This is a genomic window from Chitinolyticbacter albus (assembly GCF_024437655.1).
Lineage (GTDB): Bacteria > Pseudomonadota > Gammaproteobacteria > Burkholderiales > Chitinibacteraceae > Chitinolyticbacter > Chitinolyticbacter albus.
In genome coordinates, this window is sequence record NZ_JANBVF010000008.1 from 1 (window position 1) to 112,444 (window position 112,444).

The following is a 112,444-nucleotide window of genomic DNA, read 5'->3' on the forward strand; positions in this document are numbered from 1 at the left end:
AGTCGCCAACTACGAGGGCTAAGATTATCGTCCGGGATGCAACAAATAGGCCTCTAATGGACCACCCGCCCCGGAAATACTGAAAAGCGGAATCGCAAGCTTGAGGCCACCTTTGTAGATATCGACGTTGTCAATCCCTTGCTCGGTGGAGCGGCTGCGCTGCTTTGCACCGTCTTCGCTGAAATAGTCAGCCGCTACGACAGGAACAGGCGCGGGTTCAGCCGGAGTGGCTTCAGCGCAAACGACGGCAGAATACGACGCGGCAGCGGGCGCTGCGGCGAAGAGGCAGGCAGAGAACAGTTTCATCTTGAGAGGGCTAAGTTTTTATTTGGCAAGCGGGCGCTTGACTTGTCGACGCGCACGGTACACGAGCGTCATACCTTACGCAAGATATAAACATCTCCACAATGCATGCATGTAAATGCATGAATTTTAACGAAAGCCAGTCAGATAAATGCGTTATCCATCGATCAATAGCGCAGCGGTTCAAACCAGCTTTCAACCCATCCTTGTTTTCCATCAATAAGAAAGCCCCGCCGGTAGGCGGGGCTTGGGCTGGATGGTACCAATCAGCTGCGATCGAGCGGCTGCTGGGCATCGCCGCCGAGCGCCTTATAGGCCTCGGCCGTAACGGCAAGCCGCGCACGCGCGGCATCGATCAGGTTCTGCTCGGAAAGGTAGAGCGCGCGCTGGGCGTCGAGCACGTCGAGGTAGCCGACAAGGCCGGCGTCGTAGCGCGATTGCGCCACTTTCAGCCGGTCGCGCTGCTTGCCCACCGCTTCTTCCAGCGCTTCGAAAAAGGCCTGTTCCCCGCGCTGATCGGACAGCACATCCGCCACTTCCTGGAAGGCAATCTGCACCGTCCGCTCGTACTGCGCGACTGCAATCACCTTGCGCGCTTCGGTCAAATCCAGGTTGGCCTGGTTGCGGCCAAAGTCGAAGATCGGCAACGTAATTTGCGGCGCGAAGCTCCAAGCGCGAGTGCCGCCGCCGAACAGATCGGATAGCTCTGCGCTGGCGCTACCGGCTGAACCCGTCAGTGTGATGGTCGGGAAGAATGCGGCACGCGCCGCGCCAATATTGGCATTGGCGGCCTTGAGCGCATATTCGGCCCGGCGCACGTCCGGCCGGGCCAACAACACGTCCGAACTCAACCCATCGGGCACGCGGGTGTTGGGCAGTGTCGCGGTCAGCAAGACCGTTGCCGCAGGCAACTGCACTTCCTGGCCAGCCAAAACCTGCAGTGCGTGGCGGGCGTTGCGCGCCTGGCGCTCCAGGTTGGCCTGGCTTGCGCGCGATTCGGCGACCAGCGCATCGGCCTGCAGCGCGTCGAGCTTGTTGGCGAGGCCAGTTTCCAGCCGGCGGTTCACCACGCGGGCGCTCTCGGTGAGGCTCTCTACCGTCTTTCTGGCGTAGTCCGCGCGCTCTTCGAACGCACGCAGGCTCCAGTAGGCATTGGCCACGTCGCCGATCAGCGCGACGCGTACCGCGCGTTGCGCCTCTTCGGTGGCGAAGTACTCGGCGCGGGCCGCGTCGGACAGGCTCTTCACCCGGCCCCAGAAATCGAGCTCGAACGAAGTGATGCCGATGCTGGCATCGTAACGCCGCTCGGTCGTCGCATTGCCTCCGGTCACGGCCTCAGGTGTGCGGGCTGCCTGCATGCCGCCGCCCAGGCCCACCGTAGGCAGGCGGTCGGCGCGGGTGATGCCGTAGAGCGCGCGCGCTTCCTCGATACGGGCGGTGGCCACGACGAGGTCGCGGTTGTTTTCCAGCGCCTGTGCGATCAGATCCTTGAGCGCGGGATCGGCAAACCACTCCTGCCAGGGCGGCAGCGTGGCCGAGCCCACGGCTTCGGTGCTGCCGATACCGGCAGGCACCGGCGATGCCGGGCGCTCGTAAACAGGGGCCATCGAGCATGCAGCGAGCAGCGCCACGATGGGCAGTACAACGAATGTCTTGTGTCTCATGCTACTCATCCTTAGCGATGGTCATCGGCGGGAACCGAATCGACATTGCGTTCCACCACCGCGGTCTTGTCCGGGAAGAAGCGACGCACCACCACGTAGAACACCGGGACCAGGAACACGGCGAGCACAGTGGCGGCGATCATGCCGCCGACCACGCCGGTACCCAGTGCATGACGGCTCTGCGAGCCCGCGCCGGAACTGATGGCCAGTGGCATCACGCCGGCGATGAAGGCGATCGACGTCATCAGGATCGGGCGGAACCGCAGGCGGCACGCTTCCAACGTCGCCTCGACCACGCCCACGCCCTGGCGCTGCAACTCGCGCGCGAACTCGACGATCAGGATGGCGTTCTTCGACGACAAGCCGATGATCGCGATCAAGCCCACCTTGAAGTACACGTCGTTCGGCAGTCCGCGCAGCGTCATCGCCAGCACCGCACCAAAGATCCCCAGCGGCACCACCCACAACACGGCAAACGGGATCGACCAGCTCTCGTACAGCGCGGCCAGGCACAGGAACACCACCAGGATGGACAGCGCGAACAGCGCCGGCGCCTGATCACCCGACAGCCGCTCCTCGTACGAAGTACCGGACCATTCGAAGCCCACGCCGGCCGGCAGCTTGGTGGCGATCTCTTCCATCGCGTTCATCGCGTCGCCCGAGCTCTTGCCCGGCGCGGCATTGCCGGCGATCTTGTACGACGGCAGACCGTTGTAGCGATCGAGCTTGGCTTCACCGACCACCCACTGCGTGGTGGCGATTTCGGACAGCGGCACCAGCTGGCCGCTGCGGGTCTTCACCTGCAGCTTCAAGAGGTCTTCCGGATCGGTGCGGGCATCCGGCGTGGCCTGCATCAGCACGCGCAGGATACGGCCTTCGCGCACGAAGTCATTGGCGTAGGCTGAACCCAACGCCACCGACAGCGTCTGGTTGAGCTCGTTCTGGTCGATGCCCAGCTGGCTCGCCTTGACCTTGTTCACTTCCAGGTACACCTGCGGCCCGGGCTCCTGTCCCTCGGGGCGTACGCCGACGAGGTTGGGGTTCTGCCCCGCCATGCCCAGCAACATATTGCGCGCGGTCAGGAGCTGCTCGCGGCCGATGCCGCCCCTATCCTGCAGCCGGAAATCGAAGCCGCCCACCGACGCCAGTTCCGGAATCGGCGGCACGTTGGTCGAGAAGATGAACGCTTCCTTGATGCGGAACAGCATCATGTTGGCCGCACCGACCAGCGAGTTGATATCGGTTCCCGGCTCCTTGCGCTCGCTCCAGTCCTTCAGCGTGACAAACGCAAGTGCCGCGTTCTGGCCACGGCCGAAGAACGAGAAGCCCACCACCGACACGATGCGATCGACGCCGGGCTGCGAGGTGAAGTGCTTCTCCACCTGCTCCATCACTTCCAGCGTGCGCTCGCGCGTCGCGCCGGCCGGCAGCTGCACCACGTTGATGAAGTAGCCCTGGTCTTCTTCCGGCAGGAAGGAGCCCGGCAGGCGCATGAATAGCCAGGTGGTGATACCCAGGATCACGGCAAACGACACCAGTGCGATGCCGCTGCGACGCAATATCTTGCCGACCCAACCCTGGTAGCCGTTGGTCATCGCGGTGAACTTGCGATTGAACCAGCCGAAGAAGCCCTTGGAGCCATGGCCTTCTTCGCCCTTCTTGATCGGCTTGAGCAAGGTGGCGCACAAGGCCGGCGTGAGCGTCAGCGCCATCAGCGCCGAGAAGAACATGGTCAGCACCAGCGTGACCGAGAACTGGCGGTAGATCGCGCCGACGGAGCCGGAGAAGAACGCCATCGGGATGAACACCGCGGTCAGCACCAGCGTGATCGCGATGATGGCCGATACGATCTGGCCCATGGCCTTCTGCGTGGCCTCGCGCGGTGCGAGGCCCTCCTCGCTCATGATGCGCTCGACGTTCTCGATCACCACGATCGCATCGTCGACCAGGATACCGATCGCCAGCACCATGGCGAACATGGTGAGCACGTTGATCGAGTAGCCGAACAGGTAGAGACCGAGCAAGGCGCCGGTGAGCGCGATCGGCACCACGATGGTCGGGATCAAGGTGGCCCGCAGGTTGCCAAGGAACAGATACATCACGATGAACACCAGCACGATGGCTTCGGCCAGGGTCTTGAGCACTTCCTCGATCGAGATCTTCACGAACTTGGAGGTGTCGTACGGCAGCTCCCAGCTCACGCCGGCGGGGAAGTACCTGGCGAGCTCGGCCATGCGGGCGCGGATGGCGTTGGCGGTCTCGACCGCGTTGCCATCCGGCGACAGCTTCACGCCGATGGCAGCGATGGGCTTACCGTTCAGACGCGCGCTCACGTCGTAGCTGGCAGCGCCCAGCTCGACCCGGGCGACATCCTTCAGCCGCACCAGCGCGCCGTTGCCACCTTCGCGCAGCACGATGTTGCCGAATTCCTCAGGCGTTACGTAACGGCCCTGCGTCACCACGGTCGCGGTGAACTGCTGGCCCTTGGACGCTGGCAACGCGCCGATCTCACCGGTGGCGAGCTGCACGTTTTGCGCACGCACGGCGGCCAGAGCCTCTGCCGGGCTCATCTTGTAGCCGGCGAGCTTGGACGGATCAAGCCAGACACGCATCGCGTATTCGGACCCGAACAGCTGGGCCTCGCCCACGCCCGGCACACGGCGCAGCGCGTCGATGACGTTGGCGTTCACGTAGCTGCCGAGCGCCACTTCGTCGTAGCTGTCATCCGGCGAGAACAGCGTGAGGAACAGCAAATAGTTGTCGCGCGCCTTGAGCACCTGCACGCCTTGCTGGCGCACTTCCTCGGGCAGACGGGCCTCGACGCGCTTGACGCGGTTCTGCGCATCGACCGAGGCGATATCGAGATCGGTACCGGTTCTGAACGTCAGCGAGATCGTCATGTTGCCCGAGCTATCGCTCTCGGACGACATGTAAAGCAGGTTCTCGATGCCGTTCATTTCCTGCTCGATCAGCGCGGTGACGGTCTCCTCGACCACCTTGGCGCTGGCGCCCGGGTAGGACGTGGTGATCGACAGCGCCGGCGGCGCCACATCGGGATACTGCGCGATCGGCAGCGAGCGCATCGCCAACAGGCCGGCGAGCACGATGATGATGGCGATCACCCACGCAAAGATGGGGCGATCGATAAAGAAACGAGCCATGGATGAATGCTCCCCTTAATGCTTCTGGGCCGGCGCTTGAGCCTTCTGGGCTTGCGCGGCTGCGGCTTCGTCGACCGGGTTCACCGGCGCGCCAGGACCGACCTTCTGCAGGCCGTCGACGATGACCTTCTCGCCGTTCTTGAGGCCGCTGGTGATGATCCAGTCGCGACCGGAGAAGCCACCCGTCTTCACCGGACGGATCGCCACCTTGTTGTCGGCGCCGACCACGTAGACAAACTGGCCTTGCGGGTTCGACAGGATGGCGCGCTGCGGCACCTTGACCGCGCCACCGACGGCGCCCTGCGCGAAGCGCACCGTCGCGAACATGCCGGGCATCAAGAGGCGATCGGGATTGGCAAACTGGGCCCGCAGCGTGACCGTGCCGGTGGCCGGATCGACCGTCTGCTCGGCAAACAGCAGCTTGCCCTTCTGGCCGTAGACCGAGCCGTCTTCCAGCACGATCTCCACCGGCAGGTCCGCCGCCTTCATCTGGCCGGCCTGGATCGCGCGCTTCAGGCGCAGCAGATCGGCACCGGACTGGGTGAAGTCGACGTAGATGGGATCGAGCTGCTCGATGGTCGCGAGGTGCGTGGCTTCGTTCTTGCCGACCAGCGCCCCCTCGGTGACAAAGGCGCGACCGATGCGTCCGGAAATCGGCGCATAGACGCTGGCGTGCGCCACATCGATCTCGGCCTGCTTCACCGCGGCATCGCCGCTGGCCACATCGGCCTGCGCCTGCTTCAGTTGCGATTCGGCCTGGTCCAGCTCCTGCTTGGAAACGCCCTGGTCGTTGATCAGCTTGCGGTAGCGCTCCACGGTCTGGCGCGCGATGTCGGCATTGGCGCGTGCCTTGGCGGCGTTGGCGCGTGCGGCGGACAAGGCCGCGGCCAGCGTGCCCTGGTCGATCTGGAACAGCGACTGGCCCGCACGCACTTCGCCACCTTCGGTGAACAGGCGCTTTTCCAGGATGCCTTCGACCCGCGCGCGCACTTCGGCCGTGCGGTAGGCGGTGATGCGGCCGGTCAGATCGCGCGTGACGGCGGCGTCACCGGTATGCGCGGTCGCGACCACCACCTCGGCCGGTGGCATCTGGCCACCCGGGCCACCCTGGGCCTGCTCGCCCCCCTTGCCACACGCCGCCAGTGCCAGGGTCACCGCCACGGACAGCGTCAGTGTTTTGCCAAACGGATGCATCATGAGCTCCTTGTTTTTGGATATGCAGTCAAATCTCGCCGGCGATCGGCCGGCTAAAGTCAGGATGGGTGAACGGATGTGGCGGGGTTCGCCGCATACACGCGTGAGAACAGTTCCATCGCCCGCCGCACCTTGGCGGGCTCTTCGTTCAGATCGAGCTCGGGGCCGCCCAGCACCAGCCGCATATGATCGGCGCTGACCAGCATGTCGAGCAGGATGTGGGCGGCCTCCATGGGGTCTTCGCGGCGCAGCGCACCTTGCTTCATCGCCTGTTCCAGCACATCGGCGATCTGCCGACGGCTGTAGATGAAGCAGTTTTCATACATGCCGCTGGCCAGTTCCGGAAAACGCTGGGCCTCGCTGGTCAGCAGGCGGTGCAGGTTGATTGCGTCGGGCGCCAGCACCCGTTCGCGAAACCGCAGCCCGAAGTTGTACAGCCTGGATCGCCAGTCGCCTTCTTCGGCGGCCAGCATGGCGAACAGCTCTTTCACTGCCTTGCCCATCGCGGCGCTGAACAGCGCTTCCTTGCTGCCGAAATGGTTGTAGATGGTCTGGCGCGCCACCTGCGCACGCTGCGCCACCGTATCGATGCTGGTGCGGTAGCCGGTTTCGCAGAACACCTCGAAGGCGGCGTCGAGCACGCGCGACGCGCAATCGGCGCCGGGACAGGAAGGAAGCGGGGACATCGCGAAACCGATTTAGACTAGACAGTACAGTCTACTTTGAAACCAAACTCGGAGTAAATCCTCACATTCGCCGCTCTGGCCACTGCTGCCGCGTCTCTGGCTCCAGCTAGCGCCCACACGCTGCGACACACCGCGCGAACCCGATTATGTCAGGACTGGAACAGCAAGATTCCATACTGATTGCGATTTAGCAAGCAAAGCAAACAAGGCCACGTCAGCAACGTGGCCTTTAGGGAAAGCGGGTAATCAGGCGAGTTTGAGGCCGACGATGCCGGCGAGGATCAGCGTGACCGAGGCCAGCCGCCATAGCGTGGCGGGCTCACCGAACCAGACGATGCCGAACAGCACCGTGCCGATCGCGCCGATGCCGGTCCACACCGCGTAGGCAGTGCCGACCGGCAATGACTTCATCGCATAGGCGAGAAAATACATGCTGGCCGCCGCACTGATGGCAAACAACGCCGTAGCGGGCAGACGGGTAAAACCGTGTGAGGCCTTGAGCGCCAGCGCCCAGACCACTTCGAGCACACCGGCGATCAGGAGCGAAATCCAGGGGATGAGTTGCGGGTTCATACGACCTCCTCAGTGATGAATGGAAGGGGCCGTCCCCGCTGGATGACGGCACGGGGTCGTCCCCGTGCCCGATGGCAGATCCGCGACAGATTAACCGAGATGCGCTGTCGGGGCTGTGACCGAATCACGCCCCGGCCTGCCGCTTCACTCCTGCTGCACCGCCGCGATGCTGGCGAGCGCCGCCTCGGCCCGCTGCAGCGTGGCATTGCGCGCCGCCGGATCGGCCTGCTCGTGGCTGTGGCCCAGCACTTCGCCATCGAACTGTAACGCGAAGCGCTGCTCGCCATCTGCAACCAGGCTGATTCCGCCCGCTACCGCCGCGGCCTGCAGCCGGGCGATCACCGCACCGGCTGCCTTGGGATCGGCATACGGGTTCGATACCAGCAATTCCTCGCCGTCCGCTCCCTGCAGGTTGAAGCGGAACTGCCCGTCCTTGCCACGGAAACTCAGGAAGCGTGCGGCCTTGGCTTTCTTCTTCACGGCACCCTGCTCTGCGATAGCCAGTGCCGTCAGCGAACGCAGGCCGACAGCTTCGCGCAGTTGCGCCAGGAACGGCGTGGCATAGGTACGCGCCTTGGCAGCGCCAGCCAGCAGAATGTCCTCGATCTCGGCCGGGCGCGCGATCAGCGCCTGGTAGCGCTCGCGTGCCTCGCCCAGCTCATTGTCGAGCAAGGTGAACAGTTGCTGCTTGGCATCGCCCCAGCCGAGTCCATCCAGCAACGCAGCGCGGAACGCCGCGCCCTGCTCCGGGGTGGCAAAAGCCTGGTAGATGGTGTTCAGATGCGCGTTGTCGGCATCCTTGGGCTCGCCCGGCAGGCGCGAATCGGTGACGATGCGTGCAATCGCCGCCTTGAGTTCCTTGGCACTGCCGAACAGCGGGATGGTGTTGTCGTAGCTTTTCGACATCTTGCGTCCATCGAGCCCTGGCAATGTCGCCACCGCTTCCTCGATCTTGGCCTGCGGCAGCGTGAAGAAATCCTTGCCCTGGCCAAACAGGTGATTGAAGCGCTGGCCGATATCGCGCGCCATCTCGACGTGCTGGATCTGATCACGCCCCACCGGCACCTCTTCGGCGTTGAACATCAGGATGTCCGCCGCCATCAGCACCGGGTAGCTGTAGAGCCCCATGGTCACGCCGGCGTCCTCGTCCTCGCCCGCCTCCACATTCTTGTCGACCGATGCCTTGTAGGCATGCGCGCGATTGAGCAGGCCCTTGGCGGCGACACAGGTCAACAGCCAGGTGAGCTCGGGGATTTCCGGAATGTCCGACTGACGATAGAAGGTGACGCGCGCCGGATCGAGCCCGCAGGCGAGCCAGGTCGCGGCGATCTCCAGCCGCGAGCGCTGGATGCGCAGCGGATCGTCGCACTTGATCAGCGCATGGTAGTCGGCGAGGAAATAGAAAGAATCAGCCGATTCGGCACGGCTGGCGACAATGGCCGGGCGGATCGCACCGGCGTAATTGCCCAGGTGCGGCGTGCCGGTGGTGGTGATACCGGTGAGGATGCGGGTCTTTTTCATGTTCTTGTACTGGGTTCGATGGTCTTAGCCGAGGCCACGCTTCAAGTCGTTGATCAGGTCGTCCAGATGTTCCAGGCCCACCGAGATGCGGATCAGCCCTTCGCGGATGCCGGCGGCGGCACGTGCCTCCGGTGTGACGCGGCCGTGCGTGGTGCTGGCCGGATGGGTGATGGTGCTGCGCACGTCACCCAGGTTGGCAGTGCGGCTGATCAGGCGCACCGCATCGACGATCTGCCAGGCCGCCTCGCGCCCGCCCCTGACCTCGAACGAGACGATGCCGCCGCCACCGTGTTGCTGGCGCTGTGCCAGCGCGTGCTGCGGGTGCGACGGCAGGCCGGGATAGAACACGCGCTCGACCTGCGGCTGGGTTTCCAGCCATTGCGCCAGCTTGAGCGCGTTGTCGCAGTGCGCACGCATGCGTAGCGGCAATGTTTCCATGCCCTTGAGCAGCACCCAGGCGTTGAACGGCGACAGACTCGGGCCGGCGGTGCGCAGGAACAGGTAAACCGGCTCGATCAGCGCCTTGCTACCGACGACGGCACCGCCGAGCACCCGGCCCTGGCCATCGAGGTACTTGGTCGCCGAGTGCACGACGAGGTCGGCGCCAAGCTTGAGCGGCTGCTGCAGGATGGGCGTGCAGAAACAGTTGTCGACCGCCAGGATGGCGCCGCTCGCGTGCGCGATCTCGGCGATCGCCGTGATATCGGCCACCTCGGTCAGCGGATTGGACGGCGTTTCCAGGAAGAACAGCTTGGTATTGGGCCTGACCGCCGCCTGCCAGGCAGCGGGATCGGTCGCGCTGACATAGCTAATCTCGACGCCGAACTTGACGAAATAGGTATTGAACAGCTGGATGGTGGCGCCAAAGAGGCCGTTGGATGCGACCACATGGTCGCCCGCCTTCAAATGGCCCATGCCCAGCGCCAGGATGGCGCTCATGCCGCTGGCGGTGGCGATGGCGCGCTCGCCACCTTCCAGCGCGGCCAGGCGCTCTTCGAACGCCGTCACCGTCGGGTTGGTGAAGCGCGAGTAGATATAGCCCGGAATCTGGTTGGTGAACTTGAGCGACGCTTCTTCGGCGCTACCGACGCAGAAGCTGGAAGTCAGATACATCGCATCCGAGTGCTCGCCGTATTCGGTACGGCTGGTGGCGGCGCGGATCGCCAGCGTATCCGGGTGCAGGCCTTCGGGCAGGTCATGGTCGTTCATAAGGCGGTCTCTAAGAGAACGGGGGCATTGCCCCCGTTTATATCGCATTTGCTAGCTGCGCGGCCCATACAGCGCACCGCGCTGGCGGTCAGATCAGATTCTGCTCGGCCACACCGATGTTCATGTCGAGCACGCGACTGTCCGCCGCGTCGCCTTCCTTGAACTTGGTCGACAAGGGCGAGAGCCGTTTGGCTTCGAGCGCATCGAGATAGACGTCGGAGACGTCACCGGTGATGTAGTTGCCGTCAAAGCACGAGGTTTCGAACGCGGTGATCTTGCCGCCGCTGGCATCGCTGCAGGCTTCGATCAGGTCCGTCAGTTCCTGGTAAATGATGGCGTCGGCGCCTATCTCGCGCGCGATCTCGACATCGCTGCGGCCGGTGGCGATCAGTTCGGCGCGCGTCGGCATATCGATGCCGTACACATGCGGGAAACGCACCGGCGGCGCGGCCGAAGCCAGATAGACCTTGTTGGCGCCGACATCGCGCACCATCTGCACGATTTCCTTGGACGTGGTGCCGCGCACGATGGAATCGTCGACCAGCAGCACGTTCTTGCCGCGGAACTCGACCGCGATCGGATTGAGCTTCTGGCGCACGGATTTCTTGCGGCTGGCCTGGCCCGGCATAATGAAGGTGCGGCCGATATAGCGATTCTTGATGAAGCCTTCGCGATACGGCAAGCCCAGCGAATTGGCCAGTTCCAGCGCCGAATCGCGGCTGGTATCGGGAATGGGAATGACCACGTCGATATCGAGCGCCGGCGATATGGCGCGCACCTTGTCGGCCAGTTGCACCCCCATATTGAGGCGCGCTTCGTGCACCGAGATGCCGTCGATCACGCTGTCGGGCCGCGCGAAGTAGACATGCTCGAAGATACAGGGCACGAGTTGTGGATTCGGGTGGCACTGGCGGTTGTGGAACACACCATCGAAGGTGATATAGAGCGCCTCGCCCGGCGCCACGTCGCGCTGCAGCTTGAAGCCCATGGTATCGAGCACCACCGATTCGCTCGCGACCAGGTACTCGGTCCCTTCCGGCGTTTCGTGGGTACCGAGCGACAGCGGGCGGATGCCGTGCGGATCGCGGAAGGCGACCAGGCCAAAGCCCGCGATCAACGCCACCACGGCATAGGCGCCGCGCACACGCTGGTGCACGGCCTCAATGGCGTCGAACACGGTATCGGCGGACAGCGCAAGACCCGTGGTGCGCTTGCCCAGCTCGTGCGCGAATACGTTCAGCAGCGCTTCGGAATCGGAATTGGTGTTGATGTGCCGCAGATCGGTGCGGTACATCTCGTCCTTGAGCTGCTTGTCGTTGGTCAGGTTGCCGTTGTGCGCCAGCACGATGCCGAACGGGCTGTTCACGTAGAACGGCTGTGACTCGGCAAGGCTGGAAGCCGAACCCGCGGTCGGATAGCGCACATGACCGATGCCGGTGTTGCCGAGCAAGGAGCGCATGTTGCGGGTGCGGAACACATCGCGCACCAGGCCCTGGCCCTTGTGCATGTGGAACACATTACCCTCGGAGGTAACGATGCCTGCCGCGTCCTGGCCGCGATGCTGCAGCACCAGAAGGCCGTCATACAACAGCTGGTTGACGGGGGTTTTGGCCACTACGCCGACGATGCCACACATGCTAATGCCTCTCGAGCTCAGAACTTACAAATTCATTCGTACTTGATGCGCTCAGCGAGCGCATGCGGTAACCAGGGCAACGCCAGCCGGGCGGATGCTTCCAACATGGGGCTGAACATCGCGTCCTTCCAGCCCTGGCTTTTCGGTAAAGAGGTCAGGCCGGCGATCAGGACGATCAGCAGCACAGCGAGCAGCCCGCGCAACAAACCGAACATGGCGCCAAAGAAGCGATCCGCCGGTTTGAGGCCGGACGCCTTGAGAAACTGATTGATCGTGATGCGCAGTATCGTGGTCAATAGCCACACGGCGAAAAAGAGGCCGACAAAACCGGCGACGAAGCGCAGCCCTTCGCCGGGCAGATCATCCGGCACCCATGCAGCGGCCTCGTCGGCGTAGTTGAAACCGACCCAGGTGGCCAGCCCCCATGCGATCAGGGCCATCACTTCCTGCGTCAGCCCGCGCATCACCGAGAGCAGCACCGAGAGGCCGAGCACGGCGAGTACGACGTAGTCGAATGCGGTCACTTGCTCACCAGCTGCGGCGCATAACCAAGCGCAACAGCCTGGTCACGCGTTTTTTGCGCCTGGGCTTCGGCGAGCGGGCCGATACGCACCCGGGTCAGCGACACGCCCTTGACCGTGATCGACTCGCTATACGCCGCAAGGCCCGCAGCCTTCAGCTTGCCGACGATGCCGACTGCCTTGGTGGCATCGCCATAGGCACCGATCTGCACATAGACCTTCTGACCTGCCGCCGGCGCGGGCTTGGCATCGGCCTGATCCAGGCCCTCGAGGATGCGCTTGGGATCCGGCGTCGGCTTCAGAGTCGGCTTCGCCACCGGCTTGAGCGTGGGTTGGTGTGTAGGCGCCGCAGTGGGTTGCGGCGTAGCGACGACGGCCGTCGGTGGGGTGGCGCTTGCCGGATCGGAGGCATGCCCCAGCTGTGCGTTCACCAGCCGCCCAGGCAAGGCCGCCAGTGCCTCGCTGGCGGTCTGCGCTCGCGGCGCAATCGGCACCGGAGCAGCAACAGCCACGCTGGGGGCGCTGGCCTCGATCACCACGGGCTCGCTCGCCGCAAGCAGGTTCTGCGGCGGAGCGGCATCCATCACCGTCCACAACACCACCAGGGCAAACAACACCAGCGCGATCGCGCCGACCAGACGTCGCCGCGCACGCTTGCGCAGCTGCAACAACTCTTCGCTGACGTTATCTCGCATAGGGCCTGTCGACTTCCAGTTTTACGGCTGCGTTCGGGGTGGTACGAAACGGCATCTAGGCTCGCGCGGCCATGACCTCGGCCACCGTATAGAAGGAACCAAAGGCCAGGATTCTATCAGCTTCGCCGGCCGCCTCACAGGCGCCCGACCAGGCGAGCGATACGGAATCGTAACGCTCAACGCGCGCCTGCGGCGCCACCCGGTGCACGATGGCGGCAAGCGCATCAACCTGCGCGGCCCGGGCAATCTGCGGCGCCGCCAGGTGCCAGCAGTCGATGCGGTCCGCGAGGATGGTCACCACGCTGGCGATATCCTTATCCATCATGGCACCGAACACCGCGTGCGTATTGGCCGCAAAGCCCATGCCATCGAGCGCCTGGCGCAACGCGCGGGCGGCATGCGGATTATGCGCAACATCGAGTATGGTTTGCGGGCGCCCCGGCAAAACCTGGCAACGCGCCGGCCACTCCACTTCCAGCAAGCCCTGCTTAATCTGTCCCAGGCTCACCGGTAACGCATCGCGCAGGCCGTCGAGCATGGCCACGGCGAGTGCCGCGTTGCCCAGCTGGTAGGCGCCGCGCAGCGCGGGCAAGGGCAAGGCATGCCGCGTGCCGGCGGGCGTGGCGCACGCCCACTGGTTGCCTTCGGCCTCCATCTGCCAGCTGTAGTCGCGACCGATCAGTCGGAGTTCTGCGCCCTGTTGCGCAGCCACATCCAGTAGCGCCTGCGGCGGGTTTGGATCTGCACAGAACGCAAGCTTGCCTGGCCGGTAGATCCCAGCTTTCTCAAACGCGATCTTCTCACGGGTGTCTCCGAGGTAGGCCTGATGATCCAGATCGACGTTGACCACAGCGGCCACGTCGGCATCGAACGCGTTCACGGCATCGAGTCGACCACCCAGCCCCACTTCGAGCACCGCCACGTCGACGTCGGCGGCAATGAACAGCTGCATGGCCGCGAGCGTGCCGAATTCGAAATAGGTCAGCGTCGTCTCGCCACGCGCCGCCTCGACCGCGGCAAAAGCCGCGACCAGATCATCATCGTTGGCCGGTTCGAGGTTGATCCGCACCCGCTCGTTGTACGCCAAGAGGTGCGGCGAGGTATAGGTGCCCACCTGGTAGCCGGCGGCACGCAGCATGGCGGTGAGCATCGCGCACACCGAACCCTTGCCGTTGGTACCGCCCACCGTGAGGATGGGAAACGTTGGCGCGAGGCCCAGTGCATCGCGCACACGGGCAACACGCTCCAGCCCCATGTCGATGGCGCTGGGGTGTAGCTGCTCGAGGTGGGCAAGCCAGTCCTCGAGCGTATCAGCGGCGAACATCAGGCGGCGACGGCGGGCTGCTTGGACAACAGCGAGAGCAACTGGGCGATCTGCAGACGCATCTCGCGGCGGTCGACGATCATATCGATCGCGCCCTTCTCCAGCAGGAACTCGGAGCGCTGAAAGCCTTCGGGCAGCGTTTCGCGCACGGTCTGCTCGATCACGCGCGGGCCGGCAAAGCCGATCAGGGCGCCCGGCTCGGCGATCACCACGTCGCCGAGGAAAGCGAACGAAGCGGAGACGCCGCCCATGGTCGGATCGGTCAGCACCGAGATGAAAGGCAGGCGCTTATCGGCCAGCTTGGTGAGGATGGCGCTGGTCTTGGCCATCTGCATCAGCGAATTGAGGCCTTCCTGCATCCGTGCGCCACCCGAGGCGGCCACGCAGATGAAGGGCAGATTGTTTTCCAACGCGACGCGCGCGCCGCGCACGAAGCGCTCGCCGACCACCGAGCCCATCGAGCCCCCGATGAACTTGTATTCGAAGGCCGCTGCCACCACCGGCAGGTTGTGGATGGCGCCTTGCAATACCACCAGAGCGTCATCCTCACCAGTACTGGCGCGGTACTGACCGAGCTGGTCGGCATAGCGCTTGGTGGCCTTGAACTTCAGTGGATCAACCGGCTGCACCTCGGCGCCAATCTCGAAGCGGCCTTCCGGATCGAGCAGCAGATCGAGACGGCGGCGCGACGACACCGGGTTGTGGTAGCTGCACTTGGGGCAGACTTCGAGGTTGTTCTCCAGATCGGTGCGATACAGCACCGAGCCGCAGGCCGAGCATTTATGCCACAGGCCTTCCGGTACGCCCTTGCTCTCGGCGCCCGGCTCACGACTCTTGATCTTGGGGGGCAGCAGTTTTTGCAACCAGCTCATCTGTTACTCCTCAGGCGCGCGCCGTGTCCATCGCGGCACGGACGCCTACCAGAAATTCGGTCAATCGTTGGGCGAGGCCGTCTTCGCCGGCCTCCACTTCCTGCACCAGGCGCGAGCCGATCACCACGGCGTCGGCCACCTGGGCAATGGCGCGGGCGGTATCGGCATCGCGGATGCCGAAACCCACGCCGATGGGCAGATCAATATGCCGCTTCATCACGGCGAGCTTGTCGGCCACGTCGGCCACGTTCAGCGTCGCCGCGCCCGTCACGCCCTTGAGCGACACATAGTACACATAGCCGCTGGCGAGCCGTGCCGCAGCCTTGAGCCGCGCCTCCGGCGTGGTCGGCGCCAACAGGAAGATCTGGTCGAGCTGGTGGGCACGCAGTACGGCGGTGCAATCCTCGGCCTCTTCCGGCGGCAGATCGACGGTGAGCACGCCGTCGACACCCGCCTCGCTCGCCTGGGCAGCAAAAGTCTCATAGCCCATGGCCTCGACCGGGTTGGCGTAACCCATCAGCACCACCGGGGTCTTGTCATTCGTATTGCGGAACTCGCGCACCATGGCCAGCACATCGCGCAGCGACACGCCATGCGCCAGCGCGCGCTCACTGGCGCGCTGGATCACCGGGCCATCGGCCATAGGATCGGAAAACGGCACCCCAAGTTCGATCACGTCGGCGCCGCCGGCGACCAATGCATGCATCAGCTCGACAGTGAGCCCGGGCCGCGGGTCGCCCGCGGTGATGAAGGGAATCAAGGCCTGGCGCCGCTGTTCGGCCAGGCTGGCAAGCACGGAGGAGATACGGGACATGTTCTGGATTCGGTAATGGGCGGCGAAACAACTCGCCGCCCTGGGTGATTAGAGCTGAATGCCTTCGCGGCGCGCGATGGTCGGGATGTCCTTGTCGCCACGGCCGGACAGGTTGACCAGGATGACCTGGTCCTTGTCCAGCGTGGGCGCCAGGCGCTTGGCATAGGCCAGCGCGTGGCTCGACTCCAGCGCCGGGATGATGCCTTCGAAGCGGCACAGATCGTGGAACGCAGCGAGTGCCTCGTCATCGGTGGCGGCGACATATTCGGCGCGACCGATGTCCTTGAGATAGCTGTGTTCCGGGCCGACGCCCGGATAATCGAGGCCGGCGGAGATCGAATGCGTTTCGATGATCTGGCCGTTCTCGTCCTGCATCAGATAGGTGCGGTTGCCGTGCAGCACGCCCGGCTTGGCATTGGCGGTCAGCGGCGCGGCATGGCGGCCGGTATCGAGTCCATCGCCACCGGCTTCGACGCCGATCAGACGCACGCCTGGCACCTCGATATAGGGATGGAAGATGCCGATCGCGTTGGAGCCACCACCGACGCACGCCACCACGGCATCGGGCTGGCGACCGATCAGATCGACCATCTGCGTCTTGCATTCATCACCGATCACACACTGGAAGTCGCGCACCAGCATCGGGTACGGGTGCGGGCCGGCACAGGTGCCGATGATGTAATAGGTGGAATCGACGTTGGTCACCCAGTCACGCATCGCCTCGTTCATCGCGTCCTTCAGCGTCTTGGACCCTGACGACACCGGCACCACCTGGGCACCCAAGAGCTTCATGCGATAGACGTTGGGCGACTGGCGGGCGACGTCCTCGGCGCCCATATAGACCACGCATTCGAGACCGTAGCGGGCGGCGACCGTGGCGGAGGCCACGCCGTGCTGGCCGGCGCCGGTCTCGGCGATCACGCGCTTCTTGCCCATGCGTCGGGCCAGCAGCGCCTGGCCGATGGTGTTGTTCACCTTGTGCGCGCCGGTGTGGTTCAGGTCTTCGCGCTTGAGGTAGATCTGCGCGCCGCCGAGCAGCTCGGACCAGCGCTTGGCGTGATAGATCGGGCTGGGGCGGCCGACGTAGTGCTTGAGCTCGTAGCGGAACTCAGCCATGAAGTCCGGATCCTGGGTCGCCTTTTCGTACTCGATGCGCAACTCGTCGAGTGCCGTCATCAGCGTTTCGGCGACGTAGATGCCGCCAAACTGGCCGAAGTGGCCGCGCTCATCCGGCTGGGCGTAGCGGAGGAAGTCGTTCATGTCGTTCTCACTCGATCAAGCTGCGTGCACCGCTTGGATGAACGCCGCAATTTTATTGAGGTCCTTGATACCACGGCCACTCTCGACGCCACTGGAGACATCGACAGCCCATGGCTTGACTGCTTGCACCGCGTCCCTGGCATTGTGCGGCGCAAGCCCGCCAGAGAGGATCAGCGGCAGCGGCAGAGCGACCGGCAACAGCGACCAATCGAAGGCTTCGCCGGTACCACCGGGCACGCCCGGCACGTAGGCATCGACCAGAAGGCCGCGCGCGTCGCGGTAGCGGGCGGCGTATTCTAGCAAATTTACATCGTGTTTAACCCGTACCGCTTTCAGGTAGGGACGGCCGAAGCTGCGGCAGTACTCGGGGCTCTCGTCGCCATGGAACTGCAGCAGATCGAGCGGCACCTGCGCCAGCACCTCGCGCACCACTTCAGGCTCGGCGTCGACAAACAGGCCCACGCTCGCAACGAAAGCCGGCAAGGCCGCGCAGATCGCGGCGGCGGTGGCGATGTCGACATGACGCGGGCTCGCCCCATAGAAGACCAGGCCTATCGCGTCCGCGCCCAGGCGCGCGGTCTGCGCGGCAGTCTCGGGATCGCGCAGGCCGCAAATTTTGATACGTGGAATCAAGACAGGTCTCGCTTCAGATCAGTCCGTGCCTGGGCTCGGGTTCACTGGCCAGGCCGAATTCGGACGGATAGCTTACACCGGCGAGGTAAAGCCCGTCCGGCATGAAGGTGGGCGCCGCTGCCGAACGGTCACGCGCATGCAACAACTCGCCCATCCACTCTGGCGGCCGGTTGCCTTTGGCGACAAAGAGCAGCGAGCCCATCAGATTGCGCACCATGTGATGCAAAAAGGCGTCGGCGGAAAAATCGAAGGTCAGCAGCGTGCCATGGGCGTGGACGTCCAGCCGATGCAGTGTCTTGACCGGGCTGGGTGCCTGGCACTCCGCCGCGCGAAAACTGGTGAAGTCGTGCGTGCCTTGCAGCAGCGCCGCCGCCCCGCGCAAGCGCTCGAGATCGAGCTCCTGATGCACCCACCCTACCCGCCCGGCCAGCAAGGCCGGCCGCACCGGATGCTGCAGCAACAGATAACGATAGTGGCGTGCCGTGGCGCAGAAACGGGCATGAAAGGCATCCGGCACCACCTGGGCCCACAATACGGCAACACCCGCTGGCAGAAAGCTGTTCACGCCGCGCACCCAGGCAGTCAGCGGGCGCTGCACGGCGGTCTCAAAATGGACGATCTGCCGCGCGGCATGCACGCCCGCATCGGTGCGCCCAGCCGCATGCGCGCGCACCGGATGCCCCGCCATGCGCGCCAGCGCTTCCTCCAGCGCAGCCTGCACCGTCGGCTCAGAGGGCTGGATCTGCCAGCCGGAAAAGGCACGGCCGTCGTATTCGACGGCAAGCGCGTACTTCATCGCGGTCCAATCAGTTGGTCATCCAAGCCGCTGCCAGCGTTGCCAGCAGCCCCATCGTCAGTGCGCCCAACACGGCGCGCTGCGCGGCGGTCATCGCCAAGGGGCGCCATTCTACGTCAGGCATCACACCGGCGTCGCTCTCCAATTGTGCCAACGCGCGCCATAGCGAGCGCGGTTGCATGGGCGTTGCCAGCAACGCATCGACCTGGGCCAGCGTCAGCGACAATCGGAGCGCCGCGCGGCTGCGATCGAACCCTAAGAGCGTCAACGGGGCAAGCAGCGTATACAAGCCGGCCAGCAACCGCTCGCGCACCATGCCCGACAGCAATAAGCGCAAGGTGAGGATCACGCCCGCCAAGCGGAGCATTTGCAGCCCACCTGCGCACAGGCCTTCAAAGGTGGGCGAGCACCAGCTCGGCCAGACATAACGGCCAGGCACGCTCCAGCCGTAGATCAGCACGATGCTCAGCATCAGGCGGCTACTGCGGCGCAACCCCGTCAGCGCCGGGCGACCGCCCTGCCACGCCACCAGGACCAGCATGGACGCCACCACAAAGACAAGTGGCGCGGGCTGCATCAGCTGCAGGCCACACGCCACCCAACACCACAACAAGAGGCGCTGGGCCGGATGGGCCCAGCTTATCTCACTCACAGATTATCGAGCAGGCCACGTGCCTCCTGCTGCTGCGCCGCATTCCCCTCGCTCATGGCCTCTTGCAGGATTTCACGCGCGCCTTCCACGTCTCCCATATCGATATAGGCGCGAGCCAGGTCAATCTTGGTCTGCACCGGATCCTCAGCCGAGAAATCCAGCTCGCTGACGGTGTCCTGCTCCAGATCGATCAGGGGCTCAACATCCGCTGTCGACGCCGCGGTCGGCGCATCGAGGTTGAAGTCGAAATCGAGATCGATCGCCTGGGGCGCAGCCGCAACCGGTTCGGCCACGGTAGGCGCATCCAGCTCGGCCATACCGAGCGAGAGATCCGCCACCGGAGCACGGGCTGCAATCTCCGGCTCGCTCGGCTGATCCAGATCGAGACCGAAGTCCAGATCACTGAAATCCGCCGTCGCGGCAGGCGGCGTAGGAGCTGCAGCCTCACCCGGCACGACAAACGCATCGAGATCGAAATCGAGGTTGTCGGCAACAACCGGTTCAGGCGCGGCAACCGGTGCCGGCTCACGCTGCGGGACCGGGGCCGGCTCGCCACTGAAACCAAGATCGAGATCGATCGGCGCAGCGGCAGCCGCGGCGGCTACGGCCGTGGTTTCACCGAAGGAAGCCGGGGCCGGCGACTCGATCATCGGTGCAGCACGAGCGCCATCCTTGTGCGCATACAACGGGTTTTCCGGATCCAGGTTGCGGCCCATATACGAAGCCTGCTCCCACACCGGACCCGCGCCATTGGTCTTGGCAAAGAGATCGGCCGCGACTTCCTCGAACGAGGTCTTGTCCTTGCGCGCCGAATAGATTTCCAGCAGCTTCATGCGGATCTCGTTGCGCGATGCATCCTTGGACAGCGCATCCTTGAGGATTTCCTCGGCCTGGCTGTCACGGCCGTAGGCCATGTAGACCTCTGCCTCGGCAATCGGATCGACTTCATCGGTGTCGATGGTACCGAGACCCTGACGACTGAAATCGGTCAGAAAAGAGTTTTCGGTCGGCTGGGTGCTGATCACGGCCCCACCGGTGCTACCCAGCACGGTATTGGGTTTGAGATCGCCGCCCGTGATGATGCTGTCCTCGAAAACGGCCGGACGACGACGACGCGCCCAGAGCAAGCCGCCAACACCGAGCAAGAGCACGCCGAGGCCACCGCCGAGCAGCAAGGGGTTGTCCAGGAGGCCAGACAGGAACGACGGCTCTTCTTCAACCGGCGCCTCGATCTCGACCGGGGCGCGACGCTTCTTGGGTTGCGGCGCGGAGGCGGGTTCGCTCGCCGCCGGAACGACGGCAGCCACGGAGGCCTCGGATGCGACGACCGATGCGATTGCCGGCGTCGGTACCGCGGTCGGCTCCGGCGTCGGGGTCGGTGCGGGCGTCGGTGCCGCAGTCGGGGTCGGAACATTCTTACCGCCGGTCTTGGGCAGCGTCTTGTTCAGATCCTTGACCAGCTTTTCCAGCTCGCCCACACGCTGATTGGCTTCGTCGAGCGCCTTCTGACGCGCCGCGGCCTCTTCTTCCAGCGTGCGGATACGTGCCTGGGCGTCGCCCGCCGCCTTGCCGCCCTTGGCGTCGCCGCCCTTGGACAGCTTCAAGCGATCCTGATTCTCGGCCTGGCTGCCGCCCTGATCTTCGACCTTGGCGGAAATCTTGCCCGAGGTGGATTGGCCCTGATCGGCAGCCGGCGCCTTCATCGCGCCTTCGGCCACCTGCTGGCGATAGGCACGCCAGTTGTCCGACTGCAGGCGAATTTCCTTGGCGGCCTCGCTGCGGCTGACGCCTTCCATTTCCTCGCGCGCCGGCACCCGCAGAATCTTGCCGCGCTTGAGGCGGTTCATATTGCCGGCGAACGCATCCGCGTTGGCGCGATACAAGGAAACCAGCACCTGGTCGAGGCTGACGCCTTCGGGCTTGACCTGCCCCGCAATCGACGACAACGTGTCGCCAGACTTGACCTCAATCTGATCGGCCCCGACCTGGCTGCCCGCAGTGTCGCTCGGCGCGGCGCTCTTGCCACGCGCCGGCTTGGACGACGCCTCGCCCTTGGCTGACGTGGTCGGCTTGCTCGCGACGGGTGCCGGTGTCTTGCCGGACAAACGACCCGGCAAGGTGGTGCTCGGACGCTGCGCCGTATAGTCCACCGGATCGATCAGCGCCGTATATTCACGCTGGATGCGGCCACCGGCCCAGTTGAGTTCCAGCAGCAGATCGAGGAACGGCTCGCCGATCGGCTGCGATGAATTGACTGCCACATAGTACTGGCCACCGCCGCGCTTTTCGATATTGAAGCGCAGGCCCAGCGAGCCGGGCGGGTACTGGATGTTGGCATTGGCGAATGCATCCGGGGAGGCCAGGCTCACCACCAGGGAATCGGCTTCCTCCGGGGTGACCGCGACGAGATCGATCTCGGCACGGAACGGCTGCCCCAGACCCGATTGCACATTTAGCCGGCCCAGCCCGGCCGCGTTCGCATATAACGGCGCGGCTAGCATCATGGCCAATACGCAGGCCTTGATTCTTGGTTTGCTCAGCACGATTTCCCCCAGGTAGCTCATTATTTGGCCCGACTTGTGTAGCTTACATCGGGCAGTGAACATATCATCAGCTTCGGCGCATATGCAAGGCAGAACAAGGGCTGGCGGCGCTTTGTTGCAGATATGGCGAATTCACCAATTCATCCGGAACATAGCCCAAAAAACATATTTTTTAACTGTCAATCCCGATCAGGGGCAAAATCCCGCCGAGTATCCAGCCCAAAGACCTCGTCGCAATGCACGTTACGCTGCCGCGGCACCCTTGCCAGACACCAATGGGCACAGGCCCAGCGCCAGCACTCCTTCACATCCGCGCGCAGCAAATCATCCGGCGGACGCTGCCCCAAGAGACGCAACGCCAGATATAGACTGGAAACCGCCTCTTTTGCCCGCAGCGATGGCGCAAGCGTCTGCTTGCTGAGCTTTTCGCCGCGCGCATTCACCAGCACCGGCACATGAACATACGCCGTTTCGCGATAACCCAGACAATGCTGCAAATAGCGCTGGCGCGGCGCGGAATCAAGCAGGTCCGCACCACGCACGATGTCGGTCACACCTTGCTCCGCATCATCGACCACCACGGCGAGCTGGTAGGCAAAGAGGCCGTCGGCGCGCTTGACGACGAAATCCCCCACCTCGCTCGCCAGCCGCTGCTCACACCAGCCCTGCACGCCGTCCTCAAAACCCTGCACGACATCCGCCACCCGCAGGCGCCACGCTCGCGGATCCCGCCCCGCAGCAATACCGCCGCGGCATGTCCCCGGATAGACCGGCCCGTCGATGCCCGCCCGGGCGATCGCCGCCACTTCCTTGCGCGTGCAGGCGCAAGGATAGACCTGCCCGCTCGCGATCAGGTGCTGCAGCGCGGCCTCATAGCGATCGAGTCGCTCGCTCTGGCGCAACACCGCGCCATCCCACTCGAAACCGTAGGCCTCGAGCTGCGCGAGAATACGGCCCTCGGCACCTTGCACCATCCGCGGCGGATCGAGATCCTCGATCCGCACCAGCCACTGCCCGCCACGCACCCTCGCCTCGAGATAACTGGCCACCGCGGCGAGCAAGGAGCCCAGATGCAGATCACCCGTGGGACTGGGAGCAAAGCGCCCGCGGTAGGCGCCAGAGGCCGGGCTCACGCCGGATTCTTTATAAATAGCCACGATGTCGTTCGTATTGGCAGGAGCTTTGTTAAAATAGCAGACTATTTTCCGGCAAAGACCGCCCCTAGAGAAGGATTTCGTCCATGACTTACGTTGTCACCGATGCCTGTGTGAAGTGCAAGTACACCGACTGCGTCGATGTCTGTCCCGTCGACTGCTTCCACGAAGGCCCGAACTTCCTGGTGATCGATCCGGACGAGTGCATCGACTGCACGCTGTGCGTGGCCGAATGCCCGGTCGAAGCCATCTACGCGGAAGATGACGTACCAGCCGAGATGCAGGACTACATCGCGCTCAATGCCGAGCTCGCCAAGAACTGGCCCACCATCGTCGAGAAGAAGGACCCGCTACCCGATCACGAAGAATGGGCGGGCAAGGTCGGCAAGATCGAGCTGGTCGAGCGCTGAGCTTGAGCAGGCCGGTGATTACGTAGTACAATCGCCGGCTTGGTTTTCCCCTTGCCTGACCGGCGTCGCTGACGGCAGGCTTCAACCCGCAAGGAGCATACATGCGACACTATGAAATCGTGTTTATTGTGCACCCGGATCAAAGCGAGCAAGTGCCCGCCATGATCGAACGTTACAAGGCTGTGATCTCGGCCGGCAACGGTCAGGTGCATCGCCTGGAAGACTGGGGCCGCCGCCAGCTGGCATTCCCGATCCAGAAGATCCATAAGGCACATTACGTGCTGATGAACGTCGAAATCGGCCAAGAAACCCTGGACGAACTCGAGCACGCCTTCAAGTTCAACGATGCCGTGCTGCGTCACCTCACCATCAAGACCGATGCTGCCGTTACCGAAGCATCGCCGATGATGAAGGAAGAAAAGTCCAAGTCGCTGACGCCGCAAGCTGGCCAAGAAGGCCTGGCTGCAGCCTAAGTGCTGACCCGCAACCGGGTCTTGCTGGGTGGCACGCTCATCGAACTCGCCCCGCTACGCTATACCCCCGCAGGCATTGCGGTTCAACAGCTGGTCATCAGCCATGAATCGCAGCAGGTGGAATGCGGTACGGAACGTCGTGTTCTGGCGCAGGTAAAGGCAATAGCGATCGGCGACAAGGCAGCGCCACTAAGTCATTTGGTAATCGGGCAGCAACTGGTGGTCAAAGGCTTTTTGGCCGCAACCAGCCAGCGTTATCCGGACCGACTCGCGTTGCACATCGACGAATACGAATTGTTGAATTGAGGTAATACCATGTCTCGCAATCTGTTCAAGCGGAAAAAATTCTGCCGCTTCACCGCCGAAGGCATCAAGGATATCGATTACAAGGATATCGGCCTGCTGAAGGATTTCATTGCTGAAAACGGCAAGATCATTCCGGCTCGCATCACCGGCACCAAGGCGCGCTATCAGCGTCAACTGTCGGCTGCGATCAAGCGCGCGCGCTTCCTGGCGCTGCTGCCGTACACCGACCTGCACTAAGCCGAGGAGAATCAGCCATGCAAATCATTCTGCTCGAAAAAGTCGCGAACCTCGGCACCCTGGGTGACGTGGTCAAGGTCAAGGACGGTTACGCCCGTAACTTCCTGATTCCGCAAGGCAAGGCTCGCCGCGCCACCGAATCGAACCTGCAGGACTTCGAAGCGCGTCGCGCCGAACTCGAAGCCCGTCAGGCCGATATCCTGACCGCCGCACAAGGCCGCGCCGAGAAGTTGAACGGCGCCACCATCAGCATCGCCCAGAAGGCGGGTGTCGATGGCCGCCTGTTCGGTTCGGTCGGCACGGTCGACATCGCTGATGCGGTTACCGCCACCGGCGTCGAAGTGAAGAAGTTCGAAGTGCGCCTGCCGGAAGGCCCGCTGAAGCAAATCGGCGAATACGACATCACGTTGTCGCTGCACCACGATGTCAACGTCGACGTCAAGGTCGTTGTGACCTCCGCTGCCTGATTTCGGCTGCCACGTCGTACCCAGAACGGGGGTGTCGCGAGACACCCCCGTTTTGCATGGGCGCGACACCTGCACACGGCACTCACTATAATCCGCTTGTACCCCCTTCCTGCAGCAAGGCATGGCCCAGAATCCCACCGACATTGCCCGCGAAACGCTGAAGCAACTGGCCATGCGCCGCATCCTGCCGACACCCGACCATTATGGCGAGATCTATCACGCCATCGCCGGGACGCCGGAATCCGAGCGCATCCATCCGCTGCTGCCCATACTCGTCGCCATGCTGGCGGGCTTGCCGCGCCAGACACCCGAGATCAGGCGCCATATCGCAGCCATCCAGGAAGCTGGCCGCAAGGAGGACTGGGAGAGCATCCCGCCCATGCTGTTGCATAGCGTCCAGCAACAAGGCACCCAGGCCCAGCTCACCCGTGGCTGGGCCGACCTGATCCGCGAGCTCATCAAGCATTGGGAAGCGCGCAGCCGCTACACCATTGCGCAAAAGCGCGAGTCGCTGGAACGGGTGCTGATCAACTTCGGCGGCGATGCCGAGGCGCTGAACGAAAAACTCGATGGACTGGCAAGGGCCTGGAGCGAATCCGCACCCGACAGCAATCTGATCGACGTGGCCAGCAGCGAGAGCGCACGTGCCACCGGCGATGCAGGCAGCTGGGGGGATTGGCGCACGGCCCTCGTCAGCGTCTTGGAAATCGGCCTCGCCGGCCGCCTTTCTGCCTACCCCGAGCTCGCCGCCGAGACGCGCTCGCTCGCCAGAGAGGCCGAGGCGGTCGGTAGCGAAGCCGATCTGCAGCAGCTGGTGCCACGGCTGAAGAAGTTCTGGCTGAGGTTGGAGCTTGCCAGTGACCAGGAACAGCGGCTATGCGACGGGCTGCTGAACCTGCTGCGGCTGCTGACCAGCAATATGAGCGAACTGGTGGTCGAGGATGAATGGCTGCATGGCCAGATCGCCACCGTCCAGGACATCGTCGCCCAGCCACTCGACATGAATCTGATCTACGACGCCGAGATCGGCATCAAGGAAGTGATCTACAAGCAAAGCCTGCTCAAGCAAAACCTGCTCGAGGCGCAGGCTGCGGTCAAAAACATGATCGCCACTTTTGTCGATCGCCTGGGCTTTATCTCCAACAGCACCGATCAATATCACACCCGCATCAGCCAATACGCCGAGCAGATCCAGCAAGCCAACAACGTCGGCACGCTGCGCACCGTGATGGAAGGCCTGGTACAGGACACGCGCTCGATGCAGCTCGATGTACAGCGCAGCCGTGACGAGCTGCTGCTGGCCAGGCAACAGGCCGATGCGGCCGAAACCCGGGTGCACGAACTGGAGCGCGAAATGCGCGCCATCAGCGAACAGGTTCGCTCTGACCAGCTGACGGGCGCATTGAACCGACGCGGGCTGGAGGAAACGTATGTCATCGAGGCGGCCCGGATCGAACGCGCCGGCGGCAAGCTGGCGGTGGCACTGCTCGACATCGACAACTTCAAGCAGCTGAATGACCAGAGCGGCCATGCCGCCGGCGACAGCGCATTGATACACCTGGTGCAGGTCATCAAGGATCTGCTGCGCCCCACCGACGTGGTCGCCCGCTATGGCGGCGAGGAATTCGTGCTATTGCTGCCCGATACCGACCTCGACCAGGCCGAACAGGTATTGCAACGGCTACAGCGCGAGCTGACGCGTCGCTTCTTCCTGCACGAGAATCGCAAGCTGCTGATCACCTTCAGCGCCGGCGTGACGCTGGCGCGCAGCGGCGAAGACCGGCTGGCCGTGCTGACCCGCGCCGATGAAGCAATGTATCGCGCCAAGCAATCCGGGAAGAATCGCGTCGAAATCGCGCCCTGATTCAAGCAAACAGCTCTTCAGGCAGCACCACCGCGGTACCGAGCTTGCCCACGACGATGCCGGCGGCCCGGTTGGACCAATCCATCGCTTGCGGCAGATCGAGGCCGGCGGCCAGCATCAGCCCCAGCGTGCCGATCACGGTGTCGCCCGCACCCGAGACATCAAACACTTCGCGCGCCACGGTCGGGGTATGGACTACCCCGCCCCTGCGGAACAGCGTCATGCCCTCCTCGCTGCGCGTGACCAGCAGCGCCTCCAGATCGAGCGAGGCACGCAGCGATTGCGCCTTGGCGACAAGGTCGGGCTCGTCCCGCCACGCGCCCGCCACCTGGCGGAACTCACTGCGATTGGGCGTCAGCAGCGTGGCGCCACGGTAATGGCTGTAGTCTTCCCCCTTGGGGTCGACCAGCACCGGCTTGCCGGCGATTTTGGCAGCAGCAATCATCGCATCGACATGGCGCAGACCGCCTTTGCCGTAGTCCGAGACGATGACCACATCGACCTCGGCCAGCAGCCGGCGGTAGTCGTCGAGCTTGTCCGCCAGAGTCTCCTGGCTCGGCTGCTCCTCGAAATCGATGCGTAGCAGCTGCTGCTGACGCGCCAGCACCCGCAGTTTCACCGTGGTGGCGATATGCGGATCGCGCCGCAGATGCGTAGTCACGCCCCCCTCGTGCAGCAGGCGCTGCAGCGTATCGGCAGGCTCGTCGTCGCCGACGACGGCCAGCAGCGTGGCCTGCCCACCCAGCGCGGCGATATTGCGCGCGACGTTGGCCGCCCCCCCGGCGCGTTCGTCCCGCTTGCGGATGCGCGCCACCGGTACCGGCGCCTCGGGCGAAATACGCTCGACATCACCGAACCAGTAGCGATCGAGCATCACGTCACCCACCACCAGCACCCGCGCGCCGGCAATGGCGGCCCGAAGCGCTGCGAGATCAGTGGCGGCCAATGGCTTCATATGCGATCCCTGCCCGTTTCACCATGTCCGGATCGAACAGGTTGCGTCCGTCAAACACCACCGGCTGCTTCAGCAAGGCGCTGACGCGCTCGAAATCGGGGTTTTGGAATTCCTTCCACTCAGTCACCAGCAGCAACGCATCCGCGCCCGCCAATGCGGCCATGGGGCTCTCGGCATAGCCGATGCGATCGCCGACGATGCGTTGCGTTTCCTTCATCGCCACCGGATCAAACGCGACGATGCGCGCGCCGCGCTTGAGCAGCTCTTCGATGATGACGAGGCTCGGCGCCTCGCGCATGTCGTCGGTCTTGGGCTTGAACGCGAGCCCCCACAGCGCGAAGGTATGGCCGGCCAGGTTTTCGCCAAAGCGCGCCACCACCTTCTCGACCAGGCGTAGCTTCTGTGCGTCGTTGGCCGCTTCGACCGCGGTGAGCACCTTCAGATCCATGCCGTTTTCCGTGGCCGTGCGGCACAGCGCCTTCACATCCTTGGGAAAGCACGACCCGCCATAGCCGACCCCGGGGTAAAGGAAGCTGTAGCCGATGCGCGGATCGGACCCGATGCCGCGGCGCACGAGCTCAATGTCGGCGCCCAGCACCTCGGCGAGATTGGCCAGCTCGTTCATGAACGAGATGCGGGTGGCCAGCATGGCGTTTGCCGCGTACTTGGTCAGCTCGGCAGAGCGCACGTCCATCACCTGGGTGCGGTCGTGATTGCGCTGGAACGGCTGATACAGGCTGCGCATCAGCTGGATGGCACGCTCGTCGTCGGCACCGACCACGATGCGGTCAGGCTTCATGAAATCCTCGACCGCGGCGCCTTCCTTCAGGAACTCGGGATTGGAGACCACGCTGAAGGGCAACTCGATGCCGCGTGCAGCGAGCGCCTCGGCAATGGTGGCCTTGACCTTGTCCGCGGTGCCAACCGGCACGGTCGACTTGTCGACCACCACCTTGTAGTCCTTCATGTGCTGCGCAATATTGCGCGCCGCAGCCAGCACGTACTGCAGATCCGCTGAGCCGTCTTCGTCCGGCGGCGTACCCACGGCGATGAATTGCACCGTGCCATGCGCCACCGATTCAGCGATGTTGGTGGTGAAGCGCAAGCGGCCTGCGGCGGCATTGCGCTTGACGATGTCTTCCAGTCCCGGCTCGTAGATCGGGATCTCGCCGCGCTGCAGCATCTCGATTTTGCACGGATCGACATCGAGACACAGCACATCGTTGCCATGTTCGGACAGGCAGGCGCCGGTCACCAGACCGACGTAACCACTACCAATGACGGTGATTTTCATCATGCACCTGCAATTTGCTGGTTGATCTGAATAAGCGCCGCGACCGGGTCCGCGCTCTGGGTAATCGGCCGGCCGATCACGAGGTAATCGCTCCCTGCCGCCACGGCCGCTTGCGGCGTCATCACGCGTTGCTGGTCGTCGAGGCTGGCATCCAACGGGCGAATGCCCGGGGTGACCAATTTGAAATCACGCCCGCACACGGCCTTGAGCATGGCCGACTCCTGCGCCGAGCACACCACGCCATCGAGCCCGCAATCGCGGGTCAGCCGCGCCAGGCGCTCGACCTGGACTGCGGGTTCCGGCAAGCCCAGCTCGGCCAATTGCTGGGCATCCATGCTGGTCAGCACCGTGACGGCGATCAGGAGTGGTCGCTGCGGCAAGGTCTCCAACGCTTCGCGCGTGGTTTCCAGCATCTTGCGCCCACCCGAGGCATGGACATTGACCATCCAGACGCCGAGGCCGGCCGCGACCTTGCAGGCCTGCGCCACCGTGTTCGGGATGTCATGGAATTTCAGATCGAGGAACACATCGAAGCCACGCCCCACCAGCTGCTCGACGAGGCGCGGCCCTTCGGCAGTGAAGAGTTCCTTGCCGACCTTGAGCCGGCACAGGTCGGGGCTGATGCGATCGGCAAAGGTCAGCGCACCGGCTGCGTTGGGGTAATCGAGCGCGACGAGGACGCGCGGATCAGGTTTGGTCATTTGAGGCCCAGGTTCAGGCAGCGCTGCGGCTCTTGCGGCCACGCACCGGAGGATAGGTTTCCCACTCGGAACAAGCCGGGCAATGCCAGAAATACTGGCGTGCCTTGAAACCGCAATGGCTGCAATAGTACATCGTGTGTTCGCGGGTCGCTTCGGTCAGCAGCTTGCCGATGATCTCCAGCTCGAATTTCTGGTCGTCCGGTGCCACCAACAAGTGCGCTTCGAGCACCTTGCGCAGGCTGGGCATGGTGGGATGTGCCTTCAGGCGCTCGCGGACGAACTCATACGCGGCCTCGAGCCCCTGCTGCGCCATCAGGCGCTCGTAGGCGATGTCGAGGACATCGAGCTCGGGGTATTGCTGCAGCATGCGCAGCAGGAAGGTGGTGCCCTCCGTGGCACGCGCCGTGGCGTCGTAGGCCGCCAGAAGCTTGCGCGCGACGAGCGCCAGCACCAGCGGATCCTGCACTTCGATCGCCAGCCATTCCTCTATCGCGGCATCGATATCGCCGCGCGCCTGCGCCAGCTCGCCAAGCAGCAAGCGCGCGCGCGCGCACTGGCGGTTCTCGGCGAGGGCGGCATGCAGGTGTTCTGCGGCCAGGACCGGGTTGGAGCGGGCAAACGCCTGCTCGGCCAGCTCGCAATGGAACTGCGCGATTTCGTGCTGGTAACTATGGCTTTCGTCGCGCATGCGCTGCGCGATCTCGATGGCCTTCTGCCAATCCTTTTCCTGCTGATAGACCGCCAGCAATTCGCTGCGTGCCTGGCGGGCGTAATCGGTGTGTTGCAACTCGATCAGGATGTCTTCGGCGCGGTCGAACAAACCGGCCTTGAGGAAATCGCGCGCCAGCTCGAATTGTGCCTGCTGGCGCTGGGTATCATTGAGCTCGCGCCGATCCAAGAGCTTCTGGTGCATGCGAATCGCGCGCTCCAGCTCGCCGCGGCGACGGAACAGATGGCCCAGCGTGAACTGCAGATCCACCGTTTCGACGTGATGGCGCGCGATGTCGACATAGACGTCGACCGCCTCGTTGGTCCGGCCATTGAGCAGGTAGTTGAGGCCCTTGAAATACTGGGCCGGCAAGGAGCGGGTTTCCGCCAGCACGTGCTTGATATCGACGCGCGCAGCCAACCAGCCGGCGCCGAAAAAAACGGGTAGCGCGATCAACCACCAATACGGAAAATCGGACATGGGAGGCTCGGTAAAACGGGATTACACCGCGTCACGCGGCTGTTCCAGCAAGGGATCCGGGGCGGAGGGATGCGCGGGCGCGCTGCGTGCGCGCAATTCCTTGCGCAGGCTGACCAGCTCTCGCCGCTGCTTGACCACCTGCCCCAACGCGGCCAGCAGTCCGAGCGCCGCACCGGCGACGAAGAACACCAACAACACCAGCGCAAGTGGCGCCTGCCAGGCATAACCCAGGAAGAACTTCAGCGTGACGGGCTCAGCGTTATGCATGGCAAAGCCGAACAGCAGCACGAACAGCAGGAGCTTGATCAGCCAGAGCAGATAGCGCATGGGCATCTCGCGGGTCGAAAGTGCCGTCATTGTAGCCGATTCGTCAGAAAGCGGCCCAGCGGGGAATATCACCACCCCGCGGCGGCGGAAACTGCAGGCAAGAAAGAACGGCACGCTTGCGCGTGCCGTTTTCGTGTTCCCCGGCGAGCCGGTTTACTCGAGCTCGTCAACGCGCTCGCGTAGTTCCTTGCCAGCCTTGAAATGAGGCACAAACTTTTCCGGAACCTCGACCTTGCTGCCGGATTTCGGATTGCGCCCCGTTCTCGGGGGACGGTAGTTCAGGTCGAAGCTGCCGAAGCCGCGAATCTCGATGCGACGACCTTGAGCCAGGCTCTTGCCCATCGCATCGAGTATGGTCTTGACGGCCAACTCTGCATCTTTCGCCACCAACTGCGGGTAACGGGTGGTGAGCCTTGCAATGAGTTCGGACTTGGTCACGACCCTGGGCCCTTATTCGTTCGAACCGGACAGCTTGGCCTTCAGCAGGGCACCGAGGTTGGTGGTGCCGGCGCTGGCGTCAGACGAGAGCTGGCTGATGGCAGCCTTTTCGTCGCCCATGTCCTTGGCCTTGATCGACAGGTTGATCGAACGGGTCTTGCGATCGACGTTGATGATCATCGCTTCAACTTCGTCGCCTTCCTTCAGCACGCTACGGATGTCTTCGACGCGGTCACGCGAGACTTCGGTCGAACGCAGGTAGCCTTCAACGTCTTCGCTCAGCGCGATCACGGCACCCTTGGCATCCAGGGACTTGACGGTACCCTTGACGATGGCGCCCTTGTCGCTACTCGACACGTAGTTGTTGAACGGATCACCTTCGAGCTGCTTGATGCCGAGGCTGATGCGTTCCTTCTCGGTGTCGATCGACAGCACCACGGCCTCGACTTCGTCACCCTTCTTGAAGTTGCGCACGGCTTCTTCGCCGGTCACGTGCCACGACAGGTCGGACAGGTGAACCAGGCCGTCGATGCCACCCGGCAGGCCGACGAATACGCCGAAGTCGGTGATCGACTTGATCGCGCCCTTGAGCTTGTCGCCCTTCTTGTAGTTGGCTTCGAACTCGTCCCACGGATTGGCGACGCACTGCTTCATGCCCAGGCTGATACGACGCTTTTCTTCGTCGATGTCGAGGATCATCACTTCGACTTCGTCGCCCAGCGACACCACCTTGGACGGATGGACGTTCTTGTTGGTCCAGTCCATTTCCGACACGTGCACCAGGCCTTCGATGCCTTGTTCGATCTCGACGAAGGCGCCGTAGTCGGTCAGGTTGGTGACCTTGCCGAACAGACGGGTGCCTTGCGGGTAGCGGCGCGACAGGCCCACCCACGGATCTTCGCCCAGCTGCTTCAGACCCAGCGAGACGCGGTTCTTTTCTTGATCGAACTTGAGGACCTTGGCTTCGACTTCATCGCCCACGGCGAGCACTTCGCTCGGGTGCTTGACGCGGCGCCATGCCAGATCGGTGATGTGCAGCAGGCCATCGATGCCGCCGAGGTCAACGAACGCACCGTAGTCGGTGATGTTCTTGACGATACCCTTGACCACCACGCCTTCGCGCAGGGTTTCAAGCAGCTTCTGACGCTCTTCGCCCAGGCTCTCTTCGAGCACGGCACGACGCGACACAACGACGTTGTTGCGCTTGCGATCGAGCTTGATGACCTTGAATTCGACTTGCTTGCCTTCGAACGGCGTGGTGTCCTTGACCGGACGGGTGTCGACCAGCGAACCCGGCAGGAAGGCGCGCAGACCATTGACCATCACGGTCAGGCCGCCCTTGACCTTGCCCGAGATCACGCCGGACATGATGGCGCCCTTCTCGAGGGCGTCTTCCAGCTCGATCCACGACGCGAGGCGCTTGGCCTTCTCGCGCGAGAGCTTGGTTTCGCCGTAGCCGTTTTCCAGGCTATCGATCGCCACCGGAACGAAATCGCCAACCTTGACTTCAACTTCGCCACGGTCGTTCTTGAATTCGTCGATGGAGATCAGGGATTCAGACTTCAGGCCGGCGTTGACGGTCACGAAATTGTGGTCAACGGCTACCACCTCAGCGGTAATCACCTCACCAGAACGCATTTCCTGGTTCTTGAGGCTTTCCTCGAACAGGGCGGCAAAGCTCTCCATGGAGCCGGACAGAGTAGCAGTAGTCATTAAGGAAGATTCCAAACACTCCCAGAAAGGGGAGCAGGGTTAGTTGCACTTCGCCGACGCCACCTTGCGTAACGTCGACACGACATACCCGCGTACTACGGGTAACTGAAGATTCTAAATATTTATTTTTTTTCGATCAAGTGCTTAGCGTGATTTTTGCAGGGTGACCCGCACAGCCGGCAGGCGCGCGCCTCAGGCCTGTGCCTTGACGCGCCACCATGCCAGCACCTGATCGACTGCCTCTGCAATGCCGAGCCCGTCGGTATCAAGCAGCAACGCATCGGCCTGCTGCGCCAGCGGCGATACGCTGCGGGCGCGGTCCCGCGCGTCACGGGTCTCCAGATCGGCGGTAATCGCCGCCAGATCCGCCGCTTCGCCCCGACCGATCAGTTGCTGGTAACGGCGCGCGGCGCGCACCGCTGCGCTGGCGGTCAGGAACACCTTGAGGGGGGCCTCCGGAAACACCACGGACCCCATGTCACGGCCGTCGGCCACCAGCCCCGGCATACGGGCGTAGCCGCGCTGGCGTTGCAACAACGCGGCCCGCACCGCAGGCAGCGCCGCCACGCGCGATGCGCCCACGCCGATATCCTCGCTGCGGATCGCCGAGCTGACATCGGCGCCATCGAGCACGATGGTCTCGCCATCGAAACGCGCATCAAGCGCGGCCGCGACGCCAGCGACCGCCACTTCGTCATCCCAGGACAGGCCACGGCGGCCGGCAGCGAGCGCGGTCAGGCGATAGAGTGCGCCCGAATCGAGGTAATGAAAGCCGAGCGCCTCGGCGACGCCGTGCGCCACCGTGCCTTTGCCCGAGGCGGAAGGACCGTCGATGGCGATGACCGGAACCAGATTCATGGCAAACCCTTGCTGCAAAAAAAGAAAACCGGCAGGTCTGCACCTGCCGGTGTTTCGCCATTGTAACGCCGTCGCCGCAAACCCGGAACCGGGTGACGGCGACGTGTGACATCAACGCCGGGCGAGGATGGCCTCGATGCGCGCAAGCTCGTCGGCGGCAAAGTCGAGCCTGGCCACCGCGCCCAGGTTCTCGGTGATCTGCTCGACGCGGCTCGCGCCGATGATCACCGAGGTTACCGTGCGCAAGGCCCACGCCAGCACCATCTGCGCCAGGCTCTGGCCGCGTGCGGCGGCGATCTCGTTCAGCGCCCTCACCTGCGCCAAGCGCGCGTCGACGTTGTCGGTGGTCAAAAAGGGATTGTCGCTTGCGGCTGCGCGCGAATCGGCGGGAATGCCATCCAGGTAACGGCTGGTGAGCAGACCCTGCGCCAGCGGGCAGAACGCGATCGAACCTATGCCTTCCTCCTGCAGCACGTCAGTGAGCCCGCCCTCGATCCAGCGATCGAACATCGAGTACGACGGCTGGTGGATCAGGCACGGCGTGCCGAGCTCCTTGAGGATGCGTGCGGCCTCGCGCGTCTGCTCGGCCGGGTACGACGAGATGCCGACATACAGCGCCTTGCCCTGGCGCACCACCGCGTCCAACGCACCCATGGTTTCCTCCAGCGGCGTAGCCGGATCGGGGCGGTGGTGGTAGTAGATGTCAACGTACTCAACGCCCAACCGCTTCAGGCTTTGGTCCAGGCTCGCCACCAGGTATTTGCGGCTGCCCCAGTCGCCGTAGGGGCCGGGCCACATCTGCCAGCCGGCCTTGGTCGAGATCAGGATTTCATCGCGATAGGCCTTGAGATCGCTGGCCAGCACCCGGCCGAACGTCTCTTCGGCCGATCCCGGTGGTGGCCCGTAGTTATTGGCCAGATCGAAGTGGGTGATGCCGGCATCGAACGCTGCCAGCACCATGGCACGACTGGTGGCATGCGACTTGTTGTCGCCAAAGTTGTGCCACATGCCGAGCGAGATCGCCGGCAGCATCAGGCCGCTGCTGCCGCAACGGCGATAGGCCATGCCGTCGTAGCGTTGGGGTTGGGCGAGGTAAGGCATCAAGGCTCCTTGCGACGCGCGTCCCAGGCCACCCGGGCCTGACTGGCACGCTCGATGTATTCGGTCAGTTGGCCGGTATCGCCGGCTTCGATCAAGGCCACCAACTCCTGCATGCGGCTGATGTTGCCGCGCAAATCCGCCACGACCGCTTCGCGATTGGCCAAGGCGATATCGCGCCACATCGCCGGATGCGAACCGGCGATCCGCGAGAAATCGCGAAAACCCGTTGCGGCAAATTCGAGGCAGGCGTCGATATTAGGCCGATCGAGCAAGGCATTCATATAGGCAAACGCCACCAGATGTGGCACATGGCTAACGGCGGCAAAAATCGAATCGTGTTCGGCGGCATCCATGTGGAAGACCTCGGCGCCACAGGCCTGCCAGAGCGCGGTGAGTTGGGCGATCGCCTCCGGTGCCGACTCCTGCAGCGGGGTCAGTACCACGCGCCGCCCTTCGAACAAGCCATAGCGCGCTGCCGCCGCGCCGGAAAGATCGGAGCCGGCGATCGGATGGCCGGGCACGCATGCCTTTAGATGCCCGGGCAAATGTCGGTGAAACAGCGCGACGACATCCTGCTTGGTCGATCCACCATCGGTGACGATGCAATGGGGTGCGAGCCGGGGCGCAATGGTCTGCATCAACGCCCCCATCTGGCCAACGGGAGTCGCCAGCAGGATCAGATCGGCGCCGGCAGCCGCGGCTGCGGCATCGTGGCTGGCCGCGTCGATCACGCCAAGCTCAAGCGCGCGTTCCAGATTGCGGGGATCACGGCCCACGCCGACCACCTGGTCGACCATGCCTGCACGCTTGAGTGCCAGCGCGAAGGATCCACCGATCAGCCCGGTGCCCAGCAGCACCAGTTTGCCTATCTTGGCCATGAATTTTTTTCGTCGAACTTATCCAGTCGCATGGTACGCGATCCGCTCAGGGCAGGCATCTTCCTGCAAAGCAGGCGCGAGCGTTGACGCACTTTGACCGGCATTCAACGCCGGTTGGGTGCATCGGCGCGTCGCCGCCGCGCTACACACACCCACGCTGCCCGTGCTCTTTAACCCTCTGCTGCGTAGGGGCGACACCTGCCGCTCAGACCCGTCGAATCACGCCCCCCGACAGGCGCTCCATCTTGCCGACACCGCTTTAGAGCGGCCTACATCCTGTGCGCGACATCCGGCGCCGTCTCGGCCCTTGGTACAAGTGCCAGCGTGATCAGCTGTCCTTGCGCGCCGCGCAATGTCACCGTTTCGCGCGCCGCATCCAGAGCGAAACTGTTCACGCTTTGCAGCGCCGCGAGCACATCCGCTTCCAGCTTGCCGCGAGCTTCATCGAGGCAAGCCATGCGCGTACCCGCGAGCGGACCGATCGCAATCGTCTGCGCCTGATGACGAAATGGGCCCATGAAACGGTTGCAGCCGGAAAAGCCGGTGATGCGCTCACCCTGGATGCTGAGGGCAAGCCGCTCGTTAGCGGGCTTCGTCACCCTGCCATCGATCACGACGCGCTCGATACGGTACTCGCCGTTGAGCAAGGAACTGGTTTCAGCGCCGCAGGCAAAATGCGACGCAATCAGCAGAGCGATCAGCAAGGTTTTTTTCATGGCTACACCTCAGTCAATGGCAAGGTCGGGACCGTGCTCCAGAAACGCAGCAAGTGCGGGGCGCGGGATCAGCGCCGGGTACTCGGGGGTTAGATGCTGCGGCCGATCGCGTTGGCAATCGCGCCCAGCGTGACCATCAGCGTTTTCAGCTCGTCCGGCGTCAGTGCCTGATCGGCATCGCACCAGGCATCACAAGGATTGGGATGCATTTCGACCAGCAGGCCGTCGGCGCCAGCGGCAATGGCCGCCTGCGCCAGTGCCGGCACCATCCAGGCCTTGCCGCCGGCATGGCTGGGATCGACGATCACCGGTAGGTGTGTCTCGCGCTTGAGCACCGGGATCGCAGTCACGTCGAGCACGTTGCGGTAGGCCGTCTCGAAGGTGCGGATGCCACGCTCGCAGAAAATGATGTTGTGATTACCGCCGGCGGCAATGTATTCGGCTGCCATCAGCCATTCGCTGATCGTCGCCGACAGACCGCGCTTGAGGATGATGGGCTTGTTGACGCGCCCGACTTCCTTGAGCAGATCGAAGTTCTGCATGTTGCGCGCGCCGATCTGGATCACGTCGACGTCGTATTCCATGAAGGTGTCGAGCATGCGGATATCCATCAGCTCGGTCACCACCGGCAGCTTGTGGCGCCGTGCCGCCGACTGGAAATACTCCAGCCCGGTCACACCCAGCCCCTGGAAGGCGTAGGGGCTGGTGCGCGGCTTGAACGCGCCGCCACGCATCAAACGGCAACCTGCCGCGGCGACCGCATCGGCGGCCAGGTCCATCTGTTCCTGCGTTTCCACCGAGCAGGGGCCGGCGATCACCTGGATCTGCGGGCCGCCAATCGCGATGCCGCGCACCTTGACCACCGAACCGGCAGGATGGCTGTCGCGCGAGACGATCTTGTACTGCTTGGTGACGCGATTGACGCGCTCCACGCCGGGAAGGATTTCGAAATGGGCCAGATCGAGTTTGTTCTCGTCGCCTATGGCGCCAATGATGACAAGCTCGGAGCCGCGCGATACATGCTCCTTGAGGCCAGCGGCGCGGATCTGCGCGACCACATGGTCGATCTGAGCCTCGGAGGCATGGACTTGCATCACGATGATCATAAGAGCGTTCTCGAGCGGTAACGGTATCCCGGAAATCTAGCGTTCCCGGCGCGCGCCGCCTATTGCGGTCTACGCGTAGGCCACGCATGGCAGCACCGTACGCCAAATGCGCCGTACTCACCACGCTAGTCTTAGATTCAGCTCATTCCCGCGCCAGACCACGCCAGCACAGCAGCCCGCCCAGCACCGCGGCACAAGCGGCCAAGGTGAATACGCCCTGCCCGCCCAACGCCTCCCAGGCCCAGCCCGAGAGCATGCCGCCGCTGCTGGCGCCAAGGCCGAACGACACGCCGATGTAGAGTGCCTGCCCCTTGCCCTGATGGGGCCCGGCGAAGTGCTGGTGCACGAAGCTCATCGCCACCGCATGGCAGACCGCAAAGGTGAATGCATGGCCCAGCTGCGCCAGCAGCAGCACGGCCATGCTGTCCGCCCCCCAGGCGATCGCCAGGAAGCGCAGTATTGCCACCGCGAAGCATGTCAACAGCAAGCCGCGACGCGACCAGCGCGCGGTAAGCCGCGACATCTGCATGAACATCACGATTTCGGCCAGCACACCCAGCGTCCACAGCCAGCCGATATGGCTCTTGGCCACGCCATGCGCCGCCACCCAGATCGAATAGAAGCTGTAGTACGGGCCGTGTGCCAGCAACATCAGGAAGCAGGCGGCGAACACCACGCGTACCTCGCGGCGGCGCAGGATATCGCTAAAGCCCGCAGCCAGCTGCGCCGGGCTGTGCTGCGGAGCGGGCACATGTGGCAGCAGCCAGGTATAGAGCGCCAGCCCGGCCATCACCATCAGCGCCGACAGCGGCAGCACACCCACGCCGTGCGCCTGTATCCAGTAGCCCGCCGCTACCGAGGTGACGATAAAGCCAATCGAGCCCCACACTCGCAGCCGCGCGTAACGGCCTCCGTCGCCACGCAGCCGGTCCATCGTCAGCGCCTCGACCAGCGGCAAGGCGGCGCTCCAGAAGAAGGTGGCCAACCACAGCGCGGCGAGCATGGTAGAGAAGCGGTCGGCAAACTGCAGCAACACGAAGCCCGTTACGCCGCCGATGCCAGCCAGCCGCAGGATGACGGCGCGGCGGCCGGTATGGTCGGCCAGCCAGCCCCAGATGGCCGGCGCATAGATACGGTTGATCTGGGTCAGCGAAGTCAGGATGCCGATCTGCCACGCCGGGAACGACAAGGCAGCGAGGTACACGCCCCAATAGGGCTGGAACAGGCCGGTGAAGCCGAAGTAGCAAAAGTAAAAGCCGCCGATCGCAGCGAGACCGGCGGCTCGGGATTTCGTCATGGCTTACTGTTCGCGGAACTGCTGCGCGGCAACCTGTAGGTAATAGAACATCGAGACGATGGTCAGCACGCTGGCCAGATACAGCGCGATCGTTCCCACCAACGGCGTGGAAACGCCAGGAACCAGCGGTCCCCACCACAATAGCAGCAGGATGGCCACCATCTGCGCCGAGGTCTTGAGCTTGCCGATATACGCCACCGCCACGTTCTTGGATTTACCCAGTTGCGCCATCCACTCGCGCAGCGCCGAGATGGTGATTTCGCGGCCGATGATGATGACGGCAAGCCAGGCCGCCGCGCGATCGAGCTCGATCAGCAGGATCAGCGCCGCCGCCACCATCAGCTTGTCCGCCACCGGATCGAGAAAGGCGCCGAAGCTCGACGTCTGGTTCCAGCGCCGGGCGAGGAAGCCGTCGAACCAGTCGGTGAGTGCCGCCACCGCGAAGATCAGCGTGCCGCTCACGTTCTTGCTGGTCAACGAAATCATGCTATCGGGCAGATAGAACAGGCCGACGAAAACCGGAATCAGCGCGACGCGCAACCAGGTAAGCAGGATGGGCAGGTTCAGGGGCATCGCGCGGGGCGTGGTGAGCAGCAAAAGCCGCATTCTAGCCCGAAATCCGCTGCGCGAAGCGTTCTTGACCGGCATGGATTGGGCAGCACTTCGGTCGTCTGGCCCCACGGCGGACCCGCATTGACATTGAAACGATCGTTTGAGAACGTGCGGCTTGCCCAAGAGAACCCACCTTGCCGATGAAGCCCAGTACGCTCCGCCACCTGATCAACCTCTGGCCGCCATTTCTCCTCGCCGGCATACACGCCACGCGGTTTTCCAGCGATTGGCGCGAGATCGACGTCGAGCTACGGCTGCGCTGGTACAACCGCAACTACGTGGGCACCCATTTCGGCGGCAGTCTGTTCGCGATGACCGATCCTTGGTACATGCTGATGTTGATGCACGTACTGGGGCCCGATTACTACGTATGGGACCAGCGCGCCAGCATCGATTTCATCGCGCCGGGTCGCGGCCGGGTACACGCCAAGTTCCGGCTCGATCAAACCGTGTTGGCAGACATCCGGGCCCACACGGCCGGCGGCGACAAATACCTGCCCGAATTCACCATCGACGTGGTCGACGATGTCGGCGAACTGGTCGCGCGGGTGCAAAAGACGCTCTACATCCGCCGCAAGCCGCGCGCGCGCCTGGAAATCGGGCAGTCCGACAATTGATCCGGCTTGCCCGGTATGGGCACCGTGGCCGCAGGCGCTCGCTCTTGACTTAGACTGCGCGGCCCATTCGCTCCCCCACCTTGCCATGCTGATTCGTGAAACCCAGCTTGCCGATCTGCCCGAATTGTTCCGCGTTCGTGCCGCCACGCGCGAGAACGCCTTGTCCGTGGACTACCTCGCAACGCTGGGCATCACCCCCGAATCGGCCGCGCGCTCCATGGCCAGCGGCGAATCACGGGGCTGGCTGTGCGAAATCGATGGCCGCATCGTCGGCTTCGCCAGCGGTGATCGCAGCAGTGGGGAAATGCTGGTGCTGGCCGTTCTGCCTGAGTACGAAGGCCGCGGCATCGGTCGCGCCCTGCTGCAGCGGGTCCGCGATTGGCTGGCGGATTGCGGCTGCCCGCGCGTCTGGCTCGCAGCCAATCCCGATCCCGCGGGCCGCGCTCATGGCTTTTACCGCCGCTGCGGCTGGCAGCCGCTCGGCGAGTACAGCAACGGGGATGAAATCCTGATCTATCGGGGTGAGCACAGCTGAGCCAGCTCGCCCCCAGGTTTTTCAGCCTTAATCCCGCAGCTTGGCGTAATCGCCCTTGAGCGCCACACCGATCACGAAACTGCCGGCGTGGCATTCCATCGTGGCGTCGTTGCGACTCTCTTTCTTCTTGTAGTAGCTAACCAGATCGACCACGGCATTGGCGCCGCGCGCCTTGGCGGATTCCTGAAATTGAATCAGCGCCGACAAGGCGGCCCATTTGCAACCGAACTCGTCGCTTTTCCCCACCCCATTGGTTTTCTGGTTGGATACGTCGCTCTCCAGCCGCTGCAATACCTTGGGAGTCTTTTGCCCGGCGAGGAAGAATTTGACCGTTCCGTCGAGCTTGCCTTGCGCTTCGGGCATGGCCAAGACGTCCGCCAATGCAATGTGAACGATATCGTCACGCGCCATTGCGGGGCCCGCCAACAAGCCAACGCAAGCAAGCAGTATCAGTACGGAGTGCCTCATATTTTCCCTTGGTCTTTTTTTGGTCGGTCTGGGTACATCAACTGGAAAACTACAACTTTTCATTGGCAATCAACCTTGTGTTTGCCGGGTCTGCGCTATACGGGCCAGCGGCGCAGGATCAACGAGGTATTGATTCCGCCAAAGGCAAAGTTGTTGCTCATCACGATATCGGTATCGATCTCGCGGCCGGCACCGACGATGTAGTCGAGCGGCGCGCAACGTGTATCGACGGTATCAAGGTTCAGCGTCGGAGCAAACCAGCCGCTGCGCAGCATCTCGATGCTCATCCACGCTTCCAGCGCGCCACAGGCGCCCAGCGTATGGCCCATGTAGCTCTTGAGCGACGAAATCGGCATGCGCTCGCCGAACACCGCGTGGGTAGCGGCCGATTCCGCAATATCGCCGTGTTCGGTGGCCGTACCATGCGCGTTCACATAGCCGATATCGGCCGCGGCAAGACCCGCGTCGGCCAGCGCCAGCCGCATTGCCGTCGCCATGGTTTCGCTATGGGGCTGGGTGACGTGGCGGCCGTCGCTATTGGTTCCATAGCCGACGATCTCGGCGTAGATGGTGGCGCCGCGCGCCAGCGCGTGGCCGAGCTCTTCCAGCACCAGCGTGCAGGCGCCCTCGCCCAGTACCAAGCCGTCACGGCCGGCGTCGAACGGGCGAGGCGTCAGCGCCGGGCTGCCGTTGTGCTGGACGCTGGTGGCAAACAAGGTATCGAACACCGCCGCCTCGGTCGGGTCGAGCTCTTCGGCGCCACCGGCCAGCATGGCGATCTGCCGGCCGGACTGGATGGCTTCGAAGGCATAGCCGATACCCTGGCTGCCCGAGGTACAGGCGCTCGAGGTGGGGATGATGCGGCCCGTCATGCCGAAGAACACGCCCATATTGACCGCGGCGGTATGCGACATCATCTTGATGTAGGTCGTCGCGGTAATGCCCTCGGTGGTCTTTTCGTTGAGCATGCGGCCAAAATCGCCTATCGATGCCGGCGTGCCCGAAGACGAGCCATAGGCGATGCCCATCTGGCCGCTCTTGAGCAGCGGATCGTGCAACAGGCCCGCATCGATCAGCGCCAGCTCGCTGGCGCGGGTGGCCATCACCGCAACGCGCCCCATGCTGCGCAAGGTCTTGCGGTTGTAATGGGCAGGTAACTCGAACGGCGCCGCGGGCGCGCCGACCTGGGTATGGAGGCCTTCGTACTCGGCCCAGCCGTCCATCACCTGCACGGCGTTGCGGCCGGCGCGCAGCCGCGCCTCCACCGTCTTCCAATCGTGGCCCAGCGGGCTGATGGCGCCAAAGCCAGTCACTACTACGCGCTTCATCCCACCATGCCCCCGTTCACCGAAATCACCTGCCGCGTGATATAGGCGGCATCCTCGCTCAGCAGAAAGCTCACCGCCGCCGCGACCTCGTCGGGCTTGCCCATGCGACGCGCCGGAATGATCTTCATTGCCTCATCCAGCACATGCTGCTTGACCATCTCGGTATCGATCAGCCCCGGCGCCACGCAATTGACGGTGATCGCACGACTGGCGAGCTCGACCGCCAGTGCCTTGGTCGCACCAATGATGCCGGCCTTGGCCGCGCTGTAGTTCACCTGGCCGCGATTGCCCATGATGCCGGACACCGAGGCCAGCGTGACGATGCGCCCGGGGCGCTTGCGTCGCACCAGCGGCATCGTCAGCGGGTGCAGCACGTTGTAGAAGCCATCCAGATTGGTATGGATCACCGCATCCCAGTCTTCCGGCGGCATCGCCGGAAAAGCGTTGTCGCGCGCGATGCCGGCGTTGCAGACCACGCCGTAGTGGCAACCGTGCGTCTCGACGTCGGCCAACAGCACTTCGGCTGCGCGCGCACGATCGGCCACATCGAATTGCAGCACCCGCGCGGCACGCCCCAGTTCACGCACCTGCGTCGCGACGGATTCGGCTTCGTCGCGGCGGCTGCGGCAATGCAGCACGAGATCGTAACCGTCACGCGCCAGCCGCAACGCGATCGCCCGGCCTATGCCGCGGCTGGAGCCGGTGACCAGCACCGTCTTGTCATTCATCTGTCTAGTCCTTGCAAAAACTGGGTCGCATCGTCGGGCTCGAACACCGTCAACGCCGCGCTCGCTATGCACTCGCCGGCGATTTCGATGCGGCAGTCGAACTGCCCCAGGCCATTGTCGGCCTGGAACTGCCGGTGCACGTGGATGTGCAGCGTTTCGCCGGGCAAGAAGCCGCCACGGCTGCACTCATAGCGCCGGCTTCCCAGCAGAAACCCCACCCGGGGCAACTGACCACGCTGTCGCGATTGCCAGCCGGCCCAGGCGGCAACGGCCTGCGCCATATACTCGATACCGACCCAGCCGCCGACCTCGCCGTCGCTGCAGAACAACCCATCCGCGCGTATTGTCACTTCGGCGACCAGCGTCTCGCCCTCGGCCCGCAAGACGCGATCGAGCAGGCACATGGCGTCGGCATGCGGCACCAGATCGGTGATCGCCACGGTACTCAGGTCGGTCATGCCTGCCCCCGCACGCGGGCCAGCACCAGCGCCGCGTTGCTGCCGCCAAAGGCGAACGAGTTGCTCAGCGCATAGTCGAGCGGACGGCCAAGCACGCGCGCAGGCTTCACCAGATTGAGCTGCGGCAAGGCCGCGTCGGCCAAGCCGTCCCACCAGTGCGGCGGCAACTGGCCGCGTGGATTGTCATGCAATGTCAGCCAGCAGATGGCGGCCTCGATCGCGCCAGCGGCGCCCAGCGTGTGTCCGGTCAAGGGTTTGGTCGAACTCGCCGGCGTCGCAGCGCCAAACAGTCCGAATACCGCCCGGCTTTCCATCGCGTCGTTATGCGGTGTCGCCGTACCGTGCAGATTGATGTAATCGATCGCCGCAGGCGCGATGCCGGCACGCGTTAACGCGCCCTGCATCGCGGCCAGTGCGCCCCGGCCGGACGGATCGGGCGCGGAGATATGGTAGGCATCGGACGATTCACCCCAGCCGGCCAGCATCACCGGGCCCGGTTCGCGCGTCATCAGAAACAGCGCTGCGCCTTCGCCAATATTGATGCCGTCGCGCGCAGCGCTCATCGGGTTGCACCGTGCGGCGCTCACCGATTCCAGCGCGGCGAACCCGGCCACGGTGAACTGGCACAGCGTATCGCCGCCACCGACGATCACCGCGTCGCACATCCCGGCGCGCAACAAGCGCGCGGCGCTGGCCAGCGCCTTGGCGCTGGACGAGCACGCGGTGGAAATCACGTGGGCCGGCCCGGTCACGCCCAGCACCTGCGCCAATGCCACGGCGGGCGAGCCCATTTCCTGCTGCGCCAGATGAAAATCTTCGGGTAGTGCGCCGGTACGGGCATAGGCGAACATGCCGCGCTCCGCTTCGGCGACACCGGACGTGCTCGTTCCCAGGATCACGGCAACGCGGTGCGCGCCAAAGCGGATGATGGCCGCCTCGACCTCAGCCCGGATCTGCGCGAGCGCCGCCAGCAACAGCGCATTGTTGCGGCTATGCAGCGATACGGGCAGTTGTTCGTCCGCAGCAAGCGCGCCTGCCACCCGCCCCAGATGCAAGGTTCTGCCCGGCAGCGCCTCCGGCACCGGCGCGACGCCACTCACCTTGGTGGCGAACAGCGCCGCCCGGACTTCCGCCTGCCCCGCTCCCAGCGCGCAGACGATGCCGAGCTCATTGAGATAGACCGCTTCGTTCATATCATTCCGCATTGCGCGCCGTCTCGATCTGCATGCGATAGCGCTCCAGCAGGTTTTCCAGTTCGACCCGTCCCGTATCGCGCGTCACCCCCTCGTAGCGGATGCGCACCAGCTCCTGGCCGGCATGCAGCAATGTCCGCTCGTTGGCACCCGTATCGCGCAGCGTCCAGCCGGCCGGCAGTGCGGCCCGAACCGATTCGGCCGGCCAGAACACCAGTTGCACGTCGCGCAGCACGTGTCCCGCATCCACGGCCTGCGGCAAAAGGGCGTGACGGCTGCTTGCCAGCTCACGACCATCCCAGCGCAGGTTGAGCACACGCTGGCCCAGTGCGATGCCAACCAGCTGCACCGCCTCGGTGTCGATCTCGAGTTGCGCATCCAGGCTGTGCGCAGCGGCTTTCTCGCCTTGCCCGTCCGGGTTCAGCCACACGGTCAGTCGCTGCACTAGGCTCACGCTCGCGCCGTAATCGGCCGGCGCAAGCCGCAATGGCGGCAGCGCGCGTTCGGCAGGCGGCGTGGCGCAAGCTGCCAGCAGCAATACGGCAACGATCAGAGCGCGCACAACTGCTCCAGCGCCTTGAGCCGGCGCGGCTCGGCGACATAGGGGTTCTTGACATCCCAGGCGTAGCCGGCGAGCACCGACGAGATCATGCGGCGGATTTCCGGCGATTGCTGCTCATGGAAGATCACATCCTGGAAGCCGCCGGCGTACCAGCTCTCGACAAAGGCGCGGAACGCATCGACCCCGGCCTTCAAGGGTTGCGCGTAATCGGCTTGCCAATCCACCGTGTCGCCCGCGAATTCACGCGCGATCGCAGCAGCAGCGAGGCTGGCGGACTTGAAGGCGATGGTCACGCCGCTCGAGAACACCGGATCGAGGAACTCGCCCGCGTTGCCCAGCAAGGCATAGTTGCGCCCCGCCAGCGAGGAGACATTGGCCGCGTAGCCGGTCAGCTTGCGTGCCGGCGTATCCCATACCGCGTCCTTGAGCAGGCTGGACAGCGTTGGCGTCTCCGCAATGATGGCCTGCAGGCGCTCGGTTTCACTGCCGCTGTAGCGCTCGAGGAACTCGGTGCGCGCCACCACGCCCTGCGAGCAGCGACCATTGGAAAACGGGATGGTCCAGAACCAGACGTCGACGTGTTCGGGGTGGATGCTCACCAGGATCTTGTTGCGGTCGAACTCCCCGGTCGGGATCCGGTCTTCGATATGGGTGAAGTAGGCCCCGCGCACCGGAAAGGCCGACGGCGTTTCCAGGTTCAGCAGGCGCGGCAGGATGCGCCCGAAGCCGCTGGCATCGAGCAGGAAGCGCGCGCTGACCTGATAACGGGTGCCATCGGGCGCTGCAACCGTCACCACCGGCTGTTCCCCTGTGACATCGACCGCCACCACCTGGTGCTGGAAACGGATCTGGGCGCCGGCCTTGGCCGCCGCCTTGGCCAGCACGTCATCGAAATGCGCACGCTGGACCTGGTAGGTGGTGCCCCAGCCGCAGGAGAACTTGTCACGAAAATCGAAGCTGGTCCGGCGCTCGCCGCGCTGGAACGCCGCGCCATTCTTGTACTGGAAACCAGCCTCGACCACGTCCTGCAGGAAACCGGCCGCTTCGATGTACTCCATCGATTGCGGCAGCAGGCTCTCGCCGATCGAAAAGCGCGGAAACAGCTCCTTCTCGATCACCAGCACCTGGCGACCCTGTTTACGCAACAGGCCCGCGGCGACTGCGCCGGCCGGGCCCGCGCCAATGATCAGGATTTCGGTATGTTCGACTTGCATGGCAGATTCGCTCGGCATGATGAGAGGGTTAAAACCGGTTCAGTGGATGACATTGCCGGCGCGCAGCACGCCAACGACGCCCACGAGCACCCAGAAGGTGTTGAGCGTGGTGTAGGCGGTATCGCGGCGCAAGGCGGAGCACCACGACAACAGCACGGCGTCGATGGTGTTGAAGACCCAGACGAACATGAAGGGGCTGGCCGCGCCCAGCCAGCTCACCAGGCTGAAGCTGAAGATGCGCATCAGCACGCCGATCATTTCAAAGGTGCGTAGATTGCGCAGGACAAACTGGTTGAGGGTATGGACAGCCATATCAGCAGGAACCGGTTGAAGTGGAACGGAAAGCGGTGGTGAACGACGGCGTCAGCAACCACGCGAGGCTAATGCCGAACAGCATCGTCAGGCCGAAGGCGCGCAATGCCGGCGTGGCCGATAGCGCCAAGAGACCAAAGGCCAGCAAGGTGCAGATCGCCGCCAGCGTGATCGAGAGAAACGGGCGTGCCTCGTCGGGATCGGGCTGCGCAAGCAGGAAGATGCCGTAATCGACCCCCATGCCCAGGATCAGCAGCAGCGCCAGCACGTTGAAAAGCTGCAACGATTGCCCCAGCAAGGCGAGCAGCGCCAGCGTCAGCGCACTGGCCAGCGCGGTCGGCAACAATGCGCGCCACGCCGATCGGCCAAAACGCGCGCTCAGAGCGGCAAACACGAGCACATACGCCGCCAGGATGACCCAGCCCATCAGCACGCGATAACGCCCCATCACGTCGGATACCTCGGCGACCTTGTCCACCCAGCGCACGCCCGGCACGGTACGCGCCGCCGTGGCCAGCTGTGGCAGCTTGGCGACCCCCTGTATCCCGCGCAACAGCACCACGCTGGCGTAACCATCGCCCAGGCGACCGAGCCACTGCGCACGCAAGGGCTCGGATACTGGCGCCGCCAGCCAATCGTGCAGCTGCAACGCGCGGTCTGTCCGGGGGCTCGCGACCAGCTGCTCGTCAAGCAGGCGTGCGGCCCGTGCCAGCACACCATCCGGACTATCCAGCAACTGTTGGTAGACAGCCCGGTTCTGCGCCTGGCGCGCGGCAGACGGCACCCAATCGGAAATGGCCTGCACACCCCCTAGCACGCCCCGCTCGACCAAGGGCGTCAGACGCTGTTTCAACGCCTCCTCGCGTTGCAACACCTGCTCGGCACTTTGCCCCTGCACCAGGTAGAACTGGGCGGGCCCCGGCAGGTCCAGCAATCGCGCGACCGTTTGCTGGTCGGCGATCAGCGCCGCCGGCGAATTCTGCAGCAAACGGATATCGTCGTTGCTGCGCAGCTGGCCCAAGCCGGCCAGCAGCAGCGCGGCCACGACAACGAGCAGCAGCGCGGTAATACGGTTGCGGCCAAGCACAGGCCAGTGCCCGCGCCCGCCGCCGATCCAGCGCGACAACCGCGTCGCCTCCATGCGCCGCCCGCCATCCAGCCACGGAAACCACCACAGCACCGTGACGAACGCAGCCAGCAGGCCCACCGCGGAGAACACGGCGATCTGCCGCAGCCCCGGAAACGGTGTCAGCGCCAGCAAGGCGTAGCCGACCACCGTGGTCAGCATCGCCAGCCACATCGCCGGCCCCTGCTCGCGCAGCATGGCCCAGCGCTCCGCGGGCGGGCGCCCCTGGCGATTGCTGAAGTAGTTGCTGCCGTAGTTCTCGGCCACGCCGACCAGACTCGCGCCGAACACCAGCGTGATCAGGTGCAGCCGGCCGAACAGTAGCGCGCACACCGAAATGGCGGCCAAGAGGCCCACTGCGATCGAGAGCATGACCAGCAAGCGCGGCTTGAACGCACTGAACACGAACCACGTCAGCAATACGATGCCGATGAGTGAGCCCAGCCCTATGGTGTGCATCTCGCGCTCCGCCTGGCGCGCCGCCGCCGCCGCGTGCAAGGGCACGCCGACAGCATGGATCTGGGCGCCATGCGCCGCGGCCGCCTGCGCAGCTTGCTGCAGCACGGGCAATAGCGCTTGCTGCGCCGCCAGCGAAAACGCCGGTCCTTGCTGCTCCAGCATCAATAGCGCGTATTGCCGCTCGCCTTCGGCCAAGCTGAGTCGCCCGTCGGTGACGCGCACCTTGGAATCGGCCGCGCGCGTGCCCAGCCAGCCGCCGAACAGGTTGAGCGGATCATCGTGCCACGCGCCGATGCGTGGCATTGCCAACGGTCGATACAGCGCTTCGATCGCCTCGCCGGCCAGCTGTTCTGGGCTTTGCTGCTGCAGATGCGTGCGCTGGGCATCAGTCAGCAGGCCGTATCGATACGGCGTAAAGAACCCCAGCCAGGTCGCCGCCGCATCATCATCGACGCGGTAGCGTAATGCCATCGACACGCGTGCCGTTTGCAATACGGCGGCGTAGGCATCCCCGGCGCGTTTTGCCATGGCCCAGTCCTTGCCACCGACCAGCACCACGATGCGCCGCGCCGCCGCGTCCGCCAGCTGGCGCGTGGCGCCCTGCACCAGTGGATCGCGCTCGTTCTGCGGCAACATGGCGAGGATGTCGGTATCGAGCCGCAACCGTGCGCCGGTCCAGAGATAGAGATTGTGCCCGGCGATGGCGAGCACGATCAGCAGCCAGCCCCAGGCCAGCCAGCGCGCGCTGTGCTTGGGCAGACCGGATTCAGTCAAAACGGGCCGCCTCTTCGCCGCTCAGCCGCGACGGCGTACTGTGTTGCGCACTGAAGCGGATGGCGGTCCGGTCACCATTGGCCTCGGCAATGTCGATCTGCCGCACGTACTGGTCACCGGATAGCGAAACACGCGTCATCAGGCGCGCCAGTGCCGCCGATTTGGGCGTCAGCACCAATTGCCATTGCTGTCCGCTGGCCTCGCCGTCGACGCCGAAATGCTCGGTCAGCGCGTCGATATCGCCGTTGAGCAGCGCGAACAACAAGGCGTTGATCATGCGTACCGACGGCTCCTTGGCGGCATCGAGCCTGAACGCCACCTGCCCACCCTGGGTGGCGACGATCTCGTTGCGCGTCAGCCGCAGCTGGCTGGCGAACGGCGAGGTGGTCCGCCACAGCACACCCCGCTCACGGGCGACGATGAAGTCGCCACGCGACAGCAGCGGCTTTTTGAAGCCCGCCACCTGCTTGCGCTGCTCGAACTCGCCCCGTAGCACCGGCGGCTGCGCGAGCCGCTCGCGTACCGATTGCGCCAGATCGGCCGCGGGCGCCACCAGCGTGACAAGGCCCAGCAACAGCGCGACGAGGCAGCGCATCAGCATGGCTGCAGCCCCAGCTTGTCCCACAGTATCTGCGGGCACACGTATTGCATCTCGCCGCTGGTGATCTCCACCGCCACCTGGATGGTATGAGCCTGGTTCAAGCGCCGTCCGGTGGCCACATCGGTGATCAGATAATCGATGCGCAACCGGTTCTCCCACTCGGTGATCTCGGCCCGTATCCTTACCTGCTGGCCGAAATGGATCATGCCGACATACTTGAGCCGCATGTCGACGATGGGCCAGGCATAACCGGAATCGCGCATCTGCGGGTAGTCGTATTCGAACTTGCCCAGCAACGCGCTGCGGGCCAGTTCCAGGTACTTCACGTAGTTGCCGTGCCAGACGCAGTCCATGGGGTCCAGGTCATGGAAGGCCGGCGACAAGGTGATCTCCTGGCTCAGATCAGTCTGCATACAGTTCCCATTGCTCGGCGCGGATGGCCTCGACCAGGGTTATGAGCTCCCTATCGAGCGCGCGGTCTTCGACGATCAGCGGAATCTGCGCCTGCAGTGCCGCCTGCAGTTTGGAAAGCGCCGGCGTCAGCGCGAGGCCAGCATCGATGCGCTGGCGCAGCGCAATGCCTTGTCGCGCTGCGATCAGCATGGCAGCCGCCACCTGTTCGCTCAGCTCGAGCACCCGCAGGCAATCGCGTGCCGCGATGGTACCCATGCTCACCTTGTCCTGGTTATGGCACTCGGTCGAACGGCTGAACACCGACGCCGGCATGGTCTGCTTGAGCGCTTCGGCGGTCCACGCCGACACGCTGATCTGCAGCGCCTTGAGGCCATGGTTGATCGCCGCGCGCTCGCCGGTGGCCGCCGACAGATTGCTCGGCAGACCATGGTTGAAGCGGGTGTCGACCAGCAGCGCCAGCTGGCGATCGAGCAGGTCGGCCACGTTGGCGACGGCGTTCTTCAGGCCGTCCATGGCGAAAGCGATATGACCGCCGTAGAAATGGCCGCCGTGCAGCACTTGCTCGTTGTCACCATCGATGATGGGGTTGTCGTTGGCGCTGTTGAGTTCGTTCTCGATCAGTTGGCGAAAGAACGGCAAGGCATCTTGCAGCACACCGATCACGTGCGGCGCGCAGCGCAGCGAATAGCGATCCTGCAAGCGCTGCTCGTTGCGACTGGGCCGCTCGGAAGCCAGATCGGCGCGGATGCGCGAGGCGACGAGTTGCTGGCCCGCGTGCGGCTTGACCGCGAACAGCGCCTCGTCGAAATGGTGGGCATTGCCCGCGCTGGCCAAGACATTGACGCTGGTGAGCCGCGTGGCCAGTCGGCACAGATAGTCGGCACGCCGCCAGGCGAGGCAAGCCAGTGCGGTCATCACGGCAGTGCCGTTCATAATCGCGAGGCCTTCCTTGGGCCGCAGCCGCAGCGGCGCGATGCCAAGCTCGGCGTACACCTCGGCGGTCGGGCGCACGGCGCCGCGGTAGAGCACGTCGCGCTCGCCGCACAGCACCGCCGCCACATAGGAGAGTGGCGTCAGATCGCCGCTGGCGCCGACCGAACCTTCCGCGGGAATGCGCGGCAGGATATCGTGCCGCAACAGCGTTTCCAGCTGGGCGAGCAGGCCCACGCTGACCCCGGACATGCCCTGCGCCAACGAGGCCAGCCGCGCAGCCAGCACGGCGCGCGTTTCCTCGGCGCTAAGGAAACGACCGGCGCCGCAACCGTGGTAGGTATAGAGATGATGCGGCAACTCGGGGATGAGTTCGGGCGGGATGGTGACCGTGCACGAATCGCCATAGCCGGTGGTCACGCCATAAATGACGCCCTCCTCGGCCAGCAGGCGATCAAGAAAATCGGCGCCGCGGGCGATGCGGGCACGAAAAGCGGTATCGGCCGACAGCTCGGCGCAACGCGACTGCTGCGCCAGCGCCACCACGTCTTCAATGGTCAGCGGCGTACCGTCGAAACGGACGGGATCACGGTTGACGGACATCATGGACTTGATCCCAGAAAGCAAAGAAATTGAACCAGTCATACGGCGAGCGGCGCAGCAGCCCGGTCACGGCCGCGGCATAGCGCGCTGCGTACTGCTGTATCGCCGCCTCGCGCTGGCTGCGCGGCAGTTTCACCGACTCGGCCAGTTGTTCGAAATGCACCGTGTAACCGCCCGCCTCGTGGATGCACCCAAGCAGGTAGACAGGGCACTTGAGCAGGCTGGCGAGCACGTAGGGGCCGACCGGGAATGGCGCGGGATGGCCGAGAAACTCGGTCGTCACTGTCTGGCTGGCGAAGACCGGAATGCGATCGCCTGCAAGCACCACGAACTCACCGGCAGCGACCTTGTCGGCCAGCACCACGGCCGTGGTCGGGCTGATCTCGGTGACCTCGATCAGGTCGACATCGTGGGTCGGATTGAGCCGGCGCAGCATCTGATTGAAACGCAGCGCATGCCGGGTGTGCACCAGCACGTTGAGCCGCAGCACGCCACGCGCCTCGGCCATGGCGCGGCACAGCTCCAGGCAGCCGATGTGCGCGGTCACGATCAGCCCTCCCTGCCCGGCCTGCCCGGCTTCATAGACGGCTTCGCGCCCTTCGGTGCGCACCCGCTCGAAGCGATAGCGCCCCGACACAGCAAGCAGCTTGTCCAGCAGCGTCTCGGCAAACAGCGCGATATGGCGCAGGCTGTCACGCCAGTCCGGCACATGGCCCAGGGCGCCGGTCGCCGTCTGCACGCGCTGCAGGTATTGCAAGGACGCCCGCCGCAACGCGGGTCGGCATGCCCAGTGCACGAACACCACCGCATAAAGGCAGATCCGGAACGGCCAGCGCCCCAGCAGGCGGTAGACCCAGAACAGCAGCCAGATGCCGAACACGAAGGTATGTTCGCCCATCTGCGCCCAATGGCGCGACGCCTGGGCCGTGCTCATGCGGGCCTCCGGAACAGCCTGCGCCACAGCAGCAAGGGCGCGCGCAGCGCCATACCGAAAAACAGTCGGGCATGCATGCGGGAGATCAATACGTTGTCCGCGCAGACGCGGAAGTGCGAAACGCCGTCGGCCGGGTAATGCACGCGGGTGGGCAGATTGACGATGCGCATGCTGCGCCAGTGCAAGCGCACCAGGATCTCGATATCGAAATCCATCCTGCGGCCGATGCGGGCGCTGTCGAGCAGCGCCACGGTCGGCGCCAGCGGGTAGACCCGGAAACCGCACATCGAATCACGGATCTCCAGCGACAGCGTATTGATCCACACCCAGACGTGGGTCAGGTAGCGGCCATAAAGTCGGCCCTTGGGCACGCTGTCGTCATACACCGGGCAGCCGCAGATCAGCCGTTCCGGCTGCAAGCGAGCCTGCGCGACAAAGGCGGGAATGTCGCCGGCATTATGCTGACCGTCGGCGTCGATCTGCAACGCATGGCTATAGCCCGCCTGCAGCGCCGCGCGCAGCCCCGCCATCATCGCCCCGCCCTTGCCCTGGTTCCGCGGCAGGCGTACCACGCAGATTGCGTCGGGCTCGCGCTCGGCCCAGTGATCGAGCACCGCCGCGCAGCCCGCTTCGCTGCCGTCGTCGACCAGCACGCACGGCAGCGCGTTGCCGCGCAAAGCGGCGATGACCTCGCCGACCGCGTCGCCATGGTTGTAGACCGGAATCACCGCGCACAGCCTCATGCGGCAGCTCCGAACACGATGCGACCGCTGGCATGCTGACCGGCCGCCGAATGCAGGGAATAGCTGACGCTGCCTCGCGCTGCCGCGTATCCCAGCGCCAGCGTGAGCACGGTGTCCGGAACGATCACCTGCTGGAACTTGGCCGCCTCCAGCCTCAGGAAGCGCGGCGGCAACGCAAACAGCGCGCGGGCCAGCCGGACGACCCAATCGAGCTGTGCCACGCCGGGCAATACGGGGGCCAGCGCGAAATGGCCGACGAAATACGGTGAAGCCGCGGCGAACTGCAAATGCAGCGTCGCTTGCGTGGCATCGTGCGCTAGCAGGCGCACCTCGGGTCGGCGCGGATCGAACAGCGCGTGCAACTCGGCCTCGGTGGTCTTGCCCTGGCTGTTAACCGGCAAGGCCCAGGGATAACGCCAGCGACGCGGCAGGGCACTAGGCTCGACCAGATCCACGAGCTGGTCACGCAGCACGGCGTTCAGCGCGCGCTTGCCGTCCTCGTCATAGCATCTCCAGCCGCGGGCATTGGGCACTGCCACCACGCCCAGCAGGGCGCGCGACCCCGGCAGGCTGACCACACGGGCCTCCTGCAGCAGGCCGCTCTGCATCAGTGCCGCTTCCAGCGCAGTCAGCGACACGCGCTTTTCCTCAATCTTCACGATCCGGTCCGCGCGCCCCTGCAGCTCGAAACCCGCATCACCCAACTGCACCTTGTCGCTGGTGGCATGCCAGTCGGCGTCGGGCAGATGACCGGAGCGCACCTGCAGCACGTCGTTTGCGACGCGCAATTGCACACCGGGCAACGGTTGCCAGTTGGCCGTTGCCGCATCCTCGCGCTGCCGCCAGGCGATACCGCCCGTTTCCGAGCTACCGTAGATCTCGAGCGGCGCCTGCCCGAGCAAGGCGCGGCAGGCCGGCAAGGCGTCGGCCGGCAGCGGGCCGCCGGAGGAAAACACCGCCGCCAGGTTCGCGCGGGCATCGGCCCAGTCGAGCTGATCGTTCAAGCGCTTCAAATGCGCGGGGCTGGCGACCAGCAGGCTGCGCGCTTGTGCCAGCGCCGCGGCGATCTGCTCCGGGTAGGCCAGTCGCTCCGCAGCGAATGCCCGGCCGGCGGCGAGCGGCCACAGCACGCGGAACAGCAGGCCATAGATATGTTGGTGCGACACGCTGCCCAGAACCCGCGCGTCAGCCGGCAGATCGGGCCAGCAGGCGGCGAGCGCGGCCACTTCGGTGGACAACTGGCGCAGCCGCTTGGGGATGGCCGATGGCTCACCGCTGGAGCCCGAGGTGTAGACCACCAACGCCTCCGCCTCTGGATCCAGCTCGGAAAACGGCGTGGGGTCGGGTTCCATGACAGCCAGTGGCCGGCAATCGGCTGGCCATTGCCCGGCAAAGCCATCGACATGTTCACGCAAGCGGGCCTGGGTGACGGGCTGGTTATCGGCAGGCAGGTAAACGCAGGCACCGGCATGCCAGGCACCGAACAGCGCGGCGGCAAACTCGAAGCTGTCTTCGGTATACAACGCCCATCGCCGCCCAGGCTGCGCGGAAAACGCCGCGCGCCATGCGGCGACGCGCAGGCGCAAGCCGGCGAAATCGACACCCTGCCCCGCGCGCACGGCCACAGGCCAGGCTGGCGCGCGTCCCACGGCGAGCAGTTGTTCCAGCGAACGCAAATCAGTCATGCACGCCCTTCGCCTTCACCCGCTGCCGCACCAGCCATTCGCCGCCGAACAGCGCACCCATCGCGATATACGCGATCAGACCGTTGTAGAGCGCCCAGATGGCGTCGCTCGCCCAGCAGCTGGTGATCAGTGCCAGGCTGCCATTGACGGCGAAGAAACCACACCACACTTGGGTCACCTTACGCGTGTACGCGACGCCGGATGCCGGCAGGTCGGGCTCGCGTAAACGCGCCAGCCGCTCGATCATGGACGGCGGATAAACGAGGCTCGTCGCAAACACGGCCAGCAAGGTCGCGTTGACCAGCATGGGATAGAGCTTGAGCGGCAACAGCAGATTGCCGGCCAGGCTGATCGCGACCAGCAGCAAGGCACCGGCGCCAGCCAGCAGCCAGACCCGGTCCCGCGTGGCAAGCACGCGCAGCAGTACCGTTCCGGCCAGCAGCAGGGCCAGCCAGCGCGGCTCGACACGGCCCAGCCCCAGGTACACCAGGGCCGGATAGGCCAATGTGATCAGGCCCAGCAACAGCAGACGCACGTGCAATCAGGCCGATTGTTCTTCAAGCAGTCCATGCAGTGCGTCGATGACGTCCTGCAAGGTGCGTACCGATTTGAAGGAATCGGGCTGCAGGCGTTTTCCCAGCAGCGAGCGCAGGCGAACGATCATGTCCACCGCGTCGATACTGTCGATATCCAGGTCTTCGTACAGCCTTGCCTCCGGCACGATCTTGACGGGGTCGGTGTCGAAGGTCTCCTGCAAAATGGTGCTCAGGCGCTCGAAAAGCTCTTGCTTGGTCATGCTCGTTCCTGCCGGTCGTGCGATAGCCGAGGCTATCCAATTACTGAGGGTCTTACTGTTTGCGGGCCGAGGCCACAAAGGCGGCCAGCGCTCGCACGCTGGCAAAATGCGCCCGCGTCTCGGCCGAATCGGCCGAAAGGCTCACACCGTAGCGCTTTTGCAACGCCAGGCCGAGTTCCAGCGCATCGATCGAATCGAGACCCAGCCCTTCCACGAACAAGGGGGCGTCGGTATCGATATCGTCCGGCGTAATGTCTTCCAGATTGAGCGACTCGATGACGAGTCCCTTGATTTCCTGTTCAAGCGCGAGCATGAGAAGCAACTTCCTTGGCAAAATAATCGTGCAAATAGTCGGTCAGATGACGCGCGGCCAGCGCCTCACCGCCTGCGGCATCCAGAAAAGGCTGGATCGCGATGTCGTCGCGTATCTCGAGCGTAAAGTGCATCCTGCGCGGCGGCACCTGCCACCACGGCAAGCCCTTGGTCAGGCTGAGCGGCTCGCAGCGTATGGTCACCGGCGTGATGTCGCGCAGGCCGCGTACCGCGATATTGGCCGCTCCGCGCTGCAACTTCATCTTGCCGTCGACCGGCGTGCGGGTCCCTTCGGGAAAAATGATCAGGTTGCTGCCTTGCCGCAGCGAACGAATTCCGTCCTCGACCAGGCCCGAACCGCTGTCGTTGCAGATGTAGTTGGTGGCGCAAATGGCTCCGCGCGTAAACGGGTTGCGTGCAAGGCTGCCCTTGACCACACAATCGGCATTGGGCACCAGCGAGATCAGGAATACCACATCGAGCAGCGTCGGGTGGTTGGCGAGGATCAAGAGTCCGCCACGCCGCAGCCGATCCAGCCCATGAATTTCGTAGCGCAGTATGCCGAGCCAGCACATCAGACCCACAAACGACGCAAAACAGGCATGCACCGCCCACCTGGCGATACTGGCGCGTTGCGATGCCTGCAGCCAGAAGCACAGCGACAGCAGTGGCAGGAACACCAGCCATAGCAGCAGGCCCCCCACGCCGAACGTGGTAAAGGCGATGCCCGTGGCGAGCACGCGCCAATAGCGGTCTACCCGCTCAAGCATGGCGCTGCCATTGCCAGTTGCGTTGCCGAAGCTGCGTCGGCCCTTCCGAAACAAGAAAACGCAGGATGGCCAGATCGCCAGGCAGATCGCACGGTGTGTCATCCGGCGCGGCAGTGCGTTGCAAGCTGATGCCGCCGCAAGCGGCCGCAGCGAGTCGACATGACCATGCCCAGGGGAATTGCGCTTGCGCGCCGGCAAAGCGCTGGTATCGCTCGGGCAACGGCCCCTCATAGGCGACGACCAGCACCTCGTTCGCACCATCGGCCAGCAGCGCCGTCGCCTCTACAAATGCGCTGGCTACGGTATCCTCGCCCGCCGCAACGGCGAGGTAATTGGCGGTATCGCCGCGGGCAATGGAATAGAGGGCGCCGACGGCATTGTGTACCGACATGCTGAACGATGCGGGCGACAAAGGCTGCTGCGCGGCCAGTTGATCGAGCAGATCGATGGAACGATTGATTTCACCGTAGCGCGAGGCGAAAATCACCGCGTCGGGCGGCGTGTCGCCCTGGCACCAGTACGCCACCTGCAATGCAGCGCGCCCCAGCCGCTCCGCACGCCGACGCATCATGGCCGGCATTTCGCGCACGGCCGGCTCGGCTTCACAGGCCAGCGAAGTCGGCGCGGCCAGCCAGCGCGACCAGGCTGCCTGGTCGGCCAAGCCCGGAGCCCAAGCGGACCAGTGCGTGACGGAAAAACGGCTCATTACAAAGACTGCACGATGGGAAAACCGACATTTTTACCACAAATGCAGTAACTATTGCATGTAAGCGACCCAATCAACAGACATACGTACAACACCAATTTGGTCAAATTCTTACAGCAAAGCACGACTAATTCGCTTACCACATTCCAGCGTGACCACGGCGCGACCGCCGAAGCTGGTATTTCCGCCCCGGAAAATTTATCCCTTTGGCATCAGATACTAACCGCGCAGCGCGGCATGAATCCGCTCCGCCAATTCGGCGTTGATGCCATCGACCTGCATCAGGTCTTCGACACTGGCAGCCTTCACACCTTGTAATCCACCGAAGCGCGCCAGCAATTTCTGGCGGCGCTTGGGGCCGACCCCGGGAATCTCCTCCAGGCTGGACGCAACACGGGCCTTGGCGCGGCGCGCGCGATGGCCGGTAATGGCGAAGCGGTGCGATTCATCACGGATCTGTTGCACCAGATGCAGACCGGCATGGTCCGGCGGCAGCCGCACCACGGCGTGGCTGGTGGCGAGGATCAGTTGCTCGAGGCCGGCCTTGCGCGTTTCCCCTTTGGCGATCCCGATCAGTACTGGCTGGGCCAAGCCCACCTCGGCCAGTACTTCCTCGGCCTGCGTCAACTGGCCCTTGCCGCCATCGATCAGGATCAGGTCCGGTACCTTGCCCTCACCGGCGGCGATCTTTTCATAGCGCCGGGTCAGCACCTGTTTCATCGCCGCGTAGTCATCCCCGGCCGTAATGCCTTCGATGTTGTAGCGCCGGTATTCCTTGGGCTGCATATCGCCCCGATCGAACACCACGCAGGACGCGACTGTCGCCTCGCCCATGGTGTGCGAGATGTCGAAACACTCGATGCGCTGCGTTTCTTCGGGCAAGTTGAGTGCCTCGACCAGCGCGGTCAACCGGCCGGCCTGGGTCGCCGCCTGTGCCTGGCGCTGCAAGATGGCAAATTCGGCGTTCTTCCTCGCCATTTCCAGCCACACCCGGCGCTCGCCATTGGGATTGCTGTTCACCACGACCTTGCGACCGGCCTGCTCGGACAGCAGCGAGACGATCAGCTCACCGCCATCGGGCGCCGGGTGGCAGATCACCACCGGTGGCACGCTGCGATCGAGGTAATGCTGCGCAAGGAAGGCTGCCAGCGCCTCCGCGGGGCCGTAGTCCTCGGCGTGGCTCGGAAACAGGTTCTTGTCGCCGACATGGCGGCCACCACGCACCATGGCCAGATTGACGCACAGCACACCGTCGCGGGCGACGCAGGCGACGATGTCGGCATCGAGCTCGTTGGCGTTGCTGGATACGAACTGTCGCTCTTGCACCTTGGCCAGCGCCTGGATCTGGTCGCGCAAGCTGGCGGCCAGCTCGAAATCCCAGGCTTCGGATGCCGCCTGCATCCGCGTCTCCAATTCGGTCAGCAGCTCGTTGCCCTTGCCTTCCAGAAACCGCACGGCGTTACCGACGTCGCGCTGGTAGTCTTCCTTGCTGACCAGGTCGACACAGGGTGCCGAGCAGCGCCTGATCTGGTGCAGCAGGCACGGTCGCGAGCGGTTGGCGAACACCGTGTCCTCGCAGGTGCGCAGCTTGAACACCTTTTGCAACAGTTGGATCGATTCCTTGACCACGTAGCCGTTGGGGAACGGGCCGAAGTACTGGTTGCGCTTGTCGAGCGCGCCACGGTAGTACGCCAGGCGTGGATAGCGATGGCCGGTGACGACCAGATAGGGATAGCTCTTGTCGTCGCGGAACAGGATGTTGTAGCGCGGCGCCAGCGCCTTGATCAGGTTGTTCTCGAGCACCAGCGCCTCGGCCTCGGAGCGCACCACCGTGGTCTCCAGCCGCGCCACCTGCGCCAGCATCAGCCGGATGCGCGGGCTCAGATCGCTCTTCTGGAAATACGAGCCGACACGGCGCTTGAGATCGATGGCCTTGCCGACATAGAGCACGGCGCCATCGCTGCCGAGAAAGCGATAGACGCCCGGCAGGTTGGGCAGCAGTTTTACCTGCTCGGCAACAAAGTCGTAGGGTGTTTGTTCAGTCATGGAACCGCGAGCATGACACTCGGTGGGGCTGTTGCGCCAGTCCGTGCCGGCGACCGTCGCGCCGCCCGAATGCGGTGAACGCCCGTACCGCGCGGCCGCATCCGGCGTGTGGATTTGCCGCGGGCCGCCGATTGGTCAAACACAGCCGGACGGGCCCTACCAGGCAATGCGCCGCGCAGCGGTGGCGATCAGCAGCGCGGCGCCGGCCACCACGGCCAGCCCCCACCCCAAATGCGAGGCATGGGCAACGAAGCCGATCAGCGGCGGGCCGAGCAAGGCGCCCACGGCGCCAGTCGTCGTCACCGCGGCCAATGCCACCGGTCCTTGCTTGGCACCGGCGATATACACGCAGGGCGACACCGCGGCCACACCGAGGCCCACCAGCGCAAATGCCACCAGGCCCGGCCAGAAGCCGCCGAGCAACAGACCCACGGCTAGGCCTACGCCGGCCACGCTGCCTCCCGTCTTGAGCAAATAGGCGCTGCCCCAGCGCGCGCGCCAGCCGTCGCCCAGCCAGCGGGCACAGAACATGGTAACGGTGAATGCGGCCAGCCCCAGCGCTGCGGCCTGTTCGCTGGCGCCAGTCCGCTCTTTCAGATACAGCGCGGTCCAATCGGACATCGAGCCCTCCACGACGGTTCCCGCCAGCGCGGCGAGCCCCAGCCATAAAGCGGCGCCGGACGGCAGTGAAAATCGCTTACGCGGCGTTGCCGGCGGCTCCGGCGACTGCGGCAACAAACGGGGGGCGGCCCAGGCCAGCATGGTCCACATCAGCACGGCCGAGGCCACAAAATGCAAGGCCAGCGAAGGCAGAACCCGGATCATCAGCGCGGAAAACAGCGCAGCGGCGAGGCCACCGAGGCTGAACACCGCATGCAGGCGCGACATGATGGGCCGTCCGCGCTCGACCTCGACCTCGACCCCTTGGGCATTCATCGCCACGTTCAGGCAGGCAGCGGCCACGCCTTCCATCACCATCACCGCGAGCGCAAAAGGATAGCTGGGGGCGAAGCCCAGCAACACCAGCAAGGCGGGCATCGCGGCGGCGGCCAGCCAGCAACAGCGCTGTGCACCGAGGCGCCGCAACAGCGTCGCCGTGACCGGAAACGAGAAAACGGCGCCGATACCGCTTGCCAGCAGCAGGAAACCGACCTGGGCCGGGCCCAGATCCAGCTGCGCCTTGAGCGCCGGCAACCGGGTGGCCCAGCTTCCGTAGTTGAAGCCCAGCAGGAAGAACAAAGTAGCCACGGCGTAGGGCGCCTGGCGCAAGGGAGGGGCAGTCACAGTGATCAGTGGGTATCGGATTGCGGGGCCGGTGCGGCTTCGGGCAGCGGCAAGGATAACAGCGGCGCCTCGACCATAGCGCCCGTTTCCAGCAAGTAGACAAAGGCAAGCAATTCGGCAACGGCACGATAGAGTTGTGGTGGAATGCGCTGGTCGAGATCGACCTGCATCAACAGCGCAACGAGCTCGGGCGATTCGTGCACGAACACGCCGGCTTCCCGCGCCTTTTCGATGATCTTCTCGGCGACGACGCCCTGGCCCTTGGCCGTCACGCGCGGCGAACCTCCGCCCTCGTGGTAGGCCAGCGCCACCGCCTGCTGGCGATCAGGCGAGATCCGGGCAGCCCTACGTGCCATGCGCGGCCTCATCGGCATCGGCGATGCCGTATTGAGTGCCGGCCAATGCCAGCCCCGCCGCGTCGAACTGGCGGGCCAGCAGGCCCTGGCCGTCGCGCAGCAACGCCAGCGTTTCCGGATTTTCCGCGGCAAATTGCAGATTGAACTGACCTTGATACAGCGTGGCGGAAATCGAGATCGGCCCCAGGTTCGGCAAATCGAGGTTGAGCCAGGTTTGCCAGCGCTGCGCCTCGGTATCAACCTGGCCATCGGCGTCACGCTCGTTTTCCAGCTGCAACTGCCACTTCAGTGGCTGGCCTTCCCATGCCTGCCCCTGCCAGACCACCGGGCGTTGCTCGATGGTGTCGAGCTGCTGTCGCACCAGCCCCTTGAGCATGGCCTCGGCCTCAGGGCTGGCTTTCTGCTCGCCGCGCAGCAACTGCTCGATGACGTTGCCGGCACCGCTGCGGGCGCCACTTTCCCGGGTGCCCTCCGTTTCCTGCGGATGCAGAGGCAAGGAGGATCTCATCTGCGCCTGCGGCTCGCGCAGCAGCGCCTGCAGGCTGCGCTGCCCATTCACCCACTCCGCCTGGTGCGATTCATAGAACAGGCCGCTTTCGGACAGCACGCCAGCGAGGCGAGTCGCCAGGGTGGCAGGGTCCGGCTTGCCTTCGGGCATCAACGGCGTCTGCCCCTGCAGCGTGACAGGCACCTTAGTCTCGCCGCCCCGGCCTGTGGTCAACAAGGAAGTGAGGTAGCGCGCGGCCTGGCTGAGCGCGGCTTCACGGCTCTGCGGCAGCGCCTGCTGCTGGCTGAGCGCGAAGGTGAGTTTGGGATCGCGAGCGACCACCGTCAGATCGAGCTCCTCGCCAGCCTGGGTATTGCGTGGCAGATTGAGATCGAGCAACTGGTCCTTCACCAGCACGGCAAAGCGGCCATTGGGCAATTGCTGGGTGACGGTGGCGTTCACGCGCTCACCGACCGTGAACCTGGCGGTCTCGTCCGGCGAGGTCTTGAGAACTTCGATCAGCCCCTGCTGGGTCTTGACGTAGAGCTGCAGCAGGCTGGTCGGGGCGTTGCCGGGCAGCATGGTCAGCCCTGGCGCTCGGCGCGATACAGCGCAACGATAAGGTCTGCCTCACCGCGACTGATGCCGCACTCGCGGATCATGGCGTCGACTTCGGCGCCGGCGCGGGCCATGCGGATCGCGTGTGCATAGGGTGTTTCGGTATCCGCCTCGACTTCGACCAGTGCTTCTTCCTGCAAATGCGCACTCATCGCCAGGCGCAGTTTCAGCCCCTCGACTTCGCGGCGCAGGTGATCGATTTCGTCCTCGAGCTCGGTCTGGCGCCGGCTGACATCGAGATCCGGCGCCCGCACGCGTACCTTGCGCAGAAACAGCAGCAGTTGGGCAATGTAAAACACGACGAGTCCCAGCCCGACATAGAGCAACTGCGGCCAGGTGAGGACGAAGGCGTTCATGCTTGCCGTCTCCAAAAGCAATCCCATTCGCTAAGCGTATACGACACCACAGCGCGCTGCCGCTTCAAACGCGGTAGGCCCGGTCCAGCTTGGACGAGTTCTGCAGGACGTTCATCATGGCCTGCAACTCGGGCTTCCAGGCCTCGGCCAGCGCGGTCAGCTCGGCGATCGCATTCTGAAGGTTATCCATCAGCTGCGTCAGCTGATCCTGTTCCTGGGGCGAATATTGTGTCCAATCGATGTCGTGCAATGCCTGGTGCAGCGCGATCCAGATCGGTTGGCGCTCCAAGAGGTCATCCCAGCGCTGCTCGTGCGCATCCGCCAGCATCTGAGCGGCCAGCACGTCCAGCGCACGCAGCGTATGCGTGATATCAGGCCTTGCCATAGCTGAGCGTTCCGCGATTGTCGTCCTGCTGCGCGCCGGCTTCCTGCTCGATTGCCGGCGGCAACGGCGCCGGCTGCGTGATGCTTTCCCACGCATCGCGCAGATCGCCCAGCAAGGTGACCACCTGATCGATCAATTCAGCACGGTTGTGCAGATTGGCTTCGAACAATTGCTGGATCATGTAGAAATACAGCGCATCCAGATTGGCGGAAAGCTCGCCGCCCTGCTCATGATCGAGGGCCATGCGCAGGCCTTCGTCGATAATGGCGATGGCCTTGCTGATCGCCTCACCCTTGGCGGCAATCTCGCCGTTCTGCATATGCAGCTTGCCCAGCTGGGCGGACTTGATCGCCCCTTCGTACAGCATGACGATCAGTCGGCCTGGAGACGCCGATTCGATCTGCGCCTGCAGATTCTGCTTGCCATAGGCGGCCAGCGCCTTTTTTGCGCCAACGGACATCGATATTCCTCTTACTTCTTGTTGCCGCTTGCCAGGTTGTTCAGCATCGACAATTGTTGGCTCAGGTAGGAGCTGGTCGAGTTCATCGTCGCGATCTGCACATCGAGTGCGGAGAACTGCGCGCGATAACGCTTTTCGATATCCTCGAGGCGACGGATCATGGTACCGCCTTGCGATTCAATATTCTTGATATCGCGGTTCAGGCCGTTGATGCGGCTACGCAGCAGGCCATTGTTCGACAGCAGGCTGGCTACAGTCTGATCGAGCTTGCTGGCAAAGCCGCGGCTGAAGCCCATGGTACCGTAATCACCCGCGGTATCGCCGGTAATGGTCAACTTGAGGCCTTCGACCTTGCCGGTACCGGTGAGACTCTGGCCGTCGCCCTTGGCAGGCTCGCCATTGATGGTGCCGGCCACATTGGTGCCGCTGCCGGACTGCGAGACCTTGAAGCCCAGCGTGGTTTCGGTGGTCGAGCCCGTCGCGGTGATCTGCACGTTCGACTTGGCACCATACTTGTTCGAGCTCATCTCAAACTTGCCCGAGGTCGTGTTGTACGCGACCGTCACCCCAGCTCCCGCATCCTTGATCCGGCTATCGCCGTTGATCTTGGACTGGATCTCCGCGGCCAGCGCCGCCGGCGTCGCATAGCTGCCTGCGGCAAGCTTGATCTGGCCCGACGAGGTGCCATCGACAGCGACCATCAGCATGTCGTTGTCGTTTTCGGTAATGGTGATCGGGCCATTGGCAATGGCAAGGCCACTGAAGCTGCCGCGGGTGGCTGGCGCCGTGACATTGATCGCATAGCTGCCGGCCTGCGTGGTGGCCGTCGATGAGACATAGCTCACGCGCGCATCGCTGCTCACGCCGTTCACCGCGAACAGGCTGGCGACGTCTTCGGGGCGGGTATCCAGCGCCTTCTGCAACTTGGACGAATCGAGCGTCATCGTGCCCTTGTCGTCAAAGCTCACGCCGACCGCCCCCAGGCTCTGGTAGTAACTACCCTTGCCCAGGCCCTGGTTCAACGTGGCGCGGATCGACGATTGCATCGACCGGATCACGTAATCGCCATTGAGCAAGCCGCTGGACTTGTCTTGCTCGTTGTAGAAGCTGAGGCCTTCCACGGACTTGGCAAATTCGTTGTACGACTTCACGAACTCCTCAACCGCCGTTTTCACGCCGCTGGTGTCGCGTGAAACGTTGAGCGAGGTGGTGATCGGCGCATCGTTGCTATCGAGCGCGCTGATCTTCTGCAGGGTCAGCGTCACCCCCTGCAGCACGTCGGTCACGGTATTGCTCGATTTGCTGATGGCAATGCCATCGAGCTGGAACTTGGCATTTTGCGCCACCTGGGTCTGCGCCATATTGGTGGTCGCAGTCGGATCGTAGGCGAATCGGGACAAGCCAGATGTGTCGGTGTCGTTCGTATCGTCGTCGTCGACCGAGATCTTGAGGCTGTTGGCCTCGCCGCTATCACTGGACGAGAGCAGCAATCGGTAGCCGCCGCCGTCATTGACGATGGTCGCGGTCACGCCTGCCTTCTTGGCGTTGATGGCGTCGCGCAGGCCGGTCAGCGTGTTGTTGGTGCTGTCGACTTCGATCGTCAGCGCGCCTTTGTCACCGTTGACGGTGAAGGTGTCATCGGCATTGGTGCCGGTGGTGCCGTTGTCGTCGTGGGTGCCGAACTGGATGGTCATCGTGCCGGTGCCGACCGGCTCGTTGACGCTGGTGAACGATTGCGACTTGAGCTTGTGCGCTTGCGCCAGTTGCGTCACCGCCAGGCTGTAGCTGCCTGCCTGGGCGTTCACGGCGGTGCTGACGGTACCGATCGCGGAATCACCCAGGCTGCCCTTCAGACTTTTGTAGGCGCTAGCGCTCGACAGGCCCAGCACGCGGGCCTGGAACGTCGACAACGCGCCTTGCAGCGTGCCAATTGCGGAAATCTTGGACTGGGCTTCCTTGGCGCGATTCTGCAGCTTGTCCAGCGGCTGGCTTTCCAGCTCCATCAGCTGGGAAATGATGCCGTTGACATCCAGCCCAGAGCCCAAACCCGCCGAAGTGATCGATGCCATGATACAACCCTGCCCTGAAAATTGACGAAACGGGTGAAACAGTAGAAAACGCTTGCCGACTTAGATCGGCCACTCAGGCCTTTTCTTTAATCAACATACCCTGAAACTGGTCTATGGCCTTGGCAATCGCGATGGCTTCTTCGGTGGGAATCTGCCGGATCACCTCATCGGTGCGGCTATCCAACACCTTGACCACCACGGCGCGCGCCTCGGCGTCGACCGAGAAATTCAACGAGCTGCTATTGGAGAAGACCTGAACCATTTCGTTCAGCTTCTTCACCGCGTCCTTCAACTCGTCACCGCTTGGTACCGCTTCCGTGGCCTGTACCGCATCACTGGGAACGGTAACGGCCGGCGCGATCGTCTGGGTATCCACGAATTGGTCGGCTCGGCGGTTTTCCACCGTGCTAGCGCCGCCATTGGCGGGGGTAGGTATAGAGGCAATGTTCATGATAGCTCTCCCAAGGGAATGCCCCGGCGCGGTCTGGACCGGGCCGGGGCATAATTTGCCAGCTAACTAGCCTAGCTTATCAGGCTTAGCCCAGGAGGCTGAGAACCTGTTGCGGCAGTTGGTTGGCTTGCGACAGCATCGCGGTACCGGCCTGTTGCAGAATCTGTGCACGGGTCAGGTTCGCGGTTTCCGAGGCGAAGTCGGTATCCAGGATCCGGCTACGGGCGGCGGAGAGGTTTTCCGACGTGGTGGCCAGATTGGAGATCGTTGCAGAGAAGCGCGATTGCAGGGCACCGAACTTCGCACGTTGGTCGTTGATGGTGGTCAGTGCGTCGTCGACGATGCGCAGGGCTTGCGAAGCGCCTTCGACAGTCGACACATCGAGCTTCTCGACCGTCTTCAGGTCAGCCTGGTACGAAGCGCCCGAAGCGAACACATCCGAGTTGCCTTGTGCGGTGAACAGTACACCCGAGGCGAAACCGGCGGTATCCGTCGTCACCGAGAACGAGTTCGACGAGTTCAGCACCACTTGGCCACCGAAGTGCACGGAGCCGGTAGCACCCGCGGTGTACACCGACGAGCTCGACAGGTATTGGGTCGAACCGGTGGAGTTGGCGGTATCGAAGTTCCACACGTTCAGATCGCCGCCGATGCCGCTGGCCACGCCGCTGGCCGAAGTCAGCGCGATGTTGGAGCCGTCTTCGGACACCAGCTTGATACCGTACTGCGTGGTACCGGCGCTGTCCTGGAAGGTTTCAAGCTGAGCGGTCACGCCGGTCTGCGACGACTTGGAGTTGAACGCAGAGATCGCTTGCGCGTATTCGTCGCCTTCGATGCTGCCGTTGTTGTTGGCATCGGACACGTTGAACGACACGGACTGGAAGGTATCGGACTTCGATGCCAGCGACAGGGTAAAGGTACCGCTACCCAGCGACACGACAGCCTCGGTACGGGCAGAAGCGCGCACACCGGTGTTGGCCTGATTGATCTTGGTGGCGATGTCACGTGCCATATCGGTACCCGACACGGAGATCGAGATGCCGTTGATGCTGAAAGTACCGCTCGAACTGACGGCCACGCCGGCTGCGTTCACGGTGCCGGTGGCACCTGCGGCTACGGTCGTACCCGAGGTCACAAAGTTGCTGATCGACTTGGCGCCGGTACCGTTACCTGCACCGATCTGATACGAGCCGTACTGGCTGGTACGCAGGTTGGAGGTGGTGGCAGTGATCGATTCGTTGACGTTGGCGCCGACCTGGTAGGTCGCGGCGGTGAACGAACCGTCGAACAGTTTCTGGCCGTTGAACTGGGTGGTGTTGGCAGTACGCTCGAGTTCCGAGACCAGCTGCGTCACTTCGGCGTTGATCGCGTCGCGATCGCCGGCCGAGTTGGTGGCGTTGCCGGACTGGACAGCCAGTTCGCGGATACGCTGCAGCATGTCGCCCATTTGCGACAGCGCGCCTTCACCGGTTTGCGCCAGCGACACGCCGTCGTTGGCATTGCGGGTGGCTTGGTCCATGCCGCGGATTTGCGACGTGAAACGCTGCGAGATCGCCAGACCGGCTGCATCATCCTTCGCGCTGTTGATACGCAGACCCGAGGAGAGCCGTTGCAGCGAAGTATTGAGACTGGTTTGGGAGTTGTTCAGATTGCGCTGTGCGTTCAGCGACGGAATATTGGTGTTAATGACTTGCATGACTGTTTCTCCTCGAGAGAAAACGGTATTCGGTGGCTACATCAGACAGGTTGCTTGCGTCCTTGCAACCGTTATCGACGGGGCCCTGATGAACTTTAGGGGGCCGTTCAACTTTTTTCATGCCGTCGCCGCGCAAACGACAAACGGCTCACGCGGCAAGCGAAAAAGGCCGCCCCGCAGGGCGGCCGCTGAGTCCGCTACGCGTTCAATCCGGCAACCAGGCAGCGCGCCAGGCTGCCAGATGCTCTCCTTCCAGCATCCAGTCGCGCAGCACCGCGGCGCGTAGCGCGTCGCCTTCGCGCGCCGCCGCATCCAGATCGGCCACGTGGCCGCGGATCGCCTCCACCCAATCCCGGAACCGGTTCTTCACCAGCGTCACTGGCAGATCGCCCCGGTAGCAAACGATATCGGTTGCGATGGTCGGATAGCCGCAGGCGCCGTACTCCAGCAGTCTCAGATTGCTCTTGCACTCGTTGAACAGGTTGTGTTCGAGTGGGGCCAGCGCGAGATCGAGGTTCAGACTCGCCAGCTTGGCCGGATACTGTTCGATCGGCACGCCGGGGTGGAACTCGCGCACATAGGGCTTGAGCTGGTCCGGGCACATGCCGAAGAACACCCAGTCGACTTCGCCCGCCAGCTCCTTGACCACATCGACGATCAGCTCCAGATCACCGGTGTGGCTCATGCCCCCGCCCCAACCCACACGCGGCTTGGCCCCGATACGACGCTGGCTCTGCAGATCGCGCCACCACTTGGGCGGCAGCCGGTTCAGCACCACGCGGATATCGCGGTGCAGGCCCAGTTCGGCATAGGCCTCAGCCAGTGGTGCCGTGGACACGACAAAGCGGTCCACCAGCGATAAGGCCTTGCGCATCGACTTGAGCACATCCTTGGGCATGTGGTCGCGGTGCGCGCTCTTCATCGGCAGCTTGGGCAGGTAATCGTCGAGCTCGTACACCTTGAACGCGCGCGAATACTGCTTGTACTGCTCGATGAAGCCGATCTGGTTGTCGTTGATCTGGCGTTGCAACAGCAGCACATCCGGGTCGAGTCGCGCCAGATCGATCGGGCTCAGCAGCTCCCAGCTGATATGGCCATCGATCTGCAAGGCTTCCTGCTGCCCGAGGAAAGGCTGGATCACGCGATATTGTCCGCAGCCCATGGCGTCGCCCGGGTGAGCCAGCACCACGGGCAACGGCCGCCAGCTCACTGGCTGCCAGCACAGCTGCGCGCGCGGCTCGATCTCGAAACCGTTGCCATGCAGAAACAGATTGCGGTTGTATGCCGCGTCACTCGCCAGCCGTGGCAGCCAGTGCTGCAGCAAGGCGGCGCGCGTGGCCGGCGATGACAAGGCGCCCGGCGCGTGTTGCACCGCCAGCACGCGCGGTGTCCACACCGTCAGATAGCCCGCCGCATGGATACGCAGGCACAGGTCGATATCCGCACCGCCTTCGGCAAAGTCAGCCGCCTCGAAGCCGCCCACGTCGTCGAACACGGCCTTGCGCACCATCATGCAGGCGCGGCTCACCGCCGAGCAGTCCTGCTCGAGCACGGCCCGGTTCATGTAGCCATAGGCATCGTGCGGCTGACCGACGAAGGCACTGCCTGCCGCGCCGTGCAGGCCCAGCACCTGCATCGCCTGGGCAATCTTGCCGTCGTGCGACAGCAACTTGCCACCGACCACGCCCACCTCCGGCCGCTGGCCGTGGTTGAGCAAGTGCTCGATCCAGTCGGCACCGACCACTTCGGCGCCCGCATCGAGCAGGATCAGGTATTCACCATTCGCCTGGGTGCTGAGCACATTGACGATGGCCGCATCGTTGAAGACCCCGTTGCTGGCAAAGGTGCGCAGCCGGGGATTGCCCAGCGCATCAAGCTCCGACAGATAGTCGCGCAAGCTGGGCAGGTCACCATGGCCGTCAATGAGCAGCAGCTCGTAATGCGGGTAGGTCGTGACCGAAATCAAGCGCTCGACGCAACGCTGCAAGGCCGCCAGATCGCGTGGTGCGACCAGGATCACCGAGACCAGCGGTTGCTGCGCGTGGACGTACCGTACATAACGCGATGATGGCAGGGCGCCCTGCTCCACCGTTGTCGTCATGCCCAGCCGCGCCACATGGGCGGCGATGACGGGTGAGAGCTGGCTCTGCACGGCCTCCAGATTGATCCAGTCGCCGTACGCCAGCGCGCTGTGATACAGCACATCGTCCAGATGGCCGATCGCCGGCCAGCCTTCGTTCTCCAGCACGCGCAGCAGCAGATCGACGTGACTTAGCGCACCGAACTGGCGATCGAAGCCTCCCAGCGTATCGAGCGCGGCCACCGACACCGCGAGCGCGCGGCCGATATACGGCGTATTGCGCAACAGCTCCAGGTTGAAGTCGGGCCGGAAGATCGGCAGATCGTAACTGGCGTCGGCCTTGAGGTAGTCCTCGTCGCTGTAGGCGCAGCGTAGCGCCGGCTGGCTGATGATCTGCTCGGCCAGCAGCAACGTGGCCGTGGGTTCGAGCTCGTCCCCGGCGTGCAGCAACCACAGCCAGTGTGCGTCAGCGGGCATGGCCCGCCGCAGCGTATCGGGCCATGCCTCCGACAACGGCTCCCAGCTGACGTTGTCGCCGGCGCCGCCGGCCGGGGCCGGCTTGGCCGAAAGGATGACGATATGCGCCGGATGGTAGTACTGCGCGGTCATGCTGCGGATGGTGCGCACCAAGGCCGCGATATTGCCGGCCTCGTCGAAAATAACCGGCACGATGCGGGGTTGGCTGGGCCATTCGGCGATGCGGGCGTCGAACAGCTTGCCGTGGCTGGGCAGCAGTCGGCGCTCGCTGCGCCATGCCGCGTAGACGTCGAGGAAGGACAGCACCCGTGCCGGCGCCTCGCCCGGCGCCTGGCTGGCATCCATCTGGCGCAGCATGGCGCTGCGTGACTCGGCCAGCGCGGCGTTGCCCAGATCACCATGGCGTTGGTAGAGCTTGCGATAGAGCGCGGGGAAATTCTTGCGCTCACGGCCGAGCATATGGTCTGCGCCGCTGCTCGGGCGCACATGGACCTCGGAAGTAACGCGTGGCTCGTGCACGAAGTCGTAGTGCCGGGCCAACTTGAGCAGCATGTCCCAGTCTTCGAGCGCGGTCAGCGATTCGTCGAAGCCGCCCACCACATCGATGGCGGCGCGCGGATGGCTCCAGGTGTTGACCGGGATGTAGTTCTGCAGGAACAGCTGCTCACGCGAGAATTGCTGGTGGCGGAATGGCTCCTCGCGCGCGAGTTCGATGCGTTGGCCGTTCTCCAGCTTTTCCTGCACATAGACCACGCCGGTGTACACCACCTTGTCCGGATGCTGCGCGTGCGTTGCCGCCAGCACCGCCAGGTGATCGGGCAGGTAGATGTCGTCATCGTCGAGGTAAACGACGTAGCGGCCGCGGGCCTGGCGCAGCCCGGCGTTCCGTGCGGCCGACAGGCCGCTGTTCTTGCCGAGGAACAGATAGCTGACCGGGAAATTGCAATCGGCGATCAGCGCCTCGACCGGGCTGCCATGGTCGTTGACCAGAATCACCTCGAAGTCTCGCCAGGTCTGCGCCGACAGGCTGGCCAACGCATCGACCAGCAGCTCGGGCCGGTTGTAGGTGGTCAGGATCACCGAGAAGGCATAGGCATCGTCGGGGCGACGCGCCGGGGAATTCCCCGCCAGCTGCGCGGCGCGTTCGCGCACCGCTGCGGCGGACGCGTCGTCGCCCAGGCTGGCGAGCAGGTCCGCCACCCGTCCCAATGCCAGCATCTCGCCATCGGGACGCTGCGCCAGCTCGGGAAACAAGCGATGGAACGGGTAGCGCGCCACCATGTCGGCCACCACCTTGGCCTCGAAGCCGCGCGTCTTGGCCTGCGACGACAGCGACTCCTCATGCTGCCGCCAGCGGCAGACGATGCTCTCGACCTTCTTGAAGCGCGCCGTCGCGGCCAGTCGCGACCAGATCTGGTAATCATGGCAGCGCGTGAAGGTGGGATCGAAGCCGCCATATTGCTCGAACAGCGCACGGCGCACCGCGGTGCCAGGATTGGGCAGGCGATTGCCAAGGATCAGCAGCGGCAATAGATCCGCGCCGTGGAAATCCGGGTACTGGGTGCGGGCGTAGCCTTGCGGGCGCGCCTCGTCGAAAAACTGGAGATCGCCGTAATAGACATCGGCATCCGGGTGGGCGGTCAGCGTCGCGCGCAGTTGCGCCAGCGCATCGGGCGCCATCAGGTCATCGCTGTCGGCCCAGACGATGAATTCGCCACGGGCGGCATCGATCCCGCCATTACGCGCGGCCGGCGCGCCGGCATGGGCCAGTTTCACCACGCGCAATCTGGCGTCGTTCACGGCTTCGGCAATGGCCACCGTACGATCGGTGGAGCCATCGTCGACCACGATCAGCTCATAGTCGTCGCCAGGCTGGGCCAGCACCGCGGCAATGGCGTCCGCCAGATAGCGCTCGCGGTTGTACGCCGGCATCACCACGGAGAACCGCAACGTCGGCGTGGCGGCGACGACCGTCGGTGCGGCAGGCGCGTCGGCCGGTGCGGCCGGCGCCGCGGGTCGGGCCTGGTTCAGCAACAAGGCCTTCAGGTCGACCTTGGGATTGAGCGAAAAGTGCTGGTTCAGCCACTCCTCGACCTTGCGCAGTAGCGGCCCGCGCTCGGCGGCCGGCAGCGCCGGGTGGGTGGCGACATCCAGCGCGAAGTAGCTGGCAAGGCCGGAGTAGTCGACAGCGGCACCCTGCTTGCCCGTGATGCGCTCCATCATGGTGCTGCTGCGTTGGCCGATTTCGCGACGGATATAGAGCGGGCGCTCGATTCGTGCAAACGGCCCGTGGCCGGCCAAATGGCACATGAAGACGAGATCCGCGCTGACGGTGGGGCGTATCGGCAGAGCGAAGAATTCGCGCCGGATCAGCTGGTTGATCGCCTCGCAACGGTCCAGCGCGTGCATCATGCTGAGGTATCGTTCGTGCGGCGCCAGCGGCTCGTTGAACACGTAGTTGCCGCCGTTGGTATGGGCGAGCACGCGCTGGTGTTCGTCTATCCACTGGGTTTGACTGTAGACCACGCTCAGGGAGCGGTCCGCGTCCATGCGCGCGCAGGCTTCCTGGAGAAAATCCGGATGCAGCAGATCGTGCCCGCCCAACCACATGAACAGCTCGGATGCGGTGTGCTGGAAGCAATATTCGAAGTTGGCCAGGGAACCGAGATTGCTTGCGTGCCGAACATAGCTGAAGCGAGGATCCTGCGCGCAGAACGCGCGGCAAATGCGCTCGGTGTCGTCGGTGGAGGCGTTGTCCGCGATCAGCGCCTTGAAACCGGTATAGGTCTGGGCCGCCAGCGATTGCAGCGTCTCCAGAATGTAGCGCCCTTCGTTGTAGACGGGCACCGTGACGATCACTTTGTTTTCCAGCTTGTGCATGCGAGTCCTTGCACCCAATTACGATTGATTGCGCCATACAGCGTTGCGCTTGGTTGGAATCAGATCATGCGATCGCGTCGGCAGAGACGCCAGGCCCTCAGCCCGCCTGCGTCAAGCGTTGCGACGCAGATAACCATTCGGCGCTACGGTCAGCAACAGTTTATCGTCGATGGTGTGATCAATGCTGAACTCGGGATGATCACGCAACCAGGCATGCACCGCCGTTTTCGGATTGTCCCCGACACCCCACGGGCGATCCGGAAAGGAATCGGCCGGCATGTCCTCCACGATGGTGTCAAACACCACGCAGTAACTGCCCGGGCTCACCAGCGGTGCGTAGCAATCCAGCTCAGCCAGAACGTGAGCATGCGTATGATTGGAATCCAAGCACACCAGTACGCACTGATACCCCTGAGCCAGCGCCCGCACCTGGGCCACGGTGCCTTCGTCGATGGACGAGCCCTCGATCAAGGTGATCTTGTGTGCCAAGGGATGACTTTCGATTGCTTGGCGGTTGTGGCTGCGGATATCGATATCGATGCCTATCACGCGCCGACGGCTTGCCAGCGGATCGAGCGTTTCCGCCCCTTCCACCGCCTCGCAATAGTCGATCAACGCCAGCGCTGAAGCACTCAATATCAGCGAGCCGCCACGCGCAACACCCGTTTCGATGATCAGATCGGGCTTGATCGACCAGATCAATTCCTGCATCGCCACCATATCCTGCGGCAGCTGGATGATGGGTCGACCCAAGGCGCTGAAGTTGTACGAATACTTGTACTTTGCCGTACGCACGAAGAAATCCAGACCCAGCTGTTTCATGGCCGGATCCTGTCCTTGCGCAGCAATATCGCGTCTACACGCTTCGACAAATTCATCATGCTCGGACATTGCTTTGTTCTCCATAACCGCGTCGCGGCATTCCGCGTTAAAAGATAGATTCAGCGCACAAGCATTAACGAATGGAAAGGTGTGACCTTGACAAACCCGGACCGACTCTGGTCACCCAGCCCCCATCCATGCTGCTTTACGACCACCCCCAACACTTGCTCGACATCAGGCTGTTACGCATCATCGACGCCGATCAACACCATTGAATCAAGCCCGAAATCCTTCAGCAATGCCAAATTCTCCAGCCGGTAATTGGGGTTCATCAAAATGGCGACATTCACGCCCCGCGCCTTCAGTTCGGCCGGTCCTACGATGGCATGCCCAGTACCCGGGATATATCCGCCTTGTTTGGCGGGATTCACATCCACCACGCAATCAATCAGCTGGCGATCCGCGTCGACCAGGTTAGCAAATGTCGCACCTTTTGCGCCAGCGCCCCACAAGGCAACTCGTCCCCCTTGCCCGAGCTGGGCCAAACGGGAAACCCAGCTTTCCCGCAATCTCGCCTCCGCCACCCCACACGCCAGCGCAGCAAGACTCATTTGGGACGCGGGCGAGCGCCGCTCACGGCCATCGGGCGTCGCGACGCTCGCTTCCAGCCATAGATATTGCCCGCCAAAAATATGCGCAACGCGGTCAACCCTGAAGCCCGCACGCTCGAATGCCAGAGTCAGCGTATCGGCCGAAAACAGCGAGCAATGCTCATAGAAAAAATCCCAGAACACCTGGTTTTCCAGGATCCACTCCACGCAAGGCGTCTCGAAGAAAACGCGCGCGCCCGGCGCATCCTGCAAGGCGGCGCGGACGGCCTGCAATAAATCCAAGGGAGCGGAAACATGCTCAATCACGTGCCGACAGACAACGACATCCGCCCCCACGTCGGTGCACGATGCGTCGTAGTACTTGCGTTGAAACTGCAACTTGCCATCGAGCGCGACATCGGGCCCGATATAACTTGGATCAAAGCCAAATCCGACATTGCCCGATTCTGGGAATTCAACCAGCTTCCTTAAAAAATGCCCTTTCCCGCAGCCCACCTCGACAACCCTGACATTTCTAACCCCCTTGGCTTCAACCAAGTCTTTGACCAAATCGTTCAGATAGGAATCAAAATAGTGCGAGTGCGACTGGGTATTGTCGTAGCCATCGCCATAACTGAGCAAAGTCATATCGAATGCGCGATTGAAAACAAAACCGCACGCCTCGCAGACCGCCAGTATCAAGTCTCCACGGGTTGCGGCGCTTGCATCCGACTGGCTCGTCAGCACCAGATTCTGATGCACCGGCACTTGATGCCTGGCCAGGAAGGTCGTGCAGCGCTCGCATCCGCAAACCGGGCACAGTTCAATGTTCATGGCGAATATCGCATAAGATTTGTTCCAGCCCTTGCGAGAGCGTCAGTCGCGGCACCCAGCCCAGCGCTCTCAATTTGTGATTGTCCCCAAAGACAATGGGATCCGAGTCGGGATTGGGTGCATTCAATGCCAGAACCATTTCCGGATCCGCATCCATCGCTTTTGCCAGTTTCTGCACAATATCGCCAATTGCGACCGGCTCGCCGGAACAGACATTGTATGAACCGCTGGCGTGAGCACGCAATAACGTCAGCAAGCCTTCCGCCACGTCGGATGCGTGTATGAAATCGCGATAGATTTTCGCATTCACCCCCAAAGGAGGTCGTTTGCCATTAAATACGTCGATCAGTAAGGGAATGAGTCGTTGACGCGCGTCGCCCATCCCGTAGGGATTGAAGACCCGGGCCCATGCACATGGCAATTGCCGCTGCCGTGCCGCGAGCATGGCCAGGCGCCTAGTGGCGTCCTTGCTGATACCGTATAGGGTGGCCGGCTCCAGCAAGGAGCGATCCTCCTTGCAATACCCTTCTGACCAGTCATATTCCGCGCAAGAGCCGATCAAGAGCGCATGACGTCCGCCACCGTCATAGAACGCCTCGACCAGATTCATGGTGGCTTCCACCCAGCGCAGATTCTGGGGGGAAGTCCAGAATTTTCCATGTTCCGTATACCACGCCAGATGCACCAGATGGGTCGCCGAAGTGGCCTTCACCACATCCAGGCCGTCCTTTGCGTCCAAGAGATCCAGCTCGATAAAGTCGCCCGATGCCATATCGCTTGGCTGCCGCCGCCCGATCACGACCGTCTCGATGTTGCTCTCCCTCAAGGATCGCAACACATAGCGTCCCAAGAAACCGGTCGCTCCCGTGAGCAGCACCTTCATCTGCATTCCCTTTTCGCGCGAATACTGCGCTGCAATGCACTGTTAAATTCAAGTGGCGATGCAGGCCGAATCAAGAACCGCTAACCCAGAATTTCAATTTGCGGAACTGCAACGACAAATTGTCCACCCCAGCTCTGGATTTCTGAGAGCTGGGCCATGACTTCCTGTTGGAGATTCCATGGCAGGATCAATACATAGTCCGGCTTTTCCGCCAGCAACTGCTGCGGCGTGACGATGGGGATATGGCTGCCCGGCAATAGCTTGCCTTGCTTGGAAGGCGCCGCATCGGCGACCAGCGCAAGCAGCGCGGCATCGATGCCGGCGTAGTTGAGCAAGGTATTGCCCTTGGCCGCAGCGCCATAGCCCAGCACCTTGCGCCCCGCCCGGCGCTGCGCCAGCAGGAATTCGAGCAGGCCGAAACGGACCGCATCGGCCTGCGCCTGAAAGCGCCGGTACGTGGCCGGATCGGCCAGCCCCGCTGCGTGCTCAGCGGAGATCAGTTCCGCCACCGCCGGCGCGGTGGCGAGCGCGGCCGCCGCGTGGCAGGCGTATACGCGCAGGCTGCCACCATGCGTGGCAAGCTGTTCGACGTCGTAGACACGCAACCCGGCATCGGCCAGTACCCGCTGCACGGCAAGCAGCGACAGGTAGGAAAAATGCTCATGGTAGATGGTGTCAAATTGCGTCTGCGCGATCAGCCGCGCCAAGTGCGGAAATTCCAGCGTCACCGTGCCGCCCGGCTTGAGCGCACACGCCAGGCCCGCGACGAAATCGTTGATATCCGGCACATGCGCCAGCACGTTGTTGCCGACGATCAGATCGGCCTTACCGTGGCGGCTCGCCAGTTCAGCCGCGGACTCGCGGCCAAAGAACACCTCTTCGATCGCGAGTCCGCGCGCGCGCGCCGCGCTGGCCGTGCTGTGCGTGGGCTCGATGCCCACGCAGGGTATGCCACGCTCGGCGACGAATTGCAGCAAGTAGCCGTCGTTGGCGGCGACTTCCATTACCAGCGAGCCGGCGTCGAGCGCCAGTCGCTCGACCATGGCCGCCACGTAGTCGCGCGCATGCGCCACCCAGCTCTTGGAAACCGATGAGAAATACGCGTAATCCGCGCTGAACAGCGCGTCGCGCTCGGCAAAATCCTCCGTCTGCACCAACCAGCACCCCTCGCAGACCTTGACCCGCAGCGGGTAGTGCAGTTCGGGGCGCGACAGATCCTCGGGCACGAGGTAGGCATTGGACGGGGGTGCGAAGCCCAGGTCGACGAAATCGAGCGCAAGCGCTTGTTCGCAGTGGCGGCACTTCATAGGGTGATTCCAGCAAAGTCGTCGGCAAGGCGGGGGTGGCTGCGGTCGCGCTCGGACACTTCGGTCACGGCCAGCGGCCACGCCAGCAAAATTCGCGGATCGTCATGGGCCACGCCGGCCTCGGCCTGGGGCGTGTAGTGCGCGGTATGCAGGTAAAGCAGTTCGACATCGTCGCTCAGCGTCTGAAAACCGTGGGCACACCCCTCGGGGATCAGCAGCGCGAGGTCGTTCTCGGCCGACAGCTCTACGCCGCGCCATTGCAAAAAGGTGGGCGAGCCTTGGCGCAGATCGAGCAGCACGTCGTACACCTTGCCGGCGAGACAGCGGACGATCTTCTTTTCGGCGTGCGGCGCCTGCTGGAAATGCAGGCCGCGCACCGTGCCGGCGCGTGCGCTGAACGAATGATTGATCTGGTGGATGGCCGACCCGGCGAGTACCTTGCCGAGCTCGCGATCGCAGAACCAGCGCGCAAAGCTGCCGCGCGCGTCGCCGCGGCGCTCGGTCTCGAGCAAGGCGGCACCGGCGATATCGATTGGTCGCACCTGCATCAGGCAGCCCAGGCCAGGCCCGCGGTGCGGGCATCGGCAAGATAGCTTTCCAGTTGCGGCGCCGTCTGCTTGTAGCCGTCGTCGCCATGGCGATACCAGGCCGCTGTTTCCTGCAGCGCGCGCACCAGCGGCCATACCGGCTGCCAGCCCAACTCCGTGCGCAGGCGCGACGCATCGAGCCGCAGGGCACGCGTTTCATGCGCGTGCGCCCCGACCTGGCGCCATGCCACTTCGGGCCAATGCGCGCGCAAACCGTCGAGCACCTCGGCGACCGATGCGGTATCGCGCTCGTCCGGGCCCACGTTCCAGGCCGATGCCGCCGCTGCGTTGCCAGCCAGCAGTTGCTGACCGATCAACAGATATGCCGCCAGCGGCTCGAGCACATGCTGCCAGGGCCGAATCGCTTGCGGATTACGGATCTCGACCGTCTCGCCGCGCGCCACGGCGCGTGCCACATCGGGGATCAGCCTGTCCTTGGCCCAGTCGCCACCGCCGATCACATTGCCGGCCCGCGCAGTGGCAATCAGCAGCGCAGCGGCGCCGCTACGCTCGGCAAAGCTCGCGCGATACGAGGCGGCGACGAGCTCGGTTGCGGCCTTGGATGCGCTGTACGGATCGTGCCCACCCAGTGTATCGGTCTCACGGTAGCCCCAGCACCACTCGCGATTCTGGTAGCACTTGTCGGTGGTGACCACGACCACGGCGCGCACCGAGGGCACGTGGCGGCAGGCTTCGAGCAGGTTGGCGGTGCCCAGCACATTGGTATGCCAGGTCGTCAGCGGATCGGCGTAGCTTTCCAACACCAGCGACTGCGCGGCCAGGTGGAAGACGATCTCGGGTGCCGCGCGTTCCAGTTCGGCGCGCAACCGGGCGGCATCGCGGATGTCGGCGAGGCAGTGCGCTACCGGTAGCTGCAGTTGTTGCCAATGCGAGCGCTCGCCCTCGGCTGGCGGCAAGGCATAGCCCTCTACCCGCGCGCCCAGTCGCTGCAGCCACAAGGCCAGCCACGATCCCTTGAAGCCGGTGTGTCCGGTCAGAAAGACGTTCCGGTTGCGATAGCTGTCGCCGAACATCAGGGCCACTGCTTCCACGGGGCGGTGCCGCGATCCCACAGCTGGTTGAGCTGGATCTTGTCGCGCAGCGTATCCATGCACTTCCAGAAGCCGGCATGGCGATACGCCATCAGCTTGCCGTCGGCCGCCATGTGCTCGAGCGGCGAGCGCTCGAAAATGGACGCGTCGCCCTCGGCGATGTAGCCGAATACGCCCGGGCGGCAGATCATGAAGCCACCGTTGATCCAGCCCACTTCGTCCACCGGCTTCTCGCGAAACTCGCGGATGTAGCCGCCTTCGTCATCGTCGACCAGGCCAAAACGCGCCTCGGGCTGCACCGTGGTCATCGTGATCAGCGCCTGCGGGTTGGCCTCGTGCTGGGCGAGCAGCGCGCGGATGTCAACGTCGGAGACGCCATCGCCGTAGGTGAGCATGAAATCCTCATCGCCGAGGTAATCCCTGGCGCGCAGGATACGGCCACCGGTCTGGGTATCGCGCCCGGTTTCCAGCAAGGTGACCTTCCACGGCTCGGACAGGTTGCGGTGTACCTCGATATGGTTATCGGTCAGATCGATGGTGACGTCGCCCTGGTACAGGAAGTAGTTGGCGAAGAATTCCTTGATCAGGTTGCCCTTGTAACCCAGCAGAATCACGAATTCGTTGAAGCCGTACTGCGAGTAGATCTTCATGATGTGCCACAGGATGGGCCGGCCGCCGACCTCGACCATGGGCTTGGGGCGGACATCGGTTTCCTCGCCCAGGCGGGTACCCAGGCCCCCGGCCAGAATCACGACTTTCATGCTTGCTCCACGGCGGCTTTTTTACTGGTATCGACCAGTTGACGCAGGATGCGCAGGATGCGCTCCAGCGCCTCATTGCTCTGCTCGCTGGCGGTATTGAGCGCCACGCGCTCTGTATTGCCGCCCTCGCCGGCAGCCCAGTTCGTCGTAAAGGCCAGTGTGGCATACGCCAGGCCCGCCTCGCGGGCGAGGATGGCCTCGGGCATCGCTGTCATGCCCACCATGTCGCCGCCATCGCCGGCGATACGGCGGATTTCAGCGGCCGTTTCAAGGCGCGGCCCCTGGGTGCAGGCGTAGACGCCGCCATCGAATATCGGCTCGCCCGCATCGTGCGCGGCAGCGAGCAGCTGCTGGCGCAGCCTTTCATCGTAAGGCCGGGTGAAATCGGTGTGGACGAAGGGCTTGTCACCCTCGGTGACGAAGGTATGTGGCCGGCCCCAGGTGTAATCGATGATCTGGTCGGGAACGATCAGCGTTCCCGGTGCCAGATCGGGTCTGATGCCACCGACGGAGGCCAAGGCCACGATGCGGCGTACCTTGATGTCGGCCAGCGCCCAGATATTGGCGCGGTAGTTGATCAAATGCGGTGGAATGGTGTGGCCGAAGCCATGCCGCGCGATGAATACCACCTGCTGGCCGTCGATTTCACCGAAGGTCAGCGCGCCGGAGGTTTCCCCATAGGGGGTACGCGCAACGCGACGGTGATGACGGACAAAATAGCCCAACTGGGTTGCCCCGGTTCCGCCGATGATGGCGAGCATGTCGATCTCCTGCCTGAGTGGGCGCTGGGGCGCTTGTAACCTGAATATAAGGCATGAAAAAGGGGCGATGCCAGTGCATCGCCCCTTTAGGATGTGCTTGCCCGATCAGGCGTTACACCACCTTGGCGCAGAACTCCTTGAGATAGCTCGCGAATTCGCCGCCGACCTCGTCGTGCTTGAGGCCATAGGCCAGTGTGGCTTTCAGGTAACCGAGCTTGGAACCGCAGTCGTAGCGGGTGCCCTTGAGCGTGTGCGCCAGGATGTACTGCTCCTGCATCAGCGCAAAAATGCCGTCGGTGAGCTGGATTTCGCCACCCTTGCCAGGCTGCACGTTCTGCAGGTGATGGAACACGCGCGGGGTGAGGATGTAGCGGCCGACCACGGCGAGGTTGGACGGAGCTTCCTCGGGCTTGGGTTTCTCGACGATATTGGTGATCTTGAGCCGCTGGCCGCTACTGGGCTCCACCTGCACGATGCCATAGGAGCTGGTGTCCGCTTTGGGCACCTCTTCCACGCCCAGCACCGAGCAATGCGTATCGCCGAACAATTCGACCATGCGCTTCATCTCGGAGGTCCCGTTGCCATCGATCAGATCGTCGGCGAGGATGACGGCGAACGGCTCGTCGCCCACCACCGGCTCGGCGCACAGCACGGCATGACCCAGGCCCAGCGCTTCGGGCTGGCGGATGTAGATGCAGCTCACCGACTTCGGGATGATCGACTGCAGGATGTCGAGCAGCTTCTGCTTTTGCTTGGCGGCGAGCTCGCTTTCCAGCTCGTACGCCTTGTCGAAGTGATCCTCGATGCTGCGCTTGTTGCGGCCGGTGATGAAGACCATCTCGGTGATACCAGCCTCCAGCGCCTCTTCCACCGCGTACTGGATCAGTGGCTTGTCGACCACCGGCATCATTTCCTTAGGACTGGCCTTGGTGGCGGGCAAAAAGCGGGTGCCCATGCCGGCCACCGGAAAGACTGCCTTGCGAACTTTTTGCATTGCGAATTCCCCTTTCGAATCGGACACGTTCAGCAAACCCAGGCGCAGCGCGGCACCACGCACCTGATCGGCGTGGCGCTGCGGCAGCTCGTCCGGCCACTGCGATACCGCCGAGCGCCCTAATCCCAGGGCTGCTGCGAGGCGGGTTTGCGTGCCGAACAACTGGATGGCGTTGAGTTTACGCATAACGCCAATGTTCATTTAGTTGAACATTCACGTCAACCACCGTTCAATGCCGACTAGCGTTCAATAAATTAAACAACACTAATAAATCCAGCACCGCGCAGTGTGATTGAAAAGTGTTGCAACCGTATTGGCAGCCGCGGCCCGCGCCCCTGCTGCCCAGCCCTCATCGCCCGGCGCAGGCCGCCGGGCCTGGCACCCGGAACATGAAAAACTTGAGAAAAATCAAATCATTGTTAAATCAAGGCGTTGGGATGATGGTCCTGGGCGATTGCGGACGTAGCATGCTGCCTTCGCCTTTTGGCGGCCTGCATGCCAACCTCCAGGAATCACCATGTCCGCTTCGCAGTCCTCGTTCGCCAACCCCGCCCCGCTTGGCCTGATGGGTTTCGGGATGACGACCATCCTGCTCAACATCCACAACGCCGGCTTCTACCCGGTCAGCGCCATGATCATGAGCATGGGCATCTTCTACGGCGGTCTGGCCCAGATCTTCGTCGGCTTCATGTGCTTCAAGCGTGGCGACACCTTCGGCACCACCGCCTTCACCTCCTACGGTCTGTTCTGGCTGACCCTGGTGCTGCTGTGGCTGCTACCCGCGCTGAAGCTCACCGCGCCCACCGAGCCGGGCTTCATGGGCATGTACCTCGCGCTGTGGGGCGTGTTCACGCTATTCATGTTCTTCGGCAGCCTGCGTTACTGCCGTGCCAAGCAATTCGTTTTCGGCAGCCTGACTGTGCTGTTCGCGCTGCTCGCCGCGCATAACTTCGCCGGCAGCGAACTCTTGGGCGTAATCGCCGGCTACGTCGGCATCGTCTGCGGCGCCAGCGCCATCTACTGGGCGATGGCGCAGGTGCTGAACGAAACCTATGGCCGCGCCGTGCTGCCCGTTGGCGAACTGCGCCTGGCCTGATCCGCAAGGTCGCCCGGCCCCGTCCTATAGCGCCACGCCCCGGTTCGAACCGGGGCGTTGGCTTTGCTACGCTGCTGCATCCCCCGCCAGCAACTGCCTTAGCCCGTCCTCATCCAGCACCGGCACGCCGAGCTCTTCCGCCTTGGCGAGCTTGGAACCGGCCGCTTCGCCCGCTACCACGTAGTGAGTCTTCTTGGACACGCTGCCCGACACCTTGCCGCCCGCAGCCTCGATCAGCGCCTGTGCATCGTCGCGTGACAGCGTCGGCAGCGTACCGGTCAGCACGAGGGTGAGACCTTCGAGACGCCCCGCCCCATCAGCCAGTTGTGGCAGTCGGTCCAGCAACTCGGCACGCAACGCCTCCAGCGCGCCCAGCGACTGCCGATGCCCTTCCTGCGCCAACCAGTCGGCCAGCGCTGCCGCCACATCGGCGGGCAGGCCCAGTGCAGCGATGCCATCCTCATCGAGACCAGCCACGGCGCCGAGCGAACCGGCCCGCTCGGCCAGCTGCCTGGCGCGAACCGGCGTCAACCTGGCGATACCGCAGGCCGCCAGCAACTCGTCCACCGCCAACAGACCGCGCAACTTGGCGCTGAGCGCGTGCTCGTCATTCGGCACCACCCCGGCGGCCCGCAGCGCATCGATCACTGTCTCGTTCTGCGGCTCGGCGAAGAATTCGGCGATGCTCTCGGCCACGGTGGCGCCCACGTCGGGCAGCACGCGCAGCAACGGCGCCGGCGCGCGGCGGATGATGGCAAGGCTGCCCAGCCAGTCGGCCAGCGTCTTGGCGGTCGATTCGCCGACGTGACGGATGCCGAGCGCGAACAGCAAGCGCGCCAGTGGCGGATGCCGGCTCGCCGCGATTCCGGCCAGGATGTTTTCGGCCCATTTGGTGGTGACCTTGCCGGCCAGCACCGTGTCCGGCGTCGCGCCGTCGCGCTCGTCGGCGCGACGTTTCATTTCCAGCAGATCGTCCAGCGTCAGGCGGTAGAGGTCGGCCACTGAATGCACGTAATCAAGCTCGACCAGGTTGTCGATGTATCGCTCGCCCAGGCCCTCGATATCCATCATGCGGCGGCCGGCGAAGTGGCGGATCGCCTCCTTGCGCTGCGCCGAGCAGATCAGCCCGCCCGCGCAGCGCGTCACCGCCTCGCCCTCCTCGCGCACCACGTGCGAGCCGCACACCGGGCACGCGCTGGGCAGCCGGTACGGCGGGTGCGCCGGCTGCTGCGCCGGGTTGAACAGGTCTCCACCTGGCACGTCGACCATGGGCCGGCGCTCCAGCACCACACCGACCACTTCCGGGATCACGTCGCCGGCACGCCGCACGATCACCGTGTCGCCGACACGCACGTCCTTGCGATCGACCTCGTCCTGGTTGTGCAGCGTGGCGTTGGTCACAGTGACGCCGCCGACGAACACCGGCTGCAGCCGCGCCACCGGCGTCAGTGCCCCCGTGCGGCCAACCTGCACGCCGATGGACTCGACCACGGTCAGCGCTTCCTGCGCCGGGTATTTATGCGCCACCGCCCAGCGTGGCTCGCGGGTGCGAAAACCCAGCTCGCGCTGCAGCGCAAGGTTGTTCACCTTGTAGACCACGCCATCGATATCGAACGGCAAGGCATCGCGCTTGGCGGCGATCGCGGCATGGAAATCGACCAGCCCCTCCCCGCCCTGCGCCACCACGCGATCGGCACAGACCGGAAAGCCGAAGCCAGCCAAAGCATCGAGCATGCCGGCATGGCTGGTCGGTTGCATCGGCCAGCCCTGCACTTCGCCGAGGCCATAGGCGAAGAACGACAGCGGCCGCTGCGCCGCGAGTGCGGGATCGAGCTGGCGCACCGCGCCCGCTGCCGTGTTGCGCGGGTTGACGAACAATTTGCCGCCAAGCTCGCGCTGCCGGGCGTTGAGCTTCTCGAAATCATCACGCCGCATATAGACCTCGCCGCGCACTTCCAGCACCGCCGGCGCCTCGCCACTCAGGCGCAGCGGAATCTGGCGGATGGTGCGGATGTTCTGCGTCACGTCCTCGCCGGTCGCGCCATCACCGCGCGTCGCGGCCTGCACCAGCACGCCGCCCTCAAAGCGCAGATTAATGGCAAGGCCATCGAATTTGAGTTCGGCCGCGTACTCGACGGGCGGATCGGATTCGGCCAGGCCCAGCTCGCGCCGCACGCTGGCATCGAACGCCAAGGCGCCAGCTGCGGTGACGTCGGTCTCGGTGCGGATCGACAGCATCGGCACCACGTGTCTCACCGACGCGAAGGCCGGCAGGATGGCGCCGCCAACGCGCAGCGTGGGGGTGTCGGGCGTTTTCAGCTCGGGATGATCGCGCTCGATCGCTTCGAGCTCGCGAAACAGCCGGTCATACTCGGCATCGGGCACGGTCGGCGTATCGAGCACGTAGTATTCGTGCGCGTAACGGTTGAGCAAGGCGCGCAGCTCGGCTGCGCGTTGGGTGACGTCAGTCATGGTGAAAATCTCGATCGGGGCCGGTTCACACCGGCACGTTGAGCTCGGGAAAAGCCTTGCGCCACTGCCAGATCTCGACGCTGGCGCGCAGGCCGCATAGCCAGAACGGGTCGCTCGCCAGCAGCGCGCGAATCTCTGCCTCGCTACCGGCCTCGACGATCCACAGCCCACCCTGGGCGAGCTCCAGCCCGTCCGGCCACAGCGAGCCCGCCACCAGCACGCGTTCGGCATGCTGACGCAGCCAGTCGAAATGCGCCTGCATCTGCTCGCGACGCAGCGCGGCGGTATCGGGGCGATCGCGAAACTGCACGATATAGCGCATGGCTTTCCTCAAAACGAACACGCCGCTGCGAACAGCGGCGTGCAAAGCGTGTGTCGATCTACTCAGGCGAACAGGCGCAGCGCGGCCACCGAGCCCGGCGCAATGCCGCGATCGTCCATCTTGGCGTAGAGCTGACCAAGCTGGCGGCGGATATTGTCGAGACTGGCGGCGGTCAGCGCGCGGCCATTGTCGTCGACCAGGCTGGCATCGAGACTGCCGGCCAGTTGCTGCGCGAAATCGCTCAGGTAGTCGAATACCGCGAGGCCCCCGGCCACGCGCGGCACGTCGAACAGCAGCGTCAGCGCGGTGCTGGTGGGCCCCAGCGGGCTCTGGTCCTGGTTGGCCAGCGTGAACAGCGTCTTGCCCGAATCGCTCTTGTATACCCAGCCCTCGCTGGTACGGGACAGGCCCGACTGCTCGGCCAGCACCCTCACTTTTTCCAGCTGGAACGGCCGGCCGGCGCTGACGAGATTAAGGCCGATCAGCACATCGACCGAGGCGCAGAATTCGTCGAGCTCACCCGCCGCGGCAAGCTTGCCGGAACGCTGCGCAAAGGTGGCAACCGCCTCGTGCTCATCGGCAAACTGCTGCACCGCCATGCAAAAGGCGTTGAGTTGCTCGGCCGACAACGGCCCCTGCCTGTCGGCCAGCTGCAGTCCCAGTCGTAATGCGGTGTAGTCGGCGCTGCTGGCCGAGTTGACCACATCCCAATGCCCGTCAGTGGTCAGGCCGATCACCTGCACCCGTTTGGGCGCCGCGATACGCGGCACGGCACGGGCGGCGATGACATCGCGCGCATGCACTTCGGCAATGAAGTCGACATTGGCGTCGAGCAGGCTTTCAGCCAGCGCGTCGCCATCGTCCTGCTGGGGGGGAATCACCGGCGCGGGTACCGCAGCGCGCGATTCGGCGCGCACATCCGGGCGGGCCTCGACGCGCACTGGCGCCTCGTCGGCCGGCAGTTCCAGCCGCGTCGGCAGGTCGTCATCAGCGTCGAGCGCCGGCTCGAAGCGCTCGCCGCTGCGCACCATATTGCGCGGCGCATCCATCAGCACGTCCGGCTGGTTGCGAGCGAACGCCTGTTGCGTGCGCTTGCGATAGCGATATTCCTGCCACCAGTTGAAGGCGTAAACCGCGGCGACGATGGCACCAGCGCCGATCAACGAATACAGATGCAGATCTTTCATGGATGGTCTTGGTTGCGGGCCGACATCAGGCGACGGCCGTATTCATCAGGTATGGGCTGCATTCAATCACAAGCGGCACGCCCGTCCAAGCGTTGATTTGACGCCGCGATTCACCAGCGGCAATCCAGCGGCGCCGCATCGCGCGGTGCAATTGCGATATCGGCGAAGATAGAACGCGCGCCCAGTTGCCGCAAGGCGGCTTGCGCGGGCGGCCAATCGGCAGCAGGCCCGACGAAAACAACGGTGCGGCCAGCGCCGCTTGCGGGCGGCTCCACCGCACGGCGGAGCAACGCTACGGTCTTAGCCGGATCGAGCGCGCCGAGCACCAGGGGCTTGCCAGCCGCCAAGAGTTGCGAGCGCAATTCGGCCACTTCCCGTGCGTCGATGGTCAGCATCGAGGTAACCAGCACGCCTTCATGTTCGTCGTGTTGTGGCACCTTGGCCTCGGCCATGGCCTCGACGCCGCGGGCGAAATAGCGCGACAACTCGGCGCAAGGATCGTTGCCCGCCCAGGCCGGTATCGTCCAGCACAACGCCTGCGCCAGCAGCAGAGCCTTGCTCATTCGTGTCATACCGTTGCCGCCTCGCGCATGGAAAGCGCCTGTTCGATGTCGACTGCCACCACGCGCGATACGCCCTGCTCCTGCATGGTGACGCCGACGAGCTGGGTCGCCATTTCCATCGTCAGCCGGTTGTGGCTGATGTAAAGGAACTGCGTGCGTTCGGCCATTTTCTTCACCAGGCTGCAAAAGCGCAGCGTGTTCGCATCATCGAGCGGCGCGTCAACCTCGTCCAAAAGGCAGAACGGCGCCGGGTTGAGCCGGAACAGCGCGAACACCAGGCTCAGCGCCGTCAGCGCCTTCTCGCCGCCCGAGAGCAGGTGGATGGTGCTGTTCTTCTTGCCGGGCGGCTGCGCCATGATCGCGAGGCCCGCGTCGAGGATTTCGTCGCCGGTGAGCACGAGTTCGGCGTGGCCGCCGCCGAACAGCGTGGGAAACAGCTCCTGCAGATTGCCGTTCACCGTGTCGTAGGTCTGCTGCAACAGCGCGCGCGTTTCGCGGTCGATGCGGCGGATGGCGTTTTCCAGCGTCTCGATCGCCTCCAGCAAATCGGCCGACTGCGCATCGAGATAGCTCTTGCGCTCGCGCGCCGCGTTCAATTCTTCCAGCGCCGCGAGATTGACGGCGCCAAGGCCAGAGATCACCTGCGTCAGCCGGCCAATCTCGGCGACGAGGCTGCCGACCTTGAGCCCGGTGCCAAGCTTGTCGCGCAGCGCCTCTTCGTCCGCCTCGGCTTCGGCCAGCTCCTGCGCGAAACGCTCGGCGGCAAGGCGCGCCTCCTGCTCCTTCAGTCGCTGCGTGTTCACCGCTTCGCGCGCCGGCTCCAGCGTCGCTTCAATCCGCTGTTTGTCAGCCTCGCGTTCGCGCAGCTGGTTAGTCAGGTGATTCAGCGCATCGCGCGTTGCGGCGAGCGCGCGTTCCTTCTCGCTGCGTGCGTTCACCGCATCCTGGAAGCCGACATCGAACTGGCCTTCGTCGACACCTTCGAGCTCCAGCACCAGCGTTTCGGCCCGTTCCAGCAACCGTTCGCGCTGCGCGCCCAGATCACCATCGCGCCGTGCCAGCTCGGCAATACGCTGCTCGGCGGTCTGCACGGCGAAGCGTGCCTCCTGCGCGCGGCGTTCAGCCTGGCGCAACCGGCTACGCTGCAGCTCGCACGCCGTTTCCATCTCGGTGCGGGCAAGCTTGGCGTTGTCGAGCGCTTCCTCCAGCGGCAACAGCTCGTCCTCGGCGACGATGCGGGTCTCATCAAACTCGCGTTGCGCCGCGCCCTCGTCGGCCATTTGCTGCATCACCTGCGCCAGCTCGTCGGAGAGCGCCTGCCGACGCCGCATCGCCTGCTGCTGCGCCTCGTCACGCCGCGCCAGCTCGCGCTCGAGCTGCGCCAGCTGCTGCTGCGCCGTGTGGATGCGCTGCCGCGTCGTACGCACGCTGCCGTCCAACGACGTTTGTCGCTGCGCAGCATCGGCATGATCCGCTTCGAGCGCCGCATGCTGTGGTCCCAGCACCGTCAATTGCGCACGGATGTCATCGAGTTCGCGCCGGCGGGCCAGCTCACCCGCGAGCGCACCGCCTGTGCCATGGAAGCGGACGCTGCCGGCGTCGATACAATGCCCTTCGGGCGTGACCAGCCGTTGCCCTGCCGCCAGCGTGGCCCTGGCGGCCCACGCCGCGTTCAGATCGCTGACCGCCTCCATCCCCGCCAGCCAGCCATCGAGCGCGGCACTCACCCGCGCATCCGCGCTGCGCACCTTGCCGCGCAGCGAGCTCGGCGCGACGGCGGCACCCTGAGCTGGCAACACCAAGGTGACCGTCGCCGGCGCGTGTTGCTGCGGCGGCTGCCCGGCCAGGCGCGCCTGCAGACGATCGGCCAGCACCGCTTCGATCGCCGTTTCCCAGCCGGGCTCGACGCTGATCGCATCGAGCAAGGTTGCCGCATCGGCCAGGCCTTCGCTCGCCAGCCATTGCGCCAGCGCACCGGCATCATCGTGACGCGACAACTCGGCCAGTGCCTGCTCGCGCGCCGCCAGCTGCGCGCGCTGCAGGCCCAGCCGTTCGCGCTCCTGACCCAGTTGCGCCACGCCAGTGCGCGCGGCCTCGAGCGCCGTTTCGGCCTCTTCCAGCGCCAGCACGTCGGCTTCGAGTGCCAGCGCCAGCTCCTCGCGCTGCAGCGTGGCCTCGTCATCCTCGGCGTCGGCCGGCGCCAGTTGCGCCGCCTCGGCGCGTAGTCGCGTCTGGCGCTGTGCCAGCTGCTGCGCATTGCGCTCGTGTTGTTGCGCCTGCTGGCGCGCCAGCTGCACCGCATTGCGCGTGGTGGCAAGGCGGTCGCGCAGGCTGGCCCATTCGTCACTCGCCTGCGCCAGCGCCGCTTCCAGCTCCGGCAGGCGCTGTGTTTCCTCGTCGAGCGACATGGCCGCCTCCTCGGCGGCGTATTGCGCTTCCTCGCGCCTGCCCTGCCATTCCTCGAGCTCGCTGCCGGCGGCGTGGCCCTGGGCGTCGAGTCGGGAGAGCTCCGTGCGGGCTTCGTTCAGCTGCTGCGTGAGGCGCTCACGCGTCTGCTTGAGGTGCAGCAACTGCTGCTCCAGCCGGGCGACGGCGGCATTGGCGTCGTAGAGCGTGGCCTGCGCCTCATGCACCGCGTCGGTCGCGCCATAGTGCGCCTCGCGCTGCGCCTCGATGGTCGCTTCGAGCGATCTCAGCTCGGCCAGCTGCGCCTCGAGCGCGTTCTGTGCGGCGTCGATCGCGCGGCGGGCCGCCTCGACCTCGCGCGCGGCGTCGAGCTTGCGTTGCAGCGCCAAGAGGTTCTGCTTCTCGCTGATCGCATCCTTGATGCGGTTGTATTCGGCGGCGACCTCGGCCTGCGTTTCCAGCTTGCCGATCTGCTTGTCGAGCTCGGTGACGATGTCGTGCACCCGGTCGAGGTTGTCGCGCGTGTCGGCGAGCCGGGTCTCGGTCTCGCGGCGGCGTTCCTTGTACTTGGAAACGCCGGCGGCTTCTTCGAGAAAGTGCCGCAAGTCCTCGGGCTTGGCCTCGATGATGCGGCTGATCATGCCCTGCTCGATGATGGCGTAGCCGCCCTTGCCGACACCGGTACCGAGGAACAGATCGGTGATGTCGCGCCGGCGCACTTGCAGGTTGTTGATGTAGTACGACGATTCGCCCTGGCGGGTGAGCACGCGCTTGATGGCAATCTCGGCGTACTGACTCCACTGCCCGGCAGCGAGGCCCGCGGCGTTGTCGAACACCAGCTCGACCGAGGCGCGGCTCACCGGTTTGCGGCTGCCCGAGCCGTTGAAGATCACGTCCTGCATCGATTCACCGCGCAACTGCTTGGCGGACGATTCGCCCAGCACCCAGCGCACGGCATCGATCACGTTGGATTTACCGCAGCCATTGGGCCCGCAGATCGCGACGAGCTGGCCCGGAACGTGCACCGTGGTCGGGTCGACGAAGGATTTGAAACCGGCAAGCTTGAGGTGGGTAAGACGCACTCGGGGGCTATCGTGTAATCGTTTCGCCGATTGTAACGGCCGCGTGGCCTGCGGCACAGCGCGAGTGCCATGTGGTATGGCGTGGCCACGACGAAAAAACGGGCAAGCTCGCGCTTGCCCGTCCTGTTACTACCTTGCCAGTGATGGATTACAGCTTGGGCAACACTGGAATCACATCGCTGCAGTTACCGGTCAACGGCAGGTTCTGGCACACGAAGCGACCGGCGGAGTTTTCCGTCGCTGCGCCCGCCGGAGCGGCTTGGTGAACACGCTGTTTCCAGATTTGCCAGATCATGAAGCCGTCGAACGAGCGACCCTTGTTCTTCACGTACTTCACCAGGGTCTCGACGTTGTAGTACGGCGTGGCCATGTTGTTCAGGCCAGTCAGCAGTTCGGCGTCGTACGCCACACCACCGTCGTTCAGCCGTAACATCGCGCCACCGGCGCCTTCCGGTGCGATTTCCATGCCCATGTTGATCGGGCCACCGTAGATCGCCTTGTAGGACTCGTAGCCTTCGCGCGGATCGTAGTACTCGCCACCGTCATACGACATCAGGTTGATGAAGTTGATCTTGGCGCCATGATCCTTGACCACCCGGTACATGGTGCCGCCAAACGGCGAGCCCCATTGCACCTTGCCCTCTTCGAATGGCGTGCCCTTCACGTAGTAGGCGCCCGTCGACCAGCCGGCGATCGAGATCTGCAACCCGGCGCTGCGGTTGCGGATTTCGTTGTACAGGCTGCTGATGATATTGGCGATCTCGCTATCCTTGGAGCAGCTGAAGCTGGCTGCCTCGGCCTTGTTGCAGCTGCTGCCCGACGATTCCCAATCGATGTCGACACCGGATGCGCCCAGGTCGAGCGCAAGATCGACGATGTGCGGTGCGTTGAAGCCGCTCCACTGGCTGCCCTGGCTGTACGACCAGCCACCGACCGACAGGAACACCTTGGTGCCACGGTTCTTCAGCGCCGCGATGTTGTTGCGCAGATCCTGCGATTGCTGCGCAGTGAACTTCTTCTGCCCGGTATTGGTGCTCGCACCCTCGGCGAATTCGAAGCCAGCGACTTCCTGGTCGAACGCGTAGGAGCCCTTCACATACTTGGTGTCCGGACGCACGAAGGCGAGGTTCACGTGGGTGAAGTAGCTGGGGATATTGGATGTGGTCAGGTCATAGATGCTGGTATTCCAGGTGCTGGAATAACCGACATACATGCGCGGGCCGCTGGGGCTCGGCGTGACCGGAGTGACCGGATTGGGCGTTACCGGCGTCGGGCCCGGAGTGACCGGGGTGGGGTTACCGCCGCAGTTGTCGAGCTTCTTCCAGGCGCCCCATTCGCCCGATTGGGCCGGGTTGTCACCCTGGGTCCACCAGCGCGCCTCGTAGTTGACGCCGTTGTACGTCACGCGGGTGCCGCCGGTATAGACAGCGGAGCTGGTCCACGCGGTGTAGCAGGTCGATGGCGACGGCGTGACCGGCACCGGCGTTGCAGGAACTGGGGTGGCCGGAACCGGGGTCGCAGGCCTGGGAGTAACCGGTGCAGGCGTTACCGGCGTCGGCGTGGCGGTCGGGGTGCTGCCGCAGCTGCCGCCGGCGGTCCACAGCGTCGGCGTGGCGGCCGGGTTCCAGTTGGTACCGACATAGGCGGTATGGGTGACCAACGCGGTATAGCTCGCGCCGTTGTAGCTCACCACGGTGCCGGCGGCGTAGGTGTTGCCTTCGGCCCAGGTGGCGCAGGCGGCCTGGGCCACCATCGGTACCGTGCAGGCGGCGCCCGCGACCAGCGCCGCGGTCAGCCACTCTACCGGCCGGCGCTTGATGTGTTTGCTTTGCATCCTATTTGCTCCTCGTCTTGTTCTCGAAAAAACCGCGTCAGCCGACGTAAAGCGCGCGCGGCCACCGAGAATGTGAACTTCAAAGCAAAGTGCTACAAGGCAAACGACATGACGCAATTGGCATTAACTGACAAACGTCGCCTTAATTCAGACGAAGCAACACCTTCGCCGGATCACGCGACGATGGCGTCGCTGCGTTCGGAATTGTGCGCCACGGTGGGCGACTTCATCGTCCACATCGCTTCGCGCAGCAAGGGATCGTAGCGTTGACTCCAGCCTTGCCCGCAGTCCGAGCAACGATAGTGGCGAAACTCCAGTCCGGCCTCGATATGCCGCGGGCGTTCCTGCATCAGCCCAAGATGCGCATCCAGGTGACGCGGCTGCCGTGCCAGACGCGCGCATTGCAGGCAAAGATGCGCCCGGGCCTGGTGCTGGACCAGGATCAGATGGCGAAGCACGGAACGCTGCAGTAGCTCGCTGCGGCTGATTTGAAGATGCGACATGGCGGTACTCCTGTGCATGATGTTTGGATGGGTCGATTCATGACATCAGGGTATCGACTAAGCATCGGCCTCCGAATCAGCTGTTGCCGCAATGCTTTGCCAGACCAGTCCTACAGACGCGGCGTTTTCCACCAGCCAGCGTGCTCCCGCCACAGAAAGCGCTTGCCCCTGGTCGGCGCGCGGGCTATGCCCGAAACAGACACCAGGAGCGCCACCATGGATACCAACCCTAACGACATGCCCACGCTGTTCGCCCAGCTAGGCCTGCCCGCCGATCGCCAGAGCATCGATGCATTCTTGCTGCATCACCGGCTGCCGCCGGGCCAGAGCCTGCCCGATGCGCCGTTCTGGAGCGCAAGCCAGGCCGCCTTTTTGCGCGAGGCGTTGGCCCAGGATGCGGAATGGGCCGAAGAAGTCGACGAGCTCGCCGCCCGCCTTAGCCATTAAGCGCCCGTTCATGTTTTTTCGTGACGGTGCCGCTGTGCACATCGCAAACAAGGCGCTAAAACCTGAACCCGCTCATCCCGCCTTGCGCGGGCTGACCCACATGGTGATCGTCGCGGCGAGCACGACTTCGCCCGCCAGATTCTCGACACGTACCGCCACCGGCAAGGCATAGGCGCCATCGGTGTCGACAGGCAGCTCGGCGCGCGCATGGGCAACGAGGTCCGTATCGGCCTTTTTCAGGTACTCCACGGTCATGCCCTTGGGTATCCAGCGATCCGTGGACGCAATGGTGATATCGGTCATCGTTCCCGCCGCGAGCTCGGCGATATTGCACATGGCGATCGCGTGCACGGTCCCGATGTGATTGAGCACCGCGCGGCGCTTCTTCATCGCCACGGCCGCATAGCCTGGCTTGAGCTCGACAAAACAGGGCCGCACCGAGCCGAAATACGGCGCCTTCCAGCACACCAGCCGTGAGAACAACCAGCGCCCCGCCGGCAAACCATTCAGTCTTTGCCACGCTGCCGCAATCGCGTTTGCCATGCATCCCCCTCCCTTGATCGATGGCTGCCAGCTTGGCAGAGACCACCGGCCAGCCATATAGCGACTAACCCCGCCCTGGCCGTTTCAAAAGCCGTGCGCGGCAATCTTCCACCAGCGGCGCACACACGGGACAGACGCTGCGATGCCGCGCATCCCGCGTTTGACACGTCGATTCAGCCTGGATCAACGCAACTTTCTCCGGGCTGACCAAGTGGCCGAATCGGGCTAACATGCGAGTCCAGTCCCTTGCGGAGTACGCTGCCATGAAACGTCTGCTGATCATCTTAGGTCTAGTCACGCTGCTGTCCGGCTGTAGCTACAACACCATGCAGGCGCAGGACGAAGCCGCAAACGCAGCCTGGTCCGAGGTACTCAACCAGTATCAGCGCCGCGCCGATCTGGTACCCAATCTGGTCAACGTAGTGAAGGGTTATGCCGCGCACGAGAAGGAAGTGTTGACCGAAGTCACCGAGGCGCGCGCGCGCGTGGGCGCGATCCAGGCAACTCCAGAGCTGGTGAATGACGAAGCGGCCTTTGCCAAGTTTCAGGAGGCGCAGGCCGGCATGACGTCCGCGCTGTCGCGACTGATGGTGGTGGTGGAGCGTTATCCGGACCTCAAGGCCAACGAGAACTTCCGCGACCTCTCCTCGCAGCTGGAAGGCACCGAGAACCGCATCACCGTGGCGCGCAACCGCTACATCGAACGCGTCCGCGAATACAACACCACCGTGCGCTCGTTCCCGAGCAATCTCACCGCCATGGCGTTCAGCCTCAAGACCAAGCCCAACTTCAGCGTCGAGAACGAGAAGGCCATCTCGAGTGCGCCCAAGGTCGATTTCGGCGGCGGCGACGCCAAGTGATGCGCCATGCCTGCGCCCTGCTGCTGCTGTTCGCGTGCTGGCTGGCACCCGCCTGGGCGGAAGTGGCCGTCCCAACGCTCACGGCCCGGGTCACCGATGAAACCGGAACGCTGACTGCGACCGAGCGCGAGGCGCTGGAACGCAAGCTTGCCGCCTTCGAAGCGCGCAAGGGCAGCCAGATCGCCGTGCTGATGGTGCCGAGCACGCTGCCCGAGAACATCGATCAGTATTCGATCCGGGTGGTCGAGCGCTGGCGGCTCGGTCGCAAGGGCGTCGACGATGGCGTGCTGCTGCTGGTGGCGAAGGAAGATCGCAAGGTGCGCATCGAAGTCGGTTACGGCCTGGAAGGCGCGCTGACCGACGGCCGCAGCAGCCGCATCATCCGCAACGTGATCCAGCCGGCGTTCCGCGCGGGCGATTTCCATGGCGGCCTCAATGCGGCGACCGACCAGTTGATCGCCGTCATCGATGGCGAGCCGCTACCCGAGGCCGAACAGGCTCGCCCCGCGGTCGGGCGCGACCTCTCGCTGTTCGGGCTGCACCCCATCGTGTTGCTGGGCATCCTGTTTGGCGGCGTCATCCTGTCGAAGATCGCCGGCAACTGGATAGGCAGCGGCGGCGTGGCAGGCGTCAGCGCGATGGCGGCCCTCGTTGGCGGGCAATCGCTAGTGGCTGCGGGCGGGCTGATTGCACTGATGGTGATCGCGTTGATGGTCGTGCGCACGGGGCTCTTCATCGACCTCTTGGGCCTGCTGTTCAGCCACGGCCGCGGTGGCACCCGCATCGGTGGTGGCGATGGCTTTGGCGGCGGCTTCGGTGGCGGTGGCGGTGGGTTTTCCGGCGGCGGCGGCGGATTCGGCGGCGGCGGCGCCTCGGGAGGATGGTGATGGATCAGCGACGACTGTGGCTTAACCTCAAGCCTTGCCGCTCACTGCGGTATTTCAACGCAGCCGCCATGGCTCGGCTGGAAGCGGCGATCGCGGCGGCGGAAACCGGGCATCGGGGCGAGCTGCGCCTCGTGATCGAACGACGTTTGCCATTGGCCGGCGCCTTGCGCGCTCAGCCGGTACGCGATCGCGCGGTGCAGTGGTTCTCCGACCTGCATGTGTGGGACACCGAACACAACACCGGCGTCCTGCTCTACCTGTTGCTGTCCGAGCGGCGCCTCGAGCTGGTTGCCGATCGCGGCATCGCCGCCGCGGTGCCCGATGCGCGCTGGCAAGCGATCTGTGCCGACCTGATCGGCGCCCTCGCCGCCGGCCACTACGTGGACGGCATTAGCCACACGATCGAGCAACTGGGGGCGCTGATGGCCGCACATCATCCGCTCGACGCCCAGGCGCCGAACCGGGATGAACTGCCCAATCAACCGGTAGTGCGCTGACTACGTAGTACGCCGACTACCAGTGGTCGCCCATGCGGCGACCGACGCTGGCGCGGCGCTCGTTGCCGTTCAGCACCATGTTCATCCAGCGCCAGAGTTCCTGGTCATTGTCCGGTGTCTCGCGTCGTTCATCGCTACGACGCTCACCCGCTTGTCGAGGCTGCGCCTCGCGCGTCTGCTTGTCGGCCATCTGTGTTTTCCCCACTCGTGTGCATGCAACCCCAATCGTTGGTGACGACCTGGCTACAACCGCAGGTGTAGGTCCTGCACCTCGCCTTACCCGCCCTCTTACCACGTTCCGAATGACAAACGGCAAACCCCCGTTTGTCGCATCATTTCCACAGCCCATCTGCATGACAGAAAAAGTAAGAATCCCACTTACTTCAGGTCGGCACTGCGTTACAGCCTTACGGAATGCCGTAAACTTTCATTTATCAGAAATCGCTTTCATTGACGGCAACATGGCGTCTGCACAAGACTACAGCCACGTTTGCGCAATTCCAGCGCGGCGGCGCGCCAGCTGTCTTGTTGGCAGCGGCGGTAACCAAAATGGATGGAGAGTTCAATCGTGGATACAAATAAGAAACGCCGCCGCGCGGCCGTTCCTGCATTGCTGCTTTGCGGCCTGCTGGGCGGCGCCGGTCTGATCACCAGCCTGCCCGCGCACGCGGCGGCAGCCTGGGCCGAAGGCAACACCTATACCGCGGGCACCGTGGTGACTTACAACGGCAAGGACTACAAGGCGCTGGTCACCCATTCGGCGTACCCGGGCACCAACTGGAACCCGGCGGCAACGCCGACGCTGTGGACACCGACCGGCGGCTCGTCGGCTCCGTCGCCTTCCAATCCCACCCCCGCACCGAACCCGACGCCGGCGCCGAGCTCGGGCGGCAGCTGCAACGCCGCCACCTGGACCCATGGCGTGAACTACAGCCTCGGCACCGTGGTGCGCTATACCAACGGCAACTACTACAAGGTGGTGAACGTCGGCGCCAACGGCAGCGAGGGCACCGATCCGACCATCAGCACCTGGGACTGGCAACCGACCACCTGCTCCGGGGGCGGCACGCCCAACCCGACGCCGGCTCCGAACCCCACGCCGGCCCCGAGCTCGGGCTGCAACGCCCCCCCCTGGAGCCGCGGCGTGAACTACAGCCTCGGCACCGTGGTGCGCTATCCCACCGGCAACTACTACAAGGTGGTGAACGTCGGCGCCACCGGCAGCGATGGCACCGATCCGACCATCAGCACCTGGTACTGGCAACCGACCACCTGCTCCGGCGGTGGTACGCCCAACCCGACGCCGACTCCTGGCACCGGCGGCGGTTTCGTGGTCAGCGAAGCCGACTTCAACCGCATGTTCCCGGGCCGCAACTCGTTCTACACCTACCAGGGTCTCGTGAACGCGCTGTCGGCCTATCCGCAGTTTGCCAATACCGGCAGCGATACCACCAAGCGCCAGGAAATCGCCGCGTTCCTCGCCAACATCGACCATGAAACCGGTGGCCTCGTCCACATCGAGGAAATCGCCAAGGGTGAGTACTGCGACCGCGGTGCATGGGGCGCTCCATTCCCCTGCGCACCGGGCAAGCGCTACTACGGTCGTGGCCCGATCCAGCTGAGCTGGAACCCGAACTACGGCCTCGCCGGCCAGGCGCTGGGCTTGCCGCTGTTGGCCGACCCGGATCTGGTGGCACGCGATGCCACTGTGGCTTGGAAGACGGCGATTTGGTACTGGATGACCCAGACCGGCCCAGGCACGATGACACCGCATAATGGCATCGTGAACGGCTTTGGCTTTGGTGCGACCATACGCAGTATCAATGGCTCGCTCGAGTGCGACGGCCGCAATCCGGCGCAGGTGCAAAGCCGCGTAGCCAAGTATCTGAGCTTCACCCAGATCCTGGGCGTGACCTCGGGCAACAACCTCAGCTGCTGATACCCATCGTGTCGGCAATGGAACGGCCACCCTAGGGTGGCCGTTTTTTTGTTTGAGTGCGCTCAGCCCAGCTGGGCGTGCACGTCGGAGAGCGCCAGCAATTCGATGAGTTGATCCACCGAATAACCACGCTCTGCCGCAAGCTGCACCAGTTGATCGCGCAGCTCGCGCTTCTTGCGCGTCACTGCGATCTTGTCCTGTGTTTCGCGCTCTGCCTGGGCGCGCAGCAATTGCCAGTTTTCATCCTGGTTAACAAACAATTCGGAGGGATGGGAATACGCCCCTTCAGTCATCGAAACATCCTGTGCAATGGTATACGGTCGGTCAGGCTGTAAGGTAAGGGTGAAAGCTTACTATTTCAAGTCCACCCTGCCCTTATCTGTTGTCGCCCAAGCCCGCCGCGGCACAATGTGAATCTTTACCTGGCAGCGGCAGGGCTCAATCGTGCTTGCCCTTCCCTTTGCCGTGGCCCTTGCCGTGCTGGCCATGGCCATTGTCGTGATGCCCGTGACCAGGATGAGCCTCACGATAACGCGGCGCATATACATCGTTGTACCAACTGTCCTGCACGAAATAAACCGGGCGATTGCAAGCGCTGTAACGGCTGCAATGCTTTTTCCAGTTCTTGGCATGGCCCGGCGGCACGCGCAGGTAGACCGGCGAGTAACGCTGTGGCTGCTGCACCACCACGATAGGCTGCGGATAAACGAGCTCGGGGCGCGGGTAATTGCCGATTTCGATCCGGCCGTAGAAATGTGGATCCCCTACCGTCACCGATACGCCCACTTCCGCCTGCGCCAACGGGCCGGCGGCAAGCAATGCACAGGCAATCCAGAGTCGTTTCATCGTGTTTCTCCTTCTATCGCAATCGCGGGCCATCGCCCGCAAGGTATCCGTGCCAATATTAGTATCCGATAGAACGCTGAAATGGCAGTGCCTAGTTCACAGGGCCCGAGCCTTTGTGAAGTGGGTTAACTGGCGTGATCGATCACAGGCCTGCGTCGCCTCACGCGGCGCTGAGGAGAGGATATGAGCAATCCACTGCGCATCGGTATCATCGGTTGCGCCGAATACACCCATGGCAGGATGTGGGCCCGGCAGTGGCATCAGGAAGCTCAGCATGGCCTCGTTGCCGCGCGGCTGTGGGATGCCGATGTGCGCGTAGCCACGGCGCTGGCGGAGGAAATTAGCGCCGAGGTGGCGGCAACGCCGCAAGCGGTGGCCGACAACTGCGATGGCGTGGTGATCGCCACGCTGCAACCCGCTGACTACCTGGGGCTGGCCACGCCACATCTGGCCGCAGGCCGGCGCGTCTTCCTCAACCGGCCACTGGCTGGCAGCCTGGCCGATGCCCGATCGCTGTTCGCGCTGGCCGATACGCACGGCGCGGCGGTGTATTCAGCCTCGGCGCTATTGCACACGCACGCGGCATCACGCATCCGAGCCACCTTGGCCGAGATCGGCACCTTGCGCTATTTCTCGCTGGTCGGCCCCACCGACACCGCGGACTGGTACCTGCCCCATCTCTATGCGTGCCTTGCGAGCACGTTGGGGCCGGGATTGGCCCGCGTGGTCCACGCCGACCTGCCGTGCCACGCAGGCGATCCGCACCGCCTCGCTGGCCCCGCCACGGTGATAGTCGAATACGCGACCGACAGCCCGCTGGGTGCGGTGCGCGGCACGCTGACGCTGATCGGGCCCGGCAGCGACTGGTACGGCTTCACCCTCAAGCTGTATGGCAGCAGCGGCGCTTCGGCCGAGCTCGATTTCGATGTCGGGTATGCGCTCTTGTTTGACGCAATGCGGTGCTTCTTCCTCGACGGTGCCGCGCCGCTACCACGCGCGCTGATGCTGGAGCAGGTTGCCGCCCATTACGCCACCTTGCAGGCTGCAACGAGCGGGCAGGCCGTCACGCTGGAGACGTCTCGATGAGCCCCGCCCCGCTCGCCGTCGGCTTGATCGGCTGCGGTCAGTTCGGTCGCTTCCTGGCCCAGGTGGCCATCGGCACCGGCCGTATCCGCATCAAAGCGGCCTGCGACCAGGATGCGCAACGCGCTGCCACGCTGGCGACGGAACTGTCTGCGGTGGCGTGCGACGACATCGCCGCGGTGTGTGCGCGGCCCGATGTCGACGCCGTGCTGATCGCGACGCCACCAGCCCTGCATGCCGAACATGCGATTACCGCGCTGCGGGCGGGCAAGCAGGTGTTTCTGGAAAAGCCGATGGCACTGAGCGAGGCGGATTGCGCCGCGATCAACCAAGCCTGCGCCGCATCGGGGCGGCAGCTGATGGTGGGGCACGTGCTGCGCTGGTTCGAGCCATACCGTGCAATTGCTGCGGCCTACCGGTCCGGACAGTTGGGACGCGCGCTACATGGCAGCTTCTGGCGGCTGGAGCACGATTTCCTGCGGATCGCGCCATGGAAAGGCCAGCGCGCCGGCAGCGGCGGCTACCTGTTCGAGGTCGCCGCCCACGAACTCGACTGGCTGCGCAGCGTGTTCGGCGAAGTGCAATCCATTGCGACCGCGATCGACAAGCGCCTGCCCTCGGCGCATGAGCTGGAGGACCGGGTCGCTTTGCAACTGGGCTTTGCCGACGGCTTTGGCGTGCACTACCTCGGTGGCACCGGCTTTTCCGCCAACAGCCACGGTTTCTGCCTGCGCTTCGAGCACGCGACCATCGAAAGCGACGCGGCGTTCGATCCGGCGCGGGTCCGCATCACTCAGCATGGAGCGCACCCGATCACGCTCGACTTCAGCCAAACCAATCCCTATCGGGCCGAGCTCGATGCCTGGCTGGACAGCTTGGCGCAGCAGCAAGCGATGCCGGTTACCGGTGCGGATGCGGCGGCCACCGTGGCGTTGATTGCCAGCGCCTATCGCGCCGCCGGCTGGTAATGCCGGATTCGGCCTACAACGCGGCGCAGCAGCGCGCGGACAGCGGCATATCGGGCTTCGGCTTAGGCTGGCGTTACCGCTTACCCGGAGAACTGCCATGCTGAAATGGGCTCTGATCTTCTTCATCGTTTCGCTGATTGCCGGTGTCTTCGGCTTTACCGGCATCGCCAGTGGCGCCGCAGCGATTGCACAAGTGTTGTTCTACATCGCCATCGCCCTGTTCCTGATCTTCCTGGTGCTGGGCCTGACCGTGTTCAAAAGCATTACCAAATAGACCCCCTGCCTAACGGCGGCCTTGTGGCCGCCGTTCTGCCGTTCATCGGCGCTACCGTTTCCGTCATGCCGGTGCAACGCCGGTGATCGTTGGCCTGATCCTTTCCCATAAAACCATTTGTCAACTTGCGAATCGCGAACATTGTCGCGCCCCCGTTGCGTGAGTGAAATCGCCTCCGCGCCTCCGCATCATCGCGGAGCGAAATCGAAAAAACCGGAGGAGTGTGGACAATGCGGGGACTCAAACATCTGATCCTGCCGCTGTCGCTGGGGCTGATCTCGGCGACGACACTGGCAAACAGCAACTTTCTCAAGACTGATGGCCGCCTGGTGCGTAACGGCAATGGCGATGTGGTCTACCTGCGCGGGGTGAACCTCGGCGGCTGGTTCGTGCATGAGCCATGGATGACGCCGCTGCAGGGCGCCAATGACGAATGGACGATGCGCCAGACGCTGACCAACCGCTTTGGCGCGGCCCAGGCACAGGCGTTGATCAACACCTATCGCGACAGCTGGATCAAGGAACAGGATTTCCAGAAGATTTCCGAAGTGGGCATGAACGTGGTGCGGCTGCCGCTCTACTGGCAGGACTATATGAACCTGGACGGCAGCTGGAAATACAATGCCCAGGGGCAGATCGACTTTGCCTCGATCGAGAAAGCCGTGGAATGGGCGCGCAAGCACAGGCTCTATGTGATCCTGGACCTGCACGGTGCCCCCGGCTCGCAAAACGGCCAGGACCATTCCGGCAAGATCGGCAGCGCCGATTTGTGGAAGAATGAAAGCTACCGGCAGATGACGGTGAACTTTTGGCGCGAGCTGGCACGGCGCTTCGCCGGCAACGCCACCGTGGCCGGCTACGACGTGCTGAACGAGCCTTCCGAGAACTTTCCGTCGCAGGCATCCGGCCCCAGCGTCTGGAACCTGTACGACCGCGTCTACGACGCGATCCGCGCCGTGGATCCGGACCACATCATCATTCTGGAAGGCATCTGGGACTGGGCAGCCATCCCGCATCCCAACAGCTACGGCTGGTCCAACGTGATCTACGAGTTCCATTACTACCTGTGGGGCAACGACAACAACAGCGCGGCCCAGGCGAGCTTTGTCGAGAGCAAGATCAACCAGGAACAGCAATACCTCGGCTACAACGTGCCGCACTACGTCGGCGAGTTCAATTTCTTCGGTTTGAAGGACGGCTGGGACTACGGCCTGCGGCGCTATAACGAGGCCGGCTGGCACTGGACCAACTGGAGCTACAAGGCCACCAATATGGGCAACTGGGCGCTCTACAACGGCACCAACGCCGCGGCCAACAAGCCCAATGTCGCGACCGACAGCTACGCCACCATCGAGAGCAAATGGCGCAACTGGGATACCGACGCCCATATGGCACCCAATCAGGGTCTGATCGACAGCCTGAGGACCGCCGTACGCAGCGGCAACGGCCTGATCCGCAACCTGCCCTACAGCGGCAGCATCCTGGCGAGCAGCACCATCGAGGCCGAGTACGCCTACCAGCAGCGCGGCACCTCGCAGGAAGGCGGCGTCGTCGGCTACTTCGACAACGGCGACTGGCTGCGCTTTATCGACGTGAACTTCGGCAGCGGCGCCAACCGCCTGCGCCTGCGCCTGGCCGTCGATGCGGCCTACGCTGGCAAGCAGATCGAGCTGCGGCTCGGCAGCCCGACCGGCACCTTGCTGGCCACCCATACCGTGGCCAGCACCGGCGGCTGGGGCAACTACGCCGAGCAGGTGGTCAACCTGAGTCAGAACGTGTCCGGCATCCAGAACGTGTACCTGGTCGGCAAGGGCGGCGACGGCATCGCCAACCTGGACTGGCTACGCTTCGAAAGCAGTGCCGTCACACCGACGCCGACACCAACAGCGTCTCCAACACCAACGCCGGTCACTCCGATGCCGACCGCAACGCCGGCACCGACCCCTGTCACCCCTGCCCCCGTCACGCCACTGCCCAGCCTGTGCTACGCAGCGTGGGGCACTGGCGCTGTCTATATGGCCGGTCAGCGTGTCACCCATGCCGGGCGCAACTACGAAGCCAAGTGGTGGACCCAGGGTGACAACCCGGCGCAAGCGGGGAACTGGGGCGTGTGGCGCAATCTGGGCGTCTGCGGCAGCACGCCAGCCACGCCGGCACCCACACCGCTGCCCACACCTGTCGCCACGCCGCGCCCCACATCGCAACCCACACCGGTCGGCCAGGTCTGCAATGCGGCCTGGCGCGAAGGCGACAACTACACCACTGGCCAGCAGGTGAGTTACAACGGCCACAACTACGTGGCGCTGGTCAGCCACACCGCGTATGTCGGCACCGGTTGGAACCCGGCCGCGTCACCGACCTTGTGGCACGAGCTGGGCGCCTGCTGAACGGCAGTGCCCTATTCGTAGAGCTTGCCGCTGTAGAGCAGCATGGCGCAGCGCTTCCACGGCGAGGCATCGCGCAGGCCTTGGGTGCGACCGAGCTGGGTGGTTTCGCCCCAGGCCAGCGCCGCCTCGAGAAAGGCGGCGATGCCCTGGGCCTGCCACCCGGTGTTCTCGCCCTGCTCCTGGGCCAGGCGGTCCGCGTGCAACGCGGCGACGAAGGCGAGGAAACTCGCCTCGTCGGTGACAGCCTGCAATTGGTCATATAGCGTCGCGCTCATGCTTGCTCCGTGGGTCGGCGCGGCGTGCCCTGCCATTCGCGCCAGAAATCGATCAGGCAGCGCAGCTTGGCCGGCAGTTGCCGCCGCGATGGATAGTAGAGGTAGAAACCCGGCCAAATCGGGCAAGCGGCCTGCAACACCGGAATCAACCGCCCCTGCGCCACTGCCGCTTCGACGAGGCCGGAGAACGTGTAGGCGAGGCCAAAGCCGTGCTCGGCGAGCCAGGGCATCGAGGCACTGTCGCTGACGGTGAGCGGCCCGTCGATCTCCACCTCCACCTCGCGGCCGTCGCGCAGCAGCTCCCAGCGATAGATGGCGCCGGTCGACTGGAAGCGGTAGCGGATGCAGCGATGCTGTCGCAGGTCCTCGATGCGCTGTGGCGGCGGGTGCTGCGCGAAATACCCTGGGCTGCCGACGATGGCCACCTGCTGCGTCGCCATCAGTGGCATCGCCACCATATCGCCCTCGACCGATTCGCCAAGCCGGATGCCGGCGTCGAACCCCTGCGCCACGATATCGACGAAACGATCCTCCTGGCTGAGGTCCAGCCGGATCTGCGGATAGCGTGCCATGAATACACGCAGCCCCTCCCCCAGCAGCGGCAGCGTGCTGCGCGGCAAGGTCAGCCGCAGCGTGCCGGCCGGCTGATCGCGAAACTCGTCGAGCATCGCCCCGGCCGCAAGCACATCGGCCATCGCCGGTGCCACTTGCGCGTAGTAGCGCTCGCCCGCCTCGGTCAGCCCCACGCTGCGCGTGGTCCGGTGCAACAGACGCACGCCCAGCCGGGTTTCCAGCGACTTCACCGCCAGACTGACCGCCGGCGGCGTCACCTCCAGCTGCGCCGCAGCAGCGGTGAAGCTGCGCTTTTGCACCACCGTGACAAAGGCGACGATGCCGTCGAGTTGATCCAGCCTCATTGGTAAACACTGCTTAACAAGTTGAGAAGATTATGGCCATTTTTCCGCGCAGTGTGGCGAACTAAGCTGCGCAGGTGTTCCAGCCCATTCACTTTCAGGAGCAACACCATGGCCATCGATCGTTACTACACCCTGGGCCGCACCGGCCTGCGCGTCAGCCGCCTCTCGCTCGGCGTCATGACCTTCGGCACCGAATGGGGCTGGGGTTCGGACAAGGCTGCGGCGCAGCGCGTGTTCGATCTCTACCTCGACGCCGGCAGCAATTTCTTCGATACCGCCGACGTCTACACCAACGGCACCAGCGAGAACTGGCTCGGCGAGTTCGTCGCGGCCCGCCAGGCGCGCGACCAGGTGGTGCTGGCGAGCAAGTTCACCTTCAACCTGGGCGAGCGCAATGCCAACGGCGGCGGCAACGGGCGCAAGAACATCCTGCGTGCGGTGGAGGGCTCGCTGAAGCGACTCGGCACCGATTACCTCGACGTCTACTACCTGCACGCCTGGGACCAGATCACCCCGGCCGAGGAAGTGATCCGCACGCTGGATGATCTGGTCAGTTCCGGCAAGGTGCGTCATATCGGGCTGTCGGATGTACCGGCCTGGTACGCGGCGCGGATGCAGACGCTGGCCGAATGGCGCGGCTACGAGCCGATTTCCGCCTTGCAGCTGCAATACTCGCTGGTCGAGCGCAACCTGGAGCACGAGTACACCCGGCTCGCCACCGAACTGGGCATGGGCATCACCGTGTGGAGCCCGCTGGCGAGCGGCCTCTTGTCCGGCAAGTACCGACCCGGCACGATCCCGGAAGGGCGGCTCGCCGTGATGCAGGACAACGGCAACCCGGCGTTCCAGCATCTGACCGAGCGGAACTGGACCATCGTTGCCGAACTGGAACGGGTGGCCAACGAGATCGATCGGCCGATGAACCAGGTGGCGCTCAACTGGGTGGCCAACCGCCCGGGCGTCGCCAGCGTGATCGCCGGCGCCAGCAAGCCCGAACAGCTGCAATCAAACCTGCAGGCGCTCGATTTCACGCTGCCAACCGAGCTTATCGCGCGGCTCGACGCGATCAGCGCCCCCAGTGTGCCCTTCCCCTACTACTTCTTCACCAATGCCATGCAGGGCATGATCTACGGTGGCGCCACGGCCGGCGACAAGCCGGAAGGCTATCGCGCACCGGTACTGGTGAGCGGCACCGGCAGCGGCGTGAGCTAATTCCGTCGCCACCAACAAAAACGGCACCGCATGAGCGGTGCCGTTTTGCCATGCCGATGTGGGTTACAGCGCAGCGACCACGGCGTCGCCCATCGCCGAGCAGCTCACCTTCTCGGTGCCGGCCTCGTAGATATCGGCCGTGCGCAGGCCACGGGCCAGCACCGCCTTCACCGCGTTCTCCACGCGCACCGCGCGTGCCTCGTCGTTCAGGCTGTAGCGCAGCAACATCGCCAGCGACAAAATGGTCGCCAGCGGGTTGGCCACATCCTTGCCGGCGATATCGGGTGCCGAACCATGGCTGGGCTCATAGAGGCCCTTGTTGTTGGCGTCGAGCGACGCGGAGGGCAGCATGCCGATCGAGCCGGTCAGCATCGAGGCTTCGTCCGAAAGGATGTCGCCAAAGATATTGCCGGTGACCATCACATCGAACTGCTTGGGCGCGCGCACCAGCTGCATCGCGGCGTTATCCACATACATGTGGCTGAGTTCGACGTCCGGATATTGCTTGGCGACGTCGGTGACGATTTCCTTCCAGAACTCGGTGGTCTCCAGCACATTGGCCTTGTCGACCGAGCACAGCTTCTTGCCACGCTTTTGTGCGGCCTGGAACGCGACATGCGCGATGCGGCGGATTTCCGACTCGGCGTAGAGCATGGTGTTGAAGCCTTCACGCTCGCCGTTGTCGTTCACGCGCACGCCACGCGGCTGGCCAAAATAGATGTCGCCGGTCAGCTCGCGCACGATCAGGATGTCGAGGCCGCTCACCACTTCGGGCTTCAGCGTCGACGCGTTCGCCAATTCCGGGTACAGGATGGCCGGGCGCAGATTGGCAAAGAGGTTGAGGTCCTTGCGGATGGCCAAAAGGCCGCGCTCCGGGCGCAGCGGGCGATCGAGCTTGTCATACTGCGGGCCACCGACGGCGCCCAAGAGAATGGCATCGGCTTCACGCGCAAGCTTCTGGGTGAACTCGGGGTACGGTGCGCCGTAGGCGTCATAAGCCGCGCCACCGAGCGGTGCTTCGCTGATCTCGACGGTCAGGCCGCCCTCGATCAGCTGGTTCAGGACCTTCTTGGCTTGGGCGACGATTTCCGGGCCGATGCCATCGCCGGGGAGGATAAGGACTTTCATGACATGTCTCGTAGCTAGAAATTAAATGTTCTCGTGTCGCAGTCTTATTGCACCAACGCCACTTCGCATTCGTAACGCCCGCCGGCAGAATTGCTCCGTACCGTCTTGGCCGACGTAATCACATTGCGATTGCGATCGATCACGATGGAAAAAGTCAGGCGGATCGGATCATGGTGGCCATACAGGCTAAGTCCTTCCTCCCGGCCCTTAGCCGAAATGGAGGTGATGGCACCGCTGTCCGAACGCTGGGTATAGCTGAGGCGCATTGTGACCTCGTCACCATCCTTGCCCAAGATCTTGCGCTTGTAGTCGGCTCGCCCGCTACCGGCCTCGGACAAAATACGGCTGGCATCAAGCAGCCGATCACCCTGGCTCACATCGGTCATTGCGCCAAGCAAGCAATCGTGAACGTCTGTGCCGGGATTGACCAGGCTCCAGCCGGAGCCATTGGGGCGCAATCTCACCTCACCCTTGCTATTGCCCAAGGCACGAACCCGATAGCGTATTTCCGCGGAAGGCGCCAATGTCGGCACTGGAGAAGGAGTAACCGTTGCTGCCATCGGTTTCGCCGCTTGAGGCGTGACGACAGGCGTAGCTTGAGGGGTCACTACCGGCGTTGGCCGTTGCAGCCTCGCAAGCTTGATTTTGGCCAGTTCGGAATACACACCGTCCGGATAACGCTCCAGATATGCACGGAACTCGGCTTCGTCCTTGCTATCTTTGATGGTTTCCCAAAACAAGATCTGGGCCTCTTCCGAGTCACCAATACGTGAGGATTTTGGCGCCGAATAGCTGGGGGTGGCCAGGACAATGCCAACAAAAACCACGAGTAAAATTTTTAAAACCCGGTCAAACATGCATTTCATTCCGATATTCCATTAATACCGCTGGTGCTGCCTACACCTTCAAGGCATCTCGCGTAACAAAAGAAGAGGGGCGTTCGAAGAACAGCCTGCACAGGCCTGCTTGGCCTGGGCGACAATTTCCGGGCCGATACCATCGTCCGGGAGGATGCGGACTTTTTCATGACACACATCTCCACGTCTGGTAAACAACCGCAACAACAATGGCCACGAGCAAAATAATCAATGCAAGTTGAGTTAGTGCTATCAGTCCCCAGAGCAGGCGGAGATAGGCGCGATAGGCCGCCGAGTGCAAAGGGCGATCAATTTCCGCTCTGATGGCCTGCAACGAATCAATGTCGAACGGCAAAAACCAGCTGCATAGCCATGCAGCAAGCAGGACCGTCCAATCCGCCATCACCCGCAGCGCCCGAGGCATGTTCTTACTCGACAAATAAAAAGCGGCAGCGGCCATAGGCACGTTGCCGCTTTGCCGGGACGCTTAGTGCGAAACCTTGTACTCGACGTCGCAATCGGTCATCACGATCACGCGTGGGTGGGTTTGCAGCAGCGAAGCCGGCACCTGGGTGGTGATCGGGCCGTTCAAGGTGCGATCGAGGATCTCGGCCTTTTCCTGGCCCTTCACCACCAGGAGGATCATCTTGGCCTGCATGATGGTGCCCATGCCCATGGTCACCGCGTGCGTCGGCACTTCATCGAGGCTGTTGAAGAAGCGCTTGTTCGCTTCGCGCGTCTCTTCCTTCAACGTGACCTTGTAGGTGAAGCGCGACAACTCGGTATCAGGCTCGTTGAAACCGATGTGGCCGTTATGGCCGATACCCAACAGTTGCAAATCAACTGGGCCTTGCTGATACAGCATTTCGTCGTAGCGGCGGCATTCGGCGTCCACGTCGGCGGCGTTGCCGTTGGGAACATGGGTGTTGCCCGCCTTGATGTCGATATGATCGAACAGGTTGCGCTGCATGAAGGCGCGGTAGCTTTCCGGGTGCGTGATCGGCAGGCCGACGTATTCATCGAGGTTAAAGGTGCGCGCTTCCTTGAAGCTCACCAAACCCGCCTGATAGGTCTTGACGATTTCCTTGTACAACCCGACCGGAGTGCCACCGGTGGCCATGCCGAGCGCGGCATTGGGCTTGCTGCGCACCACCGAGATGATGAGATCGGCGGCGGCACGGTCGAGATCGCTTTGGCTTTTGAATTTATGCAGGATCATGGTCTTGTACGCTTTCCAGGCAGGCTAGGTCATAAACCTTATAAGTATAAAGGGCCTTGGGCAAGGCCGGTTGACCTTGCCCAAGAAACGGCAGCGGCTACTCGACAAACAGCCAGGGCTGGCGCGCGCGATACGCGGCTTCGAAGGTCTTGATCTCGTCGGCATGCTGCAGCGTCAGGCCGATCTCGTCGAGCCCATTGAGCAGACAATGCTTGCGATGCGTGGTGATATCGAAACCGAACGAGGCCCCGGACGGCGTCGTCACCGTCTGCGCCGCCAGGTCGACATTGAGGCGATAACCATCGCCTGCCTCGGTTTCACGGAACAACTGGTCGACCACGTCGGCCGGCAACACGATGGGCAGCAGGCCGTTCTTGAAGCAGTTGTTGAAGAAGATATCGGCAAAACTCGGCGCGATCACGACGCGAAAGCCGTAATCGTCGATGGCCCAGGGCGCATGCTCGCGCGACGAGCCGCAGCCGAAGTTCTCACGCGCCAGCAGCACCTGCGCGCCGGCATAGCGTGGGAAATTCAGTACGAATTCCGGGTTGATCGGTCGGCCGCTGTTGTCCATGCCCGGTTCGCCGTGATCGAGGTAGCGCCACTCATCGAACAGGTTGGGGCCGAACCCCGAGCGCTTGATCGACTTGAGGAACTGCTTCGGAATGATGGCGTCGGTGTCGACGTTGGCCCGGTTGAGCGGACAGACGAGGCCGTTGAGTTGGGTGAATGCTTTCATCTGGTTGCCTTTATTTCGCCGACTTTTCTTCGATCTGGTCGCCCAGCTTCTTGAGATCCTTGCCAAAGCCGTGGACCGTATTGCAGCCCGACAGCGCTGCCAACGCCGCACATGCGGCCAGGATCAGGGCAAAACGCTTCATCGCTCGGCGCCCCCTTACCATTGGCGCACATCGACGAAATGGCCGGCGATTGCTGCCGCCGCTGCCATCGCCGGGCTCACGAGGTGGGTACGCCCACCCTGCCCTTGCCGGCCTTCGAAGTTGCGGTTGCTGGTCGAGGCACAGCGCTCGCCCGGCTCCAGCCGGTCGGCGTTCATCGCCAAACACATCGAGCAACCCGGCTCGCGCCATTCGAACCCCGCTGCGATGAACACCTGGTCGAGGCCTTCGGCTTCGGCCTGCGCCTTCACCAGGCCCGAGCCCGGCACCACCAGCGCGAGCTTCACGTTGTCCGCCTTCTTGCGGCCACGGGCGATTGCCGCTGCGGCGCGCAGATCCTCGATCCGGCTGTTGGTACAGGAACCGATGAATACCTTGTCGATGGCGATCTCGGTGATCGGCGTCTCCGCCGACAGGCCCATATACTGCAAGGCACGCTCGGCGCTGTTCTTCTTCACCGCGTCGGATTCGGCCGCCGGATTGGGCACGCGCGCGCCGATCGCCACCACCTGCTCCGGGCTGGTGCCCCAGGTGACTTGCGGCTCGATATCTGCGGCCGGCAATTCCACGACTGCATCGAATACAGCGCCGTCATCCGACACCAGCGTCTTCCAGTATTCAACCGCCGCATCCCAAGTGGCGCCGGTCGGGGCGAACGGGCGTCCCTCTACATAATCAATGGTGATCTGGTCGACCGCCACCATGCCGGCGCGAGCACCAGCCTCGATCGCCATATTGCACAACGTCATCCGACCTTCCATCGACAGGGAGCGGATCGCGCTGCCGCCGAATTCGACCGCATAACCGGTACCGCCAGCGGTGCCAATCTTGCCGATGATGGCGAGTGCCACGTCCTTGGCAGTGACGCCAGCGCCAAGCTCGCCTTCCACCTTGATCAACATGGCCTTGGATTTCTTGGCGACCAGCGTCTGCGTGGCGAGCACGTGCTCGACTTCCGAGGTGCCGATGCCGTGCGCCAACGCGCCAAACGCGCCATGGGTGGAGGTGTGGCTGTCGCCGCACACCACCGTCATGCCGGGCAAGGTGGCGCCGTTTTCCGGGCCGACCACGTGCACGATGCCCT

At 63.9% G+C, this 112,444-nt stretch carries 113 protein-coding genes (1 of these 113 cut by a window edge); 19 read left to right on the forward strand and 94 right to left on the reverse strand.

Going from position 1 to position 112,444, the window contains the following annotated elements; genetic code table 11:
* Positions 1-24 precede the first annotated feature (24 nt).
* The 20 genes from NLI84_RS06380 to gluQRS form a co-directional block, all read right to left on the reverse strand.
* Positions 25-306, reverse strand: a complete 282-nt coding sequence (locus NLI84_RS06380; RefSeq protein WP_255989002.1) for a hypothetical protein — start codon at positions 304-306, stop codon at positions 25-27.
* A gap of 263 nt (positions 307-569) precedes the next feature.
* Positions 570-1,967: an efflux transporter outer membrane subunit gene (locus NLI84_RS06385; protein ID WP_255989003.1), complete on the reverse strand. Its 1,398-nt coding sequence runs from the start codon at positions 1,965-1,967 to the stop codon at positions 570-572.
* A gap of 11 nt (positions 1,968-1,978) precedes the next feature.
* Positions 1,979-5,128, reverse strand: a complete 3,150-nt coding sequence (locus tag NLI84_RS06390; RefSeq protein WP_255989005.1) for an efflux RND transporter permease subunit — start codon at positions 5,126-5,128, stop codon at positions 1,979-1,981.
* A gap of 15 nt (positions 5,129-5,143) precedes the next feature.
* Positions 5,144-6,322 (reverse strand): efflux RND transporter periplasmic adaptor subunit, encoded by a 1,179-nt coding sequence (locus NLI84_RS06395; protein WP_255989006.1) that lies wholly within the window; start codon positions 6,320-6,322, stop codon positions 5,144-5,146.
* 59 nt (positions 6,323-6,381) lie between these two features.
* Positions 6,382-7,008: a TetR/AcrR family transcriptional regulator gene (locus NLI84_RS06400; protein ID WP_255989007.1), complete on the reverse strand. Its 627-nt coding sequence runs from the start codon at positions 7,006-7,008 to the stop codon at positions 6,382-6,384.
* A gap of 246 nt (positions 7,009-7,254) precedes the next feature.
* A complete protein-coding gene (gene sugE, locus NLI84_RS06405; RefSeq protein WP_255989008.1) occupies positions 7,255-7,581 on the reverse strand; it encodes a quaternary ammonium compound efflux SMR transporter SugE in 327 nt (108 codons plus the stop codon).
* Positions 7,582-7,725: 144 nt separating this feature from the next.
* Positions 7,726-9,102 carry a tryptophan--tRNA ligase gene (locus tag NLI84_RS06410; RefSeq protein WP_255989009.1) on the reverse strand — a complete coding sequence of 459 codons (1,377 nt, stop codon included), beginning with the start codon at positions 9,100-9,102 and terminating at the stop codon, positions 7,726-7,728.
* 24 nt (positions 9,103-9,126) lie between these two features.
* Positions 9,127-10,311, reverse strand: coding sequence for an O-succinylhomoserine sulfhydrylase (locus tag NLI84_RS06415; protein WP_255989010.1), 1,185 nt, complete (start codon positions 10,309-10,311; stop codon positions 9,127-9,129).
* 88 nt (positions 10,312-10,399) lie between these two features.
* Positions 10,400-11,947 (reverse strand): amidophosphoribosyltransferase, encoded by a 1,548-nt coding sequence (purF, locus tag NLI84_RS06420; protein ID WP_255989011.1) that lies wholly within the window; start codon positions 11,945-11,947, stop codon positions 10,400-10,402.
* A gap of 32 nt (positions 11,948-11,979) precedes the next feature.
* Complete coding sequence (locus tag NLI84_RS06425; RefSeq protein ID WP_255989012.1) at positions 11,980-12,471, reverse strand: CvpA family protein; 492 nt, start codon at positions 12,469-12,471, stop codon at positions 11,980-11,982.
* Positions 12,468-13,163 (reverse strand): SPOR domain-containing protein, encoded by a 696-nt coding sequence (locus NLI84_RS06430; RefSeq protein ID WP_255989014.1) that lies wholly within the window; start codon positions 13,161-13,163, stop codon positions 12,468-12,470. Before NLI84_RS06430 ends, NLI84_RS06425 begins: the two co-directional genes overlap by 4 nt.
* Positions 13,164-13,218: 55 nt before the next feature.
* The gene (gene folC / locus NLI84_RS06435) at positions 13,219-14,487 is read right to left on the reverse strand and encodes a bifunctional tetrahydrofolate synthase/dihydrofolate synthase (protein WP_255989016.1); all 1,269 of its coding nucleotides are present in this window, start codon (positions 14,485-14,487) and stop codon (positions 13,219-13,221) included.
* Positions 14,487-15,359, reverse strand: coding sequence for an acetyl-CoA carboxylase, carboxyltransferase subunit beta (gene accD / locus NLI84_RS06440; protein WP_255989017.1), 873 nt, complete (start codon positions 15,357-15,359; stop codon positions 14,487-14,489). The genes folC and accD overlap by 1 nt, the downstream gene beginning before the upstream one ends.
* 10 nt (positions 15,360-15,369) lie before the next feature.
* On the reverse strand, positions 15,370-16,173 hold the full coding sequence (gene trpA / locus NLI84_RS06445; RefSeq protein ID WP_255989018.1) for a tryptophan synthase subunit alpha: 804 nt from the start codon (positions 16,171-16,173) through the stop codon (positions 15,370-15,372).
* Positions 16,174-16,221: 48 nt separating this feature from the next.
* Positions 16,222-17,433 (reverse strand): tryptophan synthase subunit beta, encoded by a 1,212-nt coding sequence (trpB, locus tag NLI84_RS06450; protein WP_255989019.1) that lies wholly within the window; start codon positions 17,431-17,433, stop codon positions 16,222-16,224.
* 15 nt (positions 17,434-17,448) lie between these two features.
* On the reverse strand, positions 17,449-18,066 hold the full coding sequence (locus tag NLI84_RS06455) for a phosphoribosylanthranilate isomerase (RefSeq protein ID WP_255989021.1): 618 nt from the start codon (positions 18,064-18,066) through the stop codon (positions 17,449-17,451).
* Between the two features lie 13 nt (positions 18,067-18,079).
* The gene (gene truA / locus NLI84_RS06460; RefSeq protein WP_255989022.1) at positions 18,080-18,862 is read right to left on the reverse strand and encodes a tRNA pseudouridine(38-40) synthase TruA; all 783 of its coding nucleotides are present in this window, start codon (positions 18,860-18,862) and stop codon (positions 18,080-18,082) included.
* 10 nt (positions 18,863-18,872) lie between these two features.
* The gene (locus NLI84_RS06465; RefSeq protein WP_255989024.1) at positions 18,873-19,514 is read right to left on the reverse strand and encodes a hypothetical protein; all 642 of its coding nucleotides are present in this window, start codon (positions 19,512-19,514) and stop codon (positions 18,873-18,875) included.
* Positions 19,511-22,078 (reverse strand): motility hub landmark protein FimV, encoded by a 2,568-nt coding sequence (locus NLI84_RS06470; RefSeq protein ID WP_255989025.1) that lies wholly within the window; start codon positions 22,076-22,078, stop codon positions 19,511-19,513. The genes NLI84_RS06465 and NLI84_RS06470 overlap by 4 nt, the downstream gene beginning before the upstream one ends.
* Before the next feature lie 158 nt (positions 22,079-22,236).
* On the reverse strand, positions 22,237-23,208 hold the full coding sequence (gluQRS, locus tag NLI84_RS06475; RefSeq protein WP_373316913.1) for a tRNA glutamyl-Q(34) synthetase GluQRS: 972 nt from the start codon (positions 23,206-23,208) through the stop codon (positions 22,237-22,239).
* Between the two features lie 89 nt (positions 23,209-23,297).
* Here gluQRS and fdxA point away from each other — a divergent pair, with 89 nt between their 5' ends.
* From fdxA to NLI84_RS06505, 6 genes are all read left to right on the forward strand, one after another.
* Positions 23,298-23,621, forward strand: a complete 324-nt coding sequence (gene fdxA / locus NLI84_RS06480) for a ferredoxin FdxA (RefSeq protein WP_255989026.1) — start codon at positions 23,298-23,300, stop codon at positions 23,619-23,621.
* Positions 23,622-23,722: 101 nt separating this feature from the next.
* The gene (gene rpsF / locus NLI84_RS06485) at positions 23,723-24,094 is read left to right on the forward strand and encodes a 30S ribosomal protein S6 (protein ID WP_255989028.1); all 372 of its coding nucleotides are present in this window, start codon (positions 23,723-23,725) and stop codon (positions 24,092-24,094) included.
* Positions 24,095-24,400 (forward strand): primosomal replication protein N, encoded by a 306-nt coding sequence (priB, locus tag NLI84_RS06490; RefSeq protein ID WP_255989030.1) that lies wholly within the window; start codon positions 24,095-24,097, stop codon positions 24,398-24,400.
* A 9-nt stretch (positions 24,401-24,409) separates the two neighbouring features.
* Positions 24,410-24,637 carry a 30S ribosomal protein S18 gene (gene rpsR / locus NLI84_RS06495; RefSeq protein ID WP_255989031.1) on the forward strand — a complete coding sequence of 76 codons (228 nt, stop codon included), beginning with the start codon at positions 24,410-24,412 and terminating at the stop codon, positions 24,635-24,637.
* A gap of 17 nt (positions 24,638-24,654) precedes the next feature.
* Positions 24,655-25,104: a 50S ribosomal protein L9 gene (gene rplI, locus NLI84_RS06500; protein WP_255989032.1), complete on the forward strand. Its 450-nt coding sequence runs from the start codon at positions 24,655-24,657 to the stop codon at positions 25,102-25,104.
* 121 nt (positions 25,105-25,225) lie between these two features.
* Complete coding sequence (locus NLI84_RS06505; RefSeq protein WP_255989033.1) at positions 25,226-26,968, forward strand: GGDEF domain-containing protein; 1,743 nt, start codon at positions 25,226-25,228, stop codon at positions 26,966-26,968.
* A 1-nt stretch (position 26,969) separates the two neighbouring features.
* Here NLI84_RS06505 and rfaE1 read toward each other — a convergent pair whose 3' ends face one another.
* The 14 genes from rfaE1 to pgsA all read right to left on the reverse strand — a co-directional run bounded on the left by rfaE1 (position 26,970) and on the right by pgsA (position 40,114).
* Positions 26,970-27,923, reverse strand: a complete 954-nt coding sequence (gene rfaE1, locus NLI84_RS06510) for a D-glycero-beta-D-manno-heptose-7-phosphate kinase (protein ID WP_255989035.1) — start codon at positions 27,921-27,923, stop codon at positions 26,970-26,972.
* Positions 27,901-29,220 (reverse strand): UDP-glucose dehydrogenase family protein, encoded by a 1,320-nt coding sequence (locus tag NLI84_RS06515; protein ID WP_255989037.1) that lies wholly within the window; start codon positions 29,218-29,220, stop codon positions 27,901-27,903. The genes rfaE1 and NLI84_RS06515 overlap by 23 nt, the downstream gene beginning before the upstream one ends.
* Complete coding sequence (gene pyrF, locus NLI84_RS06520; RefSeq protein ID WP_255989038.1) at positions 29,217-29,918, reverse strand: orotidine-5'-phosphate decarboxylase; 702 nt, start codon at positions 29,916-29,918, stop codon at positions 29,217-29,219. The genes NLI84_RS06515 and pyrF overlap by 4 nt, the downstream gene beginning before the upstream one ends.
* 13 nt (positions 29,919-29,931) lie before the next feature.
* Positions 29,932-31,107, reverse strand: a complete 1,176-nt coding sequence (gene lapB, locus NLI84_RS06525) for a lipopolysaccharide assembly protein LapB (protein WP_255989039.1) — start codon at positions 31,105-31,107, stop codon at positions 29,932-29,934.
* A 21-nt stretch (positions 31,108-31,128) separates the two neighbouring features.
* Positions 31,129-31,434 (reverse strand): lipopolysaccharide assembly protein LapA domain-containing protein, encoded by a 306-nt coding sequence (locus tag NLI84_RS06530; protein WP_255989041.1) that lies wholly within the window; start codon positions 31,432-31,434, stop codon positions 31,129-31,131.
* 153 nt (positions 31,435-31,587) lie between these two features.
* On the reverse strand, positions 31,588-31,872 hold the full coding sequence (locus NLI84_RS06535; protein ID WP_255989043.1) for an integration host factor subunit beta: 285 nt from the start codon (positions 31,870-31,872) through the stop codon (positions 31,588-31,590).
* Between the two features lie 12 nt (positions 31,873-31,884).
* Positions 31,885-33,558, reverse strand: coding sequence for a 30S ribosomal protein S1 (rpsA, locus tag NLI84_RS06540; RefSeq protein ID WP_373316914.1), 1,674 nt, complete (start codon positions 33,556-33,558; stop codon positions 31,885-31,887).
* Between the two features lie 219 nt (positions 33,559-33,777).
* A complete protein-coding gene (gene cmk, locus NLI84_RS06545; RefSeq protein ID WP_255989045.1) occupies positions 33,778-34,443 on the reverse strand; it encodes a (d)CMP kinase in 666 nt (221 codons plus the stop codon).
* A gap of 111 nt (positions 34,444-34,554) precedes the next feature.
* Positions 34,555-35,544, reverse strand: a complete 990-nt coding sequence (gene mgrA, locus NLI84_RS06550) for an L-glyceraldehyde 3-phosphate reductase (RefSeq protein WP_255989047.1) — start codon at positions 35,542-35,544, stop codon at positions 34,555-34,557.
* Positions 35,544-36,422: a prephenate dehydrogenase gene (locus tag NLI84_RS06555; protein WP_255989048.1), complete on the reverse strand. Its 879-nt coding sequence runs from the start codon at positions 36,420-36,422 to the stop codon at positions 35,544-35,546. The genes mgrA and NLI84_RS06555 overlap by 1 nt, the downstream gene beginning before the upstream one ends.
* Before the next feature lie 269 nt (positions 36,423-36,691).
* On the reverse strand, positions 36,692-37,126 hold the full coding sequence (locus NLI84_RS06560) for an META domain-containing protein (protein WP_255989049.1): 435 nt from the start codon (positions 37,124-37,126) through the stop codon (positions 36,692-36,694).
* Between the two features lie 101 nt (positions 37,127-37,227).
* On the reverse strand, positions 37,228-38,232 hold the full coding sequence (gene aroF / locus NLI84_RS06565; RefSeq protein WP_255989051.1) for a 3-deoxy-7-phosphoheptulonate synthase: 1,005 nt from the start codon (positions 38,230-38,232) through the stop codon (positions 37,228-37,230).
* A 154-nt stretch (positions 38,233-38,386) separates the two neighbouring features.
* Entirely contained in the window at positions 38,387-39,541 is a 1,155-nt protein-coding gene (locus NLI84_RS06570) for an MFS transporter (protein ID WP_255989053.1), read from the reverse strand.
* A gap of 3 nt (positions 39,542-39,544) precedes the next feature.
* The gene (pgsA, locus tag NLI84_RS06575; RefSeq protein WP_255989054.1) at positions 39,545-40,114 is read right to left on the reverse strand and encodes a CDP-diacylglycerol--glycerol-3-phosphate 3-phosphatidyltransferase; all 570 of its coding nucleotides are present in this window, start codon (positions 40,112-40,114) and stop codon (positions 39,545-39,547) included.
* A 179-nt stretch (positions 40,115-40,293) separates the two neighbouring features.
* Here pgsA and NLI84_RS06580 point away from each other — a divergent pair, with 179 nt between their 5' ends.
* Both NLI84_RS06580 and NLI84_RS06585 read left to right on the forward strand, forming a co-directional pair.
* Complete coding sequence (locus NLI84_RS06580) at positions 40,294-40,770, forward strand: DUF4442 domain-containing protein (protein WP_255989055.1); 477 nt, start codon at positions 40,294-40,296, stop codon at positions 40,768-40,770.
* An 85-nt stretch (positions 40,771-40,855) separates the two neighbouring features.
* Entirely contained in the window at positions 40,856-41,305 is a 450-nt protein-coding gene (locus NLI84_RS06585; RefSeq protein WP_255989057.1) for a GNAT family N-acetyltransferase, read from the forward strand.
* Positions 41,306-41,332: 27 nt separating this feature from the next.
* On the opposite strand, the gene NLI84_RS06590 is transcribed toward NLI84_RS06585, so the two are convergent.
* The 40 genes from NLI84_RS06590 to galU form a co-directional block, all read right to left on the reverse strand.
* Positions 41,333-41,668 carry an excinuclease ATPase subunit gene (locus tag NLI84_RS06590; protein ID WP_255989059.1) on the reverse strand — a complete coding sequence of 112 codons (336 nt, stop codon included), beginning with the start codon at positions 41,666-41,668 and terminating at the stop codon, positions 41,333-41,335.
* A gap of 200 nt (positions 41,669-41,868) precedes the next feature.
* Positions 41,869-43,101 carry a beta-ketoacyl-ACP synthase gene (locus NLI84_RS06595; protein WP_255989060.1) on the reverse strand — a complete coding sequence of 411 codons (1,233 nt, stop codon included), beginning with the start codon at positions 43,099-43,101 and terminating at the stop codon, positions 41,869-41,871.
* Complete coding sequence (fabG, locus tag NLI84_RS06600) at positions 43,098-43,829, reverse strand: 3-oxoacyl-ACP reductase FabG (protein ID WP_255989061.1); 732 nt, start codon at positions 43,827-43,829, stop codon at positions 43,098-43,100. The genes NLI84_RS06595 and fabG overlap by 4 nt, the downstream gene beginning before the upstream one ends.
* Positions 43,826-44,287: a hotdog family protein gene (locus NLI84_RS06605; RefSeq protein WP_255989062.1), complete on the reverse strand. Its 462-nt coding sequence runs from the start codon at positions 44,285-44,287 to the stop codon at positions 43,826-43,828. The genes fabG and NLI84_RS06605 overlap by 4 nt, the downstream gene beginning before the upstream one ends.
* Positions 44,284-45,480, reverse strand: coding sequence for a beta-ketoacyl-ACP synthase (locus tag NLI84_RS06610; protein ID WP_255989064.1), 1,197 nt, complete (start codon positions 45,478-45,480; stop codon positions 44,284-44,286). The genes NLI84_RS06605 and NLI84_RS06610 overlap by 4 nt, the downstream gene beginning before the upstream one ends.
* A 1-nt stretch (position 45,481) precedes the next feature.
* Entirely contained in the window at positions 45,482-46,042 is a 561-nt protein-coding gene (locus NLI84_RS06615; protein WP_255989065.1) for a DUF3261 domain-containing protein, read from the reverse strand.
* Positions 46,030-47,256: an NAD(P)/FAD-dependent oxidoreductase gene (locus tag NLI84_RS06620; protein ID WP_255989066.1), complete on the reverse strand. Its 1,227-nt coding sequence runs from the start codon at positions 47,254-47,256 to the stop codon at positions 46,030-46,032. The genes NLI84_RS06615 and NLI84_RS06620 overlap by 13 nt, the downstream gene beginning before the upstream one ends.
* 39 nt (positions 47,257-47,295) lie before the next feature.
* A complete protein-coding gene (locus tag NLI84_RS06625; protein ID WP_255989068.1) occupies positions 47,296-47,568 on the reverse strand; it encodes a hypothetical protein in 273 nt (90 codons plus the stop codon).
* 1 nt (position 47,569) lies between these two features.
* Positions 47,570-49,927, reverse strand: coding sequence for an MMPL family transporter (locus NLI84_RS06630; protein WP_255989070.1), 2,358 nt, complete (start codon positions 49,925-49,927; stop codon positions 47,570-47,572).
* Positions 49,920-50,528 carry an outer membrane lipoprotein carrier protein LolA gene (locus tag NLI84_RS06635; protein ID WP_255989072.1) on the reverse strand — a complete coding sequence of 203 codons (609 nt, stop codon included), beginning with the start codon at positions 50,526-50,528 and terminating at the stop codon, positions 49,920-49,922. Before NLI84_RS06635 ends, NLI84_RS06630 begins: the two co-directional genes overlap by 8 nt.
* Positions 50,522-50,941 carry an acyl-CoA thioesterase gene (locus NLI84_RS06640; RefSeq protein ID WP_255989073.1) on the reverse strand — a complete coding sequence of 140 codons (420 nt, stop codon included), beginning with the start codon at positions 50,939-50,941 and terminating at the stop codon, positions 50,522-50,524. The genes NLI84_RS06635 and NLI84_RS06640 overlap by 7 nt, the downstream gene beginning before the upstream one ends.
* Positions 50,931-52,478 (reverse strand): HAL/PAL/TAL family ammonia-lyase, encoded by a 1,548-nt coding sequence (locus NLI84_RS06645; RefSeq protein ID WP_255989076.1) that lies wholly within the window; start codon positions 52,476-52,478, stop codon positions 50,931-50,933. Before NLI84_RS06645 ends, NLI84_RS06640 begins: the two co-directional genes overlap by 11 nt.
* Complete coding sequence (locus NLI84_RS06650; RefSeq protein ID WP_255989081.1) at positions 52,459-53,409, reverse strand: lysophospholipid acyltransferase family protein; 951 nt, start codon at positions 53,407-53,409, stop codon at positions 52,459-52,461. The genes NLI84_RS06645 and NLI84_RS06650 overlap by 20 nt, the downstream gene beginning before the upstream one ends.
* Positions 53,406-54,152, reverse strand: coding sequence for a glycosyltransferase family 2 protein (locus NLI84_RS06655; RefSeq protein ID WP_255989083.1), 747 nt, complete (start codon positions 54,150-54,152; stop codon positions 53,406-53,408). Before NLI84_RS06655 ends, NLI84_RS06650 begins: the two co-directional genes overlap by 4 nt.
* On the reverse strand, positions 54,149-55,837 hold the full coding sequence (locus NLI84_RS06660) for an AMP-binding protein (RefSeq protein WP_255989086.1): 1,689 nt from the start codon (positions 55,835-55,837) through the stop codon (positions 54,149-54,151). Before NLI84_RS06660 ends, NLI84_RS06655 begins: the two co-directional genes overlap by 4 nt.
* Positions 55,830-56,372 carry a COG4648 family protein gene (locus NLI84_RS06665; RefSeq protein WP_255989088.1) on the reverse strand — a complete coding sequence of 181 codons (543 nt, stop codon included), beginning with the start codon at positions 56,370-56,372 and terminating at the stop codon, positions 55,830-55,832. Before NLI84_RS06665 ends, NLI84_RS06660 begins: the two co-directional genes overlap by 8 nt.
* 6 nt (positions 56,373-56,378) lie before the next feature.
* Entirely contained in the window at positions 56,379-56,633 is a 255-nt protein-coding gene (locus tag NLI84_RS06670) for an acyl carrier protein (RefSeq protein WP_255989089.1), read from the reverse strand.
* A gap of 52 nt (positions 56,634-56,685) precedes the next feature.
* Positions 56,686-56,946 (reverse strand): phosphopantetheine-binding protein, encoded by a 261-nt coding sequence (locus NLI84_RS06675; protein ID WP_255989090.1) that lies wholly within the window; start codon positions 56,944-56,946, stop codon positions 56,686-56,688.
* A complete protein-coding gene (locus NLI84_RS06680) occupies positions 56,933-57,715 on the reverse strand; it encodes a lysophospholipid acyltransferase family protein (RefSeq protein ID WP_255989092.1) in 783 nt (260 codons plus the stop codon). Before NLI84_RS06680 ends, NLI84_RS06675 begins: the two co-directional genes overlap by 14 nt.
* A complete protein-coding gene (locus tag NLI84_RS06685) occupies positions 57,708-58,421 on the reverse strand; it encodes a beta-ketoacyl synthase chain length factor (protein ID WP_255989093.1) in 714 nt (237 codons plus the stop codon). Before NLI84_RS06685 ends, NLI84_RS06680 begins: the two co-directional genes overlap by 8 nt.
* Before the next feature lie 219 nt (positions 58,422-58,640).
* Positions 58,641-60,467: an excinuclease ABC subunit UvrC gene (uvrC, locus tag NLI84_RS06690; RefSeq protein ID WP_255989095.1), complete on the reverse strand. Its 1,827-nt coding sequence runs from the start codon at positions 60,465-60,467 to the stop codon at positions 58,641-58,643.
* Between the two features lie 156 nt (positions 60,468-60,623).
* A complete protein-coding gene (locus NLI84_RS06695; RefSeq protein WP_255989096.1) occupies positions 60,624-61,715 on the reverse strand; it encodes an MFS transporter in 1,092 nt (363 codons plus the stop codon).
* Between the two features lie 41 nt (positions 61,716-61,756).
* Positions 61,757-62,107, reverse strand: a complete 351-nt coding sequence (locus NLI84_RS06700; protein ID WP_255989098.1) for an EscU/YscU/HrcU family type III secretion system export apparatus switch protein — start codon at positions 62,105-62,107, stop codon at positions 61,757-61,759.
* Complete coding sequence (gene fliK / locus NLI84_RS06705) at positions 62,097-63,176, reverse strand: flagellar hook-length control protein FliK (protein ID WP_255989100.1); 1,080 nt, start codon at positions 63,174-63,176, stop codon at positions 62,097-62,099. The genes NLI84_RS06700 and fliK overlap by 11 nt, the downstream gene beginning before the upstream one ends.
* A gap of 2 nt (positions 63,177-63,178) precedes the next feature.
* The gene (locus tag NLI84_RS06710; protein ID WP_255989103.1) at positions 63,179-63,568 is read right to left on the reverse strand and encodes a DUF2802 domain-containing protein; all 390 of its coding nucleotides are present in this window, start codon (positions 63,566-63,568) and stop codon (positions 63,179-63,181) included.
* A gap of 64 nt (positions 63,569-63,632) precedes the next feature.
* Positions 63,633-63,953, reverse strand: coding sequence for a flagellar protein FliT (locus NLI84_RS06715; RefSeq protein WP_255989106.1), 321 nt, complete (start codon positions 63,951-63,953; stop codon positions 63,633-63,635).
* Positions 63,940-64,413, reverse strand: a complete 474-nt coding sequence (gene fliS, locus NLI84_RS06720; RefSeq protein ID WP_255989109.1) for a flagellar export chaperone FliS — start codon at positions 64,411-64,413, stop codon at positions 63,940-63,942. The genes NLI84_RS06715 and fliS overlap by 14 nt, the downstream gene beginning before the upstream one ends.
* Positions 64,414-64,424: 11 nt before the next feature.
* Positions 64,425-66,482: a flagellar filament capping protein FliD gene (gene fliD / locus NLI84_RS06725; protein WP_255989111.1), complete on the reverse strand. Its 2,058-nt coding sequence runs from the start codon at positions 66,480-66,482 to the stop codon at positions 64,425-64,427.
* A gap of 73 nt (positions 66,483-66,555) precedes the next feature.
* Positions 66,556-66,933, reverse strand: a complete 378-nt coding sequence (locus NLI84_RS06730) for a flagellar protein FlaG (RefSeq protein WP_255989112.1) — start codon at positions 66,931-66,933, stop codon at positions 66,556-66,558.
* Between the two features lie 85 nt (positions 66,934-67,018).
* Positions 67,019-68,629: a flagellin N-terminal helical domain-containing protein gene (locus NLI84_RS06735; RefSeq protein WP_255989113.1), complete on the reverse strand. Its 1,611-nt coding sequence runs from the start codon at positions 68,627-68,629 to the stop codon at positions 67,019-67,021.
* A 205-nt stretch (positions 68,630-68,834) separates the two neighbouring features.
* Entirely contained in the window at positions 68,835-74,066 is a 5,232-nt protein-coding gene (locus tag NLI84_RS06740) for a glycosyltransferase (protein ID WP_255989114.1), read from the reverse strand.
* A gap of 111 nt (positions 74,067-74,177) precedes the next feature.
* A complete protein-coding gene (locus NLI84_RS06745) occupies positions 74,178-74,972 on the reverse strand; it encodes a cephalosporin hydroxylase family protein (protein ID WP_255989115.1) in 795 nt (264 codons plus the stop codon).
* Positions 74,973-75,130: 158 nt separating this feature from the next.
* Positions 75,131-76,312 carry a class I SAM-dependent methyltransferase gene (locus tag NLI84_RS06750; protein WP_255989116.1) on the reverse strand — a complete coding sequence of 394 codons (1,182 nt, stop codon included), beginning with the start codon at positions 76,310-76,312 and terminating at the stop codon, positions 75,131-75,133.
* On the reverse strand, positions 76,302-77,195 hold the full coding sequence (locus NLI84_RS06755) for an NAD-dependent epimerase/dehydratase family protein (RefSeq protein ID WP_255989118.1): 894 nt from the start codon (positions 77,193-77,195) through the stop codon (positions 76,302-76,304). The genes NLI84_RS06750 and NLI84_RS06755 overlap by 11 nt, the downstream gene beginning before the upstream one ends.
* Positions 77,196-77,275: 80 nt before the next feature.
* Positions 77,276-78,502: a class I SAM-dependent methyltransferase gene (locus tag NLI84_RS06760; protein ID WP_255989120.1), complete on the reverse strand. Its 1,227-nt coding sequence runs from the start codon at positions 78,500-78,502 to the stop codon at positions 77,276-77,278.
* Positions 78,499-79,050 carry a dTDP-4-dehydrorhamnose 3,5-epimerase family protein gene (locus NLI84_RS06765; protein WP_255989122.1) on the reverse strand — a complete coding sequence of 184 codons (552 nt, stop codon included), beginning with the start codon at positions 79,048-79,050 and terminating at the stop codon, positions 78,499-78,501. Before NLI84_RS06765 ends, NLI84_RS06760 begins: the two co-directional genes overlap by 4 nt.
* Positions 79,050-80,123, reverse strand: coding sequence for a CDP-glucose 4,6-dehydratase (rfbG, locus tag NLI84_RS06770; protein ID WP_255989214.1), 1,074 nt, complete (start codon positions 80,121-80,123; stop codon positions 79,050-79,052). The genes NLI84_RS06765 and rfbG overlap by 1 nt, the downstream gene beginning before the upstream one ends.
* Positions 80,123-80,902 (reverse strand): glucose-1-phosphate cytidylyltransferase, encoded by a 780-nt coding sequence (rfbF, locus tag NLI84_RS06775; protein ID WP_255989124.1) that lies wholly within the window; start codon positions 80,900-80,902, stop codon positions 80,123-80,125. The genes rfbG and rfbF overlap by 1 nt, the downstream gene beginning before the upstream one ends.
* Complete coding sequence (locus NLI84_RS06780) at positions 80,899-81,663, reverse strand: S-methyl-5'-thioinosine phosphorylase (RefSeq protein WP_255989126.1); 765 nt, start codon at positions 81,661-81,663, stop codon at positions 80,899-80,901. Before NLI84_RS06780 ends, rfbF begins: the two co-directional genes overlap by 4 nt.
* A gap of 112 nt (positions 81,664-81,775) precedes the next feature.
* Positions 81,776-82,843, reverse strand: coding sequence for a UTP--glucose-1-phosphate uridylyltransferase GalU (gene galU, locus NLI84_RS06785; protein ID WP_255989128.1), 1,068 nt, complete (start codon positions 82,841-82,843; stop codon positions 81,776-81,778).
* Between the two features lie 331 nt (positions 82,844-83,174).
* Between galU and NLI84_RS06790 the strand changes: the two genes are divergently transcribed.
* The gene (locus tag NLI84_RS06790) at positions 83,175-83,753 is read left to right on the forward strand and encodes an acetate uptake transporter (protein WP_255989130.1); all 579 of its coding nucleotides are present in this window, start codon (positions 83,175-83,177) and stop codon (positions 83,751-83,753) included.
* 66 nt (positions 83,754-83,819) lie between these two features.
* Here the strand turns inward: NLI84_RS06790 and ligA are convergent, their stop codons facing one another.
* From ligA to NLI84_RS06825, 7 genes are all read right to left on the reverse strand, one after another.
* A complete protein-coding gene (ligA, locus tag NLI84_RS06795; protein ID WP_255989133.1) occupies positions 83,820-86,225 on the reverse strand; it encodes an NAD-dependent DNA ligase LigA in 2,406 nt (801 codons plus the stop codon).
* Positions 86,226-86,250: 25 nt separating this feature from the next.
* A complete protein-coding gene (locus NLI84_RS06800) occupies positions 86,251-86,547 on the reverse strand; it encodes a YciI family protein (RefSeq protein WP_255989136.1) in 297 nt (98 codons plus the stop codon).
* A gap of 62 nt (positions 86,548-86,609) precedes the next feature.
* Complete coding sequence (locus NLI84_RS06805) at positions 86,610-87,734, reverse strand: cell division protein ZipA C-terminal FtsZ-binding domain-containing protein (RefSeq protein ID WP_255989139.1); 1,125 nt, start codon at positions 87,732-87,734, stop codon at positions 86,610-86,612.
* Between the two features lie 110 nt (positions 87,735-87,844).
* Positions 87,845-88,297, reverse strand: a complete 453-nt coding sequence (locus NLI84_RS06810; RefSeq protein ID WP_255989141.1) for a hypothetical protein — start codon at positions 88,295-88,297, stop codon at positions 87,845-87,847.
* Between the two features lie 5 nt (positions 88,298-88,302).
* The gene (gene smc / locus NLI84_RS06815; protein ID WP_255989144.1) at positions 88,303-91,785 is read right to left on the reverse strand and encodes a chromosome segregation protein SMC; all 3,483 of its coding nucleotides are present in this window, start codon (positions 91,783-91,785) and stop codon (positions 88,303-88,305) included.
* Between the two features lie 148 nt (positions 91,786-91,933).
* The gene (locus NLI84_RS06820) at positions 91,934-93,619 is read right to left on the reverse strand and encodes a carbohydrate-binding protein (RefSeq protein ID WP_255989146.1); all 1,686 of its coding nucleotides are present in this window, start codon (positions 93,617-93,619) and stop codon (positions 91,934-91,936) included.
* A 173-nt stretch (positions 93,620-93,792) separates the two neighbouring features.
* A complete protein-coding gene (locus NLI84_RS06825) occupies positions 93,793-94,122 on the reverse strand; it encodes a hypothetical protein (protein WP_255989149.1) in 330 nt (109 codons plus the stop codon).
* A gap of 216 nt (positions 94,123-94,338) precedes the next feature.
* Between NLI84_RS06825 and NLI84_RS06830 the strand changes: the two genes are divergently transcribed.
* On the forward strand, positions 94,339-94,569 hold the full coding sequence (locus NLI84_RS06830) for a DUF2789 domain-containing protein (RefSeq protein ID WP_255989151.1): 231 nt from the start codon (positions 94,339-94,341) through the stop codon (positions 94,567-94,569).
* Positions 94,570-94,641: 72 nt separating this feature from the next.
* On the opposite strand, the gene NLI84_RS06835 is transcribed toward NLI84_RS06830, so the two are convergent.
* The gene (locus tag NLI84_RS06835) at positions 94,642-95,112 is read right to left on the reverse strand and encodes a hotdog fold domain-containing protein (protein ID WP_255989152.1); all 471 of its coding nucleotides are present in this window, start codon (positions 95,110-95,112) and stop codon (positions 94,642-94,644) included.
* 263 nt (positions 95,113-95,375) lie between these two features.
* Here NLI84_RS06835 and NLI84_RS06840 point away from each other — a divergent pair, with 263 nt between their 5' ends.
* From NLI84_RS06840 to NLI84_RS06850, 3 genes are read left to right on the forward strand one after another with little or no spacing between them, the layout of a single operon-like run.
* Positions 95,376-95,972, forward strand: a complete 597-nt coding sequence (locus NLI84_RS06840; RefSeq protein WP_255989153.1) for a LemA family protein — start codon at positions 95,376-95,378, stop codon at positions 95,970-95,972.
* On the forward strand, positions 95,972-96,859 hold the full coding sequence (locus tag NLI84_RS06845) for a TPM domain-containing protein (protein ID WP_255989154.1): 888 nt from the start codon (positions 95,972-95,974) through the stop codon (positions 96,857-96,859). The genes NLI84_RS06840 and NLI84_RS06845 overlap by 1 nt, the downstream gene beginning before the upstream one ends.
* Positions 96,859-97,356, forward strand: coding sequence for a TPM domain-containing protein (locus NLI84_RS06850; protein ID WP_255989155.1), 498 nt, complete (start codon positions 96,859-96,861; stop codon positions 97,354-97,356). Before NLI84_RS06845 ends, NLI84_RS06850 begins: the two co-directional genes overlap by 1 nt.
* A gap of 16 nt (positions 97,357-97,372) precedes the next feature.
* On the opposite strand, the gene NLI84_RS06855 is transcribed toward NLI84_RS06850, so the two are convergent.
* Positions 97,373-97,546 carry a hypothetical protein gene (locus NLI84_RS06855; protein WP_255989157.1) on the reverse strand — a complete coding sequence of 58 codons (174 nt, stop codon included), beginning with the start codon at positions 97,544-97,546 and terminating at the stop codon, positions 97,373-97,375.
* 378 nt (positions 97,547-97,924) lie between these two features.
* Here NLI84_RS06855 and NLI84_RS06860 point away from each other — a divergent pair, with 378 nt between their 5' ends.
* Positions 97,925-99,295, forward strand: coding sequence for a glycoside hydrolase family 19 protein (locus tag NLI84_RS06860; RefSeq protein ID WP_255989158.1), 1,371 nt, complete (start codon positions 97,925-97,927; stop codon positions 99,293-99,295).
* A 62-nt stretch (positions 99,296-99,357) separates the two neighbouring features.
* On the opposite strand, the gene NLI84_RS06865 is transcribed toward NLI84_RS06860, so the two are convergent.
* Positions 99,358-99,588: a hypothetical protein gene (locus NLI84_RS06865; RefSeq protein ID WP_255989160.1), complete on the reverse strand. Its 231-nt coding sequence runs from the start codon at positions 99,586-99,588 to the stop codon at positions 99,358-99,360.
* Positions 99,589-99,733: 145 nt separating this feature from the next.
* Positions 99,734-100,141 carry a hypothetical protein gene (locus NLI84_RS06870; RefSeq protein WP_255989161.1) on the reverse strand — a complete coding sequence of 136 codons (408 nt, stop codon included), beginning with the start codon at positions 100,139-100,141 and terminating at the stop codon, positions 99,734-99,736.
* A 183-nt stretch (positions 100,142-100,324) separates the two neighbouring features.
* Between NLI84_RS06870 and NLI84_RS06875 the strand changes: the two genes are divergently transcribed.
* The 4 genes from NLI84_RS06875 (at position 100,325) to NLI84_RS18965 (ending at position 104,853) form a co-directional block, all read left to right on the forward strand.
* Positions 100,325-101,227 carry a Gfo/Idh/MocA family oxidoreductase gene (locus NLI84_RS06875; RefSeq protein WP_255989163.1) on the forward strand — a complete coding sequence of 301 codons (903 nt, stop codon included), beginning with the start codon at positions 100,325-100,327 and terminating at the stop codon, positions 101,225-101,227.
* On the forward strand, positions 101,224-102,192 hold the full coding sequence (locus NLI84_RS06880) for a Gfo/Idh/MocA family protein (RefSeq protein WP_255989164.1): 969 nt from the start codon (positions 101,224-101,226) through the stop codon (positions 102,190-102,192). Before NLI84_RS06875 ends, NLI84_RS06880 begins: the two co-directional genes overlap by 4 nt.
* A 97-nt stretch (positions 102,193-102,289) precedes the next feature.
* Positions 102,290-102,466, forward strand: a complete 177-nt coding sequence (locus NLI84_RS06885; protein WP_255989165.1) for a DUF1328 domain-containing protein — start codon at positions 102,290-102,292, stop codon at positions 102,464-102,466.
* Between the two features lie 230 nt (positions 102,467-102,696).
* Entirely contained in the window at positions 102,697-104,853 is a 2,157-nt protein-coding gene (locus NLI84_RS18965) for a cellulase family glycosylhydrolase (protein ID WP_284699846.1), read from the forward strand.
* An 11-nt stretch (positions 104,854-104,864) separates the two neighbouring features.
* On the opposite strand, the gene NLI84_RS06900 is transcribed toward NLI84_RS18965, so the two are convergent.
* On the reverse strand, positions 104,865-105,128 hold the full coding sequence (locus NLI84_RS06900; protein WP_255989167.1) for a hypothetical protein: 264 nt from the start codon (positions 105,126-105,128) through the stop codon (positions 104,865-104,867).
* A complete protein-coding gene (locus tag NLI84_RS06905; protein WP_255989168.1) occupies positions 105,125-106,045 on the reverse strand; it encodes a LysR family transcriptional regulator in 921 nt (306 codons plus the stop codon). The genes NLI84_RS06900 and NLI84_RS06905 overlap by 4 nt, the downstream gene beginning before the upstream one ends.
* Positions 106,046-106,153: 108 nt before the next feature.
* On the opposite strand from NLI84_RS06905, the gene NLI84_RS06910 reads away from it, so the two are divergent.
* Entirely contained in the window at positions 106,154-107,257 is a 1,104-nt protein-coding gene (locus NLI84_RS06910; RefSeq protein ID WP_255989169.1) for an aldo/keto reductase, read from the forward strand.
* 63 nt (positions 107,258-107,320) lie between these two features.
* Here the strand turns inward: NLI84_RS06910 and leuB are convergent, their stop codons facing one another.
* The 7 genes from leuB to leuC all read right to left on the reverse strand — a co-directional run.
* Positions 107,321-108,385, reverse strand: a complete 1,065-nt coding sequence (gene leuB, locus NLI84_RS06915; protein WP_255989170.1) for a 3-isopropylmalate dehydrogenase — start codon at positions 108,383-108,385, stop codon at positions 107,321-107,323.
* A gap of 44 nt (positions 108,386-108,429) precedes the next feature.
* The gene (locus tag NLI84_RS06920) at positions 108,430-109,251 is read right to left on the reverse strand and encodes a hypothetical protein (RefSeq protein WP_255989171.1); all 822 of its coding nucleotides are present in this window, start codon (positions 109,249-109,251) and stop codon (positions 108,430-108,432) included.
* A gap of 157 nt (positions 109,252-109,408) precedes the next feature.
* On the reverse strand, positions 109,409-109,702 hold the full coding sequence (locus tag NLI84_RS06925; protein WP_255989173.1) for a hypothetical protein: 294 nt from the start codon (positions 109,700-109,702) through the stop codon (positions 109,409-109,411).
* A 27-nt stretch (positions 109,703-109,729) separates the two neighbouring features.
* Positions 109,730-110,461: a glucosamine-6-phosphate deaminase gene (gene nagB, locus NLI84_RS06930; protein WP_255989175.1), complete on the reverse strand. Its 732-nt coding sequence runs from the start codon at positions 110,459-110,461 to the stop codon at positions 109,730-109,732.
* A 97-nt stretch (positions 110,462-110,558) separates the two neighbouring features.
* Positions 110,559-111,200 (reverse strand): 3-isopropylmalate dehydratase small subunit, encoded by a 642-nt coding sequence (gene leuD, locus NLI84_RS06935; protein ID WP_255989176.1) that lies wholly within the window; start codon positions 111,198-111,200, stop codon positions 110,559-110,561.
* Positions 111,201-111,210: 10 nt separating this feature from the next.
* Positions 111,211-111,342 (reverse strand): entericidin A/B family lipoprotein, encoded by a 132-nt coding sequence (locus NLI84_RS06940; protein ID WP_255989177.1) that lies wholly within the window; start codon positions 111,340-111,342, stop codon positions 111,211-111,213.
* Positions 111,343-111,356: 14 nt separating this feature from the next.
* Positions 111,357-112,444: the 3' portion of a 3-isopropylmalate dehydratase large subunit gene (gene leuC, locus NLI84_RS06945; RefSeq protein WP_255989178.1), read on the reverse strand. It continues 319 nt past the right edge of the window; 1,088 of the gene's 1,407 nt are visible here — the last part of the coding sequence; its start codon lies beyond the right edge, outside the window — the gene reads right to left on this strand; the stop codon is at positions 111,357-111,359.

Excerpts from the sequence above, each read along its gene's own strand:
- NLI84_RS06380 (WP_255989002.1), bottom strand. The coding sequence starts at position 306 with ATGAAACTGTTCTCTGCCTGCCTCTTCGCCGCAGCGCCCGCTGCCGCG.
- NLI84_RS06385 (WP_255989003.1), bottom strand. The coding sequence starts at position 1,967 with ATGAGACACAAGACATTCGTTGTACTGCCCATCGTGGCGCTGCTCGCT.
- NLI84_RS06390 (WP_255989005.1), bottom strand. The coding sequence starts at position 5,128 with ATGGCTCGTTTCTTTATCGATCGCCCCATCTTTGCGTGGGTGATCGCC.
- NLI84_RS06395 (WP_255989006.1), bottom strand. The coding sequence starts at position 6,322 with ATGCATCCGTTTGGCAAAACACTGACGCTGTCCGTGGCGGTGACCCTG.
- NLI84_RS06400 (WP_255989007.1), bottom strand. The coding sequence starts at position 7,008 with ATGTCCCCGCTTCCTTCCTGTCCCGGCGCCGATTGCGCGTCGCGCGTG.
- sugE (WP_255989008.1), bottom strand. The coding sequence starts at position 7,581 with ATGAACCCGCAACTCATCCCCTGGATTTCGCTCCTGATCGCCGGTGTG.
- NLI84_RS06410 (WP_255989009.1), bottom strand. The coding sequence starts at position 9,102 with ATGAAAAAGACCCGCATCCTCACCGGTATCACCACCACCGGCACGCCG.
- NLI84_RS06415 (WP_255989010.1), bottom strand. The coding sequence starts at position 10,311 with ATGAACGACCATGACCTGCCCGAAGGCCTGCACCCGGATACGCTGGCG.
- purF (WP_255989011.1), bottom strand. The coding sequence starts at position 11,947 with ATGTGTGGCATCGTCGGCGTAGTGGCCAAAACCCCCGTCAACCAGCTG.
- NLI84_RS06430 (WP_255989014.1), bottom strand. The coding sequence starts at position 13,163 with ATGCGAGATAACGTCAGCGAAGAGTTGTTGCAGCTGCGCAAGCGTGCG.
- folC (WP_255989016.1), bottom strand. The coding sequence starts at position 14,487 with ATGTTCGCCGCTGATACGCTCGAGGACTGGCTTGCCCACCTCGAGCAG.
- accD (WP_255989017.1), bottom strand. The coding sequence starts at position 15,359 with ATGAGCTGGTTGCAAAAACTGCTGCCCCCCAAGATCAAGAGTCGTGAG.
- trpA (WP_255989018.1), bottom strand. The coding sequence starts at position 16,173 with ATGTCCCGTATCTCCTCCGTGCTTGCCAGCCTGGCCGAACAGCGGCGC.
- trpB (WP_255989019.1), bottom strand. The coding sequence starts at position 17,433 with ATGAACGACTTCCTCCGCTACGCCCAGCCGGATGAGCGCGGCCACTTC.
- truA (WP_255989022.1), bottom strand. The coding sequence starts at position 18,862 with ATGAAGTACGCGCTTGCCGTCGAATACGACGGCCGTGCCTTTTCCGGC.
- NLI84_RS06470 (WP_255989025.1), bottom strand. The coding sequence starts at position 22,078 with ATGAGCTACCTGGGGGAAATCGTGCTGAGCAAACCAAGAATCAAGGCC.
- fdxA (WP_255989026.1), top strand. The coding sequence starts at position 23,298 with ATGACTTACGTTGTCACCGATGCCTGTGTGAAGTGCAAGTACACCGAC.
- rpsF (WP_255989028.1), top strand. The coding sequence starts at position 23,723 with ATGCGACACTATGAAATCGTGTTTATTGTGCACCCGGATCAAAGCGAG.
- rpsR (WP_255989031.1), top strand. The coding sequence starts at position 24,410 with ATGTCTCGCAATCTGTTCAAGCGGAAAAAATTCTGCCGCTTCACCGCC.
- rplI (WP_255989032.1), top strand. The coding sequence starts at position 24,655 with ATGCAAATCATTCTGCTCGAAAAAGTCGCGAACCTCGGCACCCTGGGT.
- NLI84_RS06505 (WP_255989033.1), top strand. The coding sequence starts at position 25,226 with ATGGCCCAGAATCCCACCGACATTGCCCGCGAAACGCTGAAGCAACTG.
- rfaE1 (WP_255989035.1), bottom strand. The coding sequence starts at position 27,923 with ATGAAGCCATTGGCCGCCACTGATCTCGCAGCGCTTCGGGCCGCCATT.
- NLI84_RS06515 (WP_255989037.1), bottom strand. The coding sequence starts at position 29,220 with ATGATGAAAATCACCGTCATTGGTAGTGGTTACGTCGGTCTGGTGACC.
- pyrF (WP_255989038.1), bottom strand. The coding sequence starts at position 29,918 with ATGACCAAACCTGATCCGCGCGTCCTCGTCGCGCTCGATTACCCCAAC.
- lapB (WP_255989039.1), bottom strand. The coding sequence starts at position 31,107 with ATGTCCGATTTTCCGTATTGGTGGTTGATCGCGCTACCCGTTTTTTTC.
- NLI84_RS06530 (WP_255989041.1), bottom strand. The coding sequence starts at position 31,434 with ATGCGCTATCTGCTCTGGCTGATCAAGCTCCTGCTGTTCGTGCTGCTG.
- rpsA (WP_373316914.1), bottom strand. The coding sequence starts at position 33,558 with ATGGAGAGCTTTGCCGCCCTGTTCGAGGAAAGCCTCAAGAACCAGGAA.
- cmk (WP_255989045.1), bottom strand. The coding sequence starts at position 34,443 with ATGAATCTGGTTCCGGTCATCGCCATCGACGGTCCTTCCGCCTCGGGC.
- mgrA (WP_255989047.1), bottom strand. The coding sequence starts at position 35,544 with ATGCCTTACCTCGCCCAACCCCAACGCTACGACGGCATGGCCTATCGC.
- NLI84_RS06555 (WP_255989048.1), bottom strand. The coding sequence starts at position 36,422 with ATGGCCAAGATAGGCAAACTGGTGCTGCTGGGCACCGGGCTGATCGGT.
- aroF (WP_255989051.1), bottom strand. The coding sequence starts at position 38,232 with ATGCAAGTCCATGCCTCCGAGGCTCAGATCGACCATGTGGTCGCGCAG.
- NLI84_RS06570 (WP_255989053.1), bottom strand. The coding sequence starts at position 39,541 with ATGACGAAATCCCGAGCCGCCGGTCTCGCTGCGATCGGCGGCTTTTAC.
- pgsA (WP_255989054.1), bottom strand. The coding sequence starts at position 40,114 with ATGCCCCTGAACCTGCCCATCCTGCTTACCTGGTTGCGCGTCGCGCTG.
- NLI84_RS06580 (WP_255989055.1), top strand. The coding sequence starts at position 40,294 with ATGAAGCCCAGTACGCTCCGCCACCTGATCAACCTCTGGCCGCCATTT.
- NLI84_RS06585 (WP_255989057.1), top strand. The coding sequence starts at position 40,856 with ATGCTGATTCGTGAAACCCAGCTTGCCGATCTGCCCGAATTGTTCCGC.
- NLI84_RS06590 (WP_255989059.1), bottom strand. The coding sequence starts at position 41,668 with ATGCCCGAAGCGCAAGGCAAGCTCGACGGAACGGTCAAATTCTTCCTC.
- NLI84_RS06595 (WP_255989060.1), bottom strand. The coding sequence starts at position 43,101 with ATGAAGCGCGTAGTAGTGACTGGCTTTGGCGCCATCAGCCCGCTGGGC.
- fabG (WP_255989061.1), bottom strand. The coding sequence starts at position 43,829 with ATGAATGACAAGACGGTGCTGGTCACCGGCTCCAGCCGCGGCATAGGC.
- NLI84_RS06605 (WP_255989062.1), bottom strand. The coding sequence starts at position 44,287 with ATGACCGACCTGAGTACCGTGGCGATCACCGATCTGGTGCCGCATGCC.
- NLI84_RS06610 (WP_255989064.1), bottom strand. The coding sequence starts at position 45,480 with ATGAACGAAGCGGTCTATCTCAATGAGCTCGGCATCGTCTGCGCGCTG.
- NLI84_RS06620 (WP_255989066.1), bottom strand. The coding sequence starts at position 47,256 with ATGCAAGTCGAACATACCGAAATCCTGATCATTGGCGCGGGCCCGGCC.
- NLI84_RS06625 (WP_255989068.1), bottom strand. The coding sequence starts at position 47,568 with ATGGCTGTCCATACCCTCAACCAGTTTGTCCTGCGCAATCTACGCACC.
- NLI84_RS06635 (WP_255989072.1), bottom strand. The coding sequence starts at position 50,528 with ATGCTGATGCGCTGCCTCGTCGCGCTGTTGCTGGGCCTTGTCACGCTG.
- NLI84_RS06640 (WP_255989073.1), bottom strand. The coding sequence starts at position 50,941 with ATGCAGACTGATCTGAGCCAGGAGATCACCTTGTCGCCGGCCTTCCAT.
- NLI84_RS06645 (WP_255989076.1), bottom strand. The coding sequence starts at position 52,478 with ATGATGTCCGTCAACCGTGATCCCGTCCGTTTCGACGGTACGCCGCTG.
- NLI84_RS06650 (WP_255989081.1), bottom strand. The coding sequence starts at position 53,409 with ATGAGCACGGCCCAGGCGTCGCGCCATTGGGCGCAGATGGGCGAACAT.
- NLI84_RS06655 (WP_255989083.1), bottom strand. The coding sequence starts at position 54,152 with ATGAGGCTGTGCGCGGTGATTCCGGTCTACAACCATGGCGACGCGGTC.
- NLI84_RS06660 (WP_255989086.1), bottom strand. The coding sequence starts at position 55,837 with ATGACTGATTTGCGTTCGCTGGAACAACTGCTCGCCGTGGGACGCGCG.
- NLI84_RS06670 (WP_255989089.1), bottom strand. The coding sequence starts at position 56,633 with ATGACCAAGCAAGAGCTTTTCGAGCGCCTGAGCACCATTTTGCAGGAG.
- NLI84_RS06675 (WP_255989090.1), bottom strand. The coding sequence starts at position 56,946 with ATGCTCGCGCTTGAACAGGAAATCAAGGGACTCGTCATCGAGTCGCTC.
- NLI84_RS06680 (WP_255989092.1), bottom strand. The coding sequence starts at position 57,715 with ATGCTTGAGCGGGTAGACCGCTATTGGCGCGTGCTCGCCACGGGCATC.
- NLI84_RS06685 (WP_255989093.1), bottom strand. The coding sequence starts at position 58,421 with ATGAGCCGTTTTTCCGTCACGCACTGGTCCGCTTGGGCTCCGGGCTTG.
- uvrC (WP_255989095.1), bottom strand. The coding sequence starts at position 60,467 with ATGACTGAACAAACACCCTACGACTTTGTTGCCGAGCAGGTAAAACTG.
- NLI84_RS06700 (WP_255989098.1), bottom strand. The coding sequence starts at position 62,107 with ATGGCACGTAGGGCTGCCCGGATCTCGCCTGATCGCCAGCAGGCGGTG.
- fliK (WP_255989100.1), bottom strand. The coding sequence starts at position 63,176 with ATGCTGCCCGGCAACGCCCCGACCAGCCTGCTGCAGCTCTACGTCAAG.
- NLI84_RS06710 (WP_255989103.1), bottom strand. The coding sequence starts at position 63,568 with ATGAACGCCTTCGTCCTCACCTGGCCGCAGTTGCTCTATGTCGGGCTG.
- NLI84_RS06715 (WP_255989106.1), bottom strand. The coding sequence starts at position 63,953 with ATGGCAAGGCCTGATATCACGCATACGCTGCGTGCGCTGGACGTGCTG.
- fliS (WP_255989109.1), bottom strand. The coding sequence starts at position 64,413 with ATGTCCGTTGGCGCAAAAAAGGCGCTGGCCGCCTATGGCAAGCAGAAT.
- fliD (WP_255989111.1), bottom strand. The coding sequence starts at position 66,482 with ATGGCATCGATCACTTCGGCGGGTTTGGGCTCTGGGCTGGATGTCAAC.
- NLI84_RS06730 (WP_255989112.1), bottom strand. The coding sequence starts at position 66,933 with ATGAACATTGCCTCTATACCTACCCCCGCCAATGGCGGCGCTAGCACG.
- NLI84_RS06735 (WP_255989113.1), bottom strand. The coding sequence starts at position 68,629 with ATGCAAGTCATTAACACCAATATTCCGTCGCTGAACGCACAGCGCAAT.
- NLI84_RS06740 (WP_255989114.1), bottom strand. The coding sequence starts at position 74,066 with ATGCACAAGCTGGAAAACAAAGTGATCGTCACGGTGCCCGTCTACAAC.
- NLI84_RS06745 (WP_255989115.1), bottom strand. The coding sequence starts at position 74,972 with ATGGAGAACAAAGCAATGTCCGAGCATGATGAATTTGTCGAAGCGTGT.
- NLI84_RS06750 (WP_255989116.1), bottom strand. The coding sequence starts at position 76,312 with ATGAACATTGAACTGTGCCCGGTTTGCGGATGCGAGCGCTGCACGACC.
- NLI84_RS06755 (WP_255989118.1), bottom strand. The coding sequence starts at position 77,195 with ATGAAGGTGCTGCTCACGGGAGCGACCGGTTTCTTGGGACGCTATGTG.
- NLI84_RS06760 (WP_255989120.1), bottom strand. The coding sequence starts at position 78,502 with ATGAAGTGCCGCCACTGCGAACAAGCGCTTGCGCTCGATTTCGTCGAC.
- NLI84_RS06765 (WP_255989122.1), bottom strand. The coding sequence starts at position 79,050 with ATGCAGGTGCGACCAATCGATATCGCCGGTGCCGCCTTGCTCGAGACC.
- rfbG (WP_255989214.1), bottom strand. The coding sequence starts at position 80,123 with ATGTTCGGCGACAGCTATCGCAACCGGAACGTCTTTCTGACCGGACAC.
- rfbF (WP_255989124.1), bottom strand. The coding sequence starts at position 80,902 with ATGAAAGTCGTGATTCTGGCCGGGGGCCTGGGTACCCGCCTGGGCGAG.
- NLI84_RS06780 (WP_255989126.1), bottom strand. The coding sequence starts at position 81,663 with ATGCTCGCCATCATCGGCGGAACCGGGGCAACCCAGTTGGGCTATTTT.
- galU (WP_255989128.1), bottom strand. The coding sequence starts at position 82,843 with ATGCGTAAACTCAACGCCATCCAGTTGTTCGGCACGCAAACCCGCCTC.
- NLI84_RS06790 (WP_255989130.1), top strand. The coding sequence starts at position 83,175 with ATGTCCGCTTCGCAGTCCTCGTTCGCCAACCCCGCCCCGCTTGGCCTG.
- ligA (WP_255989133.1), bottom strand. The coding sequence starts at position 86,225 with ATGACTGACGTCACCCAACGCGCAGCCGAGCTGCGCGCCTTGCTCAAC.
- NLI84_RS06800 (WP_255989136.1), bottom strand. The coding sequence starts at position 86,547 with ATGCGCTATATCGTGCAGTTTCGCGATCGCCCCGATACCGCCGCGCTG.
- NLI84_RS06805 (WP_255989139.1), bottom strand. The coding sequence starts at position 87,734 with ATGAAAGATCTGCATCTGTATTCGTTGATCGGCGCTGGTGCCATCGTC.
- NLI84_RS06810 (WP_255989141.1), bottom strand. The coding sequence starts at position 88,297 with ATGAGCAAGGCTCTGCTGCTGGCGCAGGCGTTGTGCTGGACGATACCG.
- NLI84_RS06820 (WP_255989146.1), bottom strand. The coding sequence starts at position 93,619 with ATGCAAAGCAAACACATCAAGCGCCGGCCGGTAGAGTGGCTGACCGCG.
- NLI84_RS06825 (WP_255989149.1), bottom strand. The coding sequence starts at position 94,122 with ATGTCGCATCTTCAAATCAGCCGCAGCGAGCTACTGCAGCGTTCCGTG.
- NLI84_RS06830 (WP_255989151.1), top strand. The coding sequence starts at position 94,339 with ATGGATACCAACCCTAACGACATGCCCACGCTGTTCGCCCAGCTAGGC.
- NLI84_RS06835 (WP_255989152.1), bottom strand. The coding sequence starts at position 95,112 with ATGGCAAACGCGATTGCGGCAGCGTGGCAAAGACTGAATGGTTTGCCG.
- NLI84_RS06840 (WP_255989153.1), top strand. The coding sequence starts at position 95,376 with ATGAAACGTCTGCTGATCATCTTAGGTCTAGTCACGCTGCTGTCCGGC.
- NLI84_RS06845 (WP_255989154.1), top strand. The coding sequence starts at position 95,972 with ATGCGCCATGCCTGCGCCCTGCTGCTGCTGTTCGCGTGCTGGCTGGCA.
- NLI84_RS06850 (WP_255989155.1), top strand. The coding sequence starts at position 96,859 with ATGGATCAGCGACGACTGTGGCTTAACCTCAAGCCTTGCCGCTCACTG.
- NLI84_RS06855 (WP_255989157.1), bottom strand. The coding sequence starts at position 97,546 with ATGGCCGACAAGCAGACGCGCGAGGCGCAGCCTCGACAAGCGGGTGAG.
- NLI84_RS06865 (WP_255989160.1), bottom strand. The coding sequence starts at position 99,588 with ATGACTGAAGGGGCGTATTCCCATCCCTCCGAATTGTTTGTTAACCAG.
- NLI84_RS06870 (WP_255989161.1), bottom strand. The coding sequence starts at position 100,141 with ATGAAACGACTCTGGATTGCCTGTGCATTGCTTGCCGCCGGCCCGTTG.
- NLI84_RS06875 (WP_255989163.1), top strand. The coding sequence starts at position 100,325 with ATGAGCAATCCACTGCGCATCGGTATCATCGGTTGCGCCGAATACACC.
- NLI84_RS06880 (WP_255989164.1), top strand. The coding sequence starts at position 101,224 with ATGAGCCCCGCCCCGCTCGCCGTCGGCTTGATCGGCTGCGGTCAGTTC.
- NLI84_RS06885 (WP_255989165.1), top strand. The coding sequence starts at position 102,290 with ATGCTGAAATGGGCTCTGATCTTCTTCATCGTTTCGCTGATTGCCGGT.
- NLI84_RS18965 (WP_284699846.1), top strand. The coding sequence starts at position 102,697 with ATGCGGGGACTCAAACATCTGATCCTGCCGCTGTCGCTGGGGCTGATC.
- NLI84_RS06900 (WP_255989167.1), bottom strand. The coding sequence starts at position 105,128 with ATGAGCGCGACGCTATATGACCAATTGCAGGCTGTCACCGACGAGGCG.
- NLI84_RS06905 (WP_255989168.1), bottom strand. The coding sequence starts at position 106,045 with ATGAGGCTGGATCAACTCGACGGCATCGTCGCCTTTGTCACGGTGGTG.
- NLI84_RS06910 (WP_255989169.1), top strand. The coding sequence starts at position 106,154 with ATGGCCATCGATCGTTACTACACCCTGGGCCGCACCGGCCTGCGCGTC.
- leuB (WP_255989170.1), bottom strand. The coding sequence starts at position 108,385 with ATGAAAGTCCTTATCCTCCCCGGCGATGGCATCGGCCCGGAAATCGTC.
- NLI84_RS06920 (WP_255989171.1), bottom strand. The coding sequence starts at position 109,251 with ATGAAATGCATGTTTGACCGGGTTTTAAAAATTTTACTCGTGGTTTTT.
- NLI84_RS06925 (WP_255989173.1), bottom strand. The coding sequence starts at position 109,702 with ATGGCCGCTGCCGCTTTTTATTTGTCGAGTAAGAACATGCCTCGGGCG.
- nagB (WP_255989175.1), bottom strand. The coding sequence starts at position 110,461 with ATGATCCTGCATAAATTCAAAAGCCAAAGCGATCTCGACCGTGCCGCC.
- leuD (WP_255989176.1), bottom strand. The coding sequence starts at position 111,200 with ATGAAAGCATTCACCCAACTCAACGGCCTCGTCTGTCCGCTCAACCGG.
- NLI84_RS06940 (WP_255989177.1), bottom strand. The coding sequence starts at position 111,342 with ATGAAGCGTTTTGCCCTGATCCTGGCCGCATGTGCGGCGTTGGCAGCG.